Source organism: Leisingera sp., from assembly GCF_982940295.1.
In genome coordinates this window covers 1-94,141 of record NZ_CEYXRG010000017.1, presented here as the reverse complement: position 1 = coordinate 94,141, position 94,141 = coordinate 1, and the positions used below count along the sequence as shown (strand labels likewise).

Below are 94,141 nucleotides of genomic sequence, written 5' to 3'. Positions count from 1 at the left end.
CGGCATCCCGAATGTCGGCGCACCGGACTTCAACGACATCGACGACAGGAAGTTGCCCAGCACAAACGGCGCGCCGGGACGGACGATCTGGGCAAAGGCGCAGCACATCATCGCCTCCGCCATCGCCTGCGCCACCGACGCGGCGGTGGAGACCGGCCCCATCGCGCCCGTAAGGATAAATGGCACAACGATAATTCCCTGCCCGCGGGCGCAGTAGGTGCGCACCGCCTCCGTCACCACTTTGTCAACCAGCAGTGGCGAATTGGTGTTCACATTGCCCATGATCACGCAGTTATTGTCCATGACATCCTTGCCAAAGACGATCTCGGCCATATCCACGCTGTCCTGCGCGCGGGACATCTCGGTGATGGCGCCCAGATGCGGCTTGTCGCTCAGCGTCATATGGGCAAACAACATGTCGAAATGGCGCTTGGAGACCGGCACGTCGCAGGGCTCGCAGATCACAAACCCGCCGTGATGCAGGTTCGGATGCATGTAGGTGAGCTTCACCAGCTTCTCGAAGCTCTCCATGTCGCCATAGCGCCGCCCGCCCTCCAGGTCGCGCACGAACGGCGCGCCATAGATCGGCGCGAACACCTGGTTGTTGCCGCCAATGGTGACCGACCGCGCCGGATTGCGGGCCAGCTGGGTGAACTCCCGCGGCGCCTTGGCACATAGGGCGCGGATCCACTGCGCATCGGCACGCACGGTGTCGCCGTCGATCCTCGCGCCTGCTTCTTTCCAGATCCGCAAGGCCTCGGGATCGTCGCGGAAGGCGATGCCGACATCCTCGAAAATCCAGTCGACCTGGGCTTCCAGCCGGACCAGCTTTTCTTCGTCCAGCACGTCAAAGAACGGCAGCGTGCGCTGGATCCAGGGCGAGGCCGGTGCGCCCGCAGGGGCAGTGTTTCTATCGCGGGATGCGCGGGCGCGTCGGGCCATGGGGGTCTCCAGTGTTCAAAAGCTGCGTAACGATAAGATCCGCAGCCCGCGTTGTGACGGTTGAAAAATCTGATGATTTGGATAATTTACAGTTATGCAAGAACTCTGGAAGCTCCTCACCAGCCCGCGCCACCTCATCGTTTTCGAGGCCGCAGCCCGGCACGGCTCCTTCACCCGCGCGTCGGAGGAATTGAACGTGCAGCAGCCTGCCGTCAGTGCGGCGATCAAACAGATGGAAGCGTCTTTGGGCGTTATTTTATTCCGCCGCGGCCATCGGAAGGTGGAGCTGACGGGGGCGGGCATGCGGCTTTATACAGACGTCTCCAAAGCGCTGGAGGACATACTTTCCTCCGCCAAGGCCGTGCGGCAGTTCGGACGCAATGACCATGTGACGCTCAATTGCTCTTCAGCTTTTGCATACTACTGGGTGATGCCAAGACTGACCCAGCTGCACGACGCGCACCCCGATATCGACCTGCGCCTGCAGAGCTCCGACCGGGAGCCGGATATAAATACCGAAGGGATTTCCTTGGCGGTGCGGCGCGGGGACGGCGACTGGCCGGACTGCCATTCCGCCCTGATCGCGCCGGAGGTGATCTTTCCCGTCGCCAGCCCGCGGGTAATGGCCTCCGCCGTTAATCTGGCGACAGTGCCGAACCTGCTGCACGAACGGCTGATTCACCTGGAGGAGCCGATCCGCGAGCGGCCCAGCTGGCAGCAGTGGTTTGCCCACTTCGGGGTGACCGGGCGGTTGCCAGCCGCAGGCCTCAGGCTCAACGACTATGCATTGGTGCTGCAGGCGGCGATTGCGGGCGAAGGCTTTGCCTTTGGCTGGCAGCATGTGACCGAGCCGCTGATCAAGCAGGGGCTGCTGGCCGCCCGCAAGGAATGGTCCTGGACCACCGGGGCAGGGTTCTATCTGGTGTGGTCCAAAACCCAGGACCTGGTTCCCAACGCGGAACTGGTGCGCCAGTGGCTGCTGGAGATGGCCAGGCCCGGGACCGTTTAACTCACGCGGTCCCGGAGGTTTCCCTGGCGCGCTGCATCGACCTGCGATGCGTCAGATACAGCCGCCGCACAAAGGCCAGGATGAACAGCGCGGTCAGGATCAGCACGATGGTTGGCGCCGGCGCGCTGTCGAGGAAGAAGCTGGCATAGGTGCCCGCCAGCATCGAGAACATGCAGACCAGCACTGCCACCCACAGCATGGTGCTGAACTTGCGCACCACCAGGAACGCGATGGCACCGGGAGCGATCAGCAGCCCGATCGCCAGGATCAGACCCGCCGCCTTGAGCGTTGCCACGATCGTCAGCGACAGCGCCGCAAGCAGCCCGTAGTGCAGCACCGTGACCGGCAGGCCGGAGGCCTGCGCCTGCGCCGGGTCGAAGCTGTGCAGCAGCAAATCCTTCCACTTCAAGACCAGCGCCGCGCCGACCACCAGCGAGATGATGCCCGCGGTCCACAGCTCATCCGGCTCCACCCCCAGCATGTTGCCGAACAGGATGTGGTCCAGATGCGCATTGGTCTCCAGCCCCACATACATCACGATGCCGAGCCCGAACATGCCGGAGAAAACCACCCCCATCACCGTGTCCTGCTTGACCCGGCTGTTGCCCGCCAGAAAGCCGGTCGCCACAGCGCACAGCATACCGGCAGCAAAGGCGCCTATGATCAGCGGGAAGCCCAGCACATAGGCCAGCACGATCCCCGGCAGCACCGCGTGGCTGACCGCGTCGCCCATCAGCGCCCAGCCCTTCATCACCAGGAAGCAGGAAAGCAGCGCCGTGGGCACCGAGACGATCAGGGAAATCAGAAAGGCGTTCTGCATGAACGCGAACTGGAACGGCATCAGCAGGGTATCGAGATCCATCACGCAGCCCCGTCTTGTGCCACGGGGCCGCGCTTCAGCGCCTCGCGCGCCTTGCGCTTGGCGGCCAGCAGCCCGTGTTTCGGAGCGAAGACGAACACCACCAGGAAAATCAGCGTTTGCAGCGTCACGATGATGCCGCCGGTGGCGCCGTCCAGAAAGTAGCTGGCATAGGCCCCAAGGAAGCTGGTGGCCGCGCCGATCAGCACCGACACCATGATCAGCCGCGGGAAGCGGTCGCACAGCAGATAGGCCGTGGCGCCGGGCGTCACCACCATGGCGATCACCAGGAACGCCCCCACGGTCTGCATCGCCGCCACGACCGAGGCCGACAGCAGCACGAAGAACACCGCCTTGAGCAGGCCGGGCCTGAGCCCGATGGTCCGGGCGTGGTTTTCGTCAAAGAAGGTGACCATCAGGTCCTTCCACTTGGCCAGCAGCACCGCCAGTGAGACAAAGCCGATGATCGCCAGCTGCAGCGTGTCCTCAGGCGTGATCGCCAGGATATTGCCCATGGTGATGGTCTGGACCGAAACCGACATCGGGCTGATCGAGACGATGAACAGGCCAAGCCCGAAGAAGGAGGTGAAGATCAACCCGATGATCACATCGACCTTCAATCCCGAACGTTCCGACAGGAACAGCATCGCGCCCGCCGCCAGCCCGCCGGCGATGAAGGCGCCCAGCGCAAACGGCAGGCCTAGGATGTAGGCCCCCGCCACGCCCGGCACCACCGAATGCGAGAGCGCATCGCCGATCAGCGACCAGCCCTTGAGCATCAGATAGGCCGACAGAAAGGCGCAGACGCCGCCCACCAGCGCCGAAACCCACATCGCGTTTGTCATATAGCCATAGGTGAACGGCTCCAGCAGGTATTCCATTACGGCTTACCCCCGCCCTCGCCACTGCCTTCGCTGGTCTGGGTCTTTTCGCCGTACTGGACAAACGGGCGCTCGTCGTCGGTCAGGATGGTGACCTCGCGGGTGTCGCCATCGTCATGCAGCGCTTGGCCGCCCAGGGTGAAGTGGCGCAGAACGCCGCCAAAGGCGTGTTCCAGGTTCTCGCGGGTAAAGGTGGTCTCGGTCGGGCCGTAGCCCAGCACCGTGCCCTTGACCAGCACGGTGCGGTCGCAAAACTCCGGCACGCTGCCCAGATTGTGGGTGGAGACCAGCATCACCCTTCCCTCGGCGCGCAACTCGCGCAAGAGGGCGATGATCTGCTCTTCGGTCTTCACATCGACACCGGTAAAGGGTTCGTCCAGCAGGATCACCTGCCCGTCCTGTGCAAGCGCCCGGGCCAGGAACACCCGCTTGCGCTGGCCGCCGGACAGCTCGCCGATCTGGCGGTGGCGGAAGTCCTGCATGTTCACCCGGCGCAGCGCCTGATCGACCGCCTCGTGATCGGCGGCCTTGGGGCGGCGCAGGAAACCCATGTGGCCGTAGCGGCCCATCATCACCACGTCCTCGACCAGCACCGGAAAGGCCCAGTCGACCTCCTCCGACTGCGGCACATAGGCGACCAGGTTCTTGCGCAGCGCCTCTTTGACGGTCATCCCGAGAATACGGATTTCGCCCTGCGCGGCCGGGACAAATCCCATGATTGCCTTGAACAGGGTCGATTTGCCCGCCCCGTTCACGCCGACCAGCGCCGTGACGGTGCCGCGGGGAATGCCAAAGCTGGCATTCCACAGCGCGGTATGGCCGTTGCGGTAGGTCACCGTGACATTCTGTGCGGCAATCCCGCCGTCCGCAGGCGCGGCGCTGGTGTTCATGATGTGGGTCTCGCTGGCATCAAGCATGGGCTGTCCTGCAGAGTTACACACAGAAATTGTGCTTTGTGAAATGAAACGCCCCGCAACTTGCGCTGCGGGGCTGTTCGGATATGCAAAAAAGCGTTCTTAGTTGGTCACTTCGGTCAAACCGCGGGCAACGGTCTGAGAGGTGACCTTGAGCAGGTCCAGGTAGGTCGGCACCGGGCCGTCCGCTTCGCTGAGGGAGTCGACGTAAAGCTCCCCGCCATAGGCCACGCCGGTTTCGCGGGCCACCTGCTGTGCCGGGGCGGTGTTCACGGTGCTTTCGCAGAACACCACCGGGATGTCATTGGCGCGCACGCCGTCGATCACACCGCGCACCTGCTGCGGGGTGCCGACCTGGTCGGCGTTCATCGGCCACAGGTACAGTTCCTTCATGCCGAAATCGCGGGCTAGGTAGCTGAAGGCGCCCTCGCAGGTCACCAGCCAGCGCTTGTCCTCGGGGATTTCCGCAATGGAACGGCGCAGCGGCTCAATGGTGGCGCGCAGCTTGTCCTTGTATTCGCCTGCGTTCTTCACATAGACGGCGGCGTTTTCCGGGTCGTGCTCGGCAAAGGCCTCGACGATGTTGTCGATATAGATCAGCGCGTTATCCAGACCCATCCAGGCATGCGGGTTGGGCTTGCCCTCGTAGGAGCCGGCCGCGATCGGGATCGGGTCGATGCCGTCGGTCAGGGTGACGGAAGGCACGTCGTCGAGGTTCGACAGGAATTGCTCGAACCACAGCTCCAGGTTCATGCCGTTCCACAGGATCAGATCGGCATCGGACGCCCGCACGATGTCGCGCGGGGTCGGTTCATAGCCGTGGATCTCCGCCCCCGGTTTGGTGACCGAGACGACTTCAGCGGCATCACCTGCCACATTGGCAGCCATGTCGGCCAGCACGGTGAAGGTGGTAACCACCTTCATCTTGTCCTCAGCCATGGCAGCGCTGGCAGCAACGGCCGCAACCGCGGCGGCGGAAACTGTCTTGAGCAGGTTCGAAAACATCCGATTCTCCGTTTTGAAGATGCCTTTGATGCATCGTTATTGCAAATCATTCGCAACTGTCAATGAAATTGAGAATGATTTGCAACAACGATCCCAGCCTGATCCCAGACGCGCCCTCGCGCAAGCCGCGTTAGAATAGGGTTAACCCCGGTTAACGACGTCTAAATATTGCCCGGATCGCGACCGCCATTTCGCCCAAATCCACTCCCATTACTGAGTGTGCAGCCAGAACGGCGCAGGACTGAACCTGATCCCAAAACCGTCTGAGCGAGCACCTTTCCCATGATTTCACCTGGAAAACTCTCCAGCTGCTCCGCCGCAATCTGGCTGCTTGTCACCGGGTCCGCAGCGCTTGGCAGCCCGGTGCAGACCATTGAACTGCAATGCGGCGACGCCATGCGGCAGCCCCTGTGCGACGCATTGGCCGGAAGTCTGCGCCAGAGGTTTCCCGGAGCAGCGGTTTCAACGGCAGACGGTCAGAAGGCCGGGTCCGATCTGACCTTGCGATACGTCGGGCAGGCCCAGGCCGCGGACTGGATCTCCGGTTACCTGGCCTGGCAGCACAGCGACGGCCGGACCGGTCAGGGCCCGGTCCTGGAGCAGTCGGTCATGGACGGGCAGCTGACGGCCGACAGCCTTGCGGACTTTGCCGGCCAGCTGGTCAGGCACACGGAATTCCCCCTGTAATTCAGCGATTTAGGATGGAAAACGGATATGTGTGAATATTGCGGTCAAGCCAATCACAGAATTCCCGAAGTCACCGACAGCAGCGGCTCCGGCACCGGCGGCGGCGATGCCGGCGGCAAGCCAACGTATACGGTCGACCAGATCGCGCAGTATCTTTACCAGGGTTTCTGGGAGGACACCGGCCGGACCCAGCGTTCCTTTGACGTGGAAACCGGGGGGCAGCTGACTGTCAACCTCAGCGGGCTGAATGCAAACGGCAAGGCAACCGCCCGCAAGGCGCTGGAAAGCTGGACCGCGCTGACCGGGATCGACTTTGCCGAGACCACAGGCAGCGCCCAGATCACCTTTGATGACAACAGATCCGGGGCATATGCCACATCCACTGTCAGCAATGGAACCGTCCTCAGCTCGCACATCAACGTGGACGACGGCTGGTCGGCTTACGGCAACTATTACCTGCAGACCTTTATCCACGAAATCGGCCACGCCCTCGGCTTGGGCCACACCGGCAATTACAACGGCAGCGCCAGCTATGGCTCGGATGCGCATTTCGCCAATGACAGCTGGCAAATGTCGATCATGTCCTACTTCAGCCAGGCTGAAAACACCGCTGTCGATGCCTCCTTTGCCTATCTGGCGACGGCACAGCTGGCCGACATCGCTGCAGTGCACCATCTGTATGGCGCGCCTGTAAACGTGGAAACCGGCGACACCACCTATGGCGACGGTCAGACCACCGGCCGTTTCGGCATGGACCTGAACGGCGGCTGGGCGGTGGCGATTGTCGACAGCGGCGGCACCGATGTCATCGACCTGGGTTCGCGCAGCTACAATCAGACGCTGAACCTGAACGCGGGCACCTTCTCCAGCATCAATGGCAAGACCGGCAACTTTTCCATTGCCAGCGGCACCGTGATCGAAAATGCCGTGACCGGCTCGGGCATCGACCACATCACCGGCAACGCAGCGGACAATGTGCTGGAAAGCGGTGCAGGCAACGACCGGATCGAGGCGGGCGCCGGCGACGACACGGTGATCGGCGGAACGGGTGCAGATTACTTGACGGGCGGAACGGGTGCCGACCGGTTTGTATACCGGTCGCTAGGCGAATCCGGCGATTCAATCGCCGACTTCAACCTGGCCGCCGGAGACCGGGTCGACGTTTCCGCCCTGCTGCAGGAGATCGGTTATGCGGGCAGCGATCCCGCGGGCGACGGCGTTGTATCACTTCAGGCAGGCAGCGGCGGCTCCTGGCTGAAAATTTCCCACAATGGCAGCAGCACGCTGCTGGTGTTCCTGGCTGGTGTCGATGCGAACGCCGATCCGGCAGAAATCATCAACACTTCCGCGACCCCGGAGCCCGGCCCGGAGCCTGAGCCCACGCCAGATCCGGACCCGACCCCGGATCCGGACCCCACACCGGAAACCATTGATAACACCTACATCTTCACCAACAGCTTCGTGCCGCAGTGGACCAGCCTTCTGGGCACCGTCACCGACACCAATGGCGGTATCGACACGCTGGATCTCAGCACCGTGACGCTGGCAGCCACGATCAACCTGGAAAGCGGTGTGTCCGGGAAAATCGGCTCCAAGACCCTAACGATCAGCGAAGGCTCAGTGATCGAGAACATCCTTTTGGGCAGCGGCAGCGACAAAGGCTACGGCAACAGCGCCGCCAACCTGATCGAAGGGCGGGAAGGCCACGACCGGCTGTACGGACTGGACGGCAATGACACGCTGTCCGGCGGCAGCGGCAACGACATCCTGGAGGGCGGCTTGGGCGGCGACAGCCTGGACGGCGGCGACGGCAACGACAAAATCTATGGCGGCGACGGAAACGACACCCTTCAGGGCGGCGACGGCAGAAACCAGCTCTTCGGGGACGGTGGCGATGACTCCGTTCTGGCAGGCGCAGGTAACGATAAAATCTACGGCGGCGAGGGCGATGACACCCTTGCTGCCGGCGACGGCAACAACAGGACCGATGGCGGCCTGGGCGATGACTCGATCACCGCCGGAAGCGGCAAGGACCGGATCAAGGGCGGCGAAGGAAACGACACGCTTTCCGCCGGCGACGGCGACAATAAGGCTGACGGCGGCCTGGGCGATGACTCGATCACCGGCGGCAGCGGCAAGGACCAGTTCAAGGGCGGCGACGGAAACGACACCCTTGCTGCCGGCGACGGCGACAACAAGACCGACGGCGGCCTCGGCGATGACTCGATCACCGGCGGCAGCGGCAGGGACCGGATCAAGGGCGGCGAAGGAAACGACACGATAGCCGCCGGCGACGGCAACAACAGAGTCACCGGCGATGCTGGCCACGACGCGATCACCGGCGGGATTGCCGATGACCAGATCAAGGGCGGCGAGGGCAATGACACGATCGCAGCCGGGGGCGGTGACAACAAGCTGTCCGGTGATGACGGAAATGATGTGATCAGCAGCGGCAGCGGCAAGGATCAGCTGAAGGGCGGCAATGGGGATGACACCCTGTCTGCCGGAGACGGCGAAAACAAAGTGAGCGGCGGCGGCGGTAATGACGTGATCACCAGCGGCAGCGGCAGGGATAAGGTCAATGGCGGCGACGGCAATGACACGATCCAGACTGGCGCGGGTGCTGACAAGGTCAACGGCGCCGACGGGGACGACAGTCTGGACGCGGGCAGCGGCGACGATCTGATCAATGCGGGCAAAGGCGACGACACGGTTGACGGCGGTGCCGGCACGGACAAGGTCAAGGGCGGCGAGGGCAATGACGATATCCGCGGCGGCAGCGGCGGCGACTCGCTTGATGGCGGTTCCGGCAGCGACAGGCTGGAAGGCGGCGCAGGCGCGGATCTCCTGAAGGGCGGGGCAGATGCCGACGTGTTTGTCTTTGCCTCCGCTGACGACGCCGGCGACACCCTGCGCGACTTCAAGATCAGCCAAGGCGATGCGCTCGATATCGACGGGCTGCTTCTTGAACTGAACACGACGCTTGAAGATGCCTTGTCCAGCGGCAGTCTCAGCCTGAACGGGACCAAGGATGTCTGGCTTCAATACGATGCGGACGGTGAGGGCGGCAACGACCCGCTGCAGATCGCCTGGCTGAAAGGCGTCAAGTCAACCGACCAGCTGACCGAAGACTGGTTCGTCTGACCCGTAAAGACCGCCACAGGCCCGGCTCCTTACTGGACCGGGCCTTTCCCTGTTCACGCGGCACCGTCCGGGCTTGGGCCTAGCCCCGCGGCGGCGCGAAACGGGACACGCCCTGCGCCCCGTCAGCGGTGATCGACATCAGCGACAGCGTGTGGTCCATGTTCTTCATCCGGTGCCGCAGCATCAGCCGGGTCAGCCGGTTGAGATCGGCGGCATACTCCGGCTGCCCGGCCACGTTCTCCAGCTCCCCCTGCCCTTCCGCATCAAACAGCATCGGCGGAAGGTCGGCGGCGAATTCCACCAGGGTAAAGCGCCCGTCCCGCAGGATGCCCAGACTGCTGTCGCTAGGCGAGGTGCCCAGCGCCTGCTGCCACAGCGTCGGCTCCAGTGGTTCGGAAAAATCCAGTTCCGAGAAGGAGTATTGCCGCCAGTCCCGCGGCTGCTCCCCGCGCAAAAGCGGCAGCAGCGACCGCCCGTCCATCGAGTTCGGGACCTCCTGCCCGACCCACTCCAGAATGGTCGGCGTCACGTCGATGGACTCGGTGATCTGAGTGAGGCAGGCGCCGGCATTGTCCTCATTGCCAGGCATCCGGATGATCAGCGGCGTGTGATAGGCGGCGTCATAGACCGACATCTTGCCCCAGGCGTGCCGGTCGCCCAGCATCTCGCCGTGGTCGGCGGTAATCACGACCATGGTGCTGTCATACTGGCCCGTGTCCTTGAGGAATTTGATCACGCGCCCGACATGGTGATCCACCTCGGTAGCCAGCCCCAAGTAGACCGCGCGCAGGGTGCGGATGTTGTCGTCCGTCGGCTCCAGATCCGGGAACCCCTCGACAAAGCCGGCCGCTTTACTGCTGCGCAACGCCGGACCAAAGAACGGATGCAGCGCGCTTTCCTGCTCCGGCGTGTCCAGCCGCGTTGGCACCGGCAGCGAGGCCGGGTCGTACATGGTGTTGTAGGGGGCCGGCGCCACCAGAGGCGGATGCGGGCGGATATAGGTCAGATGGGCAAACCAGCTTTGCTTGTAATAAGCGGCCATCTTGCCCAGGAAAGAATCCGTTAGAAACGCGGTATCGCTGTCCTCTGCCGCGTAAAGCGCCGGATCGTTCAGCCGGGGCGCGCCGCCATCGGGCGAACGGGGCTTATAAACGTCCCAGTAGTTCTCGAATTCATAGCCCCGGTTCATCAGATGCGATTGCCACGGGAAGGACGTCTCCAGCCGCATCTCGGTCATCTCATGGAAGCCGTTCATCGGGAATTCATAGGTGCGCAGCGCCGGGTCGTTGGCGTCAAAGGCGCGCGGGTCCTGCGAGGTATCGGTATAGCCGAACAGCATCGGCAAAAAGCCCGCCTTGCGCATCTCGGTGGCGATGTTCGGCGTGTCATGGCGCAGCGGCGTGCCGTTGCGCACGGAACGGTGGTTCATCGCATACTGTCCGGTCAGGATCGACGCCCGCGACGGCCCGCAGGGGTTGGTGACGGAGAAATGCCGCTTGAACGAGACCGCCTCCTGCATGAAGGCGCGGATGCTGGGCAGCTCCACATGCCCAGCCATGGCACCGAACACGCAGTCCGCACGCAGCTGGTCGATGATGATGAACAGGACGTTGCGGGTTGCGGGGCGGTTCTCGGGGCGGGTGGCAGGCATCCGGGGTCCTCGCGCGGCTCGGGTCAGGTTTCGGCTGTCAAACTGTGATGATCCGCGCGCGGATTACAAGCGCAGACTGCGCTGCCGGGCAGGACAGCTTGCCACGGATTGTCAGCTGGCAAATTCCATAAAAATGTATCTATAGGGCCGCCAAACCCCGGGCAAACAGCCTGCCGAATTGCGGCTGGGGGTCCGTGACCCCGGCCAGCCGCAGCATGTGCCAAGCCAGCGCCTGGTTGCTGGAGACCACCGGCACACCGGTCGCCGCCTCGATCTCCGGGATCACCCGCAGGCAGCGCAGGTTGGTGCAGGAGATCACGATCGCATCGCAGTCCGCTACGCTCGCCACCTGTTTGGCCGCCGCCGCAATAGCCGCCTCGGTGATGCGTGCCACCACCCGGTCGTCCATTTCCTCAAACGAGCCGAAGCCGGCGATTTCAAACCCCGCCGCCTCCAGCTTCTGCCGCATCTGCGCCGAGACTTCAGGCAGGTAAGGCGTGACAAACCCCAGCCGCGCGGCCCCCAGCGCCCGGCCCGCGGCGATGATCGCCGCCAGCGGGTCGGTGACCTTGGCCTTGGGCAGCACGGTCTGCACCGCCTCGGCCACCTTGGCCGAGCCGATCACCGTGGAGGCCGAGGTGCACCCATAGCCGATCACGTCAAAATCCAGCGAGGACGGCAGCAGCCGCGCCGAGGCCGGCAGATCCGCCTGCATCCGCGCCAGCGTCTCCGGGCGGACTTCCGGCACCATCGGGATGCGGCTGTGATAAAGCGCCACGCCGTCCTGCGCCATTATCCGGGCGAACTCCGGCTCCAGCGTCTCGTCGGTTTCCAGCACGATCACGCCCAGGGTGGCGCGGGTGCCGATGCCTGCGTCGGTATCATAGGAGAGTTTCATGGCCCAAAGCCTCCTTCAGATCACCGGCAATTCGTGGGCGGCGCGGGTTGTCAGCAGCTCAGCGCCGTCTGCCCGCACCACGATATTTTCCTCATGCACCATGATACGGCCGTCGCCGTAGCTCAGCGAGGGTTCCAGCGTCAGCACCATGTTTTCCCCGATCACGGTGCCGTCAAAAGCCGCGTGCGAGGGCCATTCGGTCAGCTGCATCCCCAGCCCGTGGCCCAGCCGCCCCACGTCGCCGCCCTGATCGTCCATTTCGGCAATCACGGACTGCATCGCCTGGAACAGCTCGCGGCAGGTCGCGCCCGGGCGCGCGGCGGCGATCCCCGCCTCGGTCGCCCGCCACAGCACGTCATAAGCACGGCGGGACAGGTCATCGGCCCGGCCAATGGCAAAGTTGCGGTCGAAATCGCAGAAATAACCGTCCCAGGTGGCACCGGTGTCCAGCATCATGATGTCACCCGCCTGCAAGGGCCGGCCCGTGGGCGGCGAGATCACGTCGCTGTAGCCGCCCTGACCGGCGCCGCCGACCAGATAGGGCACATCGTCCGCACCCTGCGCCAGCGCCTCGCGCCGGAAGGCGCGGAAAAGGTCCTCGAACGGCTGGCCTTCATGAGCGATTTCAGGAACCCGCGCGAAGGTGCGGGAGCCGATGGCGCAGATGTGCGCCAGCTTCTCAAGCTCGGCGGCGGATTTCACCATCCGCAAGCCGCGCACCAGCGGCGTGGCATCCGCCACCTTCAGCCCCGGCAGCCCCGCCATCAGCCGCTCATATTCGCCCAGCGGCATCCTGAGCGAGGTCTCATGCCCTTTCATCAGGCCGATGGAGCCGCCGCGCCCGGCAATGGGCGACAGCAGTTCCGTCAGCAGGCTGATGCCGTCATCCTCGGGCGCCGGGGCGCTCCAGGTGCGGATGTCCTCGATCCAGGTGCGGCGCATCAGGTCGGCGCCGATTTCCGGGATGATGGCAACCGGCTTGCCCGCGGGCGGTACGAACAGGAACCAGGGCCGGGTCGGGCTTTGCCAGAACAGCGTGTGAAAGCCGCTGAAGTATCGCACCTCCGGCTCCGTCAGCAGCAGCAGACCGTCCAGCCCCTGCTGTGCCATCAGCGCCTGTGCTTTCCCGGTACGGGCTGCAAACTCCTCGTCCGGGAACCCGCGTGCAGGCGCGTCAGACATGGTCCTTGCCTTCCATGATCGCGGCATAGATCGCCGGATCGGTGACCCCCTCGGAACCGATCAGCAGCACGCGGGAGTTCGCGTCCAGGCCCAGCGCCGGTTTCATGTCCGGCGACTGGCAAGCCGCGATCAGCGCGGACAGGCCCGCCACCGCGCTTTCGCCGGCCTCCACCACCGGATCGCCGGTTTCGCCATTGGCCAGCAGCCGCACCGCGGGGGCGACGATGCTGTCGGGGATGGTCACGAAATCCGAGGCTTCCTCTGCCAAAATCTCCCACGCCATTTCCGACGGCTCACCGCAGGAGAGGCCCGCCATGATGGTTTCTTCCTTGATGGCGAAATTGGTTGCCTTGCCTGCCTTGGCGCTGTCGAACAGGCAGGCCGCCAGTTCCGGCTCGACAATCACCACCCGCGGCGCCTCGGCCCCGTAATACTGCCGCAGCGCCGCTGCGACCGAGGCCGCCAGCCCGCCGACGCCGCCCTGCAGGAACACATGGGTGGGGGGCTGCTCCAGCGCCTCGCAGGCCTCGCGGGTCATCACGCTGTAGCCGGCCATCACATCGCGCGGCGGCTCGGTGTAGCCTTCCCAGGAGGTGTCGGAGACCACGAACCAGCCGTTTTCCTCCGCCTCCTTCTTGGCCAGCAGCACCGAGTCGTCATAGTCGCCTTCGATCCGGATCACCTCGGCGCCCAGCTCGCGCATGGCCACCGCGCGGCCCTCGCTGACCTCGGCATGGATATAGATCCGGCAGGGCGCGCCAAAGCGCTGGCAGCCCCAGGCCAGCGAGCGGCCATGGTTGCCATCGGTGGCCGAGACCAGGGTGATCCCGGCGCAAGCCTCCTTGTGGGCGCCCTTGCGGATTTCCTCCAGACTGACGTCCTGGCCCAGCTGGCGGCTCAGCTCCCGCTGCAGCACCCGCAGCGCCGCATAGGACCCGCCCAGTGCCTTGAAGCTGCCAAGACCGAACCGCGGCCCTTCGTGCTTATAGTCGATCCGGCCCACGCCGATCTGCGACGCCAGCCCGGCCAAAGAGACCAGCGGCGTTTCCTCATACCCCTCCCAAGCGGTGATTTCGGCTTGGGCTTTGGCAAAGTCCTGTTCCGACAGAACGCTGTAGGCCGCCTCGCCGGATTTCGGGTTCCCTGCCGTGTGGCGCAGGGCAACAGCAAATTGTTCAAGCATCGTCAGTCCTTTCCCGCTGGCAGCCGGTCACGCACCAACTGTACCCAGACCTCCGCGCCGATGGGCAGCAGAGCGTCGTTGAAATCATAGTCCGCCGCGTGCAGCGGCTGGCCGTGCGGCCCCTCTTCGCCATTGCCCAAGAGCAGAAAGCAGCCAGGCACGGCGCTGGCGAAATGGGCGAAATCCTCGGAGAAGCTCATCGGCGGGCGGTTGCGGATCACCTCGCAGCCCGCGGCCTCGCCTGCGCGATAGACCGCTTCAACCGGACCTTCCGCGTTGATGGTCTCGACAAACTCGGTGTTGAAGCTTACCTGCACCTCCACCGCATGGGTAGCGGCAACTCCGGCGGCGATCTGGCGCATGAAGCGTTCCACTGCCGCGCGGTCCTCCGGCACCCGGGCGCGCACATCGCCCTTCAGCACCGCATGGCCCGGCAGCACGTTGCGCTGGCCGTCGGTCAGGAACTCGGTCACTGAAACAACCACGCCCGCCCCCGGCGCCAGCTTGCGCGAGACGATGGTCTGCAGCGCCAGGACCATTTCGGCGCCGACAGTGATGGCATCCACCCCCGCCTGCGGCATCGAGGCATGGCCGCCCTGCCCCTTGATCGCAACCTCGAACAGGCTCTCGCTGCTGCATATCTGCCCCGGCCGGGTCGAGACCTGCCCCACCGGCGCGCCCGGCAGATTGTGGATGGCATAGACCTCTTCGATCGGGAATTGCTCCAGCACGCCTTCGGCGATCATCGCCTGCGCGCCCAGCCCGTGCTCCTCGTTGGGCTGAAACAGAAACACCACGGTACCGTCAAACCCCCGCTCTTGCGCCAGCCGTTCGGCAGCCCCCAAGAGCATCGTCATGTGGCCGTCATGGCCGCAGGCGTGCATCACGCCCGGCGTTCCAGAGACGTAATCATGGGGAGAGGTTTCGCTGATCGGCAGCGCATCCATATCGGCGCGCAACCCGATGGCCCGATTGCCGGTGCCGGCCCGCAGCAGCCCGACCACGCCTGCGCCCTCATGCACCTCCAGCCCCAGCCCGCGCAGGTGCGCCGCGACCTTGGCCTTGGTGCGGTCTTCCTTGAAGCCGAGCTCCGGGTGCCGGTGAAAGTTCCGGCGCAGCGCGGTCAGGCGGTCCTGAAAGCTGGTCATGTGCGCTCTCCAAGCTGTTTGAGGCGACTTTAGGCCGCCGCTTGCGACTTGGTGCGTATTAATCCCGTGCTGAGATGACGAAATTCATTCTTGTTGCAGCAATCCGGGCTGATTTTCGTACCCGGCAGGATGAGGCCGCCGCGGGCTCCGCCGCCAGGCAAGCCCGCTAGATTTCCTCACCTTTTTCCAGCAGCTCCTCGATCAGCTGCCGCTGGATTCCCGGGCTGTCGCCGCCGCGGAACTGCAAGGCCCCGCCGGTGTAGAGCGTCCCGTAGGTGCGGGCGATATTCACCGTCTGCCCCAGGCCCGAGATCAGCTGATCCTTCTGCAGCGGCGACAGCGGGTGGATGAACACCGCCCACAGCTGGCCGCGCGCCACCGCATAGCGCGCATCCAGCGCGCTGTCGAAATTGGCCTGCATCATCCGTATCAGCTCTTCCGCCGTCAGCCCTTCGGACGGGCGCAGCGGCACCATCGCACGCATCCGGTCCGCGGCCGGGTCGGTGACCACCAGCATCGGCACCCCGGAAATGGTCAGCTGAAAGCCCCGGCCCACCGGCTGCGCCTTTTCGTCCAGGGCAAAGAGGATGCGGCCCAGCCGTTCATAGGTCATCGGCGGCTCCGGCTCTGGTGCTGCTTCCTGCGCCAGCCCGGGCACAGCCAGTACGCAAGCAATCACAAATGTCCGCAGCCAGGCCATGACGGCACCCCCCCCTTTTGACGCGCCCTTTCAGGCTACTGCGGTGCCGCGCGCGGCTCCATGCACAGTTGGGTGAGCCGTCAGCAAAACAACGCCCCGGACATTCGGGACGATCTGCAAGATCACCGGAACGGATGGAGATTAAACGTCCAGCGCGGCGGACTTAGCTTCAGATCACCGGGCCGCACACCCTGCCCCGGCACCCCTGAACCCGCCCTGAAACCCAATGAGGACCAACATGAAAACGCTTCTGACAACCGCCCTGACTTCACTGACTGCCGCACTGACCGCGCCCGCCTATGCCGCGGACGAGGTCAACGTCTCCAAAGGCATCTCCGCCGGCGGTGCACCGCTGGGTGCGCATGGCGTCGACCTGGTGGCGCTGCTGGACAGCCGCAACCCGGTGGAGGGCATGGCCACCTACTCAGCCACCGTGGATGGCGCTTCGTATTATTTTGTCTCGGAAGAGAACAAGACCGCGTTTGAGGCCAACCCGGCGAAATACCTGCCGCAGCATGGCGGCTTCTGCTCTTACGGCGTGTCAGTCGGAAAGAAGTTCGACGGCGACCCGGACCAGTACCTGGTGCATGATGGCAAGCTGTTCCTGTTCCTGAACGCCGCCACCCGTGCGGCCTTCCTGGAGGACGTGGCCGGTACTGCCCAGACCGCGGACAGCCAGTGGGGCAAGATCAAGCACGTGGCCGTCGGCGCGCTCTGATCCCTCGCTGGCCGTATCCTGCCGGGCAGGTTCTTCTGCCTGCCCTTGTGCCCGCAGCTGATGTCTCAGTTGCGGGCGCCTGCGCGTCAGCCGACGGTTTCCATGCGGCTTTCGATCACCGCCAAAGCCTTGGCCAGCGCCTCTTCGATGCTCAGCTCGCTGGTGTCGATCAGCACCGCGTCATCGGCGGGCTTCAGCGGTGCCTCGGCACGGTTCATGTCGCGGTCGTCGCGGGCCTTCACGTCGGCCAGCACTTCGGCAAGGGTGATCACCTTGCCTGCTGCCGTCAGCTCCAGGAACCGCCGCCGGGCGCGCACCTCGGCGCTGGCGGTGACAAACAGCTTCACCTGCGCATAGGGGCAGATCACTGTGCCAATGTCGCGCCCGTCCAGCACCGCACCGCCCGCCCGGCGGGCAAAGGCGCGCTGGAAATCCACCAGCGCCGCGCGCACTTCGGCAATAACTGCAACCTTGGACGCCGCCTGCGCCACCTCCGGCCCGCGCAGATCCTCGCGCGCCAGATCCTCCGGAGTGAGGGTCCGGGCCGCCGTGACCGGCGTCACGCCCTCCATCATCTTGGCCCCGACGGCCCGGTACAGAAGACCGGTGTCAAGATGGCCAAAGCCGTAATGGGCAGCAACCGCCTTGGAGAGGGTGCCCTTGCCAGCCGCGGCCGGCCCGTCGACCGCTATGGTGAAGCTCTTGCTCATGTGCGCTCCAGCTTGGCCCCCAGGTTGCCCATGAGGGATTCAAAGATCGGGAAGGAGGTGGCGATCGGGCTGCCGTCGTCGACGGAAACAGCGTTTTGCGCGCCCATGCCCATCACCATGAAGGACATGGCGATACGGTGGTCCAGAAAGCTCTCGCAGGTGCCGCCGCCCGGCACGCCATCAATGCCCAGCCCGGTGACCTCCCACCAGTCCTCGCCTTCCTCGACAGTCACACCATTGGCGCGCAGGCCCTTGGCCATCGCGTCGATCCGGTCGCTTTCCTTAACCCGCAGCTCCTTGACGCCCGCCATCATGGTCTTGCCTTCGGCAAAGGCCGCCACCACCGACAGCACCGGGTATTCGTCGATCATCGAGGCGGCGCGCTCCGGCGGCACTTCGATGCCCTTCATATTGGGCGAGTACTTGGCGCGCAGATCGGCAACCGGCTCGCCGCCCTCTTCGCGCATGTTCTCGAACGTCAGATCCGCGCCCATGTCCTGCAGGGTATAGTAGAGGCCCGCGCGGGTTGGGTTGAGGCCGATGTTCGGCACCAGCACGTCAGAGCCGGGCGTGATCAGCGCCGCACAGACCGGGAAGGCAGCGGAGGACGGGTCGCGCGGCACCGCGATGACCTGCGGCTTCAGCTCCGGGCGGCCGGTCAGAGTGATGACGCGGCCCTCTTCGGTCTCCTCGGTGGTGATCTCGGCGCCAAAGCCCGCAAGCATCCGCTCGGTATGGTCGCGGGTGGCTTCCTTCTCGATCACCGCGGTCTTGCCGGGCGCATTGAGGCCAGCAAACAGCACCGCCGATTTCACCTGCGCCGACGGCACCGGCACCTCATAGCGCACCGGCACCGGATCAGCCGCGCCAACGATGGTCATCGGCAGCCGCCCGCCGGAACGGCCCACGGCCTGGGTGCCGAACAGCGCCAGAGGATCCGTCACCCGCGCCATTGGGCGCTTGTTCAGCGAGGCATCGCCGGTGAAGGTCGCGGTGATCGGCGAAGTTGCCATCACCCCCATGATGAGCCGCACACCGGTGCCGGAGTTGCCGCAGTCGATCACATTGCCCGGCTCGGCAAAGCCGCCGACGCCGACACCGAACACCGACCAGTTGCCGCCGCCGTGGTTCACCACCTCGGCGCCAAAGGCCTGCATCGCCTTGGCGGTGTCCAGCACATCCTCGCCTTCCAGCAGGCCGGAGATCTTGGTTTCCCCCACCGACAGCGCGCCCAGGATCAGCGACCGGTGCGAAATCGACTTGTCGCCGGGCACTTCAGCCACGCCGGTCAGCGGGCCAGAGCGGTGCGAGGTCATCGGGATGGGCGTGCCGTGTCCGGACATGTGGCTTCCTTCGTCTGTCGGTCGTTCGTCTGTTCGTTTGCGCTATCGGTAACGGATTGGATCTGGCCGGTCCAGCGCTATTGGCCTCAGCCCAAGCGGCGGAAGGTAAGGTAATGCGGCGTGCGGCCTTCGCGCAGGGCTTTCTGCTCATACCGGGTGGAGATCCAGTCATCCCAGGACCGGCGCCAGTCTTCGGGGCCTTCGGCCAGCCATTCGAAACCGGCCTTCGGCACCTCCTCCAGGGTCTGGCGCACATAGTCGGGAATATCGGTCGCAACACGGAAGATCGCACCGGGCTTCAGGCAGCGGGCCAGCGGCTCCAGATGCTCCTGCGTCACAAAGCGGCGGCGGTGGTGGCGCTTCTTCGGCCAGGGGTCCGGGTACAGCAGGAAGGCGCGCGAGATCGAGGCGGCGGGCAGCACGTCCATCAGGTCGCGGGCATCGCCCGGGTGGATGGCGATATTGTCCGCTCCTGCGTTGCGGATCTTGCCCAGCAGCATCGCCACACCGTTGATGAAGGGTTCGGCGCCGATGATGCCCGTGTCCGGATTGCTGACGGCCTGATGCACAAGATGCTCGCCACCGCCAAAGCCGACCTCCAGCCAGACATCCTTGCCGCCAAACAGCGCGTCCAGATCCAGAGGCGTGCGCTCGGGGTTTTCCTCCCAGCCGACGGCGCCGGGGCTGAGCTTGGCCAGATCCTCGTCGAGATAACGCTTTTGGCTGTCCTTCAGCGTCTTGCCCTTGAAGCGGCCATAGAAATTGCGCCAGGGGGCGCCGCTGGCGTGTTTTTCAGCCGCGTTGGAGGCGGCAGGCTGGGCATCCTTGGACTGGTCGTCGCGTGGCTTCTGGTCGCCGGACATGCGTCGGGGCTCCTGTTCGAGGCGGTATTTGAAAGGCTGGCCGCTCCTCTGCCGCAAGCAGGCCCCGGGGTCAAGCCGGTGCCGGCCCGGCTAGGGGCGCTGTTGCGGCAGAACGTCCCGCAGAACCCCGGCTGCGGTCAGGCGCAAGCGGCTGGGATACCACTCCCCGTCGGGATCGGTGCGCAGCGTTTCGATGGCAAAGCCGGGATCGACCCCGCGCGCCACCATATAGCTGAGATGGTCGTAGATTTCGCGCTGGGTGTCCTCATAGATCCAGGAGCCGAACTCAAACGGTGTCGACCATCGCTGCGTCCGCCGCTCGCTGCGGTAGTATTTGTGCACGGCCTGTGCCGGCCAGTTCCGCTGGTGGAAACCGATGCGCGACCCAAATGTCATCCGGCGGCGGTTACCCGCCAGGAAAACATCCACGCAGGCGCTGATGCACTCCCCGTCGATTAATGTGTCGAGCCCGTATTCCAGCACCAGCGCGGCAATTTCCTCGCCGGCATAGACACTGCCGCCAATGCTGTTGAGCTGCAATTCGGTGATCTCCGGGGACTGAAGCAGAATCCCCTGCAGCTTCTCAACGTCCTCATCGGTGATCTCGGCCGGTTCGCCTCTCACATCTGTCCCGGTGTCATAAACAAGCGTTCTGCCCAGAAGACTGAATTTTTGCGGCAACCCGTCCTTTGCGGCCGCAGCTAGCGGCAGCGCCAAGCAAAGAATAGAAGCCGTCAAACGCAGCATCGCGACTCCGGAAGGTGAGGATTTCCACCCGGTCAGTATGGCGCAGCCCGTCGTTTTGCTCCAGCCTCAACGGGTCAGCGCTTCTGCCCCAATGCGCCAGCCGCGGCGCCGGACCTTAGGGAAGAGGCGCATTCCGTGGATGTGTGAACGCGGGTGGCCGCACTCCACGACAAAAAAGAGCGGACCCTGCGGCCCGCTCCCCTGTTGTTAGTCCTCTGGCTTCAGACCGCTTTCTTAAGCGCCTCGGCCAGGTCGGTGCGCTCCCAGCTGAAGCCGCCGTCGGCCTCCGGCTCGCGGCCGAAGTGGCCATAAGCCGCGGTGCGCTGGTAGATCGGCTTGTTCAGCCCCAGGTGCGATCGGATGCCGCGCGGGGTCAGGTCCATCACCTGATCAATCGCCTTTTCGATGGCAGCGGGCTCGACTTCGCCGGTGCCGTGGGTGTCGGCATAGATCGACAGCGGCTTGGACACGCCGATGGCGTAGGACAGCTGGATGGTGCATTTATCAGCCATGCCCGCAGCCACCACGTTTTTGGCCAGGTAGCGCGCGGCGTAGGCCGCCGAGCGGTCCACCTTGGTCGGATCCTTGCCGGAGAAGGCGCCGCCGCCGTGCGGGGCTGCGCCGCCATAGGTGTCGACGATGATCTTGCGGCCGGTGAGGCCCGCGTCGCCGTCCGGGCCGCCGATCACGAACTTGCCGGTCGGGTTCACGTGCCAGACGGTTGCGTCGGTCAGCCAGCCCTCGGGCAGGGTTTCGCGGATGTACGGCTCGACAATGGCGCGGATGTCATTCGAGGTCAGCGATTCATCGAGGTGCTGGGTCGACAGCACCAGCGAGCTGACGCCCACCGGCTTGCCGCCTTCATAGACCACCGACAGCTGCGATTTCGCGTCCGGTCCCAGGGCCGGCTCGGTGCCGTTCTTGCGGACCTCGGCCAGGCGGCGCAGGATCGCGTGGGAGAACTGGATCGGCGCCGGCATCAGCGCGTCGGTTTCATTGGTGGCAAACCCGAACATGATGCCCTGGTCGCCTGCGCCCTCGTCCTTGTCGGCAGCGGCATCAACGCCCTGCGCGATATGGGCCGACTGCTCGTGCAGCAGGTTGGTCACTTCCACGGTCTCGTGGTGGAACTTGTCCTGCTCGTAGCCGATGTCCTTGATGCAGGCACGGGCGATCTCGTCGATCTTGCCCATGTAGTCATGCAGCTTGTCCTGATCGGACAGGCCGACTTCGCCCCCGATGACAACACGGTTCGTGGTGGCGAAAGTCTCAGCTGCCACACGTGCTTCGGGCTCCTCCGCCAGAAAAGCGTCCAGCACCGCATCGGAAATGCGGTCGCAGACCTTGTCCGGGTGGCCTTCGGAAACCGATTCCGAAGTGAAGGTGTAGTTCATACGGGTCATGAAAAAGTGCTCCATTGAGGTTCAGCCCGCCACGCCAGGAAGCCGTTGTGGCAGGTATCGGGCCGCATTACGCGGCAAGACCGCGCGGGTCAATCTATATTCGGATAGAGTTAAACAGCTATGACCGCAGCGCAAGGGGCCGGTGGCGGAAGAACACCGCAAACGCACCAAAAAGACACAGCAGCAGGACAGGCCAGTCACCGGTGCGGCTGTAGAGCGTCGGCGCCAGCGGTGCAGGCAGGGCCGCGTCGATATACCCGGCCTCCCCCAACGGCAGGCTGTCCAGCATCGCCCCATCCGGCGCGATCATGGCAGAGACGCCGGTATTGGCGGCGCGGATCATCGGCAGACCCTGCTCCAGCGCCCGCATCCGGGCCTGCACCAGGTGCTGATAGGGGCCTGACCGGGTGCCAAACCAGGCGTCATTGGTGATCTGCACCAGCATCTGCGGCCGGGTTTCGGCGGCGTTCACATCCTGAGGAAAAACAGCCTCGTAGCAGATCAGCGGCAAGGCGCTGCCGATGGGCAGATCCATCACCTGCGCGCCAGGACCGGCGGCATAGCCCGCGCCCGCCTGGGAGGCAAACCCGTGGATGCCAAAGCGCGCCATGAAGTCTCCGAACGGCACGTATTCCCCGAACGGCACCAGATGCGCCTTGTCATAGGTGGCGGTGGCCATGCCATCAGCGTCCAGCAGCACCGCGGAGTTGTAGTAGGCGCCCGCCTCCTCCCGCTGGATGCCCAGCAGGACCGGCACGCCGCCCGCGCTGTCCGAGATGATCCGAAGGGTGTCTTCAGCGTAGTTCAGCAGCTGCGGCACCGCGGTTTCCGGCCAGACAATCAGGTCGGGCCGCGGCTCCCCCGCGGACAAGGCAACGGACCTGCGGACAAATTCCCAGCGGTGGTCAGGATGCCATTTCAGGTTCTGCGGCGCGTTGGGCTGAACGATTCGCACCGTCTTGCCCGTTTGCGCGCCCTGTAGCGGAGCGGGCACGGCGAGAACGGCAGCCGCGGATATGGCGAGCGGTGCGGCAGCTGCAAGCGGGTTTTGGCGGATCAGGGCCAGCGGTAGAAACGCCGCAAGGGTAAGCAGCCCCAGCCCCTGCGGTCCAATCCAGGGCAGCAGGTTTGCGGCGGGAGTGTCGATCCAGACCTGCCCGAAACCCGCCCACGGAAATCCCGTCAGCAGATAAGCCCGGGCGAACTCGGCCAGTGTCCATATCGCCGCCAGCACCGGCACCCGCCAGGCACCGCGGCTGAACCGGGCGGTCAGGCCAAAGGCCGCCCCCCAGAACAGGGCAAGGCCTGCGGCCAGGAACACCAGCGCAAACGGCGCCATCCAGGCGTGGCGCTCCGGGTCGATCTGAAAGGGTTCGATGATCCACGACAGGCCAAGGGCGAAATACCCCAGCCCGAACAGCCAGCCTGCCAGCGCTGCCGTGCGGGCAGAGGCAGCTTGCAGGACCAGCCAGCCCGCAGCGGCCAGCGCGACGGGAAGCCCAAGCAGGACGTGCCAGGGCGCAAGCGCCAGAGACAGCAGCGCACCGCCGCCAAAGGCCAGCGCGGCCGGCGCAAGCCTGAGCTGGCGGGCAGCCCGGCGCAGCCCGAGTGAAATCATGCGGCGGCGTCCGGCAGCCTGACGCGCAGCCGTTTGATGCGGCGCGGGTCGGCGTCGATCACCTCGAACTCAGCCCCTTCGGGGTGCTCAATCACCTCGCCGCGGGCAGGCACCCTGCCCGACAGCATGAAGACCAGACCGCCCAGGGTGTCGATTTCTTCTTCATCCACCGCATCGTGGCTGGTCAGCGATTGGCCGATCTCAGTTTCGAATTCCGGCAGGGGCGTACGTGCCAGAGCGATGTAGCTGCCCGGCTTTTCCTGGTACCAGGTCTGCAGCTCGTCGGCGTCGTGTTCATCCTCGATCTCACCGACCACCTGTTCGATCAGATCTTCGATGGTCACCAGCCCGTCAACACCGCCGTATTCGTCGATCACCAGCGCCATGTGGCGGCGTTCGGCCTGCATCTTGGTCAATAGCACCCCGATCGGCATCGACGGCGGCACGAAGAGCAGCGGACGCAGCATCCGCTGCAGGTCGAAGTCCGAGCTGCCGCCATTGAAACCGTGGGTGAGCGAAAAATCCTTGAGGTGGACAAAACCCAGGGGCGTGTCCAGCGTGCCCTCGTACACGGGGATCCGGGTAAAGCCGCTTTGGCGGAAGATGCCGACCAGGTCGTCCTTGTCTATGGTTACCGGCACTGCGGCAATCTCGGCAGAGGGGATGGCAACATCTTCCACCCGCAGCCGGCGCAGATTGATCATGCCGTGCGGAACTGCCCCCGCCGCGGGCTGATCGCTGCCGGGTTCCTCTTCGGCTTGCGCTTCAGTGCTGAACACTCTGAAAAGCCGTGTCCAGAAGCCTGTTTTTTCGGTGGCAGGCGCTTCTGCCGCCGTGCCGTTCACGTTCTGCAGCGCGCCCTGCGCCGCGTTAGAACTGCCTTCTATGTCGCCCATCGGTCCTATCCAAAAACCCCGCTCAGGGGGCATCCTCAGTCATATATGGGTTCGCGATACCCATTTTGCCAAGTATCAGAACCTCAATACCTTCCATTAATGCGGCATCGCGGTCACGGATGTGATCGTAGCCCAGAAGATGCAACATTCCGTGAACGGTCAGATGGCGGGTGTGATCTGCCAGCGGCTTGCCCGCCTCCCGCGCCTCGCGGACGCAGGTTTCATAGGAAATTGCGATGTCGCCGAGCGGGATCTCCCCGGTGAAATCCGCCTCCGGAAGCTGCGGCGTGCCGCCATCCTGTTCCGCTGCCAGATCCTCTGCAGGCCAGCTTAGCACGTTGGTGGGCTTGGCTTTTTCGCGGAACTCGGCGTTCAGCTCTGTGATGCGGGCATCGTCGCAGCCCAGCAGGGAAATCTCGCAGTCTTCCGGATCCAGCCCGAAATGGTCCAGCACCGCAGTGACGGCCTCGGCGGCCAGCGGCTCAAGCCCGGCGTCCTGCCAGCGGCTGTCTTCGATGGAGATGTCGAGTGTCATGAATCAGGTCCGGAAGCGCGGGCCGGGCGGGGGGGGCCGCCCCCCGCGCCCCCGGGATATTTAAGGCAAGAGGAAAACGGGATCAGGCCGGCATGGCATCTGCGTCATAGGCCTCGATGATGGCCGCCACAAGGGGGTGGCGCACCACGTCGCGGGCGGTGAAGTAGTTGAAACTGATTTTGGGGATCGTTTTCAGCAGCCGTTCGGCATCGGCAAGGCCAGATTGCACACCGCGCGGCAGGTCAACCTGGCTGCGGTCGCCGGTGATCACCATGCGCGAACCCTCGCCCAGGCGGGTGAGGAACATCTTCATCTGCATGGTGGTGGCGTTCTGCGCCTCGTCCAGCACCACAAAGGCGTTGGAGAGGGTGCGGCCGCGCATGAAGGCCAGGGGCGCGATCTCGATGCGCTTTTCCTCAATCAGCTTGGCGAGCTGCTTGCCCGGCAGGAAATCGTTGAGCGCGTCATACAACGGCTGCATGTAGGGGTCGACCTTGTCCTTCATGTCGCCGGGCAAATAGCCCAGTTTTTCGCCGGCTTCCACCGCCGGGCGGGACAGGATGATGCGGTCGACATGGCCGGTGATGAACATGGACACGCCGACAGCTACCGCAAGATAAGTCTTGCCGGTGCCGGCCGGGCCGATGCCGAAGGCCAGTTCATTCTCGAACAGCGAATGCACATAGGCCTTCTGTGCCTCGGTGCGCGGTTCCACCAGTTTCTTGCGGGTCTTGATCTCCACCCGGCCGCCGCGGAACATCTGCAGCTGGCCGTCGGGTTCGGCCTCGTCCGCCTCCTGGCCCATACGCAATTCGCGGTCGATATCGCCGCTTTCGACGCTGCGGCCGGTTTCCAGCCGGTCGTAGAGCGCCGTCAGCACGCCAGCCGCCTGCTCGCGCGCCGAATCCTCGCCCATTACAGACAGCTGGTTGCCGCGGCGGACGATCTGCACGCCCAGTTTCTGTTCGATGTCAGCCAGGTTGCGGTCGTATTCGCCGCACAGGTCGATCAGCAAGCGGTTGTCGGGAAATTCCAGAAGCACTTCATGGGTTGCGGTCTGGTCTTGCGCGTCATTCAGGGCACCGATGGCCAAGCTGATCTCCTCAATCCGGGGTTGCCCTTTCAGTTTGCCGCCCCTGCTCCGTTTGCGCAAGCATGAGCAGCGGAAATTCACTCAATTGAAACAAAACAGCCGCCCGGAGGGGCGGCTGCAGTCTGAAAAACAGGCTGGATTTACAGCGGGTCCGCGAAGGTCGAACCGTCCTTGAACGGGCCGGTCGCCAGCGTCGGCGGCAGGTCGCTGTTGCAAACCGGCTTGCCATCAGGCGTGCGGCGCAGATCGGCGTAGCCCTCAAGACCATCGTCGATGATCCAATGCTCGCAGCCATTCGGGTCAACCCAGATGCCTGCAGTCAGGTTGGACAGGTCCAGCGATTTGCCGTCCCCGATATGCTGGTCGGTGGTTTTGTTGACCGCCGGCGTGCAGGCCGAAACGGCGGCGGCTGCGGCCAGAACGGCGGCGGCGTGCAGATTGCGTTTCATAGGATCCCCCTCAGCGCAGGCAGTAGATTTCGACACGGCGGTTTTGCGCCATATTCGCGGCACTGGTGTTGGGCACCCTTGGATCGCGTTCGCCATAGGCGCGGACACCGGCGATGCGCGCGCCGACCGAGCGGGCAACCTTGGCCACCGCATTTGCGCGGCGTTCGGACAGGCGTATGTTGTATTCATCCGACGCCCGGCTATCGGTGTGGCCTGCGACGATGAAAGAGCGCGCGCCGTTGCCCTGCGCTTTCTGGAAGAATTCGCGCAGGCGCTGCTTGCCAGCTGCGTTGATCACATGCCTGTCGGTGGCGAAGAACTGGTCGGTCGGCATCACCCCGCAGATATTGCCCCGCCGGCAGACCGGCTTGCCGTCGGGTTTGACATGCGGAGTCATGAAGCCCTCGGCCCCGTCATCCATCACCCAATGCTCGCAGCCGTCCGGATCGACCCAAATGGTCGGCACGTACCGTTCGCCCTTAATTGTCCGCTGCTGGGATTGCGCGCTGGCAGGCGCGGCGGCGATGCTGAGCGCGGCCGTGGCAGCGGCAGCCAGCGCAATCACCTTGTTCAATTTGAATTTCGACACAACCAGATTTCCTTCACCTAAGTTCCCCAGGGTGAGAGCCGCACAGGGGCCCACCGCTCAGGCCTGAAGGCAAATCTAGCTGAAATTGATGCAGTATACCTGTTAAATTCCTCCTTTTCCGGCGCGCATTGGACGCCAGTTCCGGACACTCCGCGTGCCGGGAACCCATTGTCTCTGAATAGGATGCAATCGGAAAATGCCCGGCTATTGCCGGGCGCCGGAAGCGAGCTGCGTCCAGCCCGCTCCCCAGGAGATTCGCTTGGCGGCCGCGGCCTTAGCCGATCAGCTCGCCTGCCAGCGAGTTTGCCCCCGAAGAGACAATGCGGACGCGCGCCAGATCCCCGGCGTTACGGCTGCAATCGGCCACGTGCACGGCATGGAGATAGTCGGATTTGCCGACCATCTGCCCCGGCAGGCGGCCGGCTCTTTCAAACAGCACGCCAACCTCGCGGCCGACCATGCTGTCCTGCACCTCGCGCTGCTGCCTGGTCAGCAGGGCCTGCAGCCGCTGCAGCCGCTCGTCGGCCGCGGCGGGGTCAACCTGAGCACGCTCAGCTGCCGGAGTGCCGGGGCGGGTGGAGTATTTGAAGGAATAGGCGGTGCCGTATTTCACCTCTTCCACCAGATCCATGGTGGCCTGGAAATCCTCCTCGGTTTCTTCCGGGAAGCCGACGATGAAATCGCCGGAGATCAGGATGTCGGGGCGTGCGGCGCGGATGCGCTCGATCAGGCGGATATAGCTTTCCGCCGTGTGCGAGCGGTTCATCCGCTTAAGGATCTTGTCGGAGCCCGCCTGCACCGGCAGGTGCAGATAGGGCATCAGCTTGGCACAGGTGCCATGCGCTTCGATCAGGTCGTCCTGCATGTCGTTGGGGTGCGAGGTGGTGAAGCGGATGCGCTCCAGCCCGTCGATCTTGTCCAGCTCCCAGATCAGCTGCGCCAGGGTCATGTCGCCATTGGGTCCGGCCCCGTGGTAGGCGTTCACGTTCTGGCCCAACAGGGTGATTTCACGCACGCCGCGCTCCACCAGGTCCTGCGCCTCGCGCAGGATGCGGTCTGCCGGGCGAGACACCTCTGCACCGCGGGTGTAGGGAACCACGCAGAAAGCGCAGAACTTGTCGCAGCCTTCCTGCACGGTCAGAAACGCGGTCGGGCCGCGTTTGGCCTTGGGGCGGTTTTTCAATTTCTCGAATTTGTCTTCTTCGGGGAAATCGGTATCGAGCACCTTCTCCCCTTCGCGCGCCTTGGCTTCCATCTCCGGCAGGCGGTGATAGCTTTGCGGGCCAACCACCAGATCGACCAGCGGCTGGCGGCGCATGATCTCTTCACCCTCGGCCTGGGCCACACAGCCCGCCACGCCGATCTTGAGATCCGGCTTTTCGGCCTTCAGACCCTTGAAGCGGCCCAGTTCGGAGTAGACCTTCTCCGCTGCCTTTTCCCGGATGTGGCAGGTATTCAGCAGGATCATGTCGGCGTCATCGGCCGATTTGGTCTCCACATAGCCCTCGCCGCCCAGCGCTTCGGCCATGCGTTCGCTGTCATAGACATTCATCTGACAGCCATAGGTCTTGATAAACAGCTTTTTCGGGGCGCTCATGAGTCTCAGCCTTTTAGCCTGATCCGGGGTCAGCGGCCTGCATTACAGGCAAATGCCGCCGCTTGCAATGACGCGGGAATTACCCGATTTTGACCGCAAAGGCCAGAAAGGCAGGGGCAGACGGGCATGATGTACTCTTCGCTGGAGGATTTCCTGAAGCAGGGCAAGGCGCTGCTGGCCAAGGGGCCGGTTGCGCTGGTCTTCATCGAGGATGAAGTGGAGATTGCCACCACCCTGCGCCACCATCTGCAAAGCGGCTTCAAAGCGGTTACGGCGCTGATGCCGGATGCCTTCGACCTGCCGCAGGACGTGCGTGCCAAGGTGCACCGGGTGCCGTTCGACTGCGGGCCGGAGGGTGCGGTGACAGGTGCCGTCAACGCAGTCATTGCTGCGGCCCAGCCAGGCTGCTGGCTCTATTACTGCTACAACGCGGAATACCTGTTCTACCCGTTCTGCGAGACCCGCACAGTTGGCGAGATGCTGGCCTTTCACACCGAGGAGCGGCGTGAGGCAATGCTCAGCTACGTGATTGACCTCTATGCAGGCGATCTTGATGCCTGCCCCGCCGCGGTCTCCCTGCAAAATGCCTATCTGGACAAGTCCGGCTATTACGCCCAGGCCCGTCAGGACCCCGCAACCGGCCACCCGCGCGAGCGGCAGCTGGACTTCTTCGGCGGCGTGCGCTGGCGGTTCGAGGAGCACATTCCCCCAGCCAGCCGCAAAATTGACCGGATCTCCTTGTTCCGGGCCAAGCCGGGGCTGAAGCTGCAGGCCGACCACACGTTCAACGACCAGGAATACAACACCTATGCCTGCCCCTGGCATCACAACCTGACCGCCGCCGTCTGCTCCTTCCGCACAGCCAAGGCACTGAAACGCAATCCCGGCTCCACCTTCGATATCGAAACCTTCCGCTGGCACAATTCCGCGCCGTTCGAGTGGCACTCGCGCCAGCTGCTGGACTTGGGGCTGATGGAACCCGGGCAGTGGTTCTGAGCGGCTGACGCGCTGTCCGCGCGCGCAGGCCGCCAGGATCCGATGCCGCTTTCCTGCCCGCAGATTATGTGTATTCTTAAGGGTGTTAAATTTTCTTATGACCCTGAGAGGCACAATGGCAGCACCGCGCCGGAACATGAGCTACCGGGATATCAAGCAGGTCGTTCTCGACCGCATCCAGAACCGGATCTGGGCGCCCGACAGCCTGCTGCCGAGCGAAACCGAACTGGCCGAGGAGTTTTCCAGCACCCGCACCACCGTGAACCGGGCGCTGCGGGAGCTGGCCGAGGAAGGCTTCCTGGAACGCAAGCGCAAGGCGGGCACACGGGTGTTGAATTCCCCGGTCCGCAAGGCCCAGTTCTCAATCCCGCTGGTGCGGGATGAGATTGCCGGAACCGGCGCGGAATACCGGTATTCCCTGGTGGAGCGCAGCGTGCAGGCCGCGCCGCCTTGGCTGTCCGCCCGGCTTGACCTGCCCCAGGGCCAGGAGGTGCTGCACGTCAGATGCATGCACTATGCGGACAACGCACCCTTTCAGTACGAAGTGCGCTGGGTGATCCCTGACAGCATCCCGGAGGTGCTGGAGGCGGATTTTTCCCAATCGGGACCCAATGACTGGCTGGTGCAGAAAGTGCCGTTCACCAATCTGGAGCTGAGCTTTATGGCGACCAAGGCGGATCAGGCGGTGGCCGAGTTCCTGGACGCGCCCGCCGGAGACCCGGTATTCACGGCGGAACGGATCACCTGGCTGCGCGGCCGCCCGGTCACGCTGGCCAAGCTGTACTTTGCGCCGGGATACAAGCTGACCACGCATCTGTGACGCCTGCCGCGGCCTGACCCGGCCATGAAAAAGGCCCCGGCAAATGCCGGGGCCTTTGCAGTTGCAGGCGGGATCAGGCTTTTTGCGCGCTGTCCGCGTGGGTGACCACGTCGGGCTCCAGATCCCAGATCTTGCCGTCCAGACCCTCGATCTGGTCGTCCTCAGTCACCCGCAGCCCCACGGTCCGCTCCAGGATGAAGGCCAGGATCATTGCCGTGACCACGCCAGTGCCGATGCAGACAGCCGTGCCAGCCAGCTGCATCACCAGCGAGATTTCCCCGTGCTGGAACGCATAGGCGCCTTCCTCGATCCCGAAGTAGCCGCCGCGCGGGGTGCCGGCCTTGAACAGACCCAGCATGATCATCCCAAAGACACCGGAGCCCAGGAACAGCGGGAACAGCTTGTGTTCGTCGATGCCGCGCTTCAGCGTGAACTCGTAGACAACATAGGCCACGAACGGCGCCGCGAGGCCGACGATGAAGGCCTGCCACGGCAGGTATACGTCAAAGCCCGATGCCCCGGCGACATAGCCGGCCAGCGGACCAAGCAGGGTATAGGCATACTTGCCTGTCGAGTAGGCAATCAGCAGGCCCGTGACCGCGCCGCCGGCCCAGACCATCGCGTAGTTGTTGATCGCGATGCCGACACTGGTATCAGCCATGGTGACACTGACCGCCAGCGCTTCGGGGTCAAAGAAGAACAGGCAGGACAGGATCACCATCGGCAGACCGGCAAAGATCAGCAGCAGGCCCGGTGCGCACAGGCCGATGCTGGGCGCAAGATAGGCCGAGATCCGCGGATGCGGTGCCATCATGCCCGGGCGCGCGCCCAGTTTCGGCGTGAACACCAGCGCCATGCCCGCAGGGAACAGGTACACGAAGCCAACGCCAAAGAAGTCGTGGAAACCCGCGTTGGTCAGCGGCCCGACCGAGCCCCAGGTCGCCCAGCTGAGGGCCGAGGACACCACCGCGGCGACAATGCAGGTGATGAAATAGGCCGGGGCCTTCATCCGCTCAGACACCGCGAAATGCAGCAGGATGTTGATGATCCCGGCAAACACAGCAAGGAAGAAGATGAAGATCTGGAAGGTGTTCAGCCCCGGGAAGATCCCCGGATCGGTATGATGCGCCATGGCGTTGGTCATCGCGCCGCCCAGCCACCAGTCGTTGATGGAATCCATCATGGTCGCGCCTTCCATGATGTAATACTGCCCGGCCCACAGGCCGAAACCGATAACGTAGTAGGTTGCAAACCCCAGGAAGAAGCCCAGCGTCTTTTCGATGGTTGAATTAAACAGGTTCCTGCGGCGCGCGGTCCCCGCGTCGATCAGCAGCAGTCCCACAACCACCAGGATTGCACCGACGATACCCGATGCGTACAGAATGTTCTGCACCAGCGAGTTCAGAGTGACTTGCTGAGCAAATATTGTGCTCACGTCCAATGACATTTGAATTTTCCTCCCGGTTCATTGCCATCTAGCCGGGTGTGTTTCCCCGGTCTTGTTTGCCGGCACGCACAACCGCTTCAGGCGGGCCGTGCCAGATTGAGGCGCACCAGATCAGGCCGGCTTGCGGACTCATCTGGCCTCAGGTGAATGATGCTGGGAAGAAGGCGCATCACAAAGACATTTTTTATTTTCCGGAAATGTTTTTCACCCTGAGTGCGCAAACGGGAAGATGCCTGCCGCATATGGCCAAGTCTAAAGAGCTGATGTGCAAGAATTTTAGGCTCCGCTCGGGCGAAAGGAAGCTACCGGGCAGCCTACGCACCGCCTGCGCCCAGCGAAAACGGCTTCGCACGCGCCCTGCCCCACCTGCCTTCAGAAACGTCTCAGGGGTCGATGAGGCTGCCATCCCAGGCAAAGCAGTGTCCGCTTTGGGCAGGTGTCAGGCTGTCGATCACAGCCAGCATCCGGGACACCGAATACTGCGGCGAAAAGCGTTTCTCTTCCGCGACGTTTCGCAGAAACGGTTGCGACAGGCCGCTCTCCACTGTTCCGGGATGCAGCCCGACGGCAATGGCCTCCGGGTGGCGGCGGCGAATTTCTATCGCGGCATTGCGGATGAACATGTTCAGCGCGGCCTTAGACATCCGGTATGAATACCAGCCGCCGAGATAGTTGTCGGAGATGCTGCCGACACGCGCAGATAATGCTGCAAACACCCCCCGCCTGTCACGCGGCAGCAACGGCAGAAAGTGCTTGGCGGTCAGGGCCGGGGCGACAGTGTTGGCCGTAAAGAGCGCCAGCAGCTTTTCGGCGCTCAGGTCTCTCAGGGATTTCTCGGGCATGATCTCGCCCTGATGCAGGATCCCGCCCGCCAGAATCACAAGATCAACCGCACCCTTGCGGGCAACCTGCTCCGCTGCGGCTTGCAAGCTGTCTTCATCCAGATAATCCACTTGCAGGTATTGAACACCGGCCAGGGCTTGGGCTGACGGGGTGCGGGTCAGGCTATGGATGCTGGCGCGCGGGTATTTCTGCGCCAGCTCACTCAGGAAAGCTGAGCCGATCGCCCCGGACCCGCCGCTGACAACAATGTTTCGCATGACCAGTCACCTTCTAGCAGGGGATTTGCGTTTGTTACGCCCCGGCATTGGAAGCGGATCAGTTCTTGATGCCTGACCATCCATCCGGGCTGACGGGCCGCGTAAAAAATCACGCCCGCCTATGATCCAACTTCCACACTGGTCCGTATCGGGACTATGCTGACACTAAACTTGGACAGGCCGCCCGTTAAAAACGCTGTGCTTCGGGCATCCCCTGAGGGCAAAGCAGTAGTGTCAAAAGAAAAAACCTATTCTCAGCTGACCGTGTGGCTGCTGGCCGTGCGCGACGACCGCGACCGCGCGGCGTTCGGTGACATGTTTGATTTCCTGGCCCCGCGCCTCAAGGGATTTGTGATCCGCTGCGGCGCCCGGCCCGCCTTGGCCGAAGAAATTGTTCAGGACGTCATGCTGACGATCTGGCGCAAAGCGGCGATGTTTGACCCGCACAAGGCGCAGGCGTCGGCCTGGATTTACCAGATCGCCCGCAACCGCCATATTGATATTGTCCGCAAGGAGAACCGTCCCGTGCCCGACGAACTGGGTGAGGATCCCGGTTCCGAGCCCGATGCCAGCCAGATCCTGGCCTTGGAGCAGGAAGCCCTGCACCTGAAGCAAGCCATCGCGCAATTGCACCCCGATCAGAAAGAGATGATCGAAAAGGCCTATATCGGGGATTTAACCCATCAGGAAATCAGCACCCAGACGGGTTTGCCGCTGGGAACAGTAAAGTCGCGTATCCGCCTTGGCCTTGGGCGGCTGCGCAAGGAACTAAAAGGATTGCGTTGAATGCCTGCAATCACCCATCACATCCCCGATCCGATGATCGCGGCCTATGCCGCGGGCAGCCTGCCGCACGCGTTTTCGATGGTTGTCGCCAGCCATCTGTCTTATTGCCGCGACTGCCAGGCAGCGCTTGGTGCGCACCAGGCGGTTGGCGGCGCGCTGCTGGAGGGGGCCGATTGCGTGGCGATGGCGCAGGGCGCGAAATCCGACCTCATGGCCCTGCTGGATGAGCCAGCCGCGCCGGCACCGGTCTATGACGCCAAGGGGGTCTACCCGGGTCCGGTTATGCAGTCCTTGAAAGGCCGGCCGCCACGCTGGCGCACGCTGGGCATGGGGGTAAAGCAGGACATCCTGTTCGAAGATGACTTCGGCTCCGCGCGGCTGCTGTATATTCCCGCAGGCCAGGCGGTGCCGGACCACAGCCACAACGGGCTGGAGCTCACTCTGGTGCTTCAGGGAAGCTTCAGCGACGAAACCGGGCGGTTTGGTGTCGGGGACGTCGAGATCGGTGATGAGACCTTGGATCACACCCCGGTTGCAGATGCTGGCGACCCCTGCATCTGTCTGGCAGCCACCGATGCGCCGCTGCGGTTCAAGGCGCTGATCCCGCGCTTGCTGCAACCGCTGTTCCGGATTTGAAGAAGGCTGTTTGAGGCTGGGCACGATCTTGGGCCCCCAGCCTCACTTTCCGCGGTAAACCAGCCAGTCGGGCATCAGATCAAGTGCCTTGATCGCGTAGGCGAATGGACGGGGAAAGTCCGTCCGGAACCGGCGCGATTGCATGGCAGCAACCACGTGCCCGGCGGCGTCCTCAGGCTCCATCAGCTGCGGCATCTTAAAGCTGTTCTTGTCCGTCAGCCGGGTTTTGATAAAGCCCGGGTTGACCACGCGCACAGTGACGCCGCTGTCCTTCAGGTCGTGGCGCATGGTTTCTGCAAGGCTGATCAGCGCCGCCTTGCTGGCGCCGTAACCGATGGACGCCGGCAGCCCCCGGTATCCGGCAAGCGAGCCGACCAGCGTGATATCCCCGCGGCCCGCCTTTACGAACCCGGGGACCACTTGCCCCAGAACGCGCAGCGCACCGGTGAAATTCACATCGCTCATCCCCAGAACCGCCTCGCTATCCCAATCCTGGGTACGCATCGGCTCATAGGCGCCTGCGTTGTACAGCAGTGCATCGACCGGCCCGGCCTGCTGCGCGGCATTCGCAACCGATTCCACATCTGTGACATCCAGCGGCACCGGCTCTGCCTGGCGCAGCTCTCCTGCCAGCGCGTTCAGTGCATCCTCTGACCGCGCCGACAGGATCAGCCGGGCGCCGGCCCGGTCCAGCCGCCGCGCTACCTCGCGCCCCAGACCGTGGCTCGCCCCGACCATCCAAATGGTTTTGCCTGCAAACTGAGTCACGCTTTGCCCCCCGAAAATGTCGAGCTGTCAGAGATCAGCGGCTCCGGCGGTTCCGGCTTGCGCAGGAATGGCGCGCGCTTGACCCAAAGCTTGAGCGCCTGCCAGTAGATCAGCACCACCACGCGGGCTGCGCCCAGCGGCCTGCGCAGGGCAGCCCGCAGCAGGCCGCCGGCGGTCACCGGACGGCGCAGGCCATTCAGCGTCGCCAGCACACCCTCGCGCCCGTTGGCGTAGGAAATCCGGATGTTGAACGCCCGCTTTGTCATTTCGAAATTGAACCTGTAGCGCCCCGCGACCTGCTGAAACGGGGACACATGCATCAGCTTCTCCGCTTCGATCACATCGCTGCGCTGGATCGGGCGGAAATCGGGATGCGCCGCGAAATAGCAGTGGCGGTGGCCGAAGGTGTTGTTCACCTCCGCAATAAAGGCCCGCGGGCTGCCATCTTTGACCGCGATCCAGAAGCTGACCGGGTTGAAATGGAACCACAGGAAGCTCGGCTGGGTCAGCAGCAGCAGCTGGGCCCCCTCCAAGGGAAACCCGCGCCGCTCCAGCTCCTCGCGGAACCAGGCGGCGCCGCGCCCGTTGCCGCGGGGGCCGCCGTGGCGGCGGTCGTGAATCGAGAACAGGTTGAAGCGGTTGCGCGACAGCAGCGGCGGCGCGCCATGGGTCATGTCAGTCAGAATATAGTCCACACCGTAGCGGAAGGCATTCCTCAGGCTGCCCCGGCGCGCGTGAAAAGTCTGTGCTGCAATATGTTCGATCATGCACCGGTTACGCAGCCGCCGCTGCCCCGGATCACCCGCAAACACAGTTTTATCGGGAACGAAGTGATCCGCATTCTTGCCCGCGGCGTATCCGGTCGAAACAACAGCAAGGGAAAACCGACACATGCTGGATCAAACTCAGGGGCCACGGCGCAAGATTGCCATCGCGGGAGCCGGTATTTCAGGGCTGTCCGCGGCGTATTACCTGTCTGAACGGCATGATGTCACCTTGTTTGAATCCGCCCCCCGGCTGGGCGGCCATGCGCGCACAGTGCTGGCGGGCAAGAACGGCGATCAGCCGGTGGATACCGGTTTCATCGTATTCAACTACGCCACCTACCCCTACCTGACCCGGCTGTTCCGCGAATTGGACGTGCCCGTAATCAAAAGCGAGATGAGCTTTTGCGCCAGCATCGACGACGGCCGCCTGGAATACGGGCTGAACAATCTCCGCATGCTGGCCGCGCAGAAACGCAATCTCGTGCGCCCGCAGTTCCACAAGATGGTCGCCGATATCATGCGCTTCGGCAAACGGGCCGAGGCCGCCGCAACCGATGACGACAAGACCATCGGCGAGCTGGTGGAGGAGCTGGGCCTCGGGAGCTGGTTCCGCAACCACTACCTGATGCCGATGTGCGGCGCGATCTGGTCGACCCCAGTCACCGACGTCGATGCCTTCCCGGCCAAATCGCTGGTCCGTTTCTTCCGCAACCACGCGCTGCTGGCGGGCACCGGCAAACACCAGTGGTGGACCGTCAAGGGCGGCAGCATCGAATATGTCCGCCGTCTGGAAGCCGCGCTGATTGCCCGCGGCTGTGAGATCCGCACCGGCTCCCCGGTTCAAAACGTCACCCGCCGCGCTGGCCGTGTGTCAGTTCAGGCCCAGGGAGCGGACCCGCGCGTCTTTGATGACATCATCCTTGCCTGCCATTCCGATCAGGCGCTGGCCATCCTTGGCGCTGATGCCACTCAGCTGGAGGCCGCCGCGCTTGGGGCAATCCGCTATCAGCCGAACACGGCAGTGCTGCACTGCGACGAAGGGCAGATGCCCAAGCGGCGCAGCTGCTGGTCCAGCTGGGCCTACCGCAGCCAGGACGGCGGCGTCGGCGTCACCTACTGGATGAACCGGCTGCAAAGCATCCCGGAAAGCGATCCGCTGTTCGTGACCCTGAACCCCACCCGGCCCATTCCTGCGGACAAGGTCTATGACACGGTGGAGTTCTCCCACCCCGTTTTCGACAAGGCAGCCCTGCGCGCCCAGCGCCAGATCCGGGCGATGCAGGGGCAGAACAACACCTGGTTCGCGGGCGCCTACAACCGCCACGGCTTTCACGAAGACGGCATCGCCAGCGCCATGCGGATCGTCCGCATGATGAATTCTCTCACCTACTCACCGGTCAAAGGAACAGATCATGGCATTCACGGACAAAGCTCTTCAGTCGGAATTCCTGGACACCTGCGCGCGACTGCGTGAGGGGCGGCTGACGCTGCGCACGCCGGATGGCGCACGCTATGAATTCGGCGACCACGGCCCCGAGGCCGAAATGCAGATCAACGACTGGGCCGCCGTTTCTGCGATGGCGGCGCACGGCCAGGTCGGGCTGGGCGAAGCCTATGTGCAGGGCCTGTGGGACACGCCGTCCGTCGAGGGGCTGATGCAGCTGGCGATGCGCAATCGGGACCACCTGGGAAGCTATGATCAAGCCAGCCCGCTGAACCGGGCCAAGTTCCGCATCGTCGACACCCTGCTGCGGGCCAACTCCAAACGCGGCGCCCGCAAGAACATCCGCGCGCATTATGATGTGGGCAATGAGTTCTACCAGCTGTGGCTGGACGACGGCATGACCTATTCCTCCGGCCTCTTCGGTGCCGGCGGCGATGACCTGGCGCAGGCGCAAACCCGCAAGAACGCCCGTATCCTGTCGCGGCTGGGCGATGGCGAGCAGGTGCTGGAGATCGGCTGCGGCTGGGGCGGCTTTGCCGAGCAGGCCAGCGCCGAGGGCCGCGACGTCACTGGCGTCACCATCTCGCGCAACCAGCACAGCTATGCCGAAAGCCGCCTGGACGGGCGCGCCGACATCCAGCTGCGCGACTACCGCGATATCGAAGGGAAGTTTTCAAGCATCGTCTCCATCGAGATGATCGAAGCTGTCGGCGAACGCTACTGGCCCAGCTATTTCGCCAAGCTCAAGAACAGCCTGGCCGAAGGCGGCCGGGTGCTGCTGCAGGCGATCACGGTGCGCGATGATTTCTTCCCGACCTACCGCACGTCCTCCGACTACATCCGCCAGTATGTCTTTCCCGGCGGCATGCTGCTGTCCGATGAAGTGATCGCGCAGCAGGCAAAGACCGCCGGGCTGCAAGTCGCGGACAATTTCGCCTTTGGCCAGGACTACGCCAAGACCTGCCGGATCTGGGCCGAGCGTCTGGCTGCTCAGAAGCGCCGCATCATGGATCTGGGCTATGGCGAGGCGTTCTTCCGAAACTGGCAATACTATCTTGAGATCTGCGCCGCCTCCTTTGCCATAGGCCACACCAATGTGGTGCAGGTGGAGCTGGCCCATGCGTAAGCTGCTCCTGACCCTCTGCCTGCTTGCGGTGCCGGCGGGTGGCTTTGCCTCTCCGGTTCAATCGCTGCTGCCGGGGGCCGAACAGCGCGGCGCGGCGACGTTCCGGTTTCTTGGCCTGCCGGTCTATCAGGCCCGGCTGTTCACCAGAGGCGCAGCACCGCTCGACTGGTCCCAGGATTTCGGCATCGAGCTCACCTATCAGCGCCGGCTGAGCCAGGATGATCTGGTCGAGGCAACGCTGCGCGAAATGCGGCGCCTGGGATATTCTGCGCCCGGCCGCACCCAGTTTGAGGCCTGTTTCAAGGGCGTCTCTCCCGGCGACCGGTATCTTGCGGTGAGCCAGGGTCCGGACCGGGTCAGGTTTCTACGCAATGGGCGCACCGCCTGCACCCTGAACCAGGCAGGTATCAAGCGCAGCTTCATGTCGATCTTTGTCGGGGAAAACACCCGCTCTGACCGCTTCACCCGCGCGCTCCTGGGCTGATGATGCTGTATCCCCGGGTCAGCCTCTATGCGATGATGCTCGCCTCCGCGGGGATCCCGCTTTACATCCACCTGCCGCAGTTTGCGTCAGTCAACCTGGGGATCGGATTAGGGGCGCTTGGCGGCATCCTGCTGGGGATCCGACTGTTTGATCTGGTACAGGACCCGTTGATCGGCTGGGCCATTGACCGCTGGCCGCAGTTGCAGTTTTGGTTCGCGCTGGCGGCGGCGGGCGGCCTGGCCGTCGGATTTCCGCTGCTGTTCGGCCTTTCGGCAGGCCCCCTCGTGGTGCCAAAGCTTGTCCTTGTCCTGTTGCTGCTGTTCTCGGCCTACAGCCTGGGCATGATCCTGCTCTATGGCCGCAGCGCGACACTGGCCAAACAGTCCACCGCGCGTGAGCTGATGACGCTGGCCGCCTTCCGCGAAGCCGGAATGCTGAGCGGCGTGATCTTCGCCGCCATCGCACCAGCGGTTCTGGTAGCACTCGGGGCTGCAGGCCAGGGTTATGCGGCCTTTGGCCTTGTCCTCGGGGGCTTTGCCCTGTTCACCGCGGCGGCCACCCGGCCGGTCTGGATGCGCCCGGCGGTCACAGGTCAGCCGTTGTCAGCCATGGCCCTGACACAAGCCGGCGCGCTGCGCCTTTTGACCTTGGCGGTGCTCAACAGCCTGCCGGTGGCTCTGACCTCCACCCTATTTCTGTTTTTTGTCGAAGACCGGCTGCAGCTTGCAGGTTACGCCGGGCCGTTGCTGGTCCTGTTCTTCCTCTGCGCCGGGCTCAGCGTGCCGCTGTGGGCACGCCTCAGCCAGCGGGTTGGACCGAAACAGACGCTTCTGATCGCCATGCCGCTGGCCATTGCCAGCTTTGCGGGCGCCGCAGCGCTCGGCCCGGGCAGCCTGCTGGGCTTTGCGGTGATCTGCGCGGTGTCGGGCGCCACCCTGGGTGCTGACATGGTGCTGCTGCCCGCCATGTTCAGCATCGCGCTGACCAAGGCTGGCCTCAACGCTTCCGCCGCTTTCGGCATCTGGTCCTTTGCCGGCAAGCTGGCGCTGGCATTGGCCGCCGCCCTGGCGCTGCCGCTGCTGGAGCAGCAGGGCTTCCGGCCCGGAACGGACAACAGCCAGCAAGCGCTCACCGCCCTTGCGCTGGCCTATGCCGTTCTCCCCTGCATTCTGAAAACCGCCGCCTTCGCCTTTGCCCTGACCCTGCCATCAGAAAGAGCAACAGCATGAAACTCCTCACCATACTCCTCGCGATCGTTCTTCTTCTGATGATCGCGAAAACCTACCTGTTCAGCTTCCGCTTCCAGTCGCCGGATGATTATGCGGACACCGGCCCGCAATTCATCCTGACCAAGCACCTGTCCGGTGAGATCCTGTCCGAAGGCGTGATTTTCGGTCCCACCGGCAAGATGGCTAACAGCTTTACCGCCAGGATGGTGGGCGAATGGGATGGCGACACCGGCACGCTGAGCGAGGAATTCACGTATTCCAACGGCGTCACCCAAAGCCGCAAATGGTTCCTGACCCTTGGCCCTGGAAACACATTCACCGCAACGGCCGATGATCTGGTTGGAGAGGCGCAGGGCATCGTGTCCGGCTCCACGGTGCAACTCACCTATGAAATCATCCTGCCTGAAAGCGCCGGCGGGCACACCCTGAAAGCCACCGATTGGCTGTATCTGACTGCTGACGGCGTGATCATGAACAAGTCGGAAATGCGCAAATTCGGGCTCAAGGTTGCGGAGCTGGTCGCCACCATGCGGCCTGCCGGCTGACCCTTGACGGTGACACCCAATGACCTCCTCTGACGATCAGTCCGGCGAGCGCAGCCTCATCCTCATTCTAGGCGATCAGCTCAGCCGCAACATCGCCGCGCTCCAGGGCGCAGAACCCGACCGCGACATCATCCTGATGGCGGAAGTTGCGGAGGAAGCCGGGTATGTCCAGCATCACAAGAAGAAGATCGCGTTTCTGTTCTCAGCTATGCGCCACTTCGCGCAGGAGCTGGAGGATGACGGTTGGCAGGTGCGTTATGTGCGCCTCGATGACCCGGATAACTCCGGCAGCCTGACCGGCGAAATCGACCGGCTGCTTGCAGAGCATCCGGTCGACCGCGTCGTTGTGACCGAACCGGGCGAATACAGGTTGAAATCCGCGTTTCTTGATTGGGCAGAGGCGGCGGACATTCCCTTGGAGATGCCGCAGGAGAGCCGGTTTCTCTGCTCCCATGACCGGTTTCGCGAATGGGCCGAAGGGCGCAAGCAGCTGCGTATGGAGTATTTTTACCGCGAGATGCGCCGGGAAACCGGGCTGCTGATGGACGGCGATGAGCCGGAAGGCGGCAAATGGAATTTCGATCACGAAAACCGCAAACCGGCCGATGGCGGATTGTTCCTGCCGCGTCCGCCGGAAACCAGCCCGGACGCCATAACAGAGGAGGTTCTGGATCTGGTCGAGGCCCGGTTTGGAAACCATTTCGGCACCCTGCGCCCGTTCTGGTTTGCAGTCACCCGGGACGGTGCGCTGGAAGCGCTGGAAAGCTTCGCCGACAAGGCGCTTCCCGGCTTTGGCGATTATCAGGACGCAATGCTGGAGGGGGAACGGTTCCTCTATCACTCCGTCCTTTCACACTACATCAACGCAGGCCTGCTGGAGCCGCTGGAGGTCTGCCGCCGGGTGGAGCGGGCATATTACGAGGGGGATGCCCCCCTCAATGCCGCCGAGGGTTTCATCCGCCAGATCATCGGCTGGCGCGAATATGTGCGCGGGATCTACTGGCTCAACATGCCCGGCTATACCGAACAGAACTTTCTGGAGGCCACCCGCCCCCTGCCCGGCTTTTACTGGACGGCTGAGACGGACATGGCATGCGTGGCGGCTGCGGTCCGCCAAACCCGCGACGAGGCCTATGCGCATCACATCCAGCGGCTGATGGTGACAGGAAACTTCGCCATGCTGGCGGGCGTCGACCCGCATCTGGTGCATGAATGGTACCTGGCAGTTTACGCCGACGCCTATGAATGGGTGGAGGCCCCCAATGTGATCGGCATGAGCCAGTACGCCGATGGCGGCCTGCTGGGGTCGAAGCCCTATGCCGCCAGCGGCAATTACATCAACAAGATGTCCGACCACTGCGCAGGCTGCCGCTACAGCGTGACGCAGAAGACCGGAGAGGACGCCTGCCCCTTCAACCCGCTTTACTGGGATTTCCTGGTGCGAAACCAGGACAAACTGCGCAACAACCCGCGTCTCAAGCGCGCCTACAGCACCTGGGACAGGATGTCCGGGGCGCGGCAGGAGGAATACCTGGACAGCGCCCGCAAGGTGCTGGACCAGCTTTGACCGCAGACGCCGGGACAGCAGGACGGGACGGCCGTCTTGGCTGCGCGCACCGCAGCAGCGTCATTCCTTCCGGACCGCGCTGAACCATTCCGCCATGAATCGACGGCGTTTCTCGGCGTCCAGATAGACCAGCAGACCAGGCCCCAGCTGGATCGGCCGTTTCGGGCTGGCGCTGTCCACAAAGGCGACCGGCGGCTGAGAGAAGGGATAGTTTGCCGCCGGCGGCTGCGACCAGGCTGCGGCCGCCAGGTGATCGACAAAGCTCCGGGCAAGACCGGGCCGCCGCCCGCCCCTCAGCAGCACGGCGGAACGCATCATCAGGTGGGTGTAATCCTCGGGGTCGATCACGATGATCTTGTCCGCCAGATCCCGCCGGGCCCGCGCATAGCTGCCCAAGACGTTATAGGCCACCAGGATTTCTCCGGAGGCGACGCTTTCGATCATGCTGGACGAACAGCAGAACAGCTGCGGATCCAGGCTGCCCATGACCTCCATCAGCCGCCAGTAGGTTTCCGCTGTGCGCGCGTCCTGGGTCGCAAAGAGATAGCCCAGCCCGCTGAGCGAGACATCATAGGTACCCACCTTGCCGCGGAACCGCTCCGGCTGGGCGCGCAGCAGCGAAATCAGGTCCTGCCGTGTGCGCAAGGCTTCGCCGCCGGAAAACGCTGCGGCTGACACGACAATGGACGCAGGCTCCAGGGAAAAAGCAAACACATGGCCGCGCCATTCGCCCCATTCCGGGATCAGAGCGGTCGATGCGGACTGATGAGGCCGGGTGAACCCGTCATTGGCCAGTTTGGTTTGTAAATCCATGGCCGAAGACAGGGCAACGTCAAAGGGCTCCTGCCCCTCCAGCACCGCTTTCATCACCTCGCTGCTGTTGGCCACGGTGTACTCTATCGCCACCCCCGGATGATCCTCCAGAAAGCTGCCGATCAGCGGTTCCAGAATGGCCGTGTCCGTGGTTGAAATCACCCGCAGCGGGGTACCGTCCTCAGGCCCGATCCAGTGCCGTTCCTCCACTTCAAAACCGGCTGCCGCTGCCGCGGCAAAGGACAGAACTGTCAGGAGAGCGGAAAACAAAGCGTTACGCATGCGCCAGCTCCTGTTTGACTGTCCTCGATAATCAGGCGGCCGCCGTGGGCTTCGGCCACCTCGCGGGCAATGGTCAGCCCCAGGCCTGAGCCGATGGTGTCCCCGGCATTGCCCCCGCGGACGAAACGGCGGGTCAGCGCCTCGGTATCCTCACCGGCAAAGCCGCCAGCCTCATCTTCCACTTGGATGCATGCCTCGCTGCCGGAGTTGGCCGAGCGGACCCATATGTCCCTCTCCCGGCCGGAATACTTGATGGCATTGTCCAGAATATTGCGGACCGCGTTCTGCAGCAGGATGGCATCGCCTTTGACGCGGGCATCGTCATCACTTTGGAAATGCAGAACAATATCCTTGAGCTCCGCCACCGGCTGCAGCCGCTCCGCCAGATCGCGGGTCAGCGCGGTCAGATTGACCTCCTCCTGCTCCAGGCTGTCTGTGCGGAACGACACCATCGCGTGATCCAGCAGCTGCCCGGCCGCGCGGGAGCTTTCGTCGATGGCGCGGATCATCTCGCGCAGGCTGGCCCGGTTTTCCTCCCGATCGACCCGCATCAGGGTGACCTCCGCCTGGGTGCGCACCGTCGCCAAGGGCGTGCGCACCCGGTGCGCAGCTTCGGCAATGAAATCCTCGGAGCGGGTCAGCGACGCTTGCAGACGGCTGATGAAGCTGTTGAGCGAGGATACCAGCGGCGACATCTCGGCAGGCACCGGGCGGGTCACCGGGCGCAGATCCTTGGGCCCCCGCCGCGAGATCGCCTCAGTGAGCGACCGCAGCGGAGTGATGCTGGACTGCGCTGTCCACACCGCCAGGCCCGAGGCCAGCACGAAGAAGCCCACCCCCAGGTACAGCGCGGACCGGAACAGCTGCTCCAGCAAGGCGGCCTGGCCGGTGCGCGTCTGGGCCACTGAAACCTGAACCGCCACCGGCGCGCCCTGCGCCGACAGGCGGCGCGACACCGTCACCGCCCGGATCGTCTCATCTTTGTACTCAGCGGTTTCGAACCGCGGCTGCCCCGGCTGCACCGGCTGGTTACCGGCGGGCAAATCGGTGTATCCGGTCAGCACCCCGGCAGGGCTGGCGATCCGGTAAAACACCCGGTCGTCGCTGACATTGCCCAGCATCGACAGGGCGGCATAGGGAATATCGGCGGTGATCTCCCCCGCTTGCACCGACACGGAATCCAGTATCGACGTTGCCGAGGCCAGCAGGATCCTGTCGTGGCTTTCCTCGGCGACGTTGCGGACAAACCCCAGCACCGCAAAGAACAGGATCGCCGCCAGCAGCGCTGCGCTGCCCACCAGCTGCAGCAGCAGGCGGCGGCGCAGGGAGCCGCTGACATTGACCGCAGCACTCATCCCAGGCTCAACCGGTAGCCAAGACCGCGCACCGTGGTGATCTGCACCCCGGACCCGGCCAGATGCTTGCGCAGCCGGGCGACATAGACCTCGATGGCATTCTCCGAAACTTCCTCGTCATAGGAAAACAGCCGGTCGACCAGTTTCGCCTTAGAAAAAATCCGGTCCGGCGCGTTCAAGAACACCTCCAGCAAGCGCAACTCCCGGTTGCGCAATGTGATGGTCGTGCCTCCGTTGGACAGCGTTCCCGCCATCGGGTCGAACTGCAGGTTTCCGAATCGCCGCAGGTTGGAACTGCCGCCGCCGCGCCGCCGCAGCACCGCCCGGCAGCGGGCTTCCAGCTCGGAAAAATCGAACGGCTTGGTGATGTAATCATCGGCGCCAAGGTCCAGCATCCCGACCCGGTCAGAGACCTCCGAGCGGGCCGTCAGAACGATCACAGGGGTTTCCTTCGCCTTCTCCCGGTGGGCCTTCAGGAAGCTGCGCCCATCCCCGTCCGGCAGCATAATATCCAGTAAAATCAGGTCGTAATCCGTCGTGCCGGAAAATGCCGAAGCGGTACTCACATCCGGCGCATGATCCACAACATGCCCGTCCAGCCGCAGCCGGTCCAGAATGGCCTTTGCCAGGCTTTCGTTATCCTCAACCAGCAGGAAGCGCATCGGCGCGGCTCCTTTCCAAACTGTTCTTGGCGGCCCCGTGACAGGTTTGTGTCAGCTTGCTGTGCTCACTTTCAGTCATGAGCGGCTTGACCGCGTTTTGTCAAATGGGAGGACAACATGAACAAATGGACCCTGACCCGCCGCGCCGCGCTGGCGGCCACGGCGGCAGCGCTGGCTTTTGCCGCCCCGTCCTGGGCCGAAGAGCAGGTGGTCGACAGCATCCACTTCCTGATCCCCGGCGGCGCAGGCGGCGGCTGGGACGGCACCGCGCGCGGCACCGGCGAAGCGCTGACAGAGGCCGGACTGGTGGGCAAGGCGTCTTACGAGAACATGTCCGGCGGCGGCGGCGGCAAGGCGATCGGCTACCTGATCGAAAACGCCGCCAGCCAGCACGGCACGCTTATGGTGAACTCCACCCCGATCGTGATCCGCTCACTCACCGGCGTGTTCCCGCAGAACTTCCGCGATCTGACGCTGGTGGCGGGAACAATCGGCGACTATGCGGCCATCGTGGTGGGCAAGGACAGTCCGATCAATTCGATGGAGGACCTGCTGGCCGCCTACAAGGCCGACCCGCGCGGCACCGCGGTTGGCGGCGGCTCGGTTCCGGGCGGCATGGACCACCTGGTTGCGGCGATGGTGATGGAGGCCGCGGGCGAAGACCCGACGGCGGTGAAATACATCCCCTATGACGCGGGCGGCAAGGCCATGGCGGCGCTGCTGTCGGGCGAAATCGCGGCGCTCAGCACCGGGTTTTCCGAAGCCATCGACCTGGCCAATGCCGGCGAGGTCAAGATCATCGGCGTCACCGCCGATGAGCGCGTGGACAGCTACCCGGACGCGCCGACGATGAAGGAACAGGGGCTCGACACCACCTTCGTCAACTGGCGCGGCTTCTTCGCGGCCCCCGGGCTGCCCGAGGACAAGCTGGCCGCCTACCAGGATGCGCTCGCCAAAATGTACGATACCCCGGAATGGGAAGAGGTCCGCGCCCGCAACGGCTGGGTCAACATCCACAATTCGGGCGATGATTTCCGCGCCTTCCTGGAGGACCAGGAACAGGCCATCGGCGATCTGATGAAGAAACTCGGCTTCCTCTGAGCCCGGCGCAACCGCGGGGGCTTTGCCCCCGCACCCCCAGGATATTTACAGCCAGAAGAAGCCCGCCCCCAAACTGCTGTCAACTGATTGGCTTCCGCGCCCGGCGGCGCAGAAAACTGTTTTCAGAGCGCGGGCACAGTCCTTCTTCTAGCCTCAAATATCCCGGGGGAGCCGCGCAGCGCGCGGCGGGGGCAGCGCCCCCTCCCTTCCTTCAATTCCCTCTAAATACCGGAGGAGAACATGGCACTCGACCGCTGGATTGCCCTGGTCATTCTGATGATCTGCCTCGCCTACGGCTATGCGGCCTTCTTCACCATGGATGCCGCCCTGCCGCCCTTCATGAAACGCAACCCGATCTGGCCCAGCACCTTCCCTAAGATCCTGTCGGTGATGGCCATCCTGGTGGCACTCTACGTGCTGCTGGGGTTTGAAAAAGGCGCTGACGACCCGAAGCCGATGGACATCAACTACCGCCGTCTGACGGAGTACAAGCTGGGCCAGGCGCTGGCGCTGCTGGGACTGATGGCGGCCTATGCGCTGCTGCTGCGGCCCGCGGGCTTCCTGCCCGCAACCGTGGGCTTTCTGGTTGCCGGCGCCTGGGTGCTGGGTGAGCGCAAGCTGCACATCCTGCTGCCCGTCACCGCCGGGGCGGCCGGCGTGGTCTGGTATCTGGTGCAAGAGGTGCTTGGCATCTTCCTGAGCCCCTGGCCCGCATTTCTGACAAACGGAGGCTGACATGCTCGAAGGCATCATGGTCGGGCTGGGAACGGCCTTTTCCCTCACCAATCTTCTGATGGTCATCGGCGGCTGCCTGATCGGCACCTTTATCGGCATGCTGCCGGGGCTGGGGCCGATGTCGATCATCGCCATCATGATCCCGGTGGCGATCTCCATCGGCGACCCCTCCGCCGCGCTGATCCTGCTGGCAGGTGTTTACTACGGCGCGATCTTCGGCGGCTCCACCTCCTCGATCCTGATCAACGCGCCCGGCGTTGCCTCCACCGTGGCGACCAGTTTCGACGGCTACCCGCTGGCCCGCCAGGGCAAGGCCGGCAAGGCGCTGACGGTGGCGGCGATCGCGTCTTTCTCGGGCGGCACCATCGGGGCGATCCTCTTGATGATCTTCGCCCCGGCGCTGGCGACCGTGGCGCTGCTGTTCCATTCGGCCGAATACTTCGCGCTGATGGTTGTGGGGCTCTCGGCGATTGCCGCCTTTGCCGGGTCCGGCCAGGTGGGCAAGGCGCTGCTGATGACGCTCCTGGGGCTGATCATGGCTACGGTGGGCGAAGGTGCTTTGTTCAACATGCCGCGCTTCACCATGGGGATTATGGATCTGCAGTCGGGCTTCGGCTTCATCACGCTGGCGATGGCGATGTTCGCCCTGCCCGAGGCGATGTATCTGGTGCTGGACCCCTCCCGCTCTAATTCCGGCAGCGGCAGCAACGAGATCAAGGACCTGCGCATCACCAGGGACGAGGCCAAGGCCATCGCCCCGGTGATCGGGCGCCAGTCGATCCAGGGCTTCCTGATCGGCGTGCTGCCCGGCGCGGGCGCCACAATTGCCTCTTTCCTCGGCTACGCGGTGGAGCGCAACATTGCCCCGAAGGAGGAGCAGGAGCAGTTCGGCAAGGGCTCTGTCAAAGGCCTCGCCGCGCCGGAAAGCGCCAACAACGCCGCCTGCACCGGATCCTTTGTGCCGCTGCTGACGCTGGGTATCCCCGGCTCCGGCACCACCGCGATCCTGCTGGGGGCGCTGATTGCGCTCAATGTCTCGCCCGGGCCGCGGCTGATGGTGGATGAGCCGCAGATCTTCTGGGCGGTGATCATCTCGATGTATCTGGGCAACCTGATCCTCTTGATCCTGAACCTGCCGCTGATCCCCTATATCGCCAAGGTGCTGGCGGTGCCGCGCAACTACCTGATCCCCTTCATCCTGTTCTTCACGCTGATGGGGGCCTACATCGGCCAGAACAATGCCACCGAACTGCTGATCCTGGTGGGTTTGGGGATCTGCGCGACGGTGCTGCGGTTTGCGGACTACCCGCTGGCGCCGCTGCTGATCGGCTTCATCCTGGGGCGGATGCTGGAGGACAACTTCGCCCGCTCGATGCAGCTGTATGACGGGCTGGGGTTCATCCTGGAACGGCCGATGACCCTTGGCCTGCTGGGCCTTGCGATCATTCTGGTGGTTCTGCCCAGCTACCGGGCCCGGCGCGCCCGGCTGCGGGCCGAAGGGTCTGCCGACGCGGACTGATCCGCATCGGGAGCAAGGCGTGCCCCGCCTGCCGGCCATCTCCGCAGGGGCGGCCAGAAGAAATTGCAGCTGCCGGACAAGCATTTGCCCGGCAGCAGCGGGTTCAACCGGCGGGGCAGCAACAGCCCCGCCAAACAGCCGCAGGATCACGGCACCGCTGTTACGCAGCCCCTTGCAGCTCAGGCACCAGGCCGAATTGCGAAACAGGCGAAACATAATACGCTGCCAGGTCCAGGTTCACCTCTGGGTCGCAGGCCATCAGAAACGACCGGTATTCGCGTCCGTCATCATCGCAGATATAACGGGCCGGCTCCCTGCGCACAGAGTACCCGAACCGTCTCAGCAACAACCCCAGGCTGCGCGGCGATAGCGACATCATCTCTGTGGCGCCAAAGCTGTAAGCCGCCTGGCACAGCCCGGCAACAACCAGCTTGGTCTCTATGGACGGCTGCGCAGCGTCCGCCAGGGTTTCGTCCATCACGAAACGGGTGCACTCCCATGTCCGGCCTGTCTCCGGGTACTCGCTCAGCAATCCGCCAGGTATGCCTTGGATTTTACCGTCCCTGGCGTCCTTCAGCATATAAGTCCAATAGCCGTCACTGCCGCCGCAGGACGCAGCACGCGCCCCGGCAACGATCCGGCGGCCCTGCGTGACAACCGAGTACACGGCTCCCGGCCGGTCGTACTGATCCTGTTCAAAAGTTCCATCATGATTCAACCCCCAGCCGAGTTCATCCACCAGCTTCTGTTTGCGCAGGGCAAGAAACCCCTGATACGCCGCTTGGAAGCTGGACCGCTGTTCGTAAGAAAAAATATGTAGCTGCATGGCGCTCTCCTTTTTGCAGCGCCATGATCGAAGGGTCTTAGCCGTTTGAAATCCTGAAGTGTCAGATCAGTCCGAATTTTATTACTTGTGATATCAGCTGTGCGCTTGTCTTGGCTTCAAGCGCTTGCATCGCGGTCCGCCGCCGGGCTCTGACCGTTTCCAGCTTGACCCCTAAATTATCAGCGATTTCCTGATCTTTGCAGCCGTTGCACATCATCCTGAGAACATCTTTCACCGGAGCCGTAAGCGTGATTGCGTTGGACGGCTCAAATTCCAGCGCGTGCAGCGCATAGAGAGCCGCGCGGGCGATCCGCAGGTCTTCGCCCCTCCACTCAGGACCAGAGCAGCTCAGCACAGAGACGCGCCCGTCAGCGCTGATCGCCAGCGTATTGCCGTGGTTCAGCCCAAAGGCCGCGGCGTCTTCAAAAAACGTCTTTGACGCAGGAAAAAGCCGCTCTAGCTCTTTCCAGGTTGCCCAGCCGGTGCTGCTCAACCCGTACTGAATGGTCGGGTCAACAAGCAGGTAGGACTGGTCGACATAGCGATCCACCCAGTCCTTGGCATAAGTGCTGTGGACGAACACCGGTTCTACCCCGTTGAAGCCCACACCAATGGAATATCCGTTCTCAGATATTTCATCCAAGGACCTCAAAAGAATGCCGCGTATATCACTTCTCATATTGTAATCCACACGCATAGTATGCAACCAAATCATATGATACCGCAAAAAGCGATTATCATAAATGATAAATACCTTACCCGGGCAAGACTATGCAAAGAGAAAAGATTACCGCGGCGACCTTAGAAGCGCTCTTACGCACGGTCGCCGAGGCCAACCAGGAAAGGCCCCGCCAGGGAACCCGCCTGTTTAAACGAATTATCGAAAGGATAGAATCAGCGCGCTCGGGCGCTGCTGATGAGCCGGCTAACTAGTATTGCGTCATCTTCTGTAAGATCCGCTGCTTTATCCAGAACGCTACGGTCATCTGCGTTCGGCTCATCTGAAAACAGATAAGCCATGTCTATATTTGCAACTTCACAAATCCGGATGATCCGCGCCACGGTCGGATTGAACCGGCCATTCAGCACCTTGCTGACGTACTCCGGATTATTGCCTGCGGCTTCGGAAACCTCATCATAGTCCAGGCCGCGGATGTCCAGCGCCTGACGAAGGCGCTGCCTCCAAAGCTCAATCCCCTCATCAGCAGAGAGTTGTGTTTTAGTGTCGTGTTCTTTCATAGCAGCAGCATACACAGAACTATAGTTCCCGCAAATAGAATTATAATTCGATCTTCGATATCACTTAGTCCAGATATTCGCGGATCAGCCCCCAGAAACCGATTTACACCCGCACGCAGATAGAACTATATTTCTATCGCGGCAAATTGCGGGAGGACGCGATGACATTCAGGACTTCAAGACCCCGGCGGATCGGGCCGCAGGGTACAGATTTCCTGAACAGGCCCGCAAGCACGGGCAGCCGCGGTTCCGGACAGCTGTTCTGCTTTTTTTGATGACGCTTGGAGTTTTTGAGATGAACGCCAGTAATGCCGCCCTCCCTGAAACGCAGGCAGAACGCATTCGGGCCGTGATTGCCGCAGCCCAAGACTACGCCCACGCACGCGAAGCCTTCGATGCTGCCTCCAAGGGGCTGGAGCACTCGCACCATCAGAACAGCAGCACATCCGGCCAGCTTCTGGATGAACTCGACGCCGCCGCCGATGACATGGGCATGCGGCAAGCACGGGTTGCAGACTTGATCGCCTCGCTGGTCAGTGACGGCTCACTGGAAACACTAAGCCAACTCCTGGCAACCGAGGCAGCCGTTCCCCGCAGCAGCGGCACCTAAGACCGCCTGCCAAGCGCCTCGCGCCGCAACGGCGCTGCCCGGACCGGCAAGCCGGCAAACAGACTCCAAACCGCACGTCCGCTGATCCGCACCCGCCCGCCTGGCAGCGCGCGGGGCTATGATCGTTTTACGAGGCTTAGGGCAGCAGCGTCAAACGGTTGAGGAACTGGGATTTCACCGTTTCCGCTTCCACAGTCATGCAGACGTTGACCGGCTCCCGCCCGCTGTCCGGCGCCGCCAGCGTAGCGCCGGAGGTTTCGCCCTCGCAGGAGACCTCAAGCGGCACCTCACGCATCCCGAACAGTTCCGGATGGGTGCAGGCAATCACCGCCGCCGGGTCATGCAGCGAACAGCCATTTTTGCCCGCAACCTCCTGATAGAACTTGAGATAGAAATACGACATCTCCTGAAGCATCCCGCCCAGATCCGGCGACTTGGCCGCAATCGCCTCGAAATCCTCCGCCAGGCAAAGGATCCGGTGGGTGACGTCCAGCCCGACAAAGACCACCTTACCGCCGCCCTGGCAGACCACGTCCGCAGCGTGAGGGTCGTGATAGATATTGGCCTCGGCGTGGGGCGTGATGTTGCCGCCCTCTTCCAGCGAGCCGCCCATCACCACGATAGACTTCACGTTCCGGATGAACTCCGGATCGCGCTGCATGGCGAGGGCAATATTGGTCAGCGGGCCGATCGGGCAGACCACCAGCTCGCCCTCATGCTCGCGCGCCATCCGGCAGAGGAAATCCGCGGCATCCTCCGCCAGCGGTTTGCCCTTGGGCTCTGCCGCGGGGATGTCGCCAAAGCCCTCCTCCCCATGCACATGGGACGAGGGTTTGAACGGCGGCAGCACCAGCGGCGCGGTCGCGCCGGAGGCCACCGGCACGTCCAGCTCCGCCGCTTCCAGCAGGCGCAGCGCGTTGCGGGTGGCGGTAGCGGTGGTCACATTGCCGAAGATCGTGGTCAGCCCCAGCAGGTCAATGTCCGGCGCCGCGGCGGCGTAAAAGATCGCCATGGCATCGTCGATGCCCGGATCGGTGTCGATAATCAGTTTCACCATCTCTTGTGCCTCCCGGCTCACTTGAACTTGTCCATCAGCTTTTCCAGCGCCGACCGGGTGTCCGGCGCCGGTTCTGCCTTGGCCGCCTTCTCCGCCTTTGCTTCCGGCTTGGGTTTGGTGGTGGAGCTGCGCGGCGGCGCCACGCGCAGGGCGACCGCGTTCATGAACTTGCCGCCATCGCCCTTCGCCAGCTCTGCCGCGCCATCGGAAATCCCGCGCATCAGGTCGTCCAGCCAGCCCTCATCCGCCTTCGGGAAGTCGCGCAGCACATAGCCCGCGACCGCGTCCTTATGGCCCGGATGGCCGATCCCCAGCCGAACCCGCGCATAATCCGCGCCGATATGCGAATGGATCGAGCGCAGCCCGTTGTGGCCCGCATGGCCGCCGCCCTGTTTCATCCGCGCCTTTCCCGGCGCCAGGTCCAGCTCGTCATGCAGCACCACCACATCGGCAGGCGTCAGCTTGTAAAACCGCATCGCCTCGCCCACCGACTGGCCGGAGAGGTTCATGAAGGTCTGCGGTTTCAGCAGCAACACCTTCTCACCGCCAAGATTGCCTTCGCAGATCAGCGCCTGGAACTTGGACTTCCACGGACTGAACCCGTGGTCCGACGCGATCTGGTCCAGCGCCATGAAGCCGATGTTATGGCGGTTGCGCTCATATTTCGGGCCGGGATTGCCCAGCCCCACAAAGAGTTTCATGGCCTCTGCCCGCTTGCGTTTCCGTAGCCCCGAGTGATGCCCTATTTGGCCCCGGGAATCCAGAGGCCGGCAGGCTCAGGCAAAGGCCCGGTCCGCGGCAAACGGCGCCAGATCGATGTTGGGCTGGCGGCCTTCCGCCAGATCCGCGATCAGCCGCCCGGTGATGCCGCCCAGGGTCAGCCCGATGTGCTGATGGCCAAAGGCATAAAGCACCCGGTCCGTGTGCGGGCTGGGCCCAATGACCGGCAGCGAATCCGGCAGCGTCGGGCGGTAGCCCAGCCATTCGCTGTCCGGCTTGGGCAGGTCCCCCAGCATCTCCGCCCCCTTGCGGGCAATATAGGCCAGCCGCCGCTGGTTCGCGGGCGCTTCCAGCGCGGCAATCTCCACCGTGCCTGTCAGCCGCAAGCCTTTGGCGTGGGGCACCGCGTAAAACCCCGCCTCGCCCCAGCCGACAGGCCGCGTCACCCGGTGCGCCTCGCCCGCATACATCAGGTGATAACCCCGCTCGGTCCCCAGCGGCAGCTTGTCCGTGCCCGCACCCTTGATGCGTTTCGAGAAAGCCCCGCTGGCGATCACCGCCCGCCCCGCGGTCAGGCTTTGACCGTCCGCCCGCAGCTCCACTCCGGTGTCCGAGGTCCTGATCGCTTCCACCGGCGCCCGCAGCGTGGTGCCGCCCAGTTCGGTGAAGGCCCGGTGCATCCGGGTGATCAGCTCCAGCGGGTCGCGCAAGTGCCGGGCGGCGTGGAAATGCACCGCGCGCTTGACGGGCAGGCGCAAGCCCGGCTCCATCTCCAGCGCTTCCTCCGCACCGACCTCGCGCCAGGCCACCCCCAGCGCGCGGCGCTGCTCCAGGTCCGCCGTTGCCGCCTCCGCCGCCCTGGCGGTGGACCAGACCGACAGCTGGCCGCGCTCCACCACCAGGTCCTGGGCGCCTGCGGCCTCGATCAGCGGGTTGATCCCAGCATCGGCGTGGGCCAGCAGATCCGCCAGATGCCCCGCAATCCGGCGCGAGGGCGCGGCGCGGCAGTTGGCCAGAAAGGACAGCATCCAGCGCGGGTTGCGCAGCGCATGGGCGTAAGACAGGGACAGCGGACTGTCCTTGGAGAACATCAGGCTGGGCAGGCTCGTCAGCACAGAGGGGCTGTTCACCGGCAAGCAGGCATAGGTCGCAAGCGTGCAGGCATTGCCATAGCTGGTCCCCGATCCCGGCGGCTCAGGGTCCGCCAGCAGCACCCGGTGCCCGCGCATCTGCGCCCACAGCGCGCAGCTCATGCCGACCGCACCCGCACCCGCAATGGCAATATCGTAATCACCCATGCCCCGCTCCCCTCTGTTCAGGCGGAACTGGGGCAGCGGCGCCAGGGAAAGTCAATCGCTTGCGCAATGCGCGCCGCACAAAAGAAAACGGGCCCCCGGATGGGAGCCCGCAAAACCGTTGCCCGGATGGGCGCGGTTCTTATTGTTCGACTTCGGTCGCTTCGACTTCTGCGCCTTCTTCGCCTTCTTCCTCATCGGAGGATGCCAGGCCGGCCGGAGCCGCGATGTTGGCGATCACGAAGTCGCGGTCGATGGTCGGCTTGGAACCTGCGGGCAGGTCGACCGAAGAGATGGTGACCACGTCGCCGATGTTCAGGCCTTCCAGGTCCACCACGATCTTCTCGGGGATCTCGCCGGCGGTCACTTTCAGTTCGACTTCCGGACGCACGACGGTCAGAACGCCGCCCTTCTTGATGCCGGGTGCCTTGTCCTCGTTGATGAACTCAACGTGGATGAACAGGTTGATCTTCGAGGTGCGGCGCAGGCGCATCAGGTCGAAGTGGGTCGGCAGGTCCTTGACCACGTCGCGCTGAACGTCGCGGCAGATCACGCGCACGTCTTCTTGGCCTTCCACTTTCAGGTTCCACAGGGTGGACTTGAACTGGCCGGCTTTCAGCTTTTTCAGCAGCTCGTTGAACGGGATCTGGACTGCCAGCGGCTCTGCGTCGCCACCGTATACCACACCCGGAACCATGCCTGCGCGGCGCGCAGCGCGAGCGGCGCCCTTGCCTGTCCCCGCACGTTCCTGGGCTACGAGATCAGGAATCTCTTTTGCCATCTTAATTCTCCATATGTCTAACCGGGGTGCCTCCAAGGCTGTCACCCCGCGTGAAGCCGTGCCTATAGACCGGTTGCAGCGGTTTGGGAAGGGGCAAAGCCCCCTGCCCGGTGCCTCCGGCGCACTATTCCTGCCAGCGGCCGCCGAAATCCTCGGGGATCAGCAGATTATGGCGCCCCAGCCCCTCGACGGAGCGTTCGCCGCACAGCGCCATTGTGGTGTCCAGCTCCTTGCGAATCACCTCCAGCGCTGCCGTCACACCCTTTTGCCCCATCGCGCCCAGGCCATAGACAAAGGCCCGCCCGATCATGGTGCCCTTGGCGCCCAGCGCCAGCGCCTTCAGCACGTCCTGGCCGGAGCGGATGCCGCTGTCCAGATGCACCTCGACGTCATTGCCCACCGCATCCATGATCTCCGGCAGCATCCGGATCGAGCTGAGCGCCCCGTCCAGCTGCCGCCCGCCGTGGTTGGAAACCACGATGGCATCGGCGCCCAGCTTGGCCGCCATGCGTGCATCCTCGGCGTCCAGGATCCCCTTGAGGATCACCTTGCCGCCCCACATCTCCATCAGCTTTTCGACCTTGCCCCAGTCCAGCGCCGGGTCGAACTGCTCCGCCGTCCAGACGCCCAGCTGCGAGGTGTCGGAAACCCCCTGCACGTGGCCGACGATATTGCCGAAGTTGCGCCGCTTGGCGCCCAGCATCTCGATACCCCAGGCCCATTTGGTCATCAGGTTGGCAATGGTTTTGGGCGTCAGCTTCGGCGGCGCGGACAGGCCGTTTTTCAGGTCCTTGTGGCGCTGGCCCAGGATCTGCAGATCCAGCGTGATCACCAGGGCGGAGCATTTGGCATCCTTGGCGCGCTGGATCAGGCGGCGAATATAGTCTTCGTCCTTCATCGTATAAAGCTGGAACCAGAACGGTTTGGAGGTCGCCTCCGCCACTTCCTCGATCGAGTTGATCGACATGGTGGACAGCGTGAACGGCACCCCGAATTCCTCAGCCGCCTTCGCCGCTTTGATTTCGCCGTCGGCGTGCTGCATCCCCGTCAGCCCCACCGGCGCCAGCGCCACCGGCATGGCCACGTCCTGACCGATCATCCGGCTGGCGGTGGTCCGCCCGGTCATGTCCACGGCCACCCGCTGGCGCAGGCGGATCTTCTCGAAATCGGAAGTGTTCTCGCGGAAGGTCTGCTCGGTCCAGCTGCCGCTTTCGGCATAGTCAAAGAACATCCGCGGCACACGGCGTTCATAGATGCGCTTGAGGTCGTTGATATTGGTGATCACCGGCACCGGACAGTCTCCCGCTTTCGTTTGGTAAAGTTTTCTTACCAATCCAGCCCGACAAAAGCAACGCTGCCTTTGCCGCACCCCTTGAGACGCAAAAACCGCACCCGAAGGCGCGGTTTTTTGAAGTTCGTTTTGGTCTATTCAAAATGGTTCCGCCCGGCGTGCATTCCAGGTCCGGACGCTTAGCCCTTATGGGCGCCGTCCGCGAGGGACTTCACAAACGCCAGCACCTCATCCGGCGACTTGCCCGAACCGATCTGGCTGACGATGGCGCTGCCGACCACCGCGCCATCAGCGACCGAGGCGATGTTCTGTGCCTTCTCCGGCGTGTTGATACCGAAGCCCACGATGACCGGCAGATCGGTGGCCGCCTTGATACGCGCGACCTCGGGGCCGACGTCGCCTGCCTCGGCCTCAGCGGCGCCGGTGATGCCGGTGATCGACACGTAATAAACAAAACCGGAGGTGTTCTGCAGCACCTTGGGCAGGCGCTTGTCATCGGTGGTCGGGGTCGCCAGACGGATGAAGTTCAGCCCCGCCTTCTGCGCCGGAATGCACAGCTCTTCGTCCTCTTCCGGCGGCAGGTCCACCACGATCAGACCGTCGATGCCCGCAGCCTTGGCGTCCTCCAGGAACGTCTCCACGCCGCGGTTATAGATCGGGTTGTAATACCCCATCAGCACGATCGGGGTGGTGTCGTCACCCTTGCGGAAGTCGGCGGCCAGCTGCAGCGTCTTTTCCAGCGTCATGCCGCCGTCCAGCGCCCGCTGCCCGGCCAGCTGAATGGTCGGCCCGTCGGCCATCGGATCAGTGAACGGCAGGCCCAGCTCAATGATGTCCACACCTGCGCCCGGCAGCCCCTTCACCACCTCCAGCGAGGTCTCGTAGTCCGGGTCGCCCGCCATCACATAGGTGACAAAGGCTTTCTTTCCGGCGGCGTTCAATTCGGCGAATTTGGCATCAATGCGGGTCATGGGCGGGCCTTGCTTTCAGGTTTCCGCCCCGGTGTGCCGAATGTTGCGCGGGAAATCAATCCCGCGCCGCACCGGCCCGGCTCAGCCGCCCAGCGGAATGTGCCAGCGCAGCGTCAGCGTGTTCACGCCCGGGTTCTCATCCGCGGTTGAGGCGTTGGACTTGTGGCTGAACGCCAGGGACACCGCCCTGCCGCTGTGGAACCGCTTGCCCACCGCCAGAAGGGTGCGGATTTCAAAGGCGGAGCCCAAGTCGTTTGCATCGGAGCTTTCGTGATAGGCGCCAGGCATTACGCTGGTCTCGATGAACCAGTCGTTGTTCAGACCGATAACTCCGCTGATGCCGACACCGGCAAACACATCGCCCGCCTCCTGCACCTCCAGCCCGGCGCCGAAGCGGGCCGACAGCCGCCCGCGCTCATAGAACGGTGCGTGCAGGTAATCCACTGCGAACACTGCGCTGTCTTCCGCCGCATCCCGGTGATAGTCGGAATACCCCAGCCCCAGCGTTACCTCCTGAGCAGCCGCAGGCAAGGCCATGGCAGCCGACAATGCTGCCGCCAGCAAAGCTGTCTGTTTCATTTCAAGCCCCTCGCAGAATTATTTATTTGGCATAAAGATATTTTTTTGCAGAGGTTTTCCAAGCCGCCTCACGAAAAAGCAATATGAGGCCCCCCTGTGCAACGCCGCACAGAAAGCGATTGTGGCGCTTTTGCCAGCCATACTTGCCTTGCGCGCACGCCCAATGCTGCCTAGAAGCAGCTCCCAAGTGGCATCAGGAGGCCGAAATGGGCTTTAAAATGGGAATCGTCGGCCTGCCCAACGTGGGCAAGTCGACGCTGTTCAACGCGCTGACCAAAACCGCCTCGGCGCAGGCGGCCAACTTTCCGTTCTGCACCATCGAACCCAACGTGGGTGAGGTTGCGGTGCCGGACGCACGGCTGGACAAGCTGGCGGAGATCGCCAAGTCGAAACAGATCATCCCGACCCGGATGACCTTTGTCGACATCGCAGGCCTGGTGAAGGGCGCCTCCAAGGGCGAGGGCCTGGGCAACCAGTTCCTGGCCAACATCCGTGAAACCGACGCAATTGCCCATGTGCTGCGCTGCTTTGAAGACGGCGACGTGACCCATGTGGACGGCCGCGTCGATCCGGTGGCCGACGCCGATGTGATCGAGACCGAGCTGATGCTCGCGGATCTCGAAAGCATCGAGAAGCGCCGCGCCAACCTGGTGCGCAAGCTGAAGGGCAACGACAAGGAAGCCCAGCAGCAGGACCGCCTGCTGGCGGCCGCGCAGGCAATGCTGGAAGACGGCAAGCCCGCCCGCCTGGTCGAGGTCGACGCCGAGGACGCCAAGGCCTGGAAGATGCTGCAGCTGCTGACCACCAAGCCGGTCCTGTACGTGTGCAACGTGGGCGAGTCGGAATCGGTCGAGGGCAACGAGCACTCCGCCAAGGTGGCTGAAATGGCCGCGGCGCAGGGCAATGCCCATGTGATCATCTCCGCCCAGATCGAAGAAGAGATCAGCCAGCTGGACCCCGAAGAGGCCCAGATGTTCCTGGAGGAAATGGGGCTGGAAGAGGCCGGCCTCGACCGTCTGATCCGCGCGGGCTACGACCTGCTGCACCTGGAGACCTACTTCACCGTCGGCCCCAAGGAGGCACGCGCCTGGACCATCCGCACCGGCACCGCGGCACCGCAGGCGGCGGGCGTCATCCACGGCGATTTCGAGAAGGGTTTCATCCGGGCCGAAACCATCGCCTATGACGACTTTATCGCCTGCAATGGCGAACAGGGCGCCAAGGAAGCCGGCAAGATGCGGGCCGAAGGCAAGAGCTACATCGTCAAGGACGGCGATGTGCTGCACTTCCTGTTCAACACCTGATCCCTGAACCGTTTTCAGGAGACTGCGGCCCGCCATACCCTTGGCGGGCCGCAGTTTTTTGCGGCGCCGGGATTGACCTGGGCACACGTTTGGCCATCCTGTCCGCGGCCCGCGCCGGAAATCCCGGGACGGGCGGCGCAATTGCTCTATTATTATGCCGGAACGCCGCCCCGGAATGCGGCCCCGACTTGCTGCGAGGACAGGCCTCCCATGGAAAAAGACGACGCCATCAATGTTCTGGGCGGCCCGCTGGCACCTTGTTCCACTGCGCCGGTGACCGGCTTTTTCCGCGACGGCCATTGCAACACCTGTGCCGAGGATCATGGCAGCCACACCGTCTGCGTGGTGACCACGGCTGAGTTCCTGGCCTTCAGCAAATACGTGGGCAACGACCTGTCCACCCCGCGGCCCGAGTTCGGCTTTGCGGGCCTCCAGCCCGGCGACCGCTGGTGCCTGTGCGCGGCACGCTTCCTGCAGGCCGCGGATGAGGGCTGCGCCCCCAGAGTGCACCTGGAAGCGACCCACATGCGGGCGCTGGAAATCGTACCGCTGAGCATCCTGCAAAGCTACGCCGCCGACCCGGCCTGAGCGCAGAAGTTCATGTTCCGCAAAGAAAAAGGCGCCCCGCAGGGCGCCTGATCTTTTTGCCTTGGCCGGATGGCTCACTCCTCGAAGGTGCGGCCTTCCTCGGTGTCGGACATGTCAAAGCCCAAGTGCTTGGCGACGGTGAACACGTCCTTGTCGCCGCGGCCGCACATGTTCATCACGATGATATGGTCCTTGGGCAGATCGGGGGCGATCTTCATCACATGGGCCAGCGCGTGGGAGGGCTCCAGCGCCGGGATGATACCCTCGGTGCGGCAGCTGACCTGGAAGGCCTCCAGCGCTTCCTTGTCGGTGATCGAGACATATTCGGCGCGGCCTGTGTCATGCAGCCACGAATGCTCGGGGCCGATGCCCGGGTAATCGAGACCGGCGGAGATCGAAAAGCCCTCCTGGATCTGGCCGTCATCGTCCTGCAGCAGATAGGTGCGGTTGCCATGCAGCACGCCTGGGCGGCCGCCGGTCAGCGACGCGCAGTGCTCCATCCGGTCGTCCACGCCCTTGCCGCCGGCCTCGACGCCGATGATCTTCACCGAAGGATCATCCAGGAACGGGTAGAACAGCCCCATCGCGTTGGAGCCGCCGCCGATCGCGGCAATAACGGTGTCCGGCAGGCGGCCTTCGCCTTCCTGCTCCTCCAGCTGCCAGCGGACTTCCTTGCCGATCACCGACTGGAAGTCGCGCACCATCGCCGGGTAGGGGTGCGGGCCCGCGACGGTGCCGATGCAGTAGAAGGTGTCGCGCACGTTGGTCACCCAGTCGCGCAGCGCGTCATTCATCGCGTCCTTGAGGGTGCCGCGGCCGGAAGTGACCGGGATCACTTCGGCGCCCAGCAGGCGCATCCGGAACACGTTGGGCGCCTGGCGTTTGACGTCATGCGCGCCCATGTAGACCACGCATTTCAGGCCGAACTTGGCGCAGACGGTGGCGGTGGCCACGCCGTGCTGGCCCGCGCCGGTCTCAGCGATGATCCGGGTCTTGCCCATGCGCCGCGCCAGCAGGATCTGGCCCAGCACGTTGTTTACCTTATGCGCGCCGGTGTGGTTCAGCTCGTCACGCTTCATGTAGACCTTGGCACCGCCCAGCTCTTCGGTCAGACGCTCCGCAAAATAGAGCGGGCTGGGGCGGCCGACATAGTGCTTCCACAGGCTGTCCATCTCGGCCCAGAAGGAGGGGTCGTCCTTGGCTTTGTTGTATTCTTCTTCCAGGCTCAGGATCAGCGGCATCAGGGTTTCGGACACGAAACGCCCGCCAAAGATACCGAAACGGCCATTTTCATCCGGACCGTTCATGAAGCTGTTGAAAAGATCGTCGGCCATAGGTGTTCCCTCACTTTCGCAGCGCCCGCCATGACTATAGCGCGGCAGCGCCTTGGTAAAGAGGACTCTGCTCAAGCAGGTCTGCCCGGCTGGGGCTGCCGCCCTGCCGGTTCGTTTGCTCATTCTGTCATGCTGCCGGCCCTAAAGGTCAGGCGGAGAAGGATGGCGGCGCCGCCACGAAGGCGGAGGCGGGCGGGCGTATCCGCCCGCGTGCTAAACGTTGTCTCTGCACGTCCCCTGCCAAGGGGCCCTGTTCCAAGGTGCCAGGGGTGTCAGGCCCGGCGGTGACCGCGATCAGGGGCCACTATGGCAGACCCGGCTTAATACAGGATGAGAGCAGCGTTCGTCGGAGCCGCAACACTCAAGCCGAGCGGTTGAGGGCCGCTGTTGCGCAATGAGTATTTTTTGGAAAGATGAAGCCATTGGCCAATACCCCTTCATCTTTCTCCAAATACTCAAAATCCGCCGACTGCCCCGCGGAACAGCGGGGCGGCGGCGCGAGGAAGTCAGCCGCGGGCGGCGTGTGCGGCCCGGGTGAAGCTTTCGATCAGCGCGGCGTCCTTTTGGCCCGGCGCGCCTTCAACGCCGGAGGAGACATCCACCTGCCGAGCGCCGGTCATGCGGATCGCCTCGGCCACGTTGTCCGGAGTCAGGCCGCCGGCCAGCATCCAGGGTTTCTGCCAGTATTTGCGCCCCGCCAGCAGGCGCCAGTCAAAGGCGAGGCCGTTGCCGCCGGGCAGTTCCGCCTCCTTGGGCGGTTTGGCGTCGATCAGCAGCTGGTCCGCCACCTGCTCATACTCAGCAATCTGCGGCAGATCCGCGGCATCGGCGATACCGACAGCTTTCATCACCGGCAAGCCGTAGCGGCTGCGCACCTCGGCCACGCGTTGCGGGCTTTCCTTGCCGTGCAGCTGGAGCATGTCGAGCGGTACGGCGCTGGTGATAGCATCCAGCTCCGCGTCGGTGGCATTCACGGTAAGGGCCACCTTGCAGAGGCCGACGGGCGCTTCGACGGCCAGCGCGGCGGCCTGTTCGATGCTGACGTTGCGGGGCGACTTCGGGAAGAAGACGAACCCCGCGTAGGCTGCGCCTGCCGCTGCAACGGCGGCCACATCCTGCGGGGTGCTGAGCCCGCAGATCTTGACCCGGATGTCCGTCATGACCGGCTCAGCTTGCGTCTTCGAGAAGCGCCAGGACTTCGTCCTTGCCTTCGTGTTTCTGCTTTTTCAGCCGCTTCACTTCGCGGTTAAGCTTGCGCGCCTCGCGGGCCTTTTCGGCCGCTTCGCGGCGGTGCTTGTGCTCGCGGATCCATTCCCACAGGAAGCCCAGCACCAGACCGGCGCCGACCCCGCCCAGAACCACCGCAAACAGCGGCAGCGAGATGCCCGGATTAAAACCGAACAGCTCACCCAGCGCCTCGGGCATCAGTTTGAGCTCAACAAAACTGCGGTTTGCAAGGCTCACGGACACCAGCACGATGGCCAGCGCCCCCAGAACCGCGTAGCGAATGTAACGCATCAGGCTTTCCCGTTCAGGCGGTCCCTCAAGAGCTTACCCGTCTTGAAGAACGGCACATGTTTTTCCTCGACATGGACGGTTTCACCGGTGCGGGGATTGCGGCCGACCCGCGAGTCCCGCTTCTTGACCGAAAAAGCGCCAAAGCCGCGCAGTTCGACCCGGTCGCCCCGGGCCATCGCGTTGGTCACTTCCTCAAACACCGTGTTCACGATCCTCTCCACATCCCGCTGATACAGGTGCGGGTTTTCGTCTGCAATCTTCTGAATCAACTCAGAGCGGATCATGATCTGTCTTCCTCCCAGGCTGCCATAATGTTTTGGCTATTATTCTGAGAGTATAGGAAAAATTCCCGCGTGGGGGAACAAAATGCCGCATGCAGGGCGGGAAATCCGGCAAGAGTTCACCCGCTTTGCAGGCTGCCGGGGCCGGATCAGGCGCCGCCGCGCGGCGCTGCGCCGCGGCATCCGTGGTCCGGATGCCGCAGCAGCTCCAGTTGATTCGGGTCCCGCAGCCTGCCGGACGGCAGCCTTAGTGACAGGGATGGACTTGGTTTCCGGCCGCCTTGGCGTTCGCCGGGGTCCAGGCCGGATTTGCTGAGCGGGCATCGCCGCTGACATCCCGCTGAGAGGAACTGACATTCCAAGCCGGGTTCAACCACACGGTGGCGGAATTGGCGTCACCGGCGCGGGAGAGTGTGCCGTGCACGGAGACGCTCAGGTTTGCCGCGTCATGCTGTGCCGTGATTGTCAGCCGGTCCCCTGCTGCTGCGGTTTCGGGACGGTCCAGCAGGTAAGCCGTGCGTCCCCAGTGCCCGCCGGCGTCCAATCTGTTTGCCACCAGAATGCCAGGCGCCAGCTGCATCTCGAAACTGACAAAAACCGCGTGAATAGTGCCGTCGCTGGTACAGGTCAGATCCCTGGCGATGCGCCCCGGGTTGATGGTCGGCCTGGTGAAATCGAAGTGAAACAGGTCTGCCGCCGGCCCCAGGGCGCGCAGCCCGCAGGCCGCAAAATCGTTAGGGGTCAATTGCGCGACCCGCGCAAAACGGTGAAAGGCGCTCAGGTCGAAGCCTTCCGCCTTTTGCGGGCGCCACAGGTCCAGCAGGCCGCCGCTTTCGACGGGCTGCGCCAGCAGCGTCCCCCGTTCCGGAATTGCGCGCGCGCCCGGCTTGGCCAGTTCGGACATGGCATGGGTCAGTGTCGCGAGCGCGCCCTCGCCAAGCAGAACGGTATCGACGATTTCCGAGATCACGACATCGGCCGGTTCCGGCATGTCCTCGCCCACGGCAACCTCGTGCGACCATTTCGGGATCACGGTGATCCGGTCGCTCAGACCGTTGTCCGCGATGACTTGGGTCGCGGCCTGCGCAATCAGCGGCTGCTGTTCGCAGGTGTAGACATGTTTCGCACCGGCGCGGGCCGCCAGCATCGCGGTCAGACCAGCTCCGCAGCCGATGTCCAGAACCACGTCCCCCGGCCTTACCTTGGCCGCGATGGCCTTAGCATAGGCTTGGTTGCGGGCGGTGTCCGCCAGCATCGGAAAATGCCAGCGGGGGACAAACGTCTGATGCAGCCGCTCCTGCAGAACCTGGGCTTCGTGGTGGTGCGGATCTGCTGCCAAAGCTTCCGCGAGGATCTGAGAGGTCCGCAGACCGCCGTCGTTCAGAGGTTCGGATTTCGCGCGCCAGACGAGTTTTTCTGCCACTTCGGCGCCATGATGAGAGTTTGCGTGCGCCGGATTAGCCGAGTGTCCTTTAGTCAACTTTTAGTCTTCCTGATTTGAAGAAAATGCGATTGTTTTGACTATCCATCAGGCGTCTCTAACAAATGGTGAAGGCGAAGCAGGGACTGCAGGTCAAATACCGCAAAAGAAAAAGCCCCGCAGTTGCCTGCGGGGCTTTGTGTTGTCTGCCGTGAGGCCGGGGAGATTAGTCGCCCGACTTCAGTGCGGCGCCCAGGATGTCGCCCAGCGATGCGCCGGAGTCCGAGGAGCCATACTGTTCCACTGCTTCTTTCTCTTCCGCGATCTCGCGCGCCTTGATGGACAGGCCCAGGCGGCGGGTCTTGGAGTCGACGTTGGTGACGCGCACATCGACCTTGTCGCCAACCGAGAAACGCTCGGGGCGCTGGTCGGCACGGTCGCGGGCCAGGTCGGAGCGGCGGATGAAGGACTTCATGCCTTCGTATTCCACTTCGATGCCGCCGTCTTCGATGGCGGTCACTTCGACGGTGATCACGGAGCCGCGCTTCACGCCGCCCACGGCTTCGGCGAACTTGTCGCCGCCCAGGGCTTTGATCGACAGCGAGATACGCTCTTTGTCGACGTCCACTTCGGAGACAACGGCCTGAACCACGTCGCCTTTGCGGTAGTTCTGGATCGCGTCTTCACCGCGCTCGTCCCAGGACAGGTCGGACAGGTGAACCATGCCGTCGATGTCGCCGTCGAGGCCAATGAACAGACCGAATTCGGTGATGTTCTTGACTTCGCCTTCGACCTGGGTGCCTTCCGGGTGAGTCTCGGCAAAGACTTCCCACGGGTTGCGCATGGTCTGCTTGAGGCCCAGGGACACGCGGCGCTTGGCACCGTCGATTTCCAGAACCATGACGTCGACTTCCTGGGAAGTGGAGACGATTTTGCCCGGGTGGACGTTTTTCTTGGTCCAGGACATCTCGGAGACGTGGACCAGACCTTCGACGCCCGGCTCCAGCTCAACAAATGCACCGTAATCGGTGATGTTGGTGACGCGGCCCTTGTGAACGGAGTTCAGCGGGTACTTGGCGCCAACCAGATCCCACGGATCTTCCTGCAGCTGCTTCATGCCCAGGGAGATGCGGTGGGTCTCTTTGTTGATCTTGATGACCTGAACCTTGACGGTTTCGCCGATCGACAGGATCTCGGAGGGGTGGTTCACACGGCGCCATGCCATGTCGGTGACGTGCAGCAGGCCGTCAACGCCGCCCAGGTCAACAAACGCACCGTATTCGGTGATGTTCTTAACGACACCGTCCACTGCCTGGCCTTCGGACAGGTTGCCGATGACTTCGGCGCGCTGCTCGGCGCGGGACTCTTCGAGGATCGCGCGGCGGGAGACAACGATGTTGCCGCGGCGGCGGTCCATCTTCAGGATCTGGAACGGCTGCTTCAGACCCATCAGCGGGCCAGCGTCGCGCACGGGGCGCACGTCAACCTGCGAGCCGGGCAGGAACGCAACAGCGCCGCCCAGGTCGACGGTGAATCCGCCCTTGACGCGGCCGAAGATCGCGCCTTCGACGCGCTGATCGTCTGCGTATGCTTTTTCCAGGCGGTCCCAGGCTTCTTCACGGCGGGCCATCTCGCGGGAGATGACGGCTTCGCCACGGGCGTTTTCTGCCGAGCGCAGGAAGACTTCCACTTCGTCGCCGACTGCGATTTCAGCGGCTTCGCCGGGGTTTGCGAATTCTTTCAGATCAACGCGGCCTTCCATCTTGTAGCCGACGTCGATGATGGCCTGGCCGGCTTCGATTGCCAGCACTTTGCCTTTGACAACCGAACCTTCGTCCGGGGTGTCCATTTCGAAGCTTTCGTTCAGGAGGGCTTCGAATTCCTCCATCGATGCGTTTTGAGCCATGAGGTCTCAGGTTTCCTTTACTAACGGTTTTCTGGCCGGGCGGTTGTCTCCGCCGGTCTTGGTTAGCCCTACAGAACGTGGCCCGGAACACATCTGATCAAACAAACACAAAGGGCCGAGGTATTCCCCAGCCCTGCTCAGATATGCCACCCGGACGTTGACCGCCCTTGTATTGACAGCGCGCGTATAGGCGGATTCCCGGGGTTGCGCAAGGGAAAAGCCCTGCTGGGCAAGGCGGAGACGGCTTTTGGCAGCCCCCCTGCCCCGCCTTTCGCCTGCCGGGGCCGCTTCAGGCCTGATCCCGGCGCTGGTATTCCTGCTCCAGCAGAACTACGCCCGTCATCAAATAGTCAACCGTCGAGCCCTCTCCCCGCAGGGGGAGCAGGATCTCGGTGGAGCTGCGGTATTCCGGCAGCGGGCCGACATAGGGCAGCGAGACCAGCAGCGGCCGGGGATTGGCGGCCGCTTCGGCAAAGCAGGTCCAGATCATGGACCCGGGCCCGAAGCCCGGACGTTCAGACAGGCGGGTGCCGGCGACCTTGGTGCTAAGCGTGTTGATGATCTTGCTCCGCACATAGAGCGCCTTGAAATCAGACGGCTCCCCGGTCCCGGTCCGCTCGATTTCGAAGACCGCCAGGATATTGGTCGCCGTGCTGATATACGGCAGGCTCAGTTCGGCGAGCCGCGGGAAAGCGCCCGCCTCCGAGGCGTTCTGCCAAAGCTGAAGAACGGGTTTCAAAGCGGGATCCAGGTCACTCGCAGAAAAATCAGCGGTAAACATGGATACTGGCACCCCTCGCAAAGTCTTAACTGACAGCACCAGACCCGACGGACCTGCGCCGAGGCCGAAAAGAGTGCCTGCCGGCCAGTATAATGCAGATGAAATGCATGAATAGTCTCCCCAGACAAATTTTACCTGCGGAGAAACCGGCGGCAGGCGCGGCAAAAACCGCCTGCCGCCGGGGATCAGCCCTCTCAGGCGATTTCGGTCACGATGGTGTCGCGCGACTTGCGGACCTTTTTCATCGGCAGCAGCCAGTCGCCTTCCTCCTGGCGGTAGCCCAGCGGCAGCAGCACCACCGAGCGCAGGCCCTTGTCCCGCAGGCCCAGGATTTCATCGACCTTCGCGGGGTCGAAACCTTCCATCGGGGTGCTGTCCACTTCCAGCTCGGCGGCGGCGGCCAGCGCAAAGCCCAGCGCGATATAGGCCTGACGGGCGGCGTGGTCGTGGTTGGTGCGTTCCTCGCGCGGCAAATAGGTCGCCTTGAGGTTCTCGTAATACTGGTTCAGCATCGGGATCTCGCCGCGCTCTTCGGTCATCTGGCGGGTCACCGAGTCGATACGGTCTTCGGAGTAGTTGTCCCAGGCGGCAAAGACCAGCAGGTGCGAGCCATCGGTGATCTGGGCCTGATCCCAGGCGTGCGGTTGGATCTGCGCGCGGATTTCCGGATTGGTGATGACGAAGACCTCAAACGGCTGGGTGCCCGAGGAGGTCGGCGCCATGCGGATCGCCTCAAGGATCTGCTCCACCTTCTCCTGCGGGACCGCTTTGGCGGGGTCCATCTTCTTGGTGGCATAACGCCAGTTCAGCTTCTCGATCAGGGTGCTCTTGCTCATCTCATTGGTCCTTTCACGGCCGGTTGCCAGGGGTGGTATAGATTTGTGACTGGCTATATAAGCGGTACCGGATGGGGCACAAGAAGGCACATTTCTGAGCCCCGGTTACACGGAGGGAACCACCATGGCAGAAGGGCAATGCCCGGAATGCGGCCGTATCAACGAGGTGCTGTCGCGGGTCGGCGACCGCTGGAGCGTGCTGATCGTGATCTCGCTGGCGCAATACGGTGTGCTGCGGTTCAATGAGCTGAAGCGGCATCTGGGGATTTCCCAGCGGATGCTGAGCCTGACGCTGCGAGAGCTGGAGCGGGACGGGCTGGTGAAGCGCACCTATTATCCGACGATCCCGCCCAAGGTGGAATATGCGCTGACGCCGCTGGGCGAGTCGTTCCGCGAACCGGTCTGGGCCATGGGGCTGTGGGCGCTGGAGCATCTGCCCGCGATTGATGCGGCGCGGGCAGACTATGATGCCGCGGCGGAGGCGGAGAAAAAGACTGCCTGATGCAGAGGGCCGGAGCGGCTAGCCCCGGAACGCCCAGATGCGGGCGTCCCGCTTCAGCATTGCTTGTTCAGCGGCGTCCAACCGGGCGGCTGCCGCAGCAGGATCGCGGCTGCCGCCTGCCTTGGTCCAGAGCCTGAGCGCAGACGCCGGGCTCCAGGGCAGGCAAGCGGAGGCCAGCCACTGCCGCAGGGGCGGTGGCAGCGCGTCGAAGGCCAGCATCGGGTCCCCTGCCCTGCGCCGCCGTTTCAGGCGCGAGTTGAGGTTGCGGCGCGGCCTGCGGTCAGCCATTGCGGCGCCAGTTTGGGAAGGGATCGTCCAGCGCAGCCCAGGCCGGATCGAGACCGTCCGCGCCTTCCGGCACCAGGCAAGCATCCAGGCGGGCCGTGATCGCGGCCTTGTCCAGCCCTGCGCCGATGAACACCAGCTCCTGGCGGCGGTCGCCCCAGGTTTCATCCCAGTTCTGCAGGAATTCACGCCGGGCTTCGGGCTGGCTGGGCCAGCGCTCGGACGGCACCGCGGCCCACCACAGGCCCAAAGGGCGGACCGAGGAGATGGCACCGGCCAGAGAGAACTCCGCGGCCCAGTCCGGGCGGGTCGCCAGCCAGAAATGCCCCTTGGCACGGATCACGCCGGGCAGGTCGCCATTCAGCAGCGCGTGGATTTTGGCAGGGTCAAAGGGGCGTTTGGCCCGATAGACGAAGGAGGAGATGCCGTATTCCTCGGTCTCGGGCACGTGGTGTTCAAATCCATATAGCTCCTTGGCCCAGAGCGGATGTTCATGAGCCTTGTCAAAATCGAAGCGGCCGGTGTCGAAGATGCGGTCTCCGTCAACTTCGGAAAAGTCGGTCTGGATCACCTCGGCATCCGGGTTCAGCGCCTTGATCACAAGCATCGCTGCTTCGGTCTGGGCCGGGCCGGCCTCGGTCACCTTGTTCAGAATGATGACGTTGGAAAATTCGATCTGATCGGTCAGCAGATTGACCAGGGTGCGGTCGTCCTCCTCCCCCAGGCTTTCGCCGCGGTCGCTGAGGAAGTCGTGGCTTGCGAAATCGCGCAGCAGGTTCACCGCATCGACCACGGTCACCATGGTGTCGAGGCGGGCCACGTCCGAGAGGCTCCGGCCCTCCGCATCGCGGAAATCGAAGGTCGCGGCCACGGGCAGCGGCTCGGCAATGCCGGTGCTTTCGATCAGGAGGTAATCAAAGCGCCCTTCGTCCGCGAGGCGGCGCACCTCTTGCAGCAGGTCGTCGCGCAGCGTGCAGCAGATGCAGCCGTTGGTCATTTCCACCAGCTTTTCGTCCTGGCGCGACAGCTCCGCCCCGCCGCGTACCAGGTCCGCGTCGATGTTCACCTCGCTCATGTCATTGACGATCACTGCGACCCGGCGTCCCGCGCGGTTGTTCAGAACGTGGTTCAACAGCGTGGTTTTCCCGGCTCCAAGAAACCCTGAAAGCACCGTGACCGGCAGCCTGTCATCCGTCATGCCCGAATCCCATTATGTTATATTGTAACTTTCACCGGGCGCACGCTTAGCAGCTTCCGGTGCGGCCTGCAATTCCCGGAAAGCCTCGGCGGCCGCCGGAACGCGGACAGCAGCGTTTTCACACGCCGCTGCCACCTGCGGGGACAAAAGTTTTCAGGAAAACTTTTGGCAATTTTCTTGAGTAAGAAAATTGCACCGATGGCTGTTTAGAGGTCGATCTCCAGCACCCCGCCCGGCGCCAGTGCGCGGGACTGGCAGAGGATGATTGCCCCTTGGCGCTGCTTATTCGACAGAACGAAGTCGCGGTGCTCGGCGTCGCCTGCGATCAGCCCGCATTTGCAAACGCCGCAGATACCGTCAGAGCATTTCACATTCACATGAATACCGCTTTCAGCAAGTGCCTCAGCCGCAGTTTTTTCTGCCGGGACCTGTATCTCGCGCCCCGACTTCGCCAGCTTCAGGGTGAAGGGGTGGTTTTCATATTCCGGCTGTTCGGGGACCGAGAAGTATTCCATGTGGCGGGCCTCTTCGGGGAAGCCGTTTGCCCGTGCGGTGTCGAGCACCGCTTGCATGTAGGCCTCCGGCCCGCAGGTATAGACGTGGCTGCCGGGTGTGTACTGCAGCACCTGCCTGAGGTCGGCGCGGGTGCCCTGATCCGAGAAGTGCAGATGCACTTTGTCCGCCCAAGGCACATGTTTAAGGTCATCCAGAAACCCGGCGTTTGCACGTTTAGAGCAGGAATAGCGGAATTCAAAATCCCGGCCCAGCGCGTGCAGCCGGTGGGCCATGGCGATCATCGGTGTCACCCCGATGCCGCCGCCCATCAGGTAGGATTTGGCGGCGTCCTCATGCAGCGGGAAATGGTTGATAGGCTTGGAAATGAATACCATCCGGCCTTCTTCGAAGATCCGGTGCATCAGCTTGGAGCCGCCGCGGCCCGCGTCCTCGCGCAGCACCGCGATCTGGTATTTGGTGCGGTCCGCCGGGTCGCCCGACAGCGAGTATTGGCGGAAGAACTCCGGGGCGACCACCACATCAATGTGAGCACCGGCAGTTGCGGCAGGCAGCGGCGCGCCATCCGGCAGAGTGAACTCGTATTTGGTGACAGCGTCCGTCATATGCTCTGCCTTTGAGAGCCGCACCCGCATCACCGGCGTATCGCCCTGACCGGCGGTATAGACATGCTCCGGCGGCAGGCCTGCTGCGCGGCGGCGCTTGTGCTCGGCGGCGGGGATCATCGCCTGATAGGCGGCAATCCCGGCCTCCCGGTCCATCGGCGACGGCCAGGCGTAGGGCGGCGGTGCCAGCGGCGCAGGGTAGACGGCCAGGGTCTGGTCCTCAAATTTCAGGTCCAGATCCTTGGAAAGCTGGCGGGCATTGACCGAATGCCGCGAGGGTGCATAGGGCCCCTCCTCCACCATCTCCAGATCCCACCACCATTTCTTGGCGGTGTTGACCTCGCCATTGCCCAGCGCGTCGTCGAGCTTCGCCAGAAGCGGCGCGCTGCCGGGCAGGTTCATCGCGGCCCAGCGGAACGGCGCCTCGGCAAACAGGCCTTCGAGGTTCCAGGGGCAGGTCTTCATACAACGGCCGCACATCGCGCCGCCGGGGACCGTGACCCGGTAGGTGGTGCATTTCTGGCTGTCGGATTTCCAGATCTCATAGCCGTTGAACATCAGCTTGGGCCCGGCGGTGATTGCGCCGGAGGGGCATTCGCGGGCGCATTTGCTGCAAGCCTCGCAAAACCGCTGCAGGCCGAAGTCGACCGGCTTGTCATGGATCATCGGCAGGTTGGTGGTGACGGCGCCGGATTTCAGGCGGGGTCCGAGGAAGGGATTGAGGATCACCTCGCCAATGCGGGAGACCTCGCCCAGGCCGGAGAGCAGCAGCAGCGGCGGTTGCAGCACCTCGCCGTCCATCACCGAATGCACCCGGGCGGTATAGCCGAGGTTGCGGATCTGCTGTGCGATCACCCCGCCAAGCAGAGAAAACCGCAAATAGGCGCGCATCGATTGGGCGCAGGCGATCCAGTCGTCGCCAGAGGCGCCCTCCATCGTTTCATGGCCCTGGTCGATGATGATGCTGATGGCGTTCTCGTGGCAGGGGGCCAGCGGCTCGCCTGCCGCGTCGTGGGAGTAATAGGCCCAATCCGGGCAGCGCGAGATCCCCACTGCATCACAGCCAAGGAAATAGGCCGCGGCCTTGATATTCGCGGCGTTGCGGGCGGCATCCGTGGCGCTGGGGTCAATTTGCGGCGCGGGCTTGCCGTCCTGCAGCAGCACAAAGGCCGCAAGCGAGGAGCGGAACGCAAAGGCGGAGGAGGATTTGCGAACGTAGTTGCCGTTCTTCGCCGCCTCCTGCGGGCCTTTGCCGAGGTCGCCGAACAGCGCGCGTGCGAACATGTCGGCGCGTTTTGGAACCCGCGCGACGTTCACCTCGTCGATATAGGTTGTCGGATCGTCCACCCGTTTCAGGGTCTCGAACGGGTGCGGTCCGTCCATGAAGCGGCGCTTGGCGTAAGGGTCTCGGGTGGCTGCGCTCTTGGCGTGGGCGCCGAGACCGAGCCGGTATTTGACCCCCGGCGTCTGGCCCGGTTCCAGCGGCTGATCGGGGGCTAGTTCCAGCGTTGTGGTGACGGCGGCGATCCCGAAGCGGCGGCCGAGGAAAGGGTTGGTGAGGCCGCCGTCCTCAAGGGTGGCAAGACCCGCCTGCACTGCGAGCCTGGCCAGATGCACATCCGTAGCAGCGCCGGTATGGGCGCGGGCTTCCCAGCCCAGAAGGCGGATGTAATTGGCGAGTGTCACCGCGGTTTCCGCCGCCCTCAGGCAAGCGCGCTGGTTTTGCGCGTCTGCGAGCCATTCGGTGCCGTCTTCCTCTGCTTCGGGGTCTCGGGGGAATTCATAGGCATAGACCAGCGCGTGGGTGTGGTGGCGACAGTCCGCGGGCGGGGCCTGCATCGACTCGCGCAAAGACGCCATCACCACGTCGATGCCGGAGGCGAAGGTCTTGGTCTGCTTGGTGCGCAGCGTTTCCGCCAGCGCCGCCACATCCGGGTTCACCTGCGGTGTGTCCAGCCAGGCCGCGGACGGAACCGCGCAGGCGCCCGCCAGGGAGGCGTCGCAGAAGTAGCCGAATGCCTTCAGGTGCTCCGTGCGCTCCTGCGGGTTGGCGGGGATATCTGCACGCTCCCTTTTCACCAGCCCTTCGCGTGTAGCATCCAGCATCGCCTGGTAGTCGCGCATTGCGTTGACGATGGAGAGCGGCGCATCGGGGCGGCAGAAGCTGATCTGCGGCAGGGGTGGAATGTTTTCCAGCTCCTCTAGGCCCTTGCCGCGGCGCAGCGACTCCTGCGGATAGGGTCCCAGGTGCACCGGCCGGTTGCGGTAGGAGAACAGTTTACCCATGGTCATTCCCTGAATGCTAAAGCCTGGCGACGATGCGCGGCTCGTCCTGCAGCAGCTTGGCGGCAGCCGACCGCAACTGGGCGAGTTCCTGCCCGGTGAGCTTGGCCTCGAAATGCGCCGCGTTTTCCTGTGCAATGGGCATTACTTGTGTCAGCGCGGACTGCCCCTGCGCGGTCAGCCGGACCTGGATCGAGCGGCCATCCCGCGCGCTGCTGCTGCGGGTGATGAAACCGCGCTCTTCCATATGCCGCAGCGTGCGTGAAGCGGCCGTGCGGTCGATGCCGATGAAACTTGCGATTTCTGATGGGGCGGTCAGCCCTTCCCCGCCAGCGGCCAGCAGCACGCACCACATAACGCGGGTCAAGCCGAACTCTGCGATCCGCTGCTCAAAGCGGCGCTCGATCACCCTGGCCAGCATGGTCACCTGATAGCCGAGTGAGCGGTGGAGATGGAAACGGTCTTCAGTCATGATAATTGACAGTGTCAATCATTTAATTGACAGAGTCAACTATACTGCCGGATGGGTCTAACCGCTTGCCTAACATGAGACAGCCGCCCTGCGCCGCGCCCATAGGTTGCGCAAAACCAGCACAAAATGTGTTTTCTGTGCATCCTCTGTAGCGCACCCCGCCGCCAGGCGTGAGATTTTTTTTACCACGCCCTCACTTCAAACATCTGAAAAATAACAATAACAGCGTTTCAGGAGGCAGAAGACATGCCCAGAAATGGGACCGGAGCCTATGCACGCGGCAAGAGCTTGTTAACCCTCTCACCCTAGAGTCACGAAACACCCAAAGGTTGAATTTCAGGACCCTAGTGAATGAGTATTTTGCTTCGGCTGTCATGTTTGATGTCTGCCGGATTGCTTTGCCTTCTGGGCTTCAGCTGGCACGTTTCGGCACAGGCGCAGGAAGGCCGAGGCGGACTGACGGTGGCATTTCTGCCGGTGCCGCCGTTTGCGCAGCGCTCTGCGGACGGCGGCCGAGGCGGATTCTTTGTCGAGCTGGCAGAAGAGATCGGCGCGGATACCGGTGCTCCTATCAGCTATCTGGACTTGCAAACCTCCCACGAGTTCATCCGCCGGCAAGCTGATGGCGGCACCCAGCTCATCGCCGGTGTGGCGCGGCTTCCGCTGCTGGAGGAAACCAATGTGTTTTCCGCCCCGGTGGCATCGGAAACGCTGCGCCTGACCGTGTTGCGGCACCGGGCCGCGGAACTTGCGGGCAGCCCCCGCCGCGGTCTGCGCATCGGCATTGTGCCGCCGGCGGTCGGGTCGGCGGCTCAGGACCTTCTGGCCGCGAACCAGCCGGTGGAGTTCGTGACCCCGGAAGCGGCGCTGATGAACCTGCTGACTGGCGGCGTTGACGCGGTGCTTATCCCTGAACCCGTTGCCTTCTCGATTGCCAGGAACGCGCAGGTTGATGCCAAGATCAGCTTTCTCGATCCGCCGGTCTTTGCGTTCAGCCGCTTTGTCGCCCTGCACCGGAGCCGCGCGGACCTGCTGCCGGAAATCAACGCCGCGCTTGCGCGAATGGAGGCGGATGGCCGCCTGCCCGCGCTGCGGCAGAAATACTTTCTTGATATCCCCAAACCGGTCCCCGAGGTGCTGACCGTGGGCGTCCGCCACAACGCGCCATACCAGACCGTCGAGCCGGGCGGCATGTTTTCCGGGTTCGGTGTGGAGGTCCTGCGCGGGCTGGCGAAACGGGCGGGCCTCGCGCTGGAGTTCAAGCGGATTTCCCTGACGGAGTGGCGTGCAGGCCCCGGGCCCGGGCGCTATGACCTGTTACCCGACATGCGGATCACCGGCGAGCGGCGCGAGATGATGGATTTCTCCCTGCCGTTGGAACAAGTGCCGTATTCCGTGTTCACCCGCGCTGAGGATATGGGCAAAATCACCGGGCTCGATGACTTGGCCGGACGCAGAGTTGCAGCGCTGCGGGGCAGTCTCCCGCTTGAGATTGCCGCGACGTATGAAGATGTCACGGTGCTGGCAGAAGAGACTGCGGATGCAGTGCTGGAGAGTCTTTTGGACGGGCGCGCGGACGCTATTCTGGCACCCGCCGCAACGACACTGGCGCGGGCCCGGGAGTGGGCGGCGGCAGACCAGGTTGCCGCGGCCGGCCTGCCGGCCTTTGCCAGCGCGCGTGCCCCCGCGCTGCGGTTCGGCCTAGGCTCTGTCCGGGACCGGCTGAACGCGGTTATCCCGGGCTATCTGGCGTCCCGGGAGTTTGCCTGGCTGCGGGAGAAGTATTTTGGCACGCCGGAGTTCTGGACCCGCCCCCGCCAGTATGCTGCCGCGGGCACAGCGGGGGGGATCATCCTTGCATTGCTCGGTTTTCTCCTGTGGCAGCATCAGCGTCAGCGCCAGCAGGCATACGAACGCCAGGCGCGGGACCTGGAGTTGGAACAGACCCACCGCCGACAGCTGTCAGCCATGGTGGAGCGGCTTGAGACCGCGAACCGGCAGCTTGCGGAATTCACCTATGCGATGTCGCATGATCTCAAGGCGCCGGCCCAGACAATGCGCGCGCTGCTGGCGGAACTGCGCGGCACATCCAGTGCCTGCCTGGATGTTGAGGGGCGCGAGATTCTGGATGACTTGGAGGTTACCAATGCGCGCATGGCCCGGCTGGTTGAGGACCTTAAGGTTTTTGCCCGCTCCGTCGATGACGAACGGCCTGTTGAAGCCGTCGATCTGACCCGCGAGGCCGTGGCCGCGGCCGCTGACATTGCCGCCGACATCGCGGCCGCGGGCAGCGTCATTGAGACGGGTATGCTGCCGGCGGTGGAAGGCAACCCCGACCAGCTGAGGACGCTGATCAGGCAGCTGATCTCCAACGCGGTCGCCTACCGGGACCCCGAGCGCGGCAGCAGGATCGAGATCGCAGCCGGCCCGGAGGCTCCTGCGGGCTGGATCACCTTCAGCGTGCGCGACAACGGTATCGGAATTGAGCCGGAATATCATGACCGGATTTTCGGTCTGTTCAAACGTTTGCACAGGCACAGCGACCGCCAAGGCTCCGGGATCGGCCTGACCTTGTGCCAGCGCATAGCTGCAAATCACGGCGGCAGGATCGGCGTTTCCTCGCAAAAAGGGTCTGGCAGCACTTTCACCGTCACGCTTCCGGAGAAGGCAAGTGGCAGAAGTCATTGAAAACCTGATGCTGATCGATGACGATCACGCTGATCTGAAACAGTTCAAGCGGGTGCTTGCGCGCACCGGGCTGGCGGGCCGCGTCACCGCGTTTGATGATGCGTCGGAGGCTTTTGACTACTTGGCTCAGAACGCCGATGCCACGGTCGATGCCATCTTCCTGGATATCAACATGCCGCGGATGAACGGGTTCGATTTTCTGGAGAAAGCCACCGCGGAGCTAGCCCAGCGGCTGGCCGGCACCATAGTCCTTATGCTGACCACCTCGGCCGACCCGGGCGACCAGCAGCGAGCGCAGCAATTCAACATCGTCCGCGGCTATCTGACGAAACCTCTGCATGAGGAGGATATTCGCCACGCTGTAAGGCTGCTGGCAAAGGCCCGCAGCTGAAACGGGACAGCGTAGTACAGGAGACTTTCCAATCAGCGCGACGGCGCCGGAGGACCAGATCCGGCAATTCAGCCCGGCCGCATAGGGCCGATTGAAATCCCGTGCTTTGCAGTTTTACATTCGGCGTGCCTGCAGACGGCCGCCTTCCGGAAGTGCCAGCTGTGCCCCTTGCTGCCCTGATCTCCAATTTGGATCAGGTACTCCCGGCAGCGGCCAGGCGCGGACGCCTGACCCGGACATAGGGTGTTCAGCAGCACGTGCGGCCGGCCAGCGGCGCAGGCTCTGACGGCGCGCCCCCCCGGCGCGCCCACCCTATGTCCGGCAGGAGGCCCCCTCCCGGCCAGCAAAAGCAGGAGAAAGGGCTCTGAGCATGCGGGCATGCCGCATCGCCACGTTTAAACCGGCGGTTTGCCCTTCAATGCGCGCGCAATCATCGCAACGACGAAGAGAACCAGGAAAATGAAGAACAGAATCTTGGCAATACCGGCAGAGGCGCCGGCGATCCCGCCGAACCCGAGCAAGGCGGCGATCAAAGCGATAACCAGAAATGTAAGTGCCCAACCAAGCATAATTTCACTCCTTTTCAGCGAGGCTACCGAACATCGCAGCCGCTAGATAAACCCGGCTAGGCCGCGATTGTTCCCTGCCCCGGCCCGCAACGGCGCCAGCTGGGCCCGTATCATCTGGTTGGACACTGGCCGGGCCAGCACAGGCCACCGCAGGCAGGGTGAGTGCGCATCCAGCTCGTTTTCCGCGGCACTCCCCAAAAGGACCAGACGGCCGCCCCGGACTTGGACATCCCGGTCTATATGAAGCCGGGTCACCAGTTCGGAGCCCGCCTCAAAAAAGGCCACGGCAATCCGCTGGTAGCGGGAAAGCGCCATCAGCGCCGTGTCATGCGCCTGCTGCACGCTGAGTTCAGCGGCAGGGTCGAAATCCAGAATGGCATCGCAGATATCGCAGGTAACCAAGTAGTTCCTGGACATGACCAGATAGACATGCGAGCAGCCTGGAGTAGGCATTTTCATTGCACCAGCCCCCCTATAGGCCTAGAGTGTGTATCCATTTCCCACCGGGCGCATTTAACTGCGACATAGCCGCCAGGGGAGCGCAATGTCTTCTACCGCCTGCCGCGAATGCCCGCTCCGCAAACGGGCCATTTTCACGCCGATGACGCGTGAGGAGGTGCTTTCAACGCAGCAGTTCAAAACCGGAGAACTGGTGGTGGATGCGGGTACGACAATTCTGCTGGAAGGCTCGAACAGCCCGCAGCTGTACACGGTGCTCAATGGAATGGGCACGCGTTACACAACGCTGGAAAACGGCCGCCGGCAGGTTATCAACTTCCTGTTTCCAGGAGATTTTGCCGGGCTGCAGGCCGGCCTGATGGGCGAAATGAAGCATTCGGTTGAGGCGACCACCGCCATGACGCTGTGTGTGTTCCGGCGTGCGGCGCTGTTTGAGCTGTTCGAGCAGGAGCCTCAGCGGGCCTATGATCTGACGTGGATCGCCGCGGTCGAAGAGCATTTTCTTGGCGAAACCATCGCCTCGCTGGGCCAGCGCGACGCGGCGCAGCGGATTGCCTGGGCGCTGGTGAGGATCTTTGAGCGCCTGAAGGCAGTCGGCATGGAGGAAAAGGGCACGGTACCGCTGCCCTTTAAGCAGCAGGATCTGGCAGATGCGCTTGGCCTGTCGCTGGTCCATACCAACAAAAAACTGAAAATGCTGCGGGACAGAAAACTGGCGCAATGGCACAACGGGAGGCTGAAGGTCAGCGATCTGCCTGCTTTGGCAAGCGTGGCGATGATCGATCTGGATGCGCCCGAACCCCGGCCGCTGATCTGACTGAAAGCACCGGATGCAGCCGGCCGGGAATGGCCGGTATCCCCGTTTCTACCTCCAGCACAATCCAGAGGTTCTGGCGCCAAGGAGACCCAGGCGGGTCCTTGGGCAAGCCCTGAGTACTGGTAATACGGCGCCCGCGGGTGGCCAACGCCTCCGATGCGGGGCCTGGCACTGCACTCAGGCAGTGGTTCGCTTGCAATCTAAAACTCTAGGAAACTGGCTGGAACCTTTCGCCGGGCTTGCGGGTTGGGACGGTACAATCCGCAACTGAAAGGACACGGCATGCTGTACTGGGCGCTCGTCTTCCTGGCCGTTGCCATCATTGCCGGAATCTTCGGATTTGGCGGCATCGCTTCGGCCTCCGCCGGGATCGCACAGATCCTGTTTTTTATATTCCTGGTGCTGTTTGCAGTGGCGCTGATCGTACGCTTGCTGCGCGGCTCCTCCCGTTGACGGCCGGGGCTGGCGGCAGCCGCTGAAGGCTGCCGCCCGCATTCAAGCCGCAGGCCGGACTGAACGTTTTCTGCCGTCCGGTTGTCCATCCACCGCTTTGACCTTCAAGAAGTAAAGGAGTACTCCATGACTGGCGCGCTTTCCGCCACCCCAAGCCCTGACAAAGTCGAAACCGGTGTCCGCGATACCGGCCCCATCGCCAGCGGCTTGGCGGATGTGCTGGCCGACACCTACCGGCTCGTCTTCAAAACCCACGCCTATCACTGGAATGTGGAAGGCCCGGCTTTCTATTCGATGCACAAGCTGACCGAAGAGCAGTACGAGAACATGTTTGCCGCCGCCGACACGCTGGCTGAGCGCATCCGCGCGCTGGGACACCTGGCGCCGTCGCGAATGGATGAGATCCTGAACCGCTCGAAAATCGAGGATGCCGACGGCGAGCTGACCGCCGGCGGTATGGCCAAGGACCTTGCCGCCAGCCATGAACGCATTGCCCACCGGCTGCACGCGCTTGCCGAGCTGGCCAGCAGCCGCCGCGATATCGTGACCGAGGACCTGGCCACAGGGCGCTCCGCGTTCCATGAGCAGGCTGCCTGGATGCTGCGGGCGCTGGCCAAGTCCTGACCTGTAATTTCTCCCGCCTTCCTGCCGCCTCCTCCCGTTTTGCAGGAAGGCACCGGTCCCCGCCCCGCTTCCTCCCCGGGGCGGGGACTTTTTGAGCGGCTGTCACGCGGGAAAAAAGCCCCGGGCTGCAAGTGCGGCCCGGGGTCCTGCCACCCAGCCCTGGCGGGCGGTGTCAGCTTTTAAGGGTTTCGGTTGACGAGAAGAACATCGCTTGGCTCACCGCGGAGCGCACCTGCTCTTCGGTGTACGGCTTTGAGATCAGGAACGCCGGTTCGGGTCCCTCGCCTGTCAGCAGGCGTTCGGGGAAGGCGGTGATAAAGATAACCGGACGGTCACCGTATTTGGCCAGAATGCCATTCACCGCGTCGATCCCGCTCGAATTGTCCGCAAGCTGTATGTCCGACAGAATCAGGTCGGCGGAGTCCTTTGAAGCAAGGTCCATCGCATTTGTTTCCGTGCGGGCGATACCGGTCACTGTATGGCCCATGCCGGTGACGATCGCCTCAAGGTCCATCGCGATGACCGCTTCGTCCTCGATGATCATGATTTTACCGGCGGTCGCCCGCGACATTTCCTCGTAAGCGATAGAAATCAGCTCTGAGGCTTCGCTTTCGCTTACACCCATGATGGTGCCGGTTTCGGCCGCGCTGAACTCCTCGATGGTGTGCAGCAGCAAGGCTTCGCGGGTGTTCGGCGTCAGGCGCCGCAGGTGTTTTTGCGCTTTGGCGGCCAGGCCCGCATCGTTTTCCTCCTCTCCCGCCGGGGCGCCGGAGGAGGACCAGATCGCATGGAAGACACGGAACAGCGCAACTTTGGGAGACAAAACGCTGTCATATTCGGCGTCGCCGGCCAGGATGGCTTCGAGCGAAGCCAGGGCATATTGATCGCCGCTGTTCTGGCTGCCGGTCAGCGCGCGGGCGTAGCGGCGCAGATAGGGCAAGTTTGCACCAATCTGACTGGCGATCAGTTCTCCCGATTGAGCGGTCATTTTGTGATGTCCTTTTTTGCAATATACATGGAACTATACGCGCTAATGTGCGTTTGGTTCCAGAAAACCGCGCAAAAAACCGATGGATGGCATGACACAGCTAAACACCCCCCGGCCGCGCAATGAAACGGCCGACCGCGACATAGACGAAAACCTCAAGCGGGCTTTCGACGAGATCGCGAATGAGCCGGTCCCGGACCGGTTCACCGATCTGTTAAAGCAACTGAAGGACAAGGGGGTTGCGACGCCTCCCTCACCTGATCGGTCCGAGGAGGAGCGCTCCGATGACTGAAGCCGCACAGGACCCGAGAGACGACCTGGTCAACCACCTGGGCGCCCTGCGCGCCTTTGCTATCAGCCTGACCCGCAACAGCGCCACCGCCGACGATCTGGTGCAGGACACGCTGGTCAAGGCCTGGACGAATATCGAGAAATTCGAGCATGGGTCGAACATGCGGGCCTGGCTGTTCACTATCCTGCGCAACACATTTTACTCGCTGCGCCGCAAACGCAAACGTGAGGTGGAGGACGGCGACGGGGCGCTGTCCGCAACACTGGCGCAGAAACCCGACCACGACGGGCGTCTGCACATGCGCGATTTCCAAGTAGCTTTTGCCCAGCTGAACGACGAGCAGCGCGAAGCGCTGACGCTGGTTGGTGCGGGCGGCTTCTCCTACGAGGAAGCGGCGGAGATGTGCGGTGTGAAGACCGGCACGATCAAAAGCCGGGTGAACCGCGCACGGGCGCGGCTGGCCGAACTGATGGAACTGGGCGACGACAGCCAGATGGAGCTGACAGATACCGTCACCGCTGGGATCGTTGCCCAGCAGGGCGCCGCGTGATCAGAATGCCCCGGCTGCAAGCGGGCAGCCTTTTAGTCCGGCTGGCGGCGGTGATGACGCTTGCGCTGCTGCCGCTCGGGCTGATTGCGCTGTACCAAACCAACGCAGTGGTGGAGGAAGCCACACGGCTGTCCCGCGCCTCGCTGCTGGACCGCACCGAGAGGGCTGCGTCCAGGGAGCGGGAGCTGCTGCAACGGGCCGGCGGCGCCACCGAGGGGCTGGCCGCTTCGATCCTGCCCGTGGTCGCTGACCGCGACGCCTGCATCCAGATGCTAAAAGCCTTTAACGAAGGCGCGAACCCCTTTACCTTTGCCGCCTTCATGTCGCCTGAAGGTAAGATGGAGTGCGCGTCCGACGGGAAGGTGCGGGACGTTTCCAAGAGGTGGATGTATCTGAAGGCCCGGCAATCCCCACGACTGTCCTTTGCTTTGAGCCGCGACCTTTTGGGGGCCGACAGAAGCTACCTGCTGGCGACCAGCCCGGTGCTGCGCGATGGCATCCTGATGGGATACGTGTCGATTGGAATTCCCCATAAGGTCAGCGCTGAGCCGAATGGCGACGAATTGTCTTTTAAAGGCATCCAGTACGTCACCGTGGATTCGCAGGGCGAAATTCTGTCCGCAAGCGTTCCCGAACAGCGGGCATCAATGGCTTTGCCGGTCTCAATCCCGCGGCGGGAACTGGCGGCTCGTATCGGCGACACGTTTTTTGAGGATGCCCGCTCCGGCCAGGAACGGTTTTTTGCAGTGAGCGAGATCCTTCCCGGCCAGGTCTTTGTGGTTGGCAGCTGGCCAGTGGAACACGCCGTGTCGGCGGCGGCAAACCCTGCGTCGCTGATGACGCTGGCGTTCCCTGTGCTGATGTGGCTTGCGGGGATTGCCGTTGCCATCTTCGGACTGCAGCGGATGGTGATCCGTCACCTGAGCGCGCTGCGCACGGCGATGCGCCGCTATGCGCTGGGGGAGCGTGAAGATGCCAGTCTGGAGCTTATCTCTCCCCCGCGCGAATTCGCCGAAGCCCAGCAATCCTTCAACCGGATGGTGGCCATCCTCAGCGAAGCGGAGCGGCGGCGCGAGCTGGACCTGGAAGAGAAGACCGTCCTGCTGCGCGAGATTCACCACCGGGTGAAGAACAACCTGCAGCTTGTTGCCTCGATCATGAATATGCAAAGCCGCAATGCGCAGACGCCGGAGGCCCGGCGGATGCTGGCGCAATTGCAGCGGCGGGTGCGCGGCCTGGCAACCATTCACCGGAGCCTGAACACCAATCCCGATGTCACCACCGTCGACAGCCGTGACCTGATTGATGCGCTGATCTCGGAAATCGGCGCGATGCTCCCCGGCGCGGGCCAGAAACTTTCGATCAGGACAGATCTCGCGCAGGTGCCGCTGAGTCAGGACCAGGGGGTGACGCTGTCAATGCTGGTGTCGGAGGCGATGACCAATGCGCTCAAATATGCCGGTGTGCCTGACGGCGGAAAACCGGAAATCCTGGTCAGCCTGCGCGAAACGGCAAAAGACTGGCTGGAGCTTGAGATAACCAACACCAAGGGGCGGCCCGTGATGCCTCCTGAGGAGGCCGCGGACGGAACGGGCGTCGGTGCCCGGCTGATGATGGCCTTTGCCACCCAGCTCGAGGGCGAGGCCACCATTTACGAAACTGACAACAGCCATACCTACAAGCTGAACTTCCCTGCTGTAGCCGGGGCCGTGCCGCCGGCAGCAGCGTCACAAGATCAGGAGAAACATGCCGCAGGAGCCGCAACCTGAACAGCACCACGGTGATTTCGAGGTGCTGATTACTGCCGAGGAGGCCTGGCCTGCGTTTGAGCGCGCGGTGCTGGGCGCGAAGCGCGAGCTCATTGCCAGTTTCCGCCTGTTCGATTTTGCCACCCAGCTGCTCAGCCCGGAGGCACGTGAGACCGGCGAAACTTGGGCGGACCTGATCGCAGATGCATTGCGGCGCGGCGTGCGGGTGCAGCTGGTAGTCAGTGATTTCGACCCGGTGATGGCTGCGCCGCTGCATGCCGCAGCGCAAAAGACGCTGACGCAGGCGCAGGAGATCATGGCCGGCCTGCCTGCGGAGCAGGCAGCGCTGCTGTCGGTCGCAGCGTCACTGCATCCGACGCGCGCGGGTTTGCTGCCGCGGCTCGCCTTTTCGCCCTTTGTGCTGCGCAAACTGCGCAAGCTGCCACCGCGGCTGCGGCCTGCGGCGGCCAGCCGCCCGGGACTGCCGCAACTGTACCCGGTGTCGCATCACCAGAAAATTGCGGTAATCGACCGGGAGGTTCTGTATATCGGCGGGCTGGATCTGAACCGGCGCCGCTATGACACGCTGGAGCACGACCTGCCGGCCCATGAAACCTGGGCGGACGTGCAGCTGATGCTGCGCGGCCCCGAAGCCGAAGAGGCGGCCCGCCACCTGGAGCGGTTCCGGGATGAAATCGCGCTGCGCAAGCAGCCGCCCGCAGGCAAGCTTGTCCGCCGCACGATTTCGGCCCCCCGCCGCGCCGGCTTCTGGGCCCTGTCGCCGCGCACGATGCTGAAGGAAATCGAAGAGGACCACCTGGCCGCCTTTGACCGGGCGCAAAACCTGATTTACCTTGAGTCCCAGTTCCTGCGGTCCAGCCTGATTGCACGCGGGCTGGCGAACGCCGCGCGCCGCAAACCTGAATTGTCGCTGATCCTGATCCTGCCTGCGCTGCCCGACGACGTTGCCTTTGAAGGCAACCGCGATCTGGACGCGCGTTATGGCATGGCATTGCAGGCGGAAGCCCTTCAAGAAGTCACTGAGGCCTTTGGTACCCGCGCCTGTATCGCCAGCCCGGTCCAGCGGCGCATGGCCGCCCGCGACACGCCTGCGGTGCTGTCGGGGTCGCCAATTATCTATCTGCACAGCAAGGTGCTGGTCACTGACCGGGATTTCGCCATGGTCGGATCTGCCAATCTGAACGGGCGGTCGATGCGCTGGGACACCGAGGCCGCCTTGCGGATCAGCCAGCGCCCGCGGATCGAAAAGCTGTGGCGGGAGCTGGCGCAGCATTGGTGGCAGGAGGATTTGCCAGCCGAGGCGCTGGACCCGGCCCATGCTGCCGCCTGGTGGCTTAAGGAGGTCCGCCGCAATCAGGTGCGCCGCCCGGAAGCCCGCCGCGGGCTGCTTGTGCCGCATGATCCAGGCAATATGGCGGAACTTCAGCAGCCGCTGCCGGGCGCCACAGAGGACATCGTCTGACCCCGCAACCCTGGGGTCGCCTGCGGCGGTAAAAAAAGGCACCCGGCGTGTTCCCGGGTGCCTTGGAGGGGGCCCAAATCTTCCGGATCAAACCGGACTAGGGGGGAGGACTTTGGGCCGTTTTATTGCAGTAGTAACGCACCGGTCCCGCAAAGGTTCCGCGCTTTGCAAAAATAATTATCCCGGCAGCTTGCAAAGCTGCCGGGTTGGTTCAGTTGCCCAGAAAGCGCCTAAGCGGCTTATTGCGCTTCCTGAGATTCTTCGGTGATTTCATCGCCGAGGTTCGACACGTCCCGTCCGAAACCTTCGGCGGTTTCGCAGGCGGCCAGTCCCGCCAGTGCCAGAAGCGCGATCATGATACGCATATCTGCCTCCTTATTTCAGTTTCGACGCGACATTGCTGGCAAAGGCGTCGATGATGGCATTGTAGAACACTTCGCTGTCAACGCTCACCGAGGCAGGGTCAGTGCCTTCGGGGTAGTAAGCGTTGACCTGATCCGCCGAGACGGTGAGGTCATAGCGCATATCCTTGGAGGCGTCCGGCATGTCGATATCCACATCGCCTTTCAGCATCCACTCGCCAACGCCCAGCGCCTGCTGGAAGTTGCTGGCCAGGGCAACGGAGTCGATCTCAATATGGATTTCCGCGGCCTCTCCGGCATCTTCACCCGCGATCTGGCCCACGAGGTTTTTGGCGAGGGCGGTTTCCAGGTCGGTCTCCAGGCTGGTCCAGACTTTGGCGGCCTGGTAATTCTCGATCGCGCTCAGGTCGGCGGTCACGTCGATCTCGGAAACCTGGGAGCCCGCAGCAGCTGCGGTGGCCATGGCCGCAACAAGTGCGGTGGTGCGGATCAGGTGAGTCATCTTATGTGCTCCTTTCCATATTTGTCCCTCTTGGGGATGCAACACAGAAACGCACAGCCCATCTGAAAGGTTCCTGATTTCTAAACGAAAATCTCGCCCGGACCTGTTCCGCACGGATTTTTTAAGCCCCTAGGGCATTTGCACGCGGAACCCGCCGCCCGGCGCGTGCGTTTGTGTTGCGCACAAGAGCAGCCAGAGGCAGAAACCAATGAATTCTCCGAAACAGCCCGTTGCCGAGGTCCTGAAGGAAACAAGCCGCATAGTCCGCCAGACCAACGGGCCGGTCACCGTCGCCCAACTGACCGAGGAACTTGGGCACAGCTCACTTTCGGCGGTTCTGGCGGTTCCGGCGTTGGCCGTGGTTTCGCCGCTTAGCGGAGTGCCGCTGTTTTCGTCCGCATGCGGCATCCTGATCTGCCTGGTGTCGGGACAGATGCTGCTGGGCCGGTCGCATCTGTGGCTGCCGCAATGGCTGGGCCGCCGCAGGATCGAGGGCCGCTCCGTGCGCAAGATGACCGCCGCCATGCGCCGCACCGCACAATGGCTGGACCGGCATTCGGGTAAACGCCTGCCTGCACTGCTGCGTCAGCCGTGTCTGACTGTCATCCGGCTGGTCTGCCTGATCTGCGGCGCGCTGATGCCGTTGCTTGAGATCGTGCCCTTCTCCTCTTCGGTTCTGGGCGCGGCTGTCAGCCTGCTGGCGGTGGCGATGCTGACCAGGGACGGGCTGATTGCACTGCTGACCCTGACCGGACTGGGCACTGCTGCGACAGCGCTGGCCGCCGGGCTGGTCTGATACCAGATAGCCGCCCTCTATAAAAACCCAAAAGGCCGGGTTCCGTTTTGGAACCCGGCCTTGAAGGGCCGCCTGGCAGTGCTGTTTGCCCGAAACGCCGGTACGAGGCAGGAAACCGGCAGAGGGACGGGGGGCAAACGGGGCGGCTGTCAAAGGGGCCAGGAGGCCCCTTTGAGAAAGGGTGTGTTATTCAGACTGATACTCCGGCAGAGCTTCCAGTTCCTCGCGGGTCAGATGGGTGTTCACGCGGATGTCACCATCAACCTTGCCGATATCGAGATCACCCATGGTCAGTTCAACCGGCTTCTCGCCGATACCCAGGAAACCGCCAACGTCGATGATAACCGCTTCAACGCTGCCGCTGGTGTTCACGATCACCTGCGAGACTTCGCCGATGTGCTCATCATTGGAGTCATAGGTCCAAGCACCGGTCAGAGCCTCGGTGGTCATTTCACCGTCGGCCAGCGGTTCCATGGCCGGGCCGTCCGCGTCAGGGTTGACGGCGTCCGACATTTGCTCAGCAGTATTTTCGGTCTCGGTGGCCAGCTCTTCAGCTTCATTCGCCACTGCTTCAGCACCGGCTTCAGCTTCGTTTGCCACTTCGGCGGCGCCGGCTTCAGCTTCATTCGCCAGCTCGGATGCCTCAGCTTCAGCCTCATTTGCCAGCTCTTCGGCCTCCTGCTCCAGCGGAGCAGTGTCAGCCTGAGCTTCACCCGAGACGCTGGTCTCGCCGGAGGCGTCAACGGCCGGGGTTTCCAGCTGGACTTCGGCCTCGGCGCTGCCGGAAGCTTCGGTTTCGGTGCCTGCAAAGGCGGGCACGGCGGTTGCGACGATCAGCGAAGTCGAAAGCATAAGACGTTTCATCGTTTTGATCTCCTTAGCATTTTCACTCATCTGCGCGCTTGAGTTACAGCCACATAACCCCCGGCAGGACCGCTTGGTTCCCGCGTCCGGCAATTTTTTTAGAAAATGCCCTTATGCGGGGCGCTGCTGGCAAATCGTTGCTGACGACAGCCTCAAAGCGGCAGGCCCCGGCCGAAACCGCGGCAGCACAAGCGCTGGAAGCAAATGGTTGCGGGGGTGAAAAACGGATGTGCCGGGCAGTCCGCCGCCCGGCACATCAGAAAGCAGAAAAGCAGGTGCAGCCAGGGGGCCTGCCCAGGCCCGGCTACCGCTGCTCCGGAGCTTCCGCCTCCGCCGTGCCAGGCGGAGGCGCCAGCATACGGCCGCACCACAGCAGAACCGGCAGCGCCACGATGGCACCGACCGGCCCCCAGATCCACAACCCAAATACAATGGCCCAGAAGACAATCAGCGGATTGAGGTCCAGCTGGCGGCCGACAAAAGCCGGGGTGACGAACTGCGCCTCAGTCAGGTTGATCGCGAGATACAAAAGAGGCGGCAGCACGGCGCCTGCGCCGCCGATTTGCGTCAGGCCTGCCACTGCGAGCCCGGCCATCATGATCAGCGGACCAAGGTACAGAATGAAATTCAGGATGGCCGCCGCCAGGCCCCAGATCCAGGCGCCCGGCAGGCCGATTACCGCAAGCCCCGCCGCCGTGAGCAGGCCCAGCCCGCCATTGACGATGGTAACCGCCGCAAAATAGCGCGCCACTGCACGCTCTGCCCGGAAGAACCGCGCCGTAAAGCTGCCGGCCTTTTCATAAAGCTCATTCCGGGTCAGCACGAAGAAGAACAGCGTGCCGGCAAAAATGAACATCTGCGCACCAAAGTTCGGCGCCAGCCAGAGCGCGTCCGTCAGTGTCGGCAGGCCACCGCCCTCTTCCTCGGTCTCCGCGTCCGCTGCGCCGATTGTCTCCTCGATCTCGGTGCTGATGTTTTCGATACCGCGCAGCAGCCCGGACACCATGTCGAGCCAGCCGCGGATTTCATACTTGATCTTGGGGATCTGGCTGGCCAGCGATGTCAGCAGCGGGTCCAGCGACAGGATCAGCAATGCCAGCAGCGCGATGGACAGGATCAGGAGGCTGCTGGCCACCGCAACCCGGCTGACCCCGATCCGTTCCAGCCGGTCTGCCAGCGGCGCGACCACGACCCCGACCACCATGGCAAACACGCCTGGCGCCAGAACCGGCTTGGCGAAATACAATGCAGCGCCCAGAAGTATAAGGGTGATGATCAGCAGCATCACACGGACCGAGCGCTTGGCGATCACTGTTTCCCACATGTCTAGCGTCCCGTGCCGCGGCACTGCTTGCGTTTCCAAGCCTCAAGCGGCTGCGGCGCGGCTGCGGTGTGATCATTTGGCATGGAAGACCTCCCTGATGACATTGGCCTTTTGGCCTTATTCGCGCAAGCTGACGCGCAATTCACGGCGCTCCGGGTCACGCTGGTGCGGGCATCTGCGGACTTATAATGCGAAAAGGCTGGCGGGCGCGCGCTGAACAGGCTGTGTAACCTTCGTCTTCCTTATCTATGTGTCCGGCATGGGTTCCAATCCCGTCTGTTTCAGGTGCCCGCCCGTTCTGGGACAAACGCCTGCAGTCCCGGTTCGGTTCCCTGGCGCCCCGGGCAGTCAGCCCTGAGTGAACAGCTGGTAGCCCGGGTGCGCCACCGCGCGCAAACTGGTGATCGGATCTTCCCCGATCCACGTGGTGCGCTCCATCACGAACAACGCATCGCCGATCTTGCTCTGAAGCACCTCGCAGTCGCTTTCGGTTCCGGGCCGTGCATAGAGGCGCAAATCGCACCGCGAGTAGGGACGGTTGCGGACCAGCCATTCATTTGCACTTTCGCGGGTCAGGTCGACGGCTTCAATCTCCGGCACGGTTTCCAAGCAGATCCAGCGGTCCTCGAAGATGTAGGGACGGCTGTCCGAGAGGTGCAGCGCCTCGACGCGCAGCATTGGACGGGCCTCGGGCAGACCGAAATTGGCCATGATGGCCGGGGGCGTCGCCTGCACCGATTGGCGGATCAGCTGGTACTGGTAGACGCAGCCCTTCTGTTCGACCTCAAGCCGGGTGATCGGGATATTCAGCGTTGCGCGGGTCACGGGATCGCGCCGCACCATCGTGCCGCCCTTGCGTCGGCGTTCCACCACTCCGCTTTCGGCCAGATCCCGCATGGCGCGGTGCACGGTAGAGCGGGCACAGCCGAATTGAGCCGCGAACTCTTCATCTCGCGGCAGCTTGTCACCGGGCCCGTAGGTCGAATCCAGGATCATCTGCCGGATGCTGTCCCGGATCTGCGTCCAGGAATGACGCCGCTTGTCCGTCAAAATTCATCTCCCAGGCCGCGCGGGACAATGTGCGCTGCTGCTCCATATTTCATCTTGCGCAGAAAGGCGAACGCGAACCGCGCAACCGTGATTGACAAGAATATGTAGCTACATATTAATGTAAAGCACTTACAAAACAATAAAGAGTCTGCGCCACCGGCCCGCGGCCACCGCAGATCCACCGACAGACGGAGGAATGGAGACATGCAAAGACGGAGTTTTCTGAAGGCCGGCGCTATGGGCGCAGCGGCCACCGCGCTGGCCAGCCCGGCCATTGCCCAGGGCAAGATGCAATGGAAGATGGTCACCGCCTGGCCGAAGAACCTGCCCGGACCCGGCGTGGCGGCGCAGATGCTGGCCGACCGGATCACCACGCTGTCGGGCGGCCGGATCGAGGTGAAGCTGTTTGCCGCGGGCGAGCTGGTGCCGGGACGCGGTGTGTTCGATGCCGTGTCCGAAGGCACCGCGGAGCTGTACCATGCAGTGCCGGCTTACTGGGGCTCCAAGTCCAAGGGCATCCTGTTGTTTGGCTCGCAGCCTTTCGGCCTGCGCGCGGACGAGCAGTTCGGCTGGCTGTACCATGGCGGCGGCCAGGCGCTGTACGATGAAATGTATGGCCGTTTCGGCATCAAGCCGTTCCTGTGCGGCAACTCCGGCCCGCAGTGGGGCGGCTGGTTCAAGACCGAGATCAACTCGGCCGAGGATCTGAAGGGTCTGAAGTTCCGCACCACCGGCCTGGCTTCCGAGATGGCCTCGAAACTGGGGATGGCGGCAGAGGCCACCAGCGGCCCGGCAATGTTCCAAGGCCTGCAGACCGGCGCGCTGGATGCCGGCGAATTCATCGGACCCTGGACCGACAGCGCGCTGGGGTATTTCCAGGTGGCCAAGAACTACTACTGGCCCGGTGTGGGCGAGCCCTCCTCGGCCGAGGAATGCGGCGTCAATGCCAATGTCTTTGCCGAGCTGCCCGATGACCTGAAACAGGTTGTGTCGCTGGCCTGCGAGAGCCTCTACAATCCGGTCTGGACCGAATACACCACTAAACACGCGCAGGCGCTGAAGAAGATGGTGGATGAGGATGGCGTGCAGGTAAAGATGTTCCCCGAGGACGTGATTGCCGCGATGGGCGCTGCCGCCAAAGAAGTGATTGCCGAGCTGCAGGAAGACGAGGACGAACTGGTGCGCCGGATCACCGAAAGCTTCCTCACCTACCGCGACAGTGTCGGCAGCTACATGACCTATGCCGACAACGGCCAGATGAACGCCCGCGCGTCGGTGATGGGCTACTGATCTGTACAACGGCCGCCGGCGCCCTGGGAGACCGGGCGCCGGCTTTTTGATGGGGAGAGACGCAGGATGCTACGGGTTGCGGATGCGCTGGACGGCATCAACCGGGGTCTGGCGCTGGTGATACGCTGGCTGGCACTGCTGATGGTGCTGGCGCAATTTGCCATCGTGGTCGGACGCTATGTGTTCGGGGTGAACTCCATCGCCGCGCAGGAAAGCGTCCTGTACATGCACGCCACCCTGTTCATGCTGGCGGCCGGTTACACCCTGCTGGTCGATAAGCATGTGCGTGTCGATGTGTTCTATGCGGGCCTTAGCCCCCACGCCCGGCGCCGCATCGACATATTCGGCCACTTGGTACTGCTGCTACCGTCGATGACGGCGCTGCTCTACTGGTCCTGGCCCTCGGTCCGCAATTCCTGGGCCATCCTCGAAGGCCCGATTGCCGTCGGCGGCTTGGAGGCCGTGTTCCTGCTGAAATCGCTGATCCCCGCCTTCTGCGTGCTGGTCATGCTGCAATCCATCGCCCTGCTGATCCGGCTGTTTTCGGAAAGATCCCCCCAATGACGGAATATCTCGACCTGGTCATGTTCGCGGCCCTAATGGCAGCGATCCTCATGGGGTTTCCGGTGGCCTTCTCAATCGCGGGCGTTGCAGTCCTGTTTGCCTATCTTGGCTGGGTGCTGGGGGTGATGGATATCTCGCTGCTGGGGGCGCTTGGCCAGCGCGCGTTCGGGCTGCTGAGCAACCAGGTGCTGATCGCCATCCCCCTGTTTGTGCTGATGGGCGCAATCCTGGAAAAGAGCCGCATCGCCGAAGAGTTGCTGGACACCATGGGGCGGCTGTTCGGGCAGCTGAAAGGCGGCTTGGGCATCTCGGTGGTGCTCGTGGGGGCGCTCTTGGCGGCCTCGACCGGCATTGTCGGCGCCACGGTGGTAGCGATGGGCATGATCGCCCTGCCTGCCATGCTGCGCGCAGGCTACGACCCGCGGGTGGCGTCCGGCATTGTTTGCACGGCCGGCACGCTGGGGCAGATCATCCCGCCCTCAACGCTTCTGATCATCCTCGCCGACGTGATGTCGAATGCCTACCAGCAGGCGCAGTACGAGCAGGGCAAGTTTTCGGTCGAGGCCTTGTCGGTGGGCCAGTTCTTTGCGGCGGCGCTGGTGCCGGGGCTGGTGCTGGTTGTGCTGTACCTTCTTTATGTCCTGGTCCGGGGCTTCTTGCGCCCGCAGGACATGCCCTCTGCCCCGGCTGATCTGGCCCGTCCCAGCCGCGGCGAGGTCGTGCGTGCTGTGGTGCCGCCGATCCTGCTGATCTTTGCCGTGCTAGGCGCCATCCTTGGCGGCGTCGCCACCCCGACGGAGGCGGCATCGGTCGGTGCCATCGGCGCGCTGCTGATGGCGGGCCTGCGGGCTGGCGGTCCGGTCCGGCTGATCCTGCTGGGCGCTGCCGCGCTGATCCTGCTGGGTATCCTGTCTGGCGTGCATCCCATCCGCCTGCAGCGCAGCGACCTCAGCAGCGGCGACTTGGCAGCGGGGCTGTTTTACGCGCTGCTGACGGCTGTGGGCGCCATCGCCGTGCTCGCCGCATTGCGCAGCGGTCTGAAGAAGCGCATCCTGCATGAGGCCGTAACCTCAACCGCAACAATGACCGCGATGATCTTTGCCACCATCCTGGCCGCGGGCATGTTCTCGCTGGTATTCATCGGGCTGGGCGGCGAGGAGCGGGTAGCCCATATCCTGGGCAACATGCCGGGCGGCCCATCCGGGGCGCTGCTGTTCTGCATGCTGTTCATCTTTGTGCTGGGCTTCTTCCTCGATTTCGTCGAGATCTCGGTGATCGTGCTGCCGCTGGTCACGCCGACGCTGATCCTGATGGGGCATGATCCGGTCTGGCTCGGCATCCTGATCGCGATCAATCTGCAGACCAGTTTTCTGACCCCGCCGTTCGGCTTTTCGCTGTTCTACCTGCGCGGCGCAGCGCCGGAGGAGGTGACCACCCGCCACATCTATCAAGGCGTGGTGCCGTTCATCGGCTTGCAGGCACTTGGGGTTTTACTGGTCTGGCTGATCCCCGGGCTGGCGACCTGGCTGCCTTCGGCAATTTTCTGACCCGCCGCGCCCTTGCAGCATGTTTTGCGGTGCAAAGGCGCACATTAGCCCCTTTTATTGGCGCTTCTTGAAGGCCGCGAGCCGCTAAGCCTGCGCTCTTCGCCAGTTGCCTGCCCGCCACATTTGGACTTGGCTACATTTGTTTCCAGAGTAAGCGCTTCTCGTCCCAGACCAGGAACTTGATGCGGTCGGCCCGCTTTGCCCGGAACACGAAAGCAGCGCCGCTGAACGGATCGGGCCCCATCGTCTCCTGAACCAGCAGCGCCAGGCCATCTATGCCCTTGCGGAAAACCGTCGGGCACGTGGCTACGTAAATGCGCAAGTCACCAGAACCTTACCGCGAACGGGTATCACGGCTGATCCGGACCCTTGGCTCCACCGAAGGCATGGAAGAGGCGAAGGAGGCGCTGCGGTCTCTGGTGGAGCGGATCGTGCTGACGCCTGCGGCGGAGGGCACCGGCCTGGGTTTGACGCTGGAGGGGGATCTGGCGGGGCTGCTGCGGCTTGCGGCGGGTGCGGAAGGCGCGGACACGAAGAAGGCTCCGGACGTACTGCCAGAAGCCTTTGATATTACTGAGGAAATTGTGTTGGTTGCGGGAGCAGGATTTGAACCTGCGACCTTCAGGTTATGAGCCTGAC

At 63.5% G+C, this 94,141-nt stretch carries 96 protein-coding genes and 1 riboswitch; of the genes, 35 read left to right on the top strand and 61 right to left on the bottom strand.

Annotated features, from left to right (window positions below):
- The coding region (locus AC4HIX_RS15630; RefSeq protein ID WP_490399642.1) for a trimethylamine methyltransferase family protein at window positions 1–942 on the bottom strand (942 nt) is incomplete at its 3' end.
- Between the two features lie 94 nt (window positions 943–1,036).
- Between AC4HIX_RS15630 and AC4HIX_RS15625 the strand changes: the two genes are divergently transcribed.
- A complete protein-coding gene (locus AC4HIX_RS15625; RefSeq protein WP_490399641.1) occupies window positions 1,037–1,951 on the top strand; it encodes a LysR substrate-binding domain-containing protein in 915 nt (304 codons plus the stop codon).
- Between the two features lies 1 nt (window position 1,952).
- On the opposite strand, the gene AC4HIX_RS15620 is transcribed toward AC4HIX_RS15625, so the two are convergent.
- The 4 genes from AC4HIX_RS15620 to AC4HIX_RS15605 all read right to left on the bottom strand — a co-directional run bounded on the left by AC4HIX_RS15620 (window position 1,953) and on the right by AC4HIX_RS15605 (window position 5,610).
- Window positions 1,953–2,813: a metal ABC transporter permease gene (locus AC4HIX_RS15620; protein ID WP_490399640.1), complete on the bottom strand. Its 861-nt coding sequence runs from the start codon at window positions 2,811–2,813 to the stop codon at window positions 1,953–1,955.
- Complete coding sequence (locus tag AC4HIX_RS15615; RefSeq protein WP_490399639.1) at window positions 2,813–3,691, bottom strand: metal ABC transporter permease; 879 nt, start codon at window positions 3,689–3,691, stop codon at window positions 2,813–2,815. Before AC4HIX_RS15615 ends, AC4HIX_RS15620 begins: the two co-directional genes overlap by 1 nt.
- The gene (locus AC4HIX_RS15610; protein WP_490399638.1) at window positions 3,691–4,608 is read right to left on the bottom strand and encodes a manganese/iron ABC transporter ATP-binding protein; all 918 of its coding nucleotides are present in this window, start codon (window positions 4,606–4,608) and stop codon (window positions 3,691–3,693) included. Before AC4HIX_RS15610 ends, AC4HIX_RS15615 begins: the two co-directional genes overlap by 1 nt.
- Before the next feature lie 99 nt (window positions 4,609–4,707).
- Complete coding sequence (locus tag AC4HIX_RS15605; protein WP_490399637.1) at window positions 4,708–5,610, bottom strand: metal ABC transporter substrate-binding protein; 903 nt, start codon at window positions 5,608–5,610, stop codon at window positions 4,708–4,710.
- A gap of 282 nt (window positions 5,611–5,892) precedes the next feature.
- On the opposite strand from AC4HIX_RS15605, the gene AC4HIX_RS15600 reads away from it, so the two are divergent.
- On the top strand, window positions 5,893–6,297 hold the full coding sequence (locus tag AC4HIX_RS15600; RefSeq protein ID WP_490399636.1) for a hypothetical protein: 405 nt from the start codon (window positions 5,893–5,895) through the stop codon (window positions 6,295–6,297).
- Between the two features lie 27 nt (window positions 6,298–6,324).
- A complete protein-coding gene (locus tag AC4HIX_RS15595; protein ID WP_490399635.1) occupies window positions 6,325–9,441 on the top strand; it encodes a M10 family metallopeptidase in 3,117 nt (1,038 codons plus the stop codon).
- 79 nt (window positions 9,442–9,520) lie between these two features.
- On the opposite strand, the gene AC4HIX_RS15590 is transcribed toward AC4HIX_RS15595, so the two are convergent.
- From AC4HIX_RS15590 to AC4HIX_RS15565, 6 genes are all read right to left on the bottom strand, one after another.
- On the bottom strand, window positions 9,521–11,092 hold the full coding sequence (locus AC4HIX_RS15590) for an alkaline phosphatase family protein (protein WP_490399634.1): 1,572 nt from the start codon (window positions 11,090–11,092) through the stop codon (window positions 9,521–9,523).
- A 139-nt stretch (window positions 11,093–11,231) separates the two neighbouring features.
- The gene (locus tag AC4HIX_RS15585) at window positions 11,232–11,990 is read right to left on the bottom strand and encodes a maleate cis-trans isomerase family protein (protein ID WP_490399633.1); all 759 of its coding nucleotides are present in this window, start codon (window positions 11,988–11,990) and stop codon (window positions 11,232–11,234) included.
- Window positions 11,991–12,005: 15 nt separating this feature from the next.
- Window positions 12,006–13,172: a M24 family metallopeptidase gene (locus tag AC4HIX_RS15580; protein ID WP_490399632.1), complete on the bottom strand. Its 1,167-nt coding sequence runs from the start codon at window positions 13,170–13,172 to the stop codon at window positions 12,006–12,008.
- Entirely contained in the window at window positions 13,165–14,355 is a 1,191-nt protein-coding gene (locus tag AC4HIX_RS15575; protein WP_490399631.1) for a diaminopropionate ammonia-lyase, read from the bottom strand. Before AC4HIX_RS15575 ends, AC4HIX_RS15580 begins: the two co-directional genes overlap by 8 nt.
- 2 nt (window positions 14,356–14,357) lie before the next feature.
- Window positions 14,358–15,503: an amidohydrolase gene (locus AC4HIX_RS15570; RefSeq protein WP_490399630.1), complete on the bottom strand. Its 1,146-nt coding sequence runs from the start codon at window positions 15,501–15,503 to the stop codon at window positions 14,358–14,360.
- Between the two features lie 166 nt (window positions 15,504–15,669).
- Window positions 15,670–16,203 carry a hypothetical protein gene (locus tag AC4HIX_RS15565; RefSeq protein ID WP_490399629.1) on the bottom strand — a complete coding sequence of 178 codons (534 nt, stop codon included), beginning with the start codon at window positions 16,201–16,203 and terminating at the stop codon, window positions 15,670–15,672.
- Between the two features lie 238 nt (window positions 16,204–16,441).
- Here AC4HIX_RS15565 and AC4HIX_RS15560 point away from each other — a divergent pair, with 238 nt between their 5' ends.
- Entirely contained in the window at window positions 16,442–16,921 is a 480-nt protein-coding gene (locus tag AC4HIX_RS15560; RefSeq protein ID WP_490399628.1) for a YHS domain-containing (seleno)protein, read from the top strand.
- A gap of 86 nt (window positions 16,922–17,007) precedes the next feature.
- Here the strand turns inward: AC4HIX_RS15560 and AC4HIX_RS15555 are convergent, their stop codons facing one another.
- The 12 genes from AC4HIX_RS15555 to miaB form a co-directional block, all read right to left on the bottom strand.
- Window positions 17,008–17,631 carry a (d)CMP kinase gene (locus tag AC4HIX_RS15555; RefSeq protein ID WP_490399627.1) on the bottom strand — a complete coding sequence of 208 codons (624 nt, stop codon included), beginning with the start codon at window positions 17,629–17,631 and terminating at the stop codon, window positions 17,008–17,010.
- A complete protein-coding gene (aroA, locus tag AC4HIX_RS15550) occupies window positions 17,628–18,974 on the bottom strand; it encodes a 3-phosphoshikimate 1-carboxyvinyltransferase (protein WP_490399626.1) in 1,347 nt (448 codons plus the stop codon). Before aroA ends, AC4HIX_RS15555 begins: the two co-directional genes overlap by 4 nt.
- Window positions 18,975–19,060: 86 nt before the next feature.
- Window positions 19,061–19,837, bottom strand: a complete 777-nt coding sequence (trmB, locus tag AC4HIX_RS15545; protein ID WP_475047522.1) for a tRNA (guanine(46)-N(7))-methyltransferase TrmB — start codon at window positions 19,835–19,837, stop codon at window positions 19,061–19,063.
- A 90-nt stretch (window positions 19,838–19,927) separates the two neighbouring features.
- On the bottom strand, window positions 19,928–20,461 hold the full coding sequence (locus AC4HIX_RS15540) for a COG3904 family protein (protein WP_475047525.1): 534 nt from the start codon (window positions 20,459–20,461) through the stop codon (window positions 19,928–19,930).
- 344 nt (window positions 20,462–20,805) lie between these two features.
- Window positions 20,806–21,987 carry a methionine adenosyltransferase gene (metK, locus tag AC4HIX_RS15535; protein WP_490399625.1) on the bottom strand — a complete coding sequence of 394 codons (1,182 nt, stop codon included), beginning with the start codon at window positions 21,985–21,987 and terminating at the stop codon, window positions 20,806–20,808.
- A 7-nt stretch (window positions 21,988–21,994) separates the two neighbouring features.
- Window positions 21,995–22,044, bottom strand: a riboswitch (SAM-SAH riboswitch).
- Between the two features lie 61 nt (window positions 22,045–22,105).
- Window positions 22,106–23,605: an apolipoprotein N-acyltransferase gene (lnt, locus tag AC4HIX_RS15530; protein ID WP_490399624.1), complete on the bottom strand. Its 1,500-nt coding sequence runs from the start codon at window positions 23,603–23,605 to the stop codon at window positions 22,106–22,108.
- Window positions 23,602–24,501: a hemolysin family protein gene (locus AC4HIX_RS15525; protein WP_490399623.1), complete on the bottom strand. Its 900-nt coding sequence runs from the start codon at window positions 24,499–24,501 to the stop codon at window positions 23,602–23,604. Before AC4HIX_RS15525 ends, lnt begins: the two co-directional genes overlap by 4 nt.
- Window positions 24,502–24,523: 22 nt before the next feature.
- Window positions 24,524–25,036 (bottom strand): rRNA maturation RNase YbeY, encoded by a 513-nt coding sequence (gene ybeY / locus AC4HIX_RS15520; RefSeq protein ID WP_490399622.1) that lies wholly within the window; start codon window positions 25,034–25,036, stop codon window positions 24,524–24,526.
- Window positions 25,037–25,118: 82 nt separating this feature from the next.
- On the bottom strand, window positions 25,119–26,129 hold the full coding sequence (locus tag AC4HIX_RS15515; RefSeq protein ID WP_475047535.1) for a PhoH family protein: 1,011 nt from the start codon (window positions 26,127–26,129) through the stop codon (window positions 25,119–25,121).
- 140 nt (window positions 26,130–26,269) lie between these two features.
- Window positions 26,270–26,578, bottom strand: a complete 309-nt coding sequence (locus AC4HIX_RS15510) for a hypothetical protein (RefSeq protein WP_475047537.1) — start codon at window positions 26,576–26,578, stop codon at window positions 26,270–26,272.
- Window positions 26,579–26,588: 10 nt separating this feature from the next.
- Window positions 26,589–27,167 (bottom strand): OmpA family protein, encoded by a 579-nt coding sequence (locus tag AC4HIX_RS15505; protein ID WP_475047540.1) that lies wholly within the window; start codon window positions 27,165–27,167, stop codon window positions 26,589–26,591.
- A gap of 274 nt (window positions 27,168–27,441) precedes the next feature.
- A complete protein-coding gene (gene miaB, locus AC4HIX_RS15500) occupies window positions 27,442–28,764 on the bottom strand; it encodes a tRNA (N6-isopentenyl adenosine(37)-C2)-methylthiotransferase MiaB (protein ID WP_475047543.1) in 1,323 nt (440 codons plus the stop codon).
- Between the two features lie 126 nt (window positions 28,765–28,890).
- Between miaB and AC4HIX_RS15495 the strand changes: the two genes are divergently transcribed.
- Window positions 28,891–29,760 (top strand): glycosyltransferase family protein, encoded by an 870-nt coding sequence (locus tag AC4HIX_RS15495; protein WP_490399621.1) that lies wholly within the window; start codon window positions 28,891–28,893, stop codon window positions 29,758–29,760.
- Window positions 29,761–29,875: 115 nt separating this feature from the next.
- Window positions 29,876–30,580 carry a histidine utilization transcriptional repressor HutC gene (gene hutC / locus AC4HIX_RS15490; protein WP_490399620.1) on the top strand — a complete coding sequence of 235 codons (705 nt, stop codon included), beginning with the start codon at window positions 29,876–29,878 and terminating at the stop codon, window positions 30,578–30,580.
- A 73-nt stretch (window positions 30,581–30,653) separates the two neighbouring features.
- On the opposite strand, the gene AC4HIX_RS15485 is transcribed toward hutC, so the two are convergent.
- Window positions 30,654–32,027, bottom strand: a complete 1,374-nt coding sequence (locus AC4HIX_RS15485) for an ammonium transporter family protein (protein ID WP_490399619.1) — start codon at window positions 32,025–32,027, stop codon at window positions 30,654–30,656.
- Between the two features lie 383 nt (window positions 32,028–32,410).
- The gene (locus tag AC4HIX_RS15480; RefSeq protein ID WP_490399618.1) at window positions 32,411–33,127 is read right to left on the bottom strand and encodes an SDR family NAD(P)-dependent oxidoreductase; all 717 of its coding nucleotides are present in this window, start codon (window positions 33,125–33,127) and stop codon (window positions 32,411–32,413) included.
- A 279-nt stretch (window positions 33,128–33,406) separates the two neighbouring features.
- Between AC4HIX_RS15480 and AC4HIX_RS15475 the strand changes: the two genes are divergently transcribed.
- Window positions 33,407–33,913 (top strand): sigma-70 family RNA polymerase sigma factor, encoded by a 507-nt coding sequence (locus tag AC4HIX_RS15475; RefSeq protein WP_490399617.1) that lies wholly within the window; start codon window positions 33,407–33,409, stop codon window positions 33,911–33,913.
- A complete protein-coding gene (locus tag AC4HIX_RS15470; protein ID WP_490399616.1) occupies window positions 33,914–34,549 on the top strand; it encodes a ChrR family anti-sigma-E factor in 636 nt (211 codons plus the stop codon).
- A gap of 42 nt (window positions 34,550–34,591) precedes the next feature.
- Here AC4HIX_RS15470 and AC4HIX_RS15465 read toward each other — a convergent pair whose 3' ends face one another.
- Both AC4HIX_RS15465 and AC4HIX_RS15460 read right to left on the bottom strand, forming a co-directional pair.
- On the bottom strand, window positions 34,592–35,317 hold the full coding sequence (locus tag AC4HIX_RS15465) for an SDR family NAD(P)-dependent oxidoreductase (RefSeq protein WP_490399615.1): 726 nt from the start codon (window positions 35,315–35,317) through the stop codon (window positions 34,592–34,594).
- On the bottom strand, window positions 35,314–36,084 hold the full coding sequence (locus AC4HIX_RS15460; protein WP_490399614.1) for a DUF1365 domain-containing protein: 771 nt from the start codon (window positions 36,082–36,084) through the stop codon (window positions 35,314–35,316). Before AC4HIX_RS15460 ends, AC4HIX_RS15465 begins: the two co-directional genes overlap by 4 nt.
- A 124-nt stretch (window positions 36,085–36,208) precedes the next feature.
- Between AC4HIX_RS15460 and AC4HIX_RS15455 the strand changes: the two genes are divergently transcribed.
- The 6 genes from AC4HIX_RS15455 to AC4HIX_RS15430 are packed head-to-tail and all read left to right on the top strand — an operon-like array spanning window position 36,209 to window position 42,479.
- Window positions 36,209–37,558, top strand: coding sequence for an NAD(P)/FAD-dependent oxidoreductase (locus AC4HIX_RS15455; protein WP_490399613.1), 1,350 nt, complete (start codon window positions 36,209–36,211; stop codon window positions 37,556–37,558).
- The gene (locus AC4HIX_RS15450; RefSeq protein ID WP_490399612.1) at window positions 37,497–38,654 is read left to right on the top strand and encodes a class I SAM-dependent methyltransferase; all 1,158 of its coding nucleotides are present in this window, start codon (window positions 37,497–37,499) and stop codon (window positions 38,652–38,654) included. The genes AC4HIX_RS15455 and AC4HIX_RS15450 overlap by 62 nt, the downstream gene beginning before the upstream one ends.
- On the top strand, window positions 38,647–39,138 hold the full coding sequence (locus tag AC4HIX_RS15445; RefSeq protein ID WP_490399611.1) for a hypothetical protein: 492 nt from the start codon (window positions 38,647–38,649) through the stop codon (window positions 39,136–39,138). Before AC4HIX_RS15450 ends, AC4HIX_RS15445 begins: the two co-directional genes overlap by 8 nt.
- A gap of 2 nt (window positions 39,139–39,140) precedes the next feature.
- Window positions 39,141–40,367, top strand: a complete 1,227-nt coding sequence (locus AC4HIX_RS15440; RefSeq protein WP_490399610.1) for an MFS transporter — start codon at window positions 39,141–39,143, stop codon at window positions 40,365–40,367.
- Complete coding sequence (locus tag AC4HIX_RS15435; protein WP_475047565.1) at window positions 40,364–40,912, top strand: DUF3833 family protein; 549 nt, start codon at window positions 40,364–40,366, stop codon at window positions 40,910–40,912. Before AC4HIX_RS15440 ends, AC4HIX_RS15435 begins: the two co-directional genes overlap by 4 nt.
- A 19-nt stretch (window positions 40,913–40,931) precedes the next feature.
- Window positions 40,932–42,479: a cryptochrome/photolyase family protein gene (locus AC4HIX_RS15430; RefSeq protein WP_490399609.1), complete on the top strand. Its 1,548-nt coding sequence runs from the start codon at window positions 40,932–40,934 to the stop codon at window positions 42,477–42,479.
- Window positions 42,480–42,539: 60 nt separating this feature from the next.
- On the opposite strand, the gene AC4HIX_RS15425 is transcribed toward AC4HIX_RS15430, so the two are convergent.
- The 3 genes from AC4HIX_RS15425 to AC4HIX_RS15415 are packed head-to-tail and all read right to left on the bottom strand — an operon-like array spanning window position 42,540 to window position 45,591.
- Window positions 42,540–43,574, bottom strand: coding sequence for an ABC transporter substrate-binding protein (locus AC4HIX_RS15425; RefSeq protein ID WP_490399608.1), 1,035 nt, complete (start codon window positions 43,572–43,574; stop codon window positions 42,540–42,542).
- Entirely contained in the window at window positions 43,544–44,929 is a 1,386-nt protein-coding gene (locus AC4HIX_RS15420; RefSeq protein ID WP_490399607.1) for a sensor histidine kinase, read from the bottom strand. The genes AC4HIX_RS15425 and AC4HIX_RS15420 overlap by 31 nt, the downstream gene beginning before the upstream one ends.
- Window positions 44,926–45,591: a response regulator transcription factor gene (locus AC4HIX_RS15415; RefSeq protein WP_490399606.1), complete on the bottom strand. Its 666-nt coding sequence runs from the start codon at window positions 45,589–45,591 to the stop codon at window positions 44,926–44,928. The genes AC4HIX_RS15420 and AC4HIX_RS15415 overlap by 4 nt, the downstream gene beginning before the upstream one ends.
- A gap of 117 nt (window positions 45,592–45,708) precedes the next feature.
- Between AC4HIX_RS15415 and AC4HIX_RS15410 the strand changes: the two genes are divergently transcribed.
- From AC4HIX_RS15410 to AC4HIX_RS15400, 3 genes are all read left to right on the top strand, one after another.
- Window positions 45,709–46,692, top strand: a complete 984-nt coding sequence (locus tag AC4HIX_RS15410) for a tripartite tricarboxylate transporter substrate binding protein (protein ID WP_475047574.1) — start codon at window positions 45,709–45,711, stop codon at window positions 46,690–46,692.
- Window positions 46,693–46,932: 240 nt separating this feature from the next.
- On the top strand, window positions 46,933–47,427 hold the full coding sequence (locus AC4HIX_RS15405; protein ID WP_421054398.1) for a tripartite tricarboxylate transporter TctB family protein: 495 nt from the start codon (window positions 46,933–46,935) through the stop codon (window positions 47,425–47,427).
- Window position 47,428: 1 nt separating this feature from the next.
- A complete protein-coding gene (locus AC4HIX_RS15400; protein WP_475047576.1) occupies window positions 47,429–48,946 on the top strand; it encodes a tripartite tricarboxylate transporter permease in 1,518 nt (505 codons plus the stop codon).
- 160 nt (window positions 48,947–49,106) lie between these two features.
- Here the strand turns inward: AC4HIX_RS15400 and AC4HIX_RS15395 are convergent, their stop codons facing one another.
- The 3 genes from AC4HIX_RS15395 to AC4HIX_RS15385 form a co-directional block, all read right to left on the bottom strand.
- Window positions 49,107–49,772 carry an acyl-homoserine-lactone synthase gene (locus tag AC4HIX_RS15395; protein WP_490399605.1) on the bottom strand — a complete coding sequence of 222 codons (666 nt, stop codon included), beginning with the start codon at window positions 49,770–49,772 and terminating at the stop codon, window positions 49,107–49,109.
- Window positions 49,773–49,833: 61 nt separating this feature from the next.
- Entirely contained in the window at window positions 49,834–50,469 is a 636-nt protein-coding gene (locus AC4HIX_RS15390) for a helix-turn-helix transcriptional regulator (RefSeq protein WP_475047579.1), read from the bottom strand.
- A gap of 197 nt (window positions 50,470–50,666) precedes the next feature.
- On the bottom strand, window positions 50,667–51,011 hold the full coding sequence (locus tag AC4HIX_RS15385; RefSeq protein ID WP_490399604.1) for a helix-turn-helix domain-containing protein: 345 nt from the start codon (window positions 51,009–51,011) through the stop codon (window positions 50,667–50,669).
- 295 nt (window positions 51,012–51,306) lie between these two features.
- Between AC4HIX_RS15385 and AC4HIX_RS15380 the strand changes: the two genes are divergently transcribed.
- Window positions 51,307–51,621 carry a hypothetical protein gene (locus AC4HIX_RS15380; protein ID WP_490399603.1) on the top strand — a complete coding sequence of 105 codons (315 nt, stop codon included), beginning with the start codon at window positions 51,307–51,309 and terminating at the stop codon, window positions 51,619–51,621.
- Between the two features lie 136 nt (window positions 51,622–51,757).
- Here AC4HIX_RS15380 and AC4HIX_RS15375 read toward each other — a convergent pair whose 3' ends face one another.
- The 7 genes from AC4HIX_RS15375 to AC4HIX_RS15345 form a co-directional block, all read right to left on the bottom strand.
- On the bottom strand, window positions 51,758–52,678 hold the full coding sequence (locus tag AC4HIX_RS15375; RefSeq protein ID WP_490399602.1) for a nucleoside hydrolase: 921 nt from the start codon (window positions 52,676–52,678) through the stop codon (window positions 51,758–51,760).
- A gap of 17 nt (window positions 52,679–52,695) precedes the next feature.
- Window positions 52,696–53,379, bottom strand: a complete 684-nt coding sequence (gene pth / locus AC4HIX_RS15370; protein ID WP_490399601.1) for an aminoacyl-tRNA hydrolase — start codon at window positions 53,377–53,379, stop codon at window positions 52,696–52,698.
- 75 nt (window positions 53,380–53,454) lie between these two features.
- Window positions 53,455–54,696, bottom strand: a complete 1,242-nt coding sequence (locus AC4HIX_RS15365) for an NAD(P)/FAD-dependent oxidoreductase (RefSeq protein WP_490399600.1) — start codon at window positions 54,694–54,696, stop codon at window positions 53,455–53,457.
- A 139-nt stretch (window positions 54,697–54,835) separates the two neighbouring features.
- Entirely contained in the window at window positions 54,836–55,474 is a 639-nt protein-coding gene (locus tag AC4HIX_RS15360; RefSeq protein WP_490399599.1) for a 50S ribosomal protein L25/general stress protein Ctc, read from the bottom strand.
- A gap of 124 nt (window positions 55,475–55,598) precedes the next feature.
- Window positions 55,599–56,765, bottom strand: coding sequence for an alpha-hydroxy acid oxidase (locus tag AC4HIX_RS15355; RefSeq protein WP_490399598.1), 1,167 nt, complete (start codon window positions 56,763–56,765; stop codon window positions 55,599–55,601).
- Between the two features lie 179 nt (window positions 56,766–56,944).
- Window positions 56,945–57,736, bottom strand: coding sequence for a tryptophan synthase subunit alpha (trpA, locus tag AC4HIX_RS15350; protein WP_490399597.1), 792 nt, complete (start codon window positions 57,734–57,736; stop codon window positions 56,945–56,947).
- Window positions 57,737–57,817: 81 nt separating this feature from the next.
- A complete protein-coding gene (locus AC4HIX_RS15345; RefSeq protein WP_490399596.1) occupies window positions 57,818–58,315 on the bottom strand; it encodes an acyloxyacyl hydrolase in 498 nt (165 codons plus the stop codon).
- 206 nt (window positions 58,316–58,521) lie between these two features.
- Here AC4HIX_RS15345 and ychF point away from each other — a divergent pair, with 206 nt between their 5' ends.
- On the top strand, window positions 58,522–59,619 hold the full coding sequence (ychF, locus tag AC4HIX_RS15340; RefSeq protein WP_490399595.1) for a redox-regulated ATPase YchF: 1,098 nt from the start codon (window positions 58,522–58,524) through the stop codon (window positions 59,617–59,619).
- A 210-nt stretch (window positions 59,620–59,829) separates the two neighbouring features.
- Window positions 59,830–60,207: a DUF2237 family protein gene (locus AC4HIX_RS15335; protein ID WP_475047608.1), complete on the top strand. Its 378-nt coding sequence runs from the start codon at window positions 59,830–59,832 to the stop codon at window positions 60,205–60,207.
- A gap of 74 nt (window positions 60,208–60,281) precedes the next feature.
- Here the strand turns inward: AC4HIX_RS15335 and trpB are convergent, their stop codons facing one another.
- From trpB to AC4HIX_RS15295, 8 genes are all read right to left on the bottom strand, one after another.
- Complete coding sequence (trpB, locus tag AC4HIX_RS15330) at window positions 60,282–61,541, bottom strand: tryptophan synthase subunit beta (protein ID WP_490399594.1); 1,260 nt, start codon at window positions 61,539–61,541, stop codon at window positions 60,282–60,284.
- 506 nt (window positions 61,542–62,047) lie between these two features.
- Window positions 62,048–62,701, bottom strand: coding sequence for a phosphoribosylanthranilate isomerase (locus tag AC4HIX_RS15325; RefSeq protein WP_490399593.1), 654 nt, complete (start codon window positions 62,699–62,701; stop codon window positions 62,048–62,050).
- Between the two features lie 7 nt (window positions 62,702–62,708).
- Window positions 62,709–63,059: a lipopolysaccharide assembly protein LapA domain-containing protein gene (locus AC4HIX_RS15320; RefSeq protein ID WP_490399592.1), complete on the bottom strand. Its 351-nt coding sequence runs from the start codon at window positions 63,057–63,059 to the stop codon at window positions 62,709–62,711.
- Complete coding sequence (ihfB, locus tag AC4HIX_RS15315; RefSeq protein WP_008557618.1) at window positions 63,059–63,343, bottom strand: integration host factor subunit beta; 285 nt, start codon at window positions 63,341–63,343, stop codon at window positions 63,059–63,061. Before ihfB ends, AC4HIX_RS15320 begins: the two co-directional genes overlap by 1 nt.
- Window positions 63,344–63,587: 244 nt before the next feature.
- Window positions 63,588–64,820 carry a class I SAM-dependent methyltransferase gene (locus AC4HIX_RS15310; protein ID WP_490399591.1) on the bottom strand — a complete coding sequence of 411 codons (1,233 nt, stop codon included), beginning with the start codon at window positions 64,818–64,820 and terminating at the stop codon, window positions 63,588–63,590.
- A 166-nt stretch (window positions 64,821–64,986) separates the two neighbouring features.
- A complete protein-coding gene (gene rpsA, locus AC4HIX_RS15305; RefSeq protein WP_490399590.1) occupies window positions 64,987–66,666 on the bottom strand; it encodes a 30S ribosomal protein S1 in 1,680 nt (559 codons plus the stop codon).
- Between the two features lie 289 nt (window positions 66,667–66,955).
- Entirely contained in the window at window positions 66,956–67,405 is a 450-nt protein-coding gene (locus AC4HIX_RS15300) for a hypothetical protein (RefSeq protein ID WP_490399589.1), read from the bottom strand.
- Window positions 67,406–67,641: 236 nt separating this feature from the next.
- Window positions 67,642–68,283 carry an NAD(P)H-dependent oxidoreductase gene (locus AC4HIX_RS15295; RefSeq protein ID WP_490399588.1) on the bottom strand — a complete coding sequence of 214 codons (642 nt, stop codon included), beginning with the start codon at window positions 68,281–68,283 and terminating at the stop codon, window positions 67,642–67,644.
- Between the two features lie 124 nt (window positions 68,284–68,407).
- On the opposite strand from AC4HIX_RS15295, the gene AC4HIX_RS15290 reads away from it, so the two are divergent.
- The gene (locus AC4HIX_RS15290; RefSeq protein ID WP_490399587.1) at window positions 68,408–68,785 is read left to right on the top strand and encodes a winged helix-turn-helix transcriptional regulator; all 378 of its coding nucleotides are present in this window, start codon (window positions 68,408–68,410) and stop codon (window positions 68,783–68,785) included.
- An 18-nt stretch (window positions 68,786–68,803) separates the two neighbouring features.
- Here AC4HIX_RS15290 and AC4HIX_RS15285 read toward each other — a convergent pair whose 3' ends face one another.
- From AC4HIX_RS15285 to AC4HIX_RS15270, 4 genes are all read right to left on the bottom strand, one after another.
- On the bottom strand, window positions 68,804–69,073 hold the full coding sequence (locus tag AC4HIX_RS15285) for a DUF6525 family protein (protein WP_490399586.1): 270 nt from the start codon (window positions 69,071–69,073) through the stop codon (window positions 68,804–68,806).
- Window positions 69,066–70,268, bottom strand: coding sequence for a GTP-binding protein (locus tag AC4HIX_RS15280; RefSeq protein WP_490399585.1), 1,203 nt, complete (start codon window positions 70,266–70,268; stop codon window positions 69,066–69,068). The genes AC4HIX_RS15285 and AC4HIX_RS15280 overlap by 8 nt, the downstream gene beginning before the upstream one ends.
- 206 nt (window positions 70,269–70,474) lie before the next feature.
- The gene (locus AC4HIX_RS15275; protein ID WP_490399584.1) at window positions 70,475–73,672 is read right to left on the bottom strand and encodes a 2Fe-2S iron-sulfur cluster-binding protein; all 3,198 of its coding nucleotides are present in this window, start codon (window positions 73,670–73,672) and stop codon (window positions 70,475–70,477) included.
- 16 nt (window positions 73,673–73,688) lie between these two features.
- Window positions 73,689–74,141, bottom strand: coding sequence for a MarR family winged helix-turn-helix transcriptional regulator (locus AC4HIX_RS15270; protein ID WP_490399583.1), 453 nt, complete (start codon window positions 74,139–74,141; stop codon window positions 73,689–73,691).
- 462 nt (window positions 74,142–74,603) lie between these two features.
- Here AC4HIX_RS15270 and AC4HIX_RS15265 point away from each other — a divergent pair, with 462 nt between their 5' ends.
- Together AC4HIX_RS15265 and AC4HIX_RS15260 are read left to right on the top strand one after the other, a co-directional pair.
- On the top strand, window positions 74,604–76,829 hold the full coding sequence (locus AC4HIX_RS15265) for a transporter substrate-binding domain-containing protein (RefSeq protein WP_490399582.1): 2,226 nt from the start codon (window positions 74,604–74,606) through the stop codon (window positions 76,827–76,829).
- Window positions 76,813–77,220: a response regulator gene (locus tag AC4HIX_RS15260; RefSeq protein WP_490399581.1), complete on the top strand. Its 408-nt coding sequence runs from the start codon at window positions 76,813–76,815 to the stop codon at window positions 77,218–77,220. The genes AC4HIX_RS15265 and AC4HIX_RS15260 overlap by 17 nt, the downstream gene beginning before the upstream one ends.
- A gap of 395 nt (window positions 77,221–77,615) precedes the next feature.
- Here AC4HIX_RS15260 and AC4HIX_RS15255 read toward each other — a convergent pair whose 3' ends face one another.
- Together AC4HIX_RS15255 and AC4HIX_RS15250 are read right to left on the bottom strand one after the other, a co-directional pair.
- A complete protein-coding gene (locus AC4HIX_RS15255; protein WP_490399580.1) occupies window positions 77,616–77,789 on the bottom strand; it encodes a DUF1328 domain-containing protein in 174 nt (57 codons plus the stop codon).
- Window positions 77,790–77,831: 42 nt separating this feature from the next.
- Window positions 77,832–78,248: a hypothetical protein gene (locus AC4HIX_RS15250; RefSeq protein ID WP_475047647.1), complete on the bottom strand. Its 417-nt coding sequence runs from the start codon at window positions 78,246–78,248 to the stop codon at window positions 77,832–77,834.
- 85 nt (window positions 78,249–78,333) lie between these two features.
- On the opposite strand from AC4HIX_RS15250, the gene AC4HIX_RS15245 reads away from it, so the two are divergent.
- The 3 genes from AC4HIX_RS15245 to AC4HIX_RS15235 all read left to right on the top strand — a co-directional run bounded on the left by AC4HIX_RS15245 (window position 78,334) and on the right by AC4HIX_RS15235 (window position 80,142).
- A complete protein-coding gene (locus AC4HIX_RS15245; protein WP_475047649.1) occupies window positions 78,334–79,065 on the top strand; it encodes a Crp/Fnr family transcriptional regulator in 732 nt (243 codons plus the stop codon).
- Between the two features lie 282 nt (window positions 79,066–79,347).
- On the top strand, window positions 79,348–79,518 hold the full coding sequence (locus AC4HIX_RS15240; RefSeq protein ID WP_475047652.1) for a DUF1328 domain-containing protein: 171 nt from the start codon (window positions 79,348–79,350) through the stop codon (window positions 79,516–79,518).
- A gap of 126 nt (window positions 79,519–79,644) precedes the next feature.
- Window positions 79,645–80,142 carry a Dps family protein gene (locus tag AC4HIX_RS15235; protein WP_475047654.1) on the top strand — a complete coding sequence of 166 codons (498 nt, stop codon included), beginning with the start codon at window positions 79,645–79,647 and terminating at the stop codon, window positions 80,140–80,142.
- A gap of 172 nt (window positions 80,143–80,314) precedes the next feature.
- Here the strand turns inward: AC4HIX_RS15235 and AC4HIX_RS15230 are convergent, their stop codons facing one another.
- Window positions 80,315–81,130: a response regulator gene (locus tag AC4HIX_RS15230; protein WP_490399579.1), complete on the bottom strand. Its 816-nt coding sequence runs from the start codon at window positions 81,128–81,130 to the stop codon at window positions 80,315–80,317.
- Between the two features lie 82 nt (window positions 81,131–81,212).
- On the opposite strand from AC4HIX_RS15230, the gene AC4HIX_RS15225 reads away from it, so the two are divergent.
- The 4 genes from AC4HIX_RS15225 to AC4HIX_RS15210 are packed head-to-tail and all read left to right on the top strand — an operon-like array spanning window position 81,213 to window position 85,203.
- Window positions 81,213–81,422, top strand: a complete 210-nt coding sequence (locus tag AC4HIX_RS15225; protein ID WP_490399578.1) for a NepR family anti-sigma factor — start codon at window positions 81,213–81,215, stop codon at window positions 81,420–81,422.
- Window positions 81,415–81,972 carry an RNA polymerase sigma factor gene (locus AC4HIX_RS15220; protein WP_475047661.1) on the top strand — a complete coding sequence of 186 codons (558 nt, stop codon included), beginning with the start codon at window positions 81,415–81,417 and terminating at the stop codon, window positions 81,970–81,972. Before AC4HIX_RS15225 ends, AC4HIX_RS15220 begins: the two co-directional genes overlap by 8 nt.
- A gap of 5 nt (window positions 81,973–81,977) precedes the next feature.
- On the top strand, window positions 81,978–83,741 hold the full coding sequence (locus AC4HIX_RS15215) for a sensor histidine kinase (protein ID WP_490399643.1): 1,764 nt from the start codon (window positions 81,978–81,980) through the stop codon (window positions 83,739–83,741).
- Entirely contained in the window at window positions 83,719–85,203 is a 1,485-nt protein-coding gene (locus AC4HIX_RS15210; RefSeq protein ID WP_490399577.1) for a phospholipase D family protein, read from the top strand. The genes AC4HIX_RS15215 and AC4HIX_RS15210 overlap by 23 nt, the downstream gene beginning before the upstream one ends.
- A gap of 239 nt (window positions 85,204–85,442) precedes the next feature.
- On the opposite strand, the gene AC4HIX_RS15205 is transcribed toward AC4HIX_RS15210, so the two are convergent.
- Both AC4HIX_RS15205 and AC4HIX_RS15200 read right to left on the bottom strand, forming a co-directional pair.
- Complete coding sequence (locus AC4HIX_RS15205; RefSeq protein ID WP_475047665.1) at window positions 85,443–85,568, bottom strand: entericidin A/B family lipoprotein; 126 nt, start codon at window positions 85,566–85,568, stop codon at window positions 85,443–85,445.
- A gap of 10 nt (window positions 85,569–85,578) precedes the next feature.
- Complete coding sequence (locus tag AC4HIX_RS15200) at window positions 85,579–86,067, bottom strand: hypothetical protein (RefSeq protein WP_475047668.1); 489 nt, start codon at window positions 86,065–86,067, stop codon at window positions 85,579–85,581.
- 208 nt (window positions 86,068–86,275) lie between these two features.
- On the opposite strand from AC4HIX_RS15200, the gene AC4HIX_RS15195 reads away from it, so the two are divergent.
- Complete coding sequence (locus AC4HIX_RS15195) at window positions 86,276–86,863, top strand: exopolysaccharide biosynthesis protein (protein WP_490399576.1); 588 nt, start codon at window positions 86,276–86,278, stop codon at window positions 86,861–86,863.
- A gap of 186 nt (window positions 86,864–87,049) precedes the next feature.
- Here AC4HIX_RS15195 and AC4HIX_RS15190 read toward each other — a convergent pair whose 3' ends face one another.
- The 3 genes from AC4HIX_RS15190 to AC4HIX_RS15180 form a co-directional block, all read right to left on the bottom strand.
- The gene (locus tag AC4HIX_RS15190; RefSeq protein WP_475047673.1) at window positions 87,050–87,727 is read right to left on the bottom strand and encodes a PRC-barrel domain-containing protein; all 678 of its coding nucleotides are present in this window, start codon (window positions 87,725–87,727) and stop codon (window positions 87,050–87,052) included.
- 304 nt (window positions 87,728–88,031) lie between these two features.
- Window positions 88,032–89,051, bottom strand: a complete 1,020-nt coding sequence (locus AC4HIX_RS15185) for an AI-2E family transporter (protein WP_490399575.1) — start codon at window positions 89,049–89,051, stop codon at window positions 88,032–88,034.
- A 348-nt stretch (window positions 89,052–89,399) separates the two neighbouring features.
- Complete coding sequence (locus AC4HIX_RS15180; protein WP_490399574.1) at window positions 89,400–90,101, bottom strand: GntR family transcriptional regulator; 702 nt, start codon at window positions 90,099–90,101, stop codon at window positions 89,400–89,402.
- 204 nt (window positions 90,102–90,305) lie between these two features.
- Here AC4HIX_RS15180 and AC4HIX_RS15175 point away from each other — a divergent pair, with 204 nt between their 5' ends.
- From AC4HIX_RS15175 to AC4HIX_RS15165, 3 genes are all read left to right on the top strand, one after another.
- The gene (locus tag AC4HIX_RS15175) at window positions 90,306–91,391 is read left to right on the top strand and encodes a TRAP transporter substrate-binding protein (protein ID WP_490399573.1); all 1,086 of its coding nucleotides are present in this window, start codon (window positions 90,306–90,308) and stop codon (window positions 91,389–91,391) included.
- 66 nt (window positions 91,392–91,457) lie between these two features.
- On the top strand, window positions 91,458–91,955 hold the full coding sequence (locus AC4HIX_RS15170) for a TRAP transporter small permease subunit (protein WP_490399572.1): 498 nt from the start codon (window positions 91,458–91,460) through the stop codon (window positions 91,953–91,955).
- Window positions 91,952–93,502: a TRAP transporter large permease gene (locus tag AC4HIX_RS15165; RefSeq protein WP_490399571.1), complete on the top strand. Its 1,551-nt coding sequence runs from the start codon at window positions 91,952–91,954 to the stop codon at window positions 93,500–93,502. The genes AC4HIX_RS15170 and AC4HIX_RS15165 overlap by 4 nt, the downstream gene beginning before the upstream one ends.
- A gap of 133 nt (window positions 93,503–93,635) precedes the next feature.
- Here AC4HIX_RS15165 and tnpB read toward each other — a convergent pair whose 3' ends face one another.
- Window positions 93,636–93,824, bottom strand: coding sequence for an IS66 family insertion sequence element accessory protein TnpB (gene tnpB / locus AC4HIX_RS15160; protein ID WP_490399570.1), 189 nt, complete (start codon window positions 93,822–93,824; stop codon window positions 93,636–93,638).
- Here tnpB and AC4HIX_RS15155 point away from each other — a divergent pair.
- Complete coding sequence (locus AC4HIX_RS15155; RefSeq protein ID WP_490399569.1) at window positions 93,817–94,134, top strand: hypothetical protein; 318 nt, start codon at window positions 93,817–93,819, stop codon at window positions 94,132–94,134. The genes tnpB and AC4HIX_RS15155 overlap by 8 nt on opposite strands.
- The last annotated feature ends 7 nt before the right edge of the window (window positions 94,135–94,141 follow it).

What these genes read in the sequence shown, in the direction of transcription:
- AC4HIX_RS15625 (WP_490399641.1), top strand. Translation starts at nt 1,037, where the DNA reads ATGCAAGAACTCTGGAAGCTCCTCACCAGCCCGCGCCACCTCATCGTT.
- AC4HIX_RS15620 (WP_490399640.1), bottom strand. Translation starts at nt 2,813, where the DNA reads ATGGATCTCGATACCCTGCTGATGCCGTTCCAGTTCGCGTTCATGCAG.
- AC4HIX_RS15615 (WP_490399639.1), bottom strand. Translation starts at nt 3,691, where the DNA reads ATGGAATACCTGCTGGAGCCGTTCACCTATGGCTATATGACAAACGCG.
- AC4HIX_RS15610 (WP_490399638.1), bottom strand. Translation starts at nt 4,608, where the DNA reads ATGCTTGATGCCAGCGAGACCCACATCATGAACACCAGCGCCGCGCCT.
- AC4HIX_RS15605 (WP_490399637.1), bottom strand. Translation starts at nt 5,610, where the DNA reads ATGTTTTCGAACCTGCTCAAGACAGTTTCCGCCGCCGCGGTTGCGGCC.
- AC4HIX_RS15600 (WP_490399636.1), top strand. Translation starts at nt 5,893, where the DNA reads ATGATTTCACCTGGAAAACTCTCCAGCTGCTCCGCCGCAATCTGGCTG.
- AC4HIX_RS15595 (WP_490399635.1), top strand. Translation starts at nt 6,325, where the DNA reads ATGTGTGAATATTGCGGTCAAGCCAATCACAGAATTCCCGAAGTCACC.
- AC4HIX_RS15590 (WP_490399634.1), bottom strand. Translation starts at nt 11,092, where the DNA reads ATGCCTGCCACCCGCCCCGAGAACCGCCCCGCAACCCGCAACGTCCTG.
- AC4HIX_RS15585 (WP_490399633.1), bottom strand. Translation starts at nt 11,990, where the DNA reads ATGAAACTCTCCTATGATACCGACGCAGGCATCGGCACCCGCGCCACC.
- AC4HIX_RS15580 (WP_490399632.1), bottom strand. Translation starts at nt 13,172, where the DNA reads ATGTCTGACGCGCCTGCACGCGGGTTCCCGGACGAGGAGTTTGCAGCC.
- AC4HIX_RS15575 (WP_490399631.1), bottom strand. Translation starts at nt 14,355, where the DNA reads ATGCTTGAACAATTTGCTGTTGCCCTGCGCCACACGGCAGGGAACCCG.
- AC4HIX_RS15570 (WP_490399630.1), bottom strand. Translation starts at nt 15,503, where the DNA reads ATGACCAGCTTTCAGGACCGCCTGACCGCGCTGCGCCGGAACTTTCAC.
- AC4HIX_RS15565 (WP_490399629.1), bottom strand. Translation starts at nt 16,203, where the DNA reads ATGGCCTGGCTGCGGACATTTGTGATTGCTTGCGTACTGGCTGTGCCC.
- AC4HIX_RS15560 (WP_490399628.1), top strand. Translation starts at nt 16,442, where the DNA reads ATGAAAACGCTTCTGACAACCGCCCTGACTTCACTGACTGCCGCACTG.
- AC4HIX_RS15555 (WP_490399627.1), bottom strand. Translation starts at nt 17,631, where the DNA reads ATGAGCAAGAGCTTCACCATAGCGGTCGACGGGCCGGCCGCGGCTGGC.
- aroA (WP_490399626.1), bottom strand. Translation starts at nt 18,974, where the DNA reads ATGTCCGGACACGGCACGCCCATCCCGATGACCTCGCACCGCTCTGGC.
- trmB (WP_475047522.1), bottom strand. Translation starts at nt 19,837, where the DNA reads ATGTCCGGCGACCAGAAGCCACGCGACGACCAGTCCAAGGATGCCCAG.
- metK (WP_490399625.1), bottom strand. Translation starts at nt 21,987, where the DNA reads ATGACCCGTATGAACTACACCTTCACTTCGGAATCGGTTTCCGAAGGC.
- lnt (WP_490399624.1), bottom strand. Translation starts at nt 23,605, where the DNA reads ATGATTTCACTCGGGCTGCGCCGGGCTGCCCGCCAGCTCAGGCTTGCG.
- AC4HIX_RS15525 (WP_490399623.1), bottom strand. Translation starts at nt 24,501, where the DNA reads ATGGGCGACATAGAAGGCAGTTCTAACGCGGCGCAGGGCGCGCTGCAG.
- ybeY (WP_490399622.1), bottom strand. Translation starts at nt 25,036, where the DNA reads ATGACACTCGACATCTCCATCGAAGACAGCCGCTGGCAGGACGCCGGG.
- AC4HIX_RS15510 (WP_475047537.1), bottom strand. Translation starts at nt 26,578, where the DNA reads ATGAAACGCAATCTGCACGCCGCCGCCGTTCTGGCCGCAGCCGCCGCC.
- miaB (WP_475047543.1), bottom strand. Translation starts at nt 28,764, where the DNA reads ATGAGCGCCCCGAAAAAGCTGTTTATCAAGACCTATGGCTGTCAGATG.
- AC4HIX_RS15495 (WP_490399621.1), top strand. Translation starts at nt 28,891, where the DNA reads ATGATGTACTCTTCGCTGGAGGATTTCCTGAAGCAGGGCAAGGCGCTG.
- hutC (WP_490399620.1), top strand. Translation starts at nt 29,876, where the DNA reads ATGGCAGCACCGCGCCGGAACATGAGCTACCGGGATATCAAGCAGGTC.
- AC4HIX_RS15485 (WP_490399619.1), bottom strand. Translation starts at nt 32,027, where the DNA reads ATGTCATTGGACGTGAGCACAATATTTGCTCAGCAAGTCACTCTGAAC.
- AC4HIX_RS15480 (WP_490399618.1), bottom strand. Translation starts at nt 33,127, where the DNA reads ATGCGAAACATTGTTGTCAGCGGCGGGTCCGGGGCGATCGGCTCAGCT.
- AC4HIX_RS15470 (WP_490399616.1), top strand. Translation starts at nt 33,914, where the DNA reads ATGCCTGCAATCACCCATCACATCCCCGATCCGATGATCGCGGCCTAT.
- AC4HIX_RS15460 (WP_490399614.1), bottom strand. Translation starts at nt 36,084, where the DNA reads ATGATCGAACATATTGCAGCACAGACTTTTCACGCGCGCCGGGGCAGC.
- AC4HIX_RS15455 (WP_490399613.1), top strand. Translation starts at nt 36,209, where the DNA reads ATGCTGGATCAAACTCAGGGGCCACGGCGCAAGATTGCCATCGCGGGA.
- AC4HIX_RS15450 (WP_490399612.1), top strand. Translation starts at nt 37,497, where the DNA reads ATGGCATTCACGGACAAAGCTCTTCAGTCGGAATTCCTGGACACCTGC.
- AC4HIX_RS15445 (WP_490399611.1), top strand. Translation starts at nt 38,647, where the DNA reads ATGCGTAAGCTGCTCCTGACCCTCTGCCTGCTTGCGGTGCCGGCGGGT.
- AC4HIX_RS15440 (WP_490399610.1), top strand. Translation starts at nt 39,141, where the DNA reads ATGCTGTATCCCCGGGTCAGCCTCTATGCGATGATGCTCGCCTCCGCG.
- AC4HIX_RS15435 (WP_475047565.1), top strand. Translation starts at nt 40,364, where the DNA reads ATGAAACTCCTCACCATACTCCTCGCGATCGTTCTTCTTCTGATGATC.
- AC4HIX_RS15430 (WP_490399609.1), top strand. Translation starts at nt 40,932, where the DNA reads ATGACCTCCTCTGACGATCAGTCCGGCGAGCGCAGCCTCATCCTCATT.
- AC4HIX_RS15425 (WP_490399608.1), bottom strand. Translation starts at nt 43,574, where the DNA reads ATGCGTAACGCTTTGTTTTCCGCTCTCCTGACAGTTCTGTCCTTTGCC.
- AC4HIX_RS15420 (WP_490399607.1), bottom strand. Translation starts at nt 44,929, where the DNA reads ATGAGTGCTGCGGTCAATGTCAGCGGCTCCCTGCGCCGCCGCCTGCTG.
- AC4HIX_RS15415 (WP_490399606.1), bottom strand. Translation starts at nt 45,591, where the DNA reads ATGCGCTTCCTGCTGGTTGAGGATAACGAAAGCCTGGCAAAGGCCATT.
- AC4HIX_RS15410 (WP_475047574.1), top strand. Translation starts at nt 45,709, where the DNA reads ATGAACAAATGGACCCTGACCCGCCGCGCCGCGCTGGCGGCCACGGCG.
- AC4HIX_RS15405 (WP_421054398.1), top strand. Translation starts at nt 46,933, where the DNA reads ATGGCACTCGACCGCTGGATTGCCCTGGTCATTCTGATGATCTGCCTC.
- AC4HIX_RS15400 (WP_475047576.1), top strand. Translation starts at nt 47,429, where the DNA reads ATGCTCGAAGGCATCATGGTCGGGCTGGGAACGGCCTTTTCCCTCACC.
- AC4HIX_RS15395 (WP_490399605.1), bottom strand. Translation starts at nt 49,772, where the DNA reads ATGCAGCTACATATTTTTTCTTACGAACAGCGGTCCAGCTTCCAAGCG.
- AC4HIX_RS15390 (WP_475047579.1), bottom strand. Translation starts at nt 50,469, where the DNA reads ATGCGTGTGGATTACAATATGAGAAGTGATATACGCGGCATTCTTTTG.
- AC4HIX_RS15385 (WP_490399604.1), bottom strand. Translation starts at nt 51,011, where the DNA reads ATGAAAGAACACGACACTAAAACACAACTCTCTGCTGATGAGGGGATT.
- AC4HIX_RS15380 (WP_490399603.1), top strand. Translation starts at nt 51,307, where the DNA reads ATGAACGCCAGTAATGCCGCCCTCCCTGAAACGCAGGCAGAACGCATT.
- AC4HIX_RS15375 (WP_490399602.1), bottom strand. Translation starts at nt 52,678, where the DNA reads ATGGTGAAACTGATTATCGACACCGATCCGGGCATCGACGATGCCATG.
- pth (WP_490399601.1), bottom strand. Translation starts at nt 53,379, where the DNA reads ATGAAACTCTTTGTGGGGCTGGGCAATCCCGGCCCGAAATATGAGCGC.
- AC4HIX_RS15365 (WP_490399600.1), bottom strand. Translation starts at nt 54,696, where the DNA reads ATGGGTGATTACGATATTGCCATTGCGGGTGCGGGTGCGGTCGGCATG.
- AC4HIX_RS15360 (WP_490399599.1), bottom strand. Translation starts at nt 55,474, where the DNA reads ATGGCAAAAGAGATTCCTGATCTCGTAGCCCAGGAACGTGCGGGGACA.
- trpA (WP_490399597.1), bottom strand. Translation starts at nt 57,736, where the DNA reads ATGACCCGCATTGATGCCAAATTCGCCGAATTGAACGCCGCCGGAAAG.
- AC4HIX_RS15345 (WP_490399596.1), bottom strand. Translation starts at nt 58,315, where the DNA reads ATGAAACAGACAGCTTTGCTGGCGGCAGCATTGTCGGCTGCCATGGCC.
- ychF (WP_490399595.1), top strand. Translation starts at nt 58,522, where the DNA reads ATGGGCTTTAAAATGGGAATCGTCGGCCTGCCCAACGTGGGCAAGTCG.
- AC4HIX_RS15335 (WP_475047608.1), top strand. Translation starts at nt 59,830, where the DNA reads ATGGAAAAAGACGACGCCATCAATGTTCTGGGCGGCCCGCTGGCACCT.
- trpB (WP_490399594.1), bottom strand. Translation starts at nt 61,541, where the DNA reads ATGGCCGACGATCTTTTCAACAGCTTCATGAACGGTCCGGATGAAAAT.
- AC4HIX_RS15325 (WP_490399593.1), bottom strand. Translation starts at nt 62,701, where the DNA reads ATGACGGACATCCGGGTCAAGATCTGCGGGCTCAGCACCCCGCAGGAT.
- AC4HIX_RS15320 (WP_490399592.1), bottom strand. Translation starts at nt 63,059, where the DNA reads ATGCGTTACATTCGCTACGCGGTTCTGGGGGCGCTGGCCATCGTGCTG.
- ihfB (WP_008557618.1), bottom strand. Translation starts at nt 63,343, where the DNA reads ATGATCCGCTCTGAGTTGATTCAGAAGATTGCAGACGAAAACCCGCAC.
- rpsA (WP_490399590.1), bottom strand. Translation starts at nt 66,666, where the DNA reads ATGGCTCAAAACGCATCGATGGAGGAATTCGAAGCCCTCCTGAACGAA.
- AC4HIX_RS15295 (WP_490399588.1), bottom strand. Translation starts at nt 68,283, where the DNA reads ATGAGCAAGAGCACCCTGATCGAGAAGCTGAACTGGCGTTATGCCACC.
- AC4HIX_RS15290 (WP_490399587.1), top strand. Translation starts at nt 68,408, where the DNA reads ATGGCAGAAGGGCAATGCCCGGAATGCGGCCGTATCAACGAGGTGCTG.
- AC4HIX_RS15285 (WP_490399586.1), bottom strand. Translation starts at nt 69,073, where the DNA reads ATGGCTGACCGCAGGCCGCGCCGCAACCTCAACTCGCGCCTGAAACGG.
- AC4HIX_RS15280 (WP_490399585.1), bottom strand. Translation starts at nt 70,268, where the DNA reads ATGACGGATGACAGGCTGCCGGTCACGGTGCTTTCAGGGTTTCTTGGA.
- AC4HIX_RS15275 (WP_490399584.1), bottom strand. Translation starts at nt 73,672, where the DNA reads ATGGGTAAACTGTTCTCCTACCGCAACCGGCCGGTGCACCTGGGACCC.
- AC4HIX_RS15270 (WP_490399583.1), bottom strand. Translation starts at nt 74,141, where the DNA reads ATGACTGAAGACCGTTTCCATCTCCACCGCTCACTCGGCTATCAGGTG.
- AC4HIX_RS15255 (WP_490399580.1), bottom strand. Translation starts at nt 77,789, where the DNA reads ATGCTTGGTTGGGCACTTACATTTCTGGTTATCGCTTTGATCGCCGCC.
- AC4HIX_RS15250 (WP_475047647.1), bottom strand. Translation starts at nt 78,248, where the DNA reads ATGAAAATGCCTACTCCAGGCTGCTCGCATGTCTATCTGGTCATGTCC.
- AC4HIX_RS15245 (WP_475047649.1), top strand. Translation starts at nt 78,334, where the DNA reads ATGTCTTCTACCGCCTGCCGCGAATGCCCGCTCCGCAAACGGGCCATT.
- AC4HIX_RS15240 (WP_475047652.1), top strand. Translation starts at nt 79,348, where the DNA reads ATGCTGTACTGGGCGCTCGTCTTCCTGGCCGTTGCCATCATTGCCGGA.
- AC4HIX_RS15235 (WP_475047654.1), top strand. Translation starts at nt 79,645, where the DNA reads ATGACTGGCGCGCTTTCCGCCACCCCAAGCCCTGACAAAGTCGAAACC.
- AC4HIX_RS15230 (WP_490399579.1), bottom strand. Translation starts at nt 81,130, where the DNA reads ATGACCGCTCAATCGGGAGAACTGATCGCCAGTCAGATTGGTGCAAAC.
- AC4HIX_RS15225 (WP_490399578.1), top strand. Translation starts at nt 81,213, where the DNA reads ATGGATGGCATGACACAGCTAAACACCCCCCGGCCGCGCAATGAAACG.
- AC4HIX_RS15220 (WP_475047661.1), top strand. Translation starts at nt 81,415, where the DNA reads ATGACTGAAGCCGCACAGGACCCGAGAGACGACCTGGTCAACCACCTG.
- AC4HIX_RS15215 (WP_490399643.1), top strand. Translation starts at nt 81,978, where the DNA reads ATGCCCCGGCTGCAAGCGGGCAGCCTTTTAGTCCGGCTGGCGGCGGTG.
- AC4HIX_RS15210 (WP_490399577.1), top strand. Translation starts at nt 83,719, where the DNA reads ATGCCGCAGGAGCCGCAACCTGAACAGCACCACGGTGATTTCGAGGTG.
- AC4HIX_RS15205 (WP_475047665.1), bottom strand. Translation starts at nt 85,568, where the DNA reads ATGCGTATCATGATCGCGCTTCTGGCACTGGCGGGACTGGCCGCCTGC.
- AC4HIX_RS15200 (WP_475047668.1), bottom strand. Translation starts at nt 86,067, where the DNA reads ATGACTCACCTGATCCGCACCACCGCACTTGTTGCGGCCATGGCCACC.
- AC4HIX_RS15195 (WP_490399576.1), top strand. Translation starts at nt 86,276, where the DNA reads ATGAATTCTCCGAAACAGCCCGTTGCCGAGGTCCTGAAGGAAACAAGC.
- AC4HIX_RS15190 (WP_475047673.1), bottom strand. Translation starts at nt 87,727, where the DNA reads ATGAAACGTCTTATGCTTTCGACTTCGCTGATCGTCGCAACCGCCGTG.
- AC4HIX_RS15185 (WP_490399575.1), bottom strand. Translation starts at nt 89,051, where the DNA reads ATGTGGGAAACAGTGATCGCCAAGCGCTCGGTCCGTGTGATGCTGCTG.
- AC4HIX_RS15175 (WP_490399573.1), top strand. Translation starts at nt 90,306, where the DNA reads ATGCAAAGACGGAGTTTTCTGAAGGCCGGCGCTATGGGCGCAGCGGCC.
- AC4HIX_RS15170 (WP_490399572.1), top strand. Translation starts at nt 91,458, where the DNA reads ATGCTACGGGTTGCGGATGCGCTGGACGGCATCAACCGGGGTCTGGCG.
- AC4HIX_RS15165 (WP_490399571.1), top strand. Translation starts at nt 91,952, where the DNA reads ATGACGGAATATCTCGACCTGGTCATGTTCGCGGCCCTAATGGCAGCG.
- AC4HIX_RS15155 (WP_490399569.1), top strand. Translation starts at nt 93,817, where the DNA reads ATGCGCAAGTCACCAGAACCTTACCGCGAACGGGTATCACGGCTGATC.